The following is a 114,622-nucleotide window of genomic DNA, read 5'->3' as shown; positions in this document are numbered from 1 at the left end:
CACCGGGTCCTGCTCCGCCTCGACGACGAGCCAGCCGCAATAACCGTGCCGCTTCAACCGGTCGATCAGCGCCGGAAAATCGACCGCGCCGTCGCCGGGCACCGTGAACGCACCGGCGATCACCGCATCGAGAAAACTCCAGTTGCGATTGCGGGCGAGCTTCATCACGGCGGGGCGCACGTCCTTGCAGTGCACGTGGCAAACGCGCGCGATGTGTTGGTCGAGCACGGCCAACGGATCGCCGCCCGCCAACGTGATGTGCCCGGCGTCGAACAACAGGCCGACCGCGTCGCCTGTGCGCGCCATCAGCTGATCGACGTCGGCAGGCGTTTCGACGTACGCGCCCATATGATGATGATAGGCGAGCCGCACGCCGCGACTCAGCGTATAACGCGCGAATTCATCGACGCGTGCCGCGTAGCCGGCCCATTGCGCGTCGCTGAAAAAGCGCGGCCGTTGATACAGCGGGCGCGGCGCGCCCTGGATCGAATCGGCGACTTCGCCATACACCATCACGGTCGCGCCGTTCTGCGCGAGCAACTCCAGATGCGGGCCGACCGCGTCGATTTCTTCGGCGACGCTGCGCCTGGCCAGTTGTCCCGAGTACCAGCCGGACACGAGCGCGAGGTCGTATTGCGCGAGCAGCGTTTTCAGCGCTTGCGGCTCGCGAGGAAACTTGTTGCCGAGTTCGAAGCCCTGATAGCCGATCTGGCGACCCTCGGTCAGCGCGACTTCGAGCGGCGTCTCGCCGCCGAGCGACGGCAGGTCGTCGTTCATCCACGACAGCGGGTTGATGCCGATGCGTACGTCGAAAGCAGTCATGCCGGAGTCCTCATGGTTCTCAGTCGTGATCGGCGCCCTGTGACGGCGCAGGCGTCGCGGGCGGCGCCGCGCGCGCGGCGAGCTGCGCGTCGTACTTCGCGCGGGCCTCGCGCACCTCGGTGCGCGTCGATACTTCGGGCACCGCGACTTCCCACCACCAGCCACCGTCTTCGGTGGTGCGAGCCGGGTCGGTGTCGATGCTGATCACGTACGTGCCTCGCGCCGCGCGCGCGCGTTGCAGTGCCGCTTCGAGCTCGGCGAGATTGCGCGCATGCTCGGCTTGCGCGCCGAGCGCGCGCGCATGCGCGGCGAAGTCGATGCGCGGCGCGCCTTCCGGTGCGTGCACGCAATCGTCGAGCAGATTGTTGAACGGTGCGCCACCGCAAGCCTGTTGCAGTCGATTGATGCAGCCGAAGCCGCGATTGTCGAGCACGACGACGATCAGCTTCGCGCCGAGCATCACCGAGCTCGCGATCTCGCTGTTCATCATCAGATAGCTGCCGTCGCCGAGAATCACGATCACCTCGCGCTCGGGCCGCGCGAGCTTGACGCCGAGGCCGCCCGCGATCTCGTAGCCCATGCACGAATAGCCGTATTCGACGTGATACGCGCCGGGCCGGCCCGCGCGCCATAGCTTGTGCAGATCGGCGGGCAGCGTGCCGGCCGCGCAGACGACGATGTCGTCGGTCGGCGAGTGCGCGCTCGAACGCTGCACCGCGCCGATCACGTCGCCCTCGTAGGGCAGTACCGCGTCGCGTTGCGGCGCATGGGTGAGCGTGTGCACGGTGTCGCGCCAGCTCGCCGCGAGCTTGTGTGCGCGCGCAGTCCAACTGCGCTCGGCGTGCCAGCCATGCAGCGGCCCCGTTAGCGCATCGAGCGCGAGTTTCACATCGGCTTCGACGACGAAGCCGCGATGCTTGAGCGCGTCGAATCCGTTCGCGTTGATCGCGATCACGTCGGCTTGCGTGAACAGCGTGTTCGAGCCGGTCGTGAAGTCCTGCAGCCGCGTGCCGAGCGCGAGCACGCAGTCGGCGTCATGCGCAAGCGCGTTGGCAGCCGCTGAGCCGGTTACCCCGAGCGCGCCTGCATTCAGCGGATCGTTCCACGCGAGCGAGCTTTTGCCGGCCTGCGTTTCCGCGACCGGCACGCCATGCGCGCTCGCGAAACGGTGCAGCGCATCGGCCGCGCGGCTGTACAGCACGCCGCCGCCCGCGACGATCAACGGACGCTTCGCGTGCCGCAAGCGCGCGCACGCGGCGTCGATATCGTCGCTACGCGGCGCGGGTGCATGAAAGCGCACGACACGCGGCGTGAAAAAGTCCTCCGGGAAGTCCCACGCCTGCGCCTGCACGTCCTGCGGCAGCGCCAGCGTGACGGGGCCGCACAACGCGGCATCGGTGAGCACGCGGATCGCGCGCGGCAGCGCGCTCAGCAATTGCGCAGGATGCACGATGCGGTCGAAGTAGCGCGACAGCGGCTTGAACGCGTCATTCGCGGACACGCCGCCATCGTTGAAATCCTCGACCTGCTGCAAGACCGGATCGGGCGCGCGCGACACGAAGATGTCGCCGGGCAACAGCAGCACCGGCAAACGGTTCACGTGCGCGAGCGCGGCCGCGGTCAGCAGATTGGTGGCACCTGGGCCGATCGACGTCGTCACGGCCATCATGCGGCGGCGAAAGTGCGCCTTCGCGTAGGCGATCGCACTGTGCGCCATCGCCTGCTCGTTGTGCGCGCGCAAGGTCGGCAGCGCGTCGCGATGCTGATACAGCGCCTCGCCGATGCCCGCGACGTTGCCGTGACCGAAAATCGCGAACACGCCGCCGAACAGCGGTTCGACGTTGGTGCCGTCTTCGCTGGCGACGCGTTGCGCGGCCAGATAGCGCACGAGCGCCTGCGCCATCGTCAGGCGAATCGTGCCGCCGCTGCGCGCAGGCGCGTGCGCTTGCGTCGCGCCGCTGGCGGATGGGGTGTCGTCATGCATGATGCGCTCGTTCATGCGGCCTGCTCCTGATGAGCGTGATGAGGTGTGCCATGCGCCGCCGGTTCGCCGCGCGCACCGCGCCATGCGGCGATCAGCGTTTCGAACGTGAGGCGCACGCGCGCGATCAGTTCGTCGTCGCCAATTTCACCGGCGAGCCACGCATGGCTCGGTTCGTGAAAGATCGTGCGGCCGACCGTGAAGCCGCGGCACGTCGCCGCTTGCGCGGCCGCGCGAAAGCCCTCGCTCAATTGCTCGACCGCCGCCGATAAACCGAGCAGCACGACGCCACGGCAATACGGATCGCGCCCGGCGATCAGCGCGTCGATGGCCTGCCATTGCGCGGCGTCCATCGGTTCGAGCTTCCACCACTCGGGGTAGATGCCGAGGTTGTAGATGCGCTTTAACGCGCGATACACGATATCCGGTCCCTGCGGCAGCGACGCATGCTTCGGAGGAATCACTTCGAGCAGCAGTTCGTGGCCGCTTGCCTGGGTCGCGTCATACAGCGCGCGCAGTTGCGCCTCCTGTTCGAGCCGCTGCTCGATCGGCTCGTCGGGATGAAACTGCACGAGGCATTTCACGACGTGTTCCTGTGGCCACGCGATCAACGTGGTGCCGATCGAACGACCATGATCGAACACGAGCGGCACGGAGCCGGGCAGTTCGACCGGGCGGCCGATCCACCAGCCGCGACCGGTCGCGGCATTCAGCGCGTCCTGACCATAGCGGTCGTCGATCAGTACGCCGATGCGTCCCTGCAAGTTCAATGCACGTTCGGTTTGCGCGACCGCTTCGACGAACAAGCCCTTCAACCGGGCAATGCGCACTTCGTCGGCACCGGTCTGCTGCGCGAGTTCGAAGAACGGGTTGCGATGATCGAAAGCGAAGCCGAGCACCTCGTGCCACGCTTTGCGCGCCGGCGACACGCGATGCAGTCTTGCGAGCTTCGCATCGCGATCGGGGCGGCGCATGCGTTGCGGATCGGCCTGCGCTTCGCGCAGGAAGTAGTCGAGTTCGGCCGGTGTCGGCATCGCCGGGGCGCAGCCGTGCCGGGACACGACCAGCGCGCCGCTCGCATTCGCGGCGTGCGCGCAGGCGTCGAGCGGCTGATCGCGCAGCCAGCCGGACAGGAAGCCGGAAGCGAACGCGTCGCCAGCGCCGAGCACGTTCAGCACTTCGACTTCGACGCCGCCATGAATCGGCGCATCGTCGAGCGACGCAGGCACCTCGCCGTCGATGATCTGACAGCCGAGCGGCCCGCGTTTCAGCACGAGCGTGGCCGGCGTCACCGCGCGCACCATCGCGAGCGCGGCGGCGAGGTCGGCATTGCCGCCGGCGATGCGAAACTCTTCCTCGGTGCCGATCACCAGATCGAACAGCGGCAGAATCCGCTGCAAATGCGCGCTGACGCCTTCGCTCGCGACGAAACGCGTCTCGCCGTCGGCCTTGCCCGTGAGTCCCCACAGCACCGGGCGGTAGTCGATGTCGAGCACGGTGCGCACGTTGTTGCGGCGCGCGTAGTCGAGCGCGCGACGGCTCGTGCGATTGACCTGCTCGGTCGAGAAATGCGTGCCGGTGATCAGCAGCGCTTTCGACGACGCGATGAACGCCTCGTCGAAGTCGGCCTCGTCGACCGCCATGTCGGCGCAGTTCTCGCGGTAGAAGATCAGCGGAAAGGTGTCACGGTCCTTCAGGCCGAGCAGCACGAGCGCGGTCAGCCGATCGTGATCGATGCGCACGCGACTCACGTCGCAGCCTTCCTTCGTGAGCGTCTCCGTCAGGAAGCGCCCCGTGTGATCGTTGCCGACGCGCGCCAGCATGGCCGCGGCAAGCCCGAGCCGCGCGCAGCCGAACGCGATGTTCGCCGACGAGCCGCCGAGATACTTCGCGAAGCTCGACACGTCTTCGAGCCGTGCGCCGACCTGCTGCGCGTACAGATCGACGGCCAGCCGGCCGAGGCACACGATGTCGCGGGCGCGCCCCGGCGCGAACCGGCTGTCCGCTGCGTTACCGCTGGAGGTGCTGGAGTGAGCCATGAATAGTCCTGAGTAACAGTGCGCGGTAGGTGCGCGTCGGCCAGCCGGGCGAAACGCGCCGAGGCTGGACGTGCCGCGCGAATCGGTCAGATCGTCGCGCCTTCGAGTTCGCCGATCATCTTCTGCATCTCGGCGCCGCCGGCCATCATGTCGAGCACTTCGTTCTTGCTGATCGTCTGTTTGGTGAACGTGCCGAGCGAGCGGCCGCGATTGAGCAGCGTGAACGAATCGCCGATCGGATACGCGTGGTGCACGTTGTGCGTGATGAAGATCACCGAGATGCCTTTGGCGCGCGCCTTGTGGATCAGCTTCAGCACGTTGAAGCTCTGCTTGACGCCGAGCGCGGCGGTCGGTTCGTCGAGAATCAGCACGCGCGCGCCGAAGTGGATCGCACGCGCAATCGCCAGACATTGACGCTCGCCGCCCGACATCGTGCCGATCGGCTGATGCGGGTCGCGCACGTTGATGCCCATTTCGGCGAGCTTGTCGCGCGCGGTGGTTGCGCAGGTTTCGAGGTCCATCACGTTCAGAAGGCCGAACAGCTTTTTCTGCGGCTCGCGGCCCATGAAAAAATTGCGCGCGACCGATAGCAGCGGCACCAGCGCGAGATCCTGGTAGACGGTTGCGATACCGAGATCGAGCGCGTCTTTCGGCGACGTGAAATGCACCGGTTTGCCGTCCACCCGGTAGGTGCCTTTGCTCGGCTGATACACGCCCGCGAGCGTCTTGATCAGCGTCGACTTGCCGGCGCCGTTGTCGCCGAGCAGGCAATGCACTTCGCCGCGTATGAGGCGCAGCGTGATGTCGTTTAGCGCGATGATGTTGCCGAAATAACGGCTGACGTTTTCCAGCGACAAAATGATGTCGTCGGTGTTTTGTTCGGGGGTGCTCATCAGGAACCTCCGTCTAGCGCGATGCCGCGACGCGGCCGCGCACGTAGTGGTTGAACAGCACGGCGAACAGCAGCATCACGCCGAGGAACACGCGGAACCAGTCGGAATCGACGTTGGTGTACGTGATGCCGATCTGCACGACGCCGAAGATCAGCGCACCGAAGCATGCGCCGATCACCGAGCCGTAGCCGCCTGTCAGCAGCGTGCCGCCGATCACCGCCGCGATGATCGCCTCGAACTCCGCCTGCAAACCGCGGTCGGCCGCGGCCGAACCGATGTCGCACACCTGAAGTACCGCATACAGGGCCGAGCAGAACGCGGTCAGCACGAACAGCGAAATCTTCACGCGACGCACCGGTACGCCGACGTTCTTGGCCGCGTTGGCATCGCCGCCGACCGCGAAAATCCAGTTGCCGAAGCGCGTCTTGGCGAGCGTGAACGCACAGACCACGGCGAGCACGAGCCACCACAGCAGCACCTTGGGAATGCCCGGCACGAGCGGCGTGCCGTTGTCGAGCAGCTTCACGAGGCCGAGGTGGCCGAGCCACACGAACAGACCTTTGAACGCGACGCCCTGGAAGAACGTGTGCGCGAACCAGTCCTGACGCGCGACGTCGCCGACGCCGGAGATGATGGTGCGATCGGCGAACATCACCGATAGCGCGAGCGTGAGACCGCGCAGTATGAACAGGAACGCGAGCGTGACGATGAACGACGGCAGGCGCGTGCGTATCACCAGATAGCCGTTGAGCGCGCCGAGTAGCATCGAGCCGACGAACGCGAACAGGATCGCCAGCCAGATCGGCCAGTGGAAGTACATGGTCGGCAGCGCGACCATCATGCCGGCAAAGCCGATCATCGAACCGATCGACAGATCGAACTCGCCGGCGATCATCAGCAGGCACGCGCCGACCGAGATCAGACCGAGATAGGCGGCGACCTGCGACCAGTTCATCACGCCGTCGAGGTTGAACATCCCCGAGTTGCCGGCCGCCACGCCGAACACGATGAAGACCATCACGGTGCCGGCGAGCGCCGCGAATTCCGGTCGGCCGAGCAGATGGCGGAACCAGGATTCCTCGCGCACGCGTTCGTCGACGGCAGCGGATTGCGAGGCGGTCGTCGCAGCAGACTTCGCCGGGTCCTGCGGATCAGGCGGCGGTTGCTTGCGGTGATGGGGATGAAACAGGTCGGCGACACCCATTGAAGCTCTCCTTGATACGCCCGCGACCGGCGGGTCGGCGCAATGCCGTGGGCGTTTGCGAATCCGCTGAGCGGGCGGGCGCCGGCAAGACGCCATGCGTCCCGCCGGTCACTGCCTTTTAACCTTGCCGCCGGCGCGGCGGCTTAGGCGCGCGATTGCGATGCGTTGCCGTGCGTTCAGCGGTACTGACCCGCGTACTTCAGCACCTTGTCGACGTTGGCCTTCGTGATGAAGCCCGGGCCCGAGCCGATATTGCGCGGCCCGTAGGACGGCGTGAGCCCATAAGTGGCAAGACGCTCCTTGAACTTCGGATTCGCCTGCAGGATCTCGCGGATTTTGGCCGGATCGGTGGTGTGGTCCTTCTTCACGATCGCGAGTACGGCAACCGGGATATAGCCCTGCAAGTACGGTTGCTGGTCGATCGCGAACTGGATCGTGCCGTCCTGGATGCCCTTCGCGATGTCGCTGTCGAAGTCGAACGTCGCGAACCAGATCTTGCCGGCGAGGCCCATCTGCTGCAGCGCCTTCAGCGTCGGATCGGCCGACAGCGGACCGAGCGTCAGCACCGCCTGGGTATCCGGATGATTGCGCAGGAACGCGCTGACCTTCGACTGCACGCCGGTCGGGTCCTGGCCCGTGTCGAGCGTCGAGGTTTTGAAGTTGGCGCCGATCGCTTCGGCGAAACCGCGGCAGCGTTCGAACGAAGCCGGGTTCGTCGCGTAGTGGTTCACGCACAGGAACGACTTGATGCCGGCGGCCTTGGCCTTTTCTCCGGCGGCTTTGCCGGCCGCGAACTCGGGCTGGCCGACGTGCATGATCGCGCCGAGCTTCGCGCTTTGCTCCTCGGTGCCCGAATTGATCGTGACGAGCGGAATGTGCTTCTCCGTGACCTTCGCGATCGAGCTCTTCAGCACGTCGAAGTCGGCGATCGACACGATCACGCCGTCGTAGTTGCGCGCGGCCGCCTGTTCGATGAGACGCGCCATGTCGGCGATGTCGCCGTTCGGCGGGTTGCGGTAGTCGGTCTGAACGTTGAAGTCCTCGTCGGCCTGCTTGATCGCGTTCTTGATCGTGTTCCACCATGAGTCCGAATCCGGCGCGTGGCTGATCAGCACGAAGTGCGCGTCCGCCGCGCGGGCTGCCGAGGTCGCGCCGAATCCCGTCGCCAACGTCAACGCCGTCACCAGAATCCTGAGCGTTGCCCTGCCTCTGCAAAGTCTCATTGTCTCCACCTTTCTCGGTCTGTCGTTCGTTATTGAGGGAGCGACTGGCGGGCGGCTTTCCATTCCGATGACCCACACAACGAGGCCGAAGCGCCATCGCTCACGACCAAGAGTAGGTCATCTTCCGAAGCCTTGCAAAGAAAATTTCATGACAAATAAAAATGGAAAATACGTTCCATTTGACGGGGCGGCCGCCTATACTCGGCAACGTCGGATGCACGTTGCGGCGGGCCGCGGGCGCGTCTGCCGCATTGCAGGAAACCCCGAGAGGCTGTCATGGCGGAACAGATCACCGAAGAAGCGGTGCCGAGCGTCGACGAATTGATGCAGCGCATCGCGGATACCTACGAGTCGCTGCCGCGGCAGTTGAAAAGCGTCGCGACGTACATCGAGCAGCATCGCGCGAGCGTGATGATGGATCGCACGAGCGATATCGCCGCGAGCTGCGGCGTGCATCCGTCGGCGGTCGTGCGCTTTGCGCAGCGCTTCGGCTTTTCCGGGTTTTCGGATCTGCAGGCGGTGTTTCGTCAGGCGTATACGGGGCAGGGCGTGTCGTCGTCGAGCTATCAGCAGCGCATCCGCAAGCTGATCGACGAGAAGCCCGGCACCTTGTCGGGCGGCGCGGTCGCGCGCGAGTTCATCGCCGCGTCGCGCGGCGGCCTCGAAGAACTCGAAGCGGGCCTCGACGACAAGCAGTTCGATGCCGCCGTGAAGATGCTGCAGCAGGCCGACAACATCTACGTGATCGGGGTGCGGCGCTCGTTTCCGGTCGCGAGCTACATCGTCTATGCGTTGCAGCACACGCACAAGCGCGTGCATCTGGTGTCTGGCTTCGGCGGCATGTATCGCGAGCAGATCCGCAGTGTCAGGAAGGGCGACGTGGTGATTGCGATCAGCTTCGCGCCGTACGGCAAGGAGACGCAGTACTGTCTGCGCGTCGCGCATCATCTTCAGGCGAAGACGCTCGTCATTACGGATAGCCAACTATCGCCGCTCGCACGCTACGCCAGCACGCAGCTGTACGTGAAAGAGGGCAGCGCGTTCGCGTTCCGCTCGCTGACCAGCACGATCTGCCTGTGCCAGGCGCTCTTCATCGCGCTCGCGTACAAGCTCGAACTGAACGTTGAAGAATCCAACGACACTGGAGGCTACGATGACTGACGCGGTAAGCACGATCGACGTCGCCGTATTCGGCGCGGGGCGCATCGGCAAGATCCATGCGGCGAATCTCGCGCGGCAGCCCGGCGTGCGGCTCAAATACGTGGTCGACGTGAATCGCGAGGCGGCCGCCGCGCTCGCCGCGCAGCATGGCGCGCAGGTTGCGGATAGCGACGGCGCGATCGGCGATGCATCGATCGGCGCGACCGTGATCTGTTCGAGCACCGACACGCATGCGGACCTGATCGTCAAATCGGCCGCGCAGAACAAGCACGTGTTCTGCGAGAAGCCGGTCGATCTCTCGTTGGAGCGCGCGCGGATGTGCGCAGAAGCGGTGGAGCGCGCCGGTGTCGTGTGCATGATCGGTTTTCAGCGGCGCTTCGATCCGACGTTTTCCGCGTTGAAAGCGCGTCTCGACGCGGGCGAGATCGGCACGCCGGAAATGCTCGTCGTCACGAGCCGCGATCCGGGCGCGCCGGCGGTCGAGTACATCCGGCACTCGGGCGGCATCTTCAAGGACATGCTGATTCACGACTTCGACATCTGTCGCTGGATTCTCGACGACGAAGCCGACACGCTGCACGCCACCGGCAGTTGCCTCACCGACCCCGCGATCGCCGACGCGGGCGACATCGATTCGACCGCGGTGACGATCCGCACGAAGCGCGGGCGGCTGTGCCAGATCAATACCGCGCGGCGCGCTGCCTACGGCTACGACCAGCGCTTCGAAGTGCTCGGCAGCACCGGCATGCTGCAGGCGGGCAACGTGCGGCCCACCGAAGTCACCGCGTACTCGAAGACGGAAGTATCGACCGACGTGCCCGAGGCGTTTTTTCTCGAACGCTATCGCGCGGCATACGCGCTCGAAATCGCGCATTTCTTCGACGCGGTCACGCATGGCAAGCCGGTGCGCACGACCGTTGCGGATGGCCTGAAAGCGCTCGAACTCGCGGAAGCCGCGACGCGGTCGTGGCGCGAGGGCCGTGCGATCAAACTCGGCGAGGCAGCGTGATGAAGCCCGCCACGGAGCGCTTGCGGATCGGCGTGGTCGGCCTTGGGCGGCTTGGCAAGCGGCATGCGGAGAATCTCGCGTATCGCGTGCCGGGCGCGACGCTCACGGCCGCGTGCAGTCCGCTCGAAGATGAACTGGCATGGGCGCGTGATGCACTACCCGAACCGCGTCTCTACGCCGATTACGCGGACCTGCTCGTTGATCCGCACGTCGACGCGGTATGGCTCGTCACGCCGTCGTCGCTGCACGCGCAGCAGATCGTCGACGCATTGCGCGCCGGCAAGCATGTGTTCTGCGAAAAGCCGCTGTCGCTCGATGTCACCGAATGCGAGCGCGTGCTGGCCGAAGCGGCGCGCTATCCGCACCTGCAGGCGACGATCGGCTTCATGCGCCGCTTCGATCCGAGCTACCGCGACGCGTTCGATAAAATCGCCGCCGGCCAGATCGGCCGGCCGTTCCTCGTGCGCTCGCAAACCACCGATAAAAACGACGACGACGGTTTCTTCGTGCGCTTCGCGGCGACCTCGGGCGGCATCTTTCTCGACTGCACGGTGCACGACATCGACGTCGCCCGCTGGCTGCTCGGCAAGCCGCGCGCGACGCGCGTGTTCGCGGCGGGCACGGTCGCGCTGCACGAGGGTCTGCGCGAATTCGGCGACGTCGACAACGGTGTCGCGATCTGCGAATTCGAGGGCGGCAAGCTCGCGACGTTCTACGCGTCGCGCACGCAGGCGCACGGCAACGATACGCACAGCGAAGTGATCGGCACGGCGGGCGCGCTGACGATCGGCCGCAATCCGCGCGCGAACCGCGTCGAGATCTACGACGCAACCGGCATTCGCAACGAGTGCACGCCGAACTTTTTCGACCGGTTCGAGGACGCGTTTCTGCACGAGGCACGCGCGTTCGTTGCATCGGTGCAAAAAGGGCCGGGGAAGGGCGATGCGGCACAGCGTGGCGCGACGCTCGCCGATGCGCTCGAAGCGACGCGTATCGGCGTGGCGCTGCGCGAGTCGCTGCAAAGCGGCGAGGCGGTGACGCTGTAACGGCGCGCGGCACGGCACGCGTGGAAATGGGCGTCGTGGCGATGCCCGGCGCCGCCGCTCCGCCTGCTGTAGAATTTGACCCTCTGTCCGGCGTCGTCAACGACGCCCCGTCCCGAAGGTCATCGTCGATGCAAATTCAGATTCACAAGGAAGTCGATGCGCGCGGGCTCATGTGCCCGCTGCCCATCCTGCGCGCCAAAAAGGCGCTCGCCGACATGGAAAGCGGCCAGATTCTCAAGGTGCTCGCCACCGATCCCGGCTCGCAGCGCGATTTCGCCGCGTTCGCGAAGCAGACCGGCAACGAGATCGTCGAAAGCTCGGCGCATGACAAGGTGTTTACGTTTCTGATGCGGCGTCGATGAGCTGCATTCGGTAAAACTGTCGGTCCGATGTAAAAAAGAAGGCGCTGTCCCCATTATTCGGGGTACAGCGCCTTCTTCGTTTCAGCCGGACTTTCGACGTCAGCCTTCGAGAACCGGTGAGCGGGTACGCAGATATTCTTCGAAATCGGCGGCTACTTCCGGGTGACGCAGGGCAAACTCGACGGTCGCCTTCAGGTAGCCCAGCTTGCTGCCGCAGTCGAAACGTGTGCCGTGATACTTGTACGCGAGCACCTGTTCGTCGGCGAGCAGCGACTGGATCGCGTCCGTCAGTTGCAATTCACCGCCCGCGCCCGGCTTGATGGAGCGCAGGTGATCGAAGATGCGCGGCTTCAGCACATAACGGCCCACCACGCCGAGGTTCGACGGCGCCACGCCCGGCTCCGGCTTTTCGACGATGCCCGACATCTTGATGATCGAGTCTTCCCATTCCTTGCCGTCGACGATGCCGTACGATTTCGTATCTTGCGGCGGGATCTCTTCGACGCCGATCACCGAGCTGTGGTAGTGATCGAACACCTCGATCATCTGCGTCATCACGGGCGGCGTGCCGTACAACAGGTCGTCCGCGAGAATCACGGCGAAAGGGTTGTCGCCGACCAGCTTCTCGGCGCACAGCACGGCGTGGCCGAGGCCCAGCGCCTCGGCCTGGCGCACGTAGAAGCAGTCGACGTGGCTCGGCTTGATGCTGCGCACGAGTTCGAGCAGCTTGTCCTTGCCGCGCGCCTCGAGTTCGGCCTCGATCTCATAGGACTTGTCGAAATGGTCTTCGATCGCGCGCTTGCTGCGGCCCGTGACGAAGATCATTTCGGTGATGCCGGCCGCCATCGCCTCTTCGACCGCGTACTGAATCAGCGGCTTGTCGACGATCGGCAGCATCTCCTTCGGGCTAGCCTTCGTGGCGGGGAGGAAGCGGGTGCCAAGACCGGCTACCGGAAAGACCGCCTTCGTAACTTTTAGCATGTGAATACCCTGAGTCCTCTGGTTAAATCCTTGCCCGCCGTTGAGGGGGGCGGGCGCGTCGGTCAGGCCGGCAAGCGGGCCAGTTGGGCTTTCAGCTTGCCGACGGTGGCTTCGAAATCGGCCAGCCGCTTCTGCTCCTGTTCCACGACCGCCGCCGGCGCCTTCGCAACGAAGGCCTGATTCTGTAGCTTACCGTTGCACTTGACGATTTCGGCGCTCAACCGCGTGATCTCTTTCGACAGGCGTTCGCGTTCGACCGCTGCGTCGATTTCGACCTTCAACACGAGCTTGTCCGTTCCTACGATAGCAATCGGCGCGCCATCCGCCTGGGCGTCGAGCGCGGCCTCGTCGGCGATGATCTGCACCTCCGACAGACGCGCAAGTGCCTGAGCGTAAGGCGCGAAAGTACGAAGACGCTCCGCATTGCCGGTGGCGAGCAACGGCACCTTCACCGCCGGCGACAGGTTCATTTCACCGCGCAGATTACGGCATGCATCGATCACCGCTTTGAGGTCGGTCGCCCACCGCTCGGCGTCTTCATCGAGCTTCGACGGCTCCGCGACGGGGTACTGCTGCACCATGATGGACGCCTCGCCCTCGGCCTTGCCTTCCGGGTAGCGTCCCGCGAGCGGCGCCACTTTCTGCCACAGCGCTTCGGTGATGAACGGGATCACCGGATGCGCGAGGCGCAGCACCGTTTCGAGCACACGCAAAAGCGTCCGCCGCGTGGCACGCTGCTGGTTCGGCTGCCCCGTCTGGATCTGCACTTTGGCGAGTTCGACGTACCAGTCACAATATTCGTCCCATACGAACTTGTATATGGCGTTGGCCACATTGTCAAAACGATAGTCGGAAAAACCCTTGACGACTTCCGCTTCCACGCGCTGCAGTTGCGACACGATCCAGCGGTCGGCCTGCGAGAAATGCAGATTGCCTTCTGGCCCGCATTCGCCACATTGCGCCGGCTGGCCGAAACCGCAGTCGTGGCCTTCGCAGTTCATCAGCACGAAGCGCGTGGCGTTCCACAGCTTGTTGCAGAAATTGCGATAGCCTTCGCAGCGCGCGAGGTCAAAATTGACGTTGCGGCCGAGCGTGGCCATCGACGCCATCGTGAAGCGGAGCGCGTCAGTGCCGAACGCCGCAATGCCGTCCGGAAACTCCTTGCGGGTCTTCTTCTCGATCGACGCGGCCAGCTTCGGATTCATCAAGCCGGTGGTGCGCTTCGCGACGAGCGCGTCGAGGTCGATGCCATCGACGATGTCGATCGGGTCGAGCGTGTTGCCCTTGCTCTTCGACATCTTCTGGCCTTCGGCGTCGCGCACGAGACCGTGCATATAGACCGTTTCGAACGGCACCTTGCCCGTGAAGTGCGTGGTCATCATGACCATGCGCGCGACCCAGAAGAAGATGATGTCGAAGCCGGTGACGAGCACCGACGACGGCATGAAGTGCTTCAGCTCTTCGGTTTCGTTTGGCCAGCCGAGCGACGAGAACGGCACCAGAGCGGACGAGAACCACGTGTCGAGCACGTCTTCGTCGCGCTTCAACGCCCCCGTGTAGCCGGCCGCGACGGCCTTCGCGCGCGCGTCCTCTTCGGTCTTGGCGACGAACACTTCGCCGTTCTCGCCGTACCACGCCGGAATCTGATGACCCCACCACAGCTGACGCGAGATGCACCAGTCCTGGATGTTTTCGAGCCACTGGTAGTACGTGGTGGTCCAGTTTTCCGGCACGAATTTGATCTGGCCGTTGCGCACGACGTCGAGCGCGGTTTCGGTGATCGACTTGCCCGGATTGAACGTGCCTTCGGGCGCCGGCTTGCTCATCGCGACGAACCACTGGTCGGTCAGCATCGGCTCGATCACGACGCCGGTGCGGTCGCCGCGCGGCACCATCAGCTTGTGCGGCTTGACCGATTCGAGCGCACCGAGCGCCTCGAGATCGGCGACCACCAGCTTGCGGGCTTCGAAACGGTCGAGGCCGCGGTATTTTTCGGGCGCGTTGTCGTTGATCTTCGCGTCGAGCGTGAGGATTTCGATTTGCGGCAGCTTGTGGCGCAGGCCGACCTGATAATCGTTGAAATCATGCGCGGGCGTGACCTTGACGACGCCTGTGCCGAATTCGCGGTCGACGTAATCGTCGGCGATGATCGGCACTTCGCGGTTCGACAGCGGCAGCGTGATGGTCTTGCCGATCAGGTGGGCGTAGCGCTCGTCTTCCGGGTGCACCATCACGGCGGTGTCGCCGAGCATGGTTTCCGGACGGGTGGTCGCGACGGTCAGATGGCCCGAGCCGTCGGTCAACGGATAGTGGATGTGCCACAGGTGGCCGTTTTCTTCTTCGCTGACCACTTCGAGGTCGGATACGGCGGTGAGCAGCACCGGGTCCCAGTTCACGAGGCGCTTGCCGCGATAGATCAGGCCCTGTTCATACAGACGCACGAACACGTCGCGCACGGTGGCCGACGTCTTGTCGTCCATCGTGAAGTATTCGCGCGACCAGTCGATCGATGCACCGAGACGACGCACCTGATTCGTGATCGTGGAGCCGGATTGCTGCTTCCACTCCCACACGCGCTCGACGAACTTCTCGCGGCCGAGGTCGTGGCGCGACACGCCCTGCGCGTCGAGCTGGCGTTCGACGACGATCTGCGTGGCGATGCCTGCGTGGTCGGTGCCCGGCACCCACAGCGTGTTCTCGCCGAGCATGCGGTGATAGCGGGTCAGGCCGTCCATGATGGTCTGGTTGAACGCGTGGCCCATGTGCAGCGTGCCCGTGACGTTCGGCGGCGGCAGCTGGATCGAGAAATCCTTGCGGTTCGCGTCGAAGGAGGGCGCGGCGTAGGTGCGCTTTTCCCATTCAGGGCCCCAGTGGGCTTCGATGGTGTGGGGTTCGAAGCTTTTTGCAAGCGTCGAGGTCGGGTCGCTCGGGGTGTCGCTCATGTTTCTGTTAAAGGCAGGATTTTGGAGGCGGGGAAGGGTTGATTATAGCTGGACGAGGTTTTTTGCCGGCCGGCGGCCGGTGTGGACAGGGGTTATGCTTTTTTCGTTGTTCTGGCTTTGTTGGCCTTTCCTTGTTGTCTTATCGGTTTATTAGCGTTGCCCCTGTGCGGGGCGGGGCTTTTTTCGTTGTTCTGGCTTTGTTGGCCTTTCCTTGCTGACTTATCGGTCTATTAGCGTTGCCCCTGTGCGGGGCGGCACCTACTTTCTTTGCTGCTGCAAAGAAAGTAGGCAAAGAAGACAGCTAAAACCGCCAGCTCTTAAGCGGGTCCCTCGGTCCGCATAAGGTAGTGGTGCATCTGGAATCCGTGCTCCCGCACATTCGGCGCCAGTGACAAGGCGGTCATTCTTCCGGCGGCGCTGCGCGCGCCGAAACCCCTTCAAAAACCACCGGTTGTTTCGGCGCATCGCCGAGGCGCAGCCGACGGCCCCCGCTGCGCGGGCCAAGCCATTGGTTTCCCTGGCAGACCCGTCCGCGACGCACGTAGTGCGGAGTGGGAGGGATGATGGCTTTGTCACGAACGGGGAATGTGCGGGGGCCCGGATTCCAGATGCACCACTACTCCTTCCAAGCCAGGGGACCCGCTTAAAAGTTTGCGGTTTGAGCTGTCTTCTTTGCCTACTTTCTTTGCAGCAGCAAAGAAAGTAGGTGCCGCCCCGCACAGGGGCAACGCTAATAGACCGACAAGACAACAAGGAAAGGCCAACAAAGCCAGAACAACGAAAAAACCCAACCCATATCCAGAAGAACAAAAAAAACCAAAAAAAGCGCCGCCCCCGCCGGGGCATATAATGTCCCCCGAACTGCGCCTAAGCAAAAAAATGCCCGACCTCCTCTCGAATCTAAACCCCGAACAACACGCCGCCGTAACGCTCCCGAATGAGCCCGCCCTGATCCTGGCGGGCGCCGGCAGCGGCAAAACCCGCGTCCTGATCACCCGCATCGCGTGGCTGATTCAGCAAGGCCTCGCGTCCCCCGCGACCGTCCTCGCGGTGACCTTCACGAACAAAGCCGCCCGCGAAATGATGGCGCGCCTCTCGGCGCTATTGCCGATCGACACGCGCGGCATGTGGATCGGCACGTTCCACGGCCTGTGCAACCGTATGCTGCGCGCGCATCACCGCGACGCCGGGCTGCCCGCCACGTTCCAGATTCTCGATACCGCGGACCAGCTGTCGGCGATCAAGCGCCTGATGAAGGGCCTCAACATCGACGACGAAAAGTACCCCGCGAAAAATCTCCAGTACTTCATCAACAACGCGAAAGAGCAGGGCCTGCGCCCCAAAGACGTCGACGCCACCGACAACTTCAACCGCAAGTTCGTCGAACTCTACGAAGCCTACGATCAGCAATGCCAGCGCGAAGGCGTCGTCGACTTCCCCGAGCTGCTGCTGCGCTGCTACGAACTGCTCGCGCACAATCCGCCGCTGCGCGCGCACTACCAGGCGCGCTTCAGGCACATCCTCGTCGACGAGTTTCAGGACACCAACAAGCTGCAATACGCGTGGCTGAAGCTGCTCGCGGGCCAGCACAACGCAATCTTCGCGGTCGGCGACGACGACCAGTCGATCTACGCGTTCCGCGGCGCGAACGTCGGCAACATGCGCGACTTCGAGCACGAGTTCAACGTGCGCAATCTGATCAAGCTCGAGCAGAACTATCGTTCGCACGGCCATATTCTCGATGCCGCCAACCAGCTGATCGCGAACAACTCGCGACGCCTCGGCAAGAATCTGCGTACCGACGCGGGTCACGGCGAACCGGTGCGCGTCTACGAATCGGCGACCGATTCGCAGGAGGCCGGCTGGATCGTCGAAGAGATTCGCGCGCTGATCAACACCGGCCTGTCGCGCAGCGAAATCGCGGTGCTCTACCGCAGCAACGCGCAGTCGCGCACGATCGAGCACACGCTCGTCAACGCGGGCATCGCGTATCGCGTGTATGGCGGCCTGCGCTTTTTCGAACGTCAGGAAGTCAAGCACGCGCTCGCATACCTGCGCCTGATCGACAACCCGAACGACGACACCGCGTTCGGCCGCGTCGTCAATTTCCCGACTCGCGGCATCGGCGCGCGTTCGATCGAACAGCTCGCCGACGCGGCGCGTCTGTACAACTGCTCGATGGCCGCGGCGATTCCGTACGTCGCCGGCAAGGCCGGCTCGAGCCTCGCCGCGTTCGCGAACCTCGTCGGCAAGATGCGCGCCGACACGCAGCAGATGAGCCTGCCGGAGACCGTCGAGTACGTGGTCCGCGCGAGCGGTCTCGCCGACTTCTATCAGAACGAGCGCGAAGGCCAGGAGCGGCTCGAGAACCTGCAGGAACTCGTCAACGCGGCCGCCGCGTTCGTCAGCGAGGAAGGCTACGGGCTCGATACGCCCGCGCGCTCGATTCCGCTGCGCCCAGGAGCCAGCGCCGCGCCCGAACTCGCGGTCGCGACCGACGATCCGACCACGGTGGTCCTCGACGCACCGGGCGTCGCCGATCCGGCGCAAAACCCCGACACGATGACGCCGCTCGCGGGCTTTCTGTCGCACGCATCGCTCGAAGCGGGCGACAACCAGGCGCAGGCCGGCCAGGAAGCGGTGCAACTGATGACGGTGCACGCGGCAAAGGGGCTCGAATTCACCGCGGTGTTCATCACCGGCCTCGAAGAGGGGCTGTTCCCGCACGAGAACAGCGCGATGGAGGCCGACGGCCTCGAAGAGGAGCGGCGTCTGATGTACGTCGCGATCACGCGCGCGAAGGAGCGGCTGTACCTGTCTTTCGCGCAGAGCCGGATGCTGCACGGCCAGACCCGCTACAACATCCGCTCGCGTTTCTTCGACGAATTGCCGCAGGAAACGCTGAAGTGGCTGACGCCGAAGGTCGAGGCGGGCTCGCGCTGGGGCGGCCGCTCGGACAACGCCGGCTACGGGCGCGACTGGTTCGCGCGGCCGGGGTACGGCGGCGGTTCGGCGTCGACGGCGGCGGTGACCTCCGCGCCGGCGCCCGCGTTCGCGAACGAGCAGCGCGCGGCCGACACGGGCTTCCGCGTCGGCCAGCAGGTGTTCCATACCAAGTTCGGCGAAGGCACGATCACCGCACTCGAAGGCAACGGCACCGACGCGAAAGCGCAGGTCCGCTTCAAGCGGCACGGCGAAAAGTGGCTGGCGCTGGCGGTGGCTAAATTGCAGGCGGTCGAATGAGCACGCCCTTGAATCTCAGCCACGATGCGCGGCGGCCGCTCGGCGTTCTGGCCGCGTTACCGCAGGAACTCGGCGACCTGATCGAAGCGATGCGCGCCGGGTCCGGCGTGCGCACGGTCACGCACGGCCAGCGTGACTACCACGTCGGCACCGTGCACGGCACGCCGTGCGTCGTCACGCTCGCGCGCGTCGGCAAGGTCGCGGCGGCCGCGACGGTCAGTGCGCTGATCCACGCGTTCGATGTCGAGGCGATCGTGTTCACCGGTGTCGCGGGCGGTGTCGGCGGCGACGTGCATGTCGGCGATATCGTCGTTGCGAGCGCGCTGATGCAGCACGATGTCGACGCGTCGCCGCTTTTTCCGCGCTTCGAGGTGCCGCTGCTCGGCATGTCGCGCTTCACCACCGATGCGGCGCTCGCCGACCGTCTAACCGCCGCATGCGAGCAGTTCGTCGCCGAGGAAGGCGCGGCCTGCGCGGCGCGCTTCGGCACGCGCGCGCCGCGCGTGCATCGCGGCTTGATCGTCAGCGGCGATCAGTTCGTCGCGAGCGCGGCGGCCGTCGCGGCGTTGCGCGACGCGCTGCCCGACGCGCTCGCGGTCGAGATGGAAGGCGCGGCGATCGCGCAGGTCTGCTACGAGTACGGCGTGCCGTGCGCGGTCGTGCGCACGATCTCCGATACCGCCGACGACCACGCGCCCGGATCGTTCATGTCGTTCCTGACCGGGATCGCGGGCACATATTCGAACGCGATTCTCGCGCGCTTTCTCGGCACGCGAGACACCGCGGGCTGAGCGCCCGCTTGTTCGTCCGCCTGTTCGTCCGCTGATCGGCCCGCTTATTTCTTCCTGCCGTCGCCGAGCGCGTCGCGCACCTGCTGCAGCGCGGCCGGATCTTCGATCGTCGGCAAATCGCCCGGCTCGCGCCCTTCGGCGAGCGCCGCGATAGCGCGGCGCAATAGCTTGCCGGAGCGCGTCTTCGGCAGCATCGATACCATCACCACGCGCGCGGGCCGCGCAATCGAGCCGAGATGGCGGTCGACCGTCATCGCCAGCTCGGCTTCGAGCCGCGCGCGCTCGCTCGGGTCGCCTTCTCCCTGCGCGCTGCGCAGCACGACGAAGGCCATCGCTGCCTGACCCTTGACCGGATCGGTCACACCGACCACCGCGACTTCCGCGACAGCCGCATGGCTCGACAGCGCCTCCTCGATCTCGCGCGTGCCGAGGCGATGGCCCGCGACGTTGATGACGTCGTCGGTGCGGCCGAGGATCGTCACGTAGCCGTCCTCGTCCTGCACGCCCCAGTCGAACGTCGAATACACCTGCTGGTTCGGCACGCTCGACCAGTAGGTGCCGACGAAGCGCTTGTCGTCGCCCCATACCGTCGACATGCAGCCCGGCGGCAGCGGATAGTCGAGCGTCAGCACGCCTTTCTCGCCGGGCGCGCAGGGCTCGCCGGTCAGCTCGTCGCGCACGGTCAGGCTATAGCCGATCGAGGGCACGCCCGGCGACCCGAGCTTGGTCGGCAGCGCCTCGATGCCGCGCGGAATCGCGAGCATCGGCCAGCCGGTTTCCGTCTGCCAGTAGTTGTCGATCACCGGCTTGTTCAACGCGTTGGAGATCCATTCGGCGGTCGGTTCGTCGAGTGGTTCGCCGGCGAGAAACAGCGTGCGCAGGCTCGACAGATCGGCTGCCTTCATCAGCGCCGGGTCCTGCTTCTTCAGCACGCGTATCGCGGTCGGCGCGGTGAACATCAGGTTGATCTTGTGCTGTTCGACGAGCCGCCACCAGATGCCGCCGTCCGGACGAATCGGCGTGCCTTCGTACATCACGGTGGTCAGCCCCGCGATCAGCGGCGCGTACACGATGTAGCTGTGGCCGACCACCCAGCCGACGTCGGACGCGGTGAACATGGTGTCGCCGGGTTTGCCCTCGAAGATGTATTCCATCGATGCCGCGAGCGCGACCGCATAGCCGCCGACATCGCGCTGCACGCCCTTCGGTTTGCCGGTCGTGCCCGACGTGTACAGCACGTACGACGCCTCGTTCGATTCGAGCCATTCGCACGGGACGTGGGCGTCGAAGAACTGTTCGCGCAGCGGCTCATAGGCGACGAGGTAGGGTGCGTTCAGTCGCGCGGGCGCGAGCTGCCGGTCGATCAGCAGCACATGCGGTGTCTTGTGCATGGCGCGCGCGAGCGCTTCGTCGACGAGCGGCGTGTAGTCGACCACCTTGCCGCCGCGCGCGCCGGCGTCGGCAGTGACGATCAGCACGGGCTTCGCGTCGTCGATACGCGCGGCGAGGTTCGGTGCCGCGAAGCCGCCGAACACGACCGAGTGGATCGCGCCGAGCCGTGCGCAGGCGAGCATCGCGAACAGCGCCTCGGGGATCATCGGCAGATAGATCAGCACGACGTCGCCGCGCTTCACGCCGAGCGAGCGCATGACGGCGGCCATCCGGTTGATTTCGGCGTACAGATCGGCATACGTGTAGTGCCGCTCGATGCCGGTTTCGGTCGATACGTAGACGAGCGCGTTCTGCTGCGCGCGTTCGGCCAGATGCCGATCGACCGCGTTATGGCAGAGGTTCGTGCGACCGCCGACGAACCAGCGCGCGAACGGCGGCTTCGAGCGGTCGAGCACGGTGCCGAATGGCGTGTGCCAGTGAATGCGCCGGGCTTCTTCGCGCCAGAAGGCTTCGGGGTGGTCGATCGAGCGGCGGTGGAAATCGCGGTAGCGGGTCATCGGCGGCGATCCTCGTGCGGCGGGAGTGGACGGGGTTGGATGAAACGGAATCGCAAATTGCGCGCCCGGTGCGGCGCTGGTTATGCGCACAAGCATAGCCACGGGCGGGAGGGGGGGCAAGCGGGTTCGCCGTAAGGGCGAAGGGCAACAGAAGAAAGTCGTTGTTCGTCATTTTCATCCGTCGCCCATTTGTTGTTTCTGCACCGCCAGGTAGGGTAGAGGCGATCAACGTGACAGGTCGTTTTCCCCCAGGATGGTGAGGCTTGCATGTTCAATCGATACGCTTATGAGCGTGGTAGAGCGGGCGTTCCAGCCTGCGCGACCTGAAGGAGGGGGCTACGCCGTCGCCAGATTGCTACATTCCATTAACGGTCAGGTACTGACATGCGCAAGTCCAGCATCGCCCGTTTTCTCGCTGGCGTAGTTCTGCTTGCCCTTGTCGTTGCGGTTGCTGCGTTTAACGTGATTAACCTGGACGAAGCGTATGGAAGCGGCGAGCCCTATTATTCGCGCACGACGAACATGGACAAGTGGAGCGATCCTTTGCCGGTGCTGGCTGTTGTCGACGGTGTTGCGGTTATCGTCATTGCGGTGGGTTTTTTGCTGTGGAGGCGGATGCGGGGCTAAGGCGAGGGTGGTGTTCTTTGCGGTGTTGGCCTTTCCTTGCTGACTTATCGGTCTATTGGCGTTGCCCCTGTGCGGGGCGGGGCTTTTTTCGTTGTTCTGGCTTTGTTGGCCTTTCCTTGTTGTCTTGTCGGTCTATTAGCGTTGCCCCTGTGCGGGGCGGCACCTACTTTCTTTGCTGCTGCAAAGAAAGTAGGCAAAGAAGACAGCTCAAACCGCCAACTCCTAAGCGGGTTCCTCGGTCTGCATGAGGTAGTGGTGCATCTGGAATCCGTGCTCCCGCACATTCCGCGCTAGTGACAAGGCGGTCATTCTTCCGGCGGCGCTACGCGCGCCGAAACCCCGTTCAAAAACCACTGGTTGTTTCGGCGCAACGCCGAGGCACAGCCGAGGGCCCCCGCTGCGCGGGCAAAGCCGTTGGTTTCCCTGGCAGACCCGTCCGCGACGCACGTAGTGCGGAGTGGGAGGGATGACGGCTTTGTCACGAACGGCGGAATGTGCGGGGGCACGGATTCCAGATGCACCACTACCCCTTCCAAGCCAGGGGACCCGCTTAAGAGTTTGCGGTTTTAGCTGTCTTCTTTGCCTACTTTCTTTGCAGCAGCAAAGAAAGTAGGTGCCGCCCCGCACAGGGGCAACGCTAATAGACCGACAAGACAACAAGGAAAGGCCAACAAAGCCAGAACAACGAGAAAAGCCCCGCCCCGCACAGGGGGCAACGCTAATAAACCGACAAGCCAGCAAGGAAAGGCCAACACCGCACGATAAGGAAAAAGCCCCAACCCCGCGGCACGCGCTCACCCTTTAACCCGCTTCCCCTCAACATCCGGCAACAAAACAGTCAGCACCCCAATCAACGGCAAAAACGAACAAACCTTATAAACAAACACAATACTGGTAGCGTCAGCGAGTTCCCCAAGCACCGCGGCGCCCACGCCGCCAAGCCCAAAGGCAAATCCAAAGAACAACCCAGCCACCATCCCAACCTTCCCGGGGATCAACTCCTGCGCATAAACAAGAATCGCCGAGAACGCCGAGGCGAGCACCACCCCAATAACAACCGTCAGCACACTAGTCCAGAACAGATTCGCATACGGCAACAGCAGCGTAAAAGGCGCGACGCCAAGAATCGACACCCAGATCACGTACTTGCGCCCGATCTTGTCGCCGATCGGCCCGCCGATCACCGTACCCGCTGCGACCGCCGCGAGGAACACGAACAGATGGATCTGCGCGGCCTGCACCGACAGATGGAACCTGTCGATCAGATAGAACGTGAAATAGCTATTGATGCTGGCGAGATAGAAGTACTTGGAGAACACCAGCAACACCAGCACGCTCATCGCCAGGATGATCTTGTTACGCGGCAGCGTCACATGCGCGCCCTGGCCGCGCGCCTTCCTGACCGACGGATGACGCTTGTACCAGCGGCCGATCTGCGTGAGCACGACGATTGCGACGAGCGCCGCCGCCGAGAACCACGCGATGCTGCGTTGCCCGTGCGGAATCACGATCAGCGCGGCGAGCAGCGGCCCGAGCGATGAACCCGCATTGCCGCCGACCTGGAACAACGACTGCGCGAGACCGTGACGGCCACCCGAGGCCATCCGCGCGACTCGCGACGACTCCGGATGGAATACCGACGACCCGCAGCCGACCAGCGCCGCGGCGACCAGCAGCACGCCGAAGTTCGGCGCGACCGACATCAGCAGCAGCCCGGTCAGCGTGAAGCCCATGCCGACCGGCAGCGAGTACGGCTTCGGATGTTTGTCGGTATAGCTGCCGACGAGCGGCTGCAGCAGCGACGCGGTGATCTGGTAGGTCAGCGTGATCAGACCGATCTGCCCGAACGACAACGAGAAGTTGTCCTTGAACATCGGGTAGATGGCGAGGATCAGCGACTGGATCATGTCGTTGAGCAGGTGCGAAAAGCTGATCGCACCGAGCACGGAATACACCGTGCGCTGGACCTTGGCGGCCGCCGGCGCAGCGGCGGCCGGGGACGCGCTCGCCCCCGTGGCGGATGCGCCGGCAAGGGCGCTTTTATCGAGGCTCGTTTCCATACGCTAGAAAAAAAGATCGGGAAAACGGTGGAATGAAAGATCGGCACCGAAAACCGGTGCGGGCAGCACGCCTCGTAGGCGCGTTCCGCGAAGCACTGCGGCGTTTCGTCGCGGCAACCGGCGTTTTGAATATCTAGCCGAAGTTTAATGTGGCCGGAGCGAATTGTAAGGACAAGTTTTGTCGCGAATCGGACAGGGGGGCGGATGACTTTTCATTCGGCGGTGAAAGGACGAATCGTCAGCTCTTTGCCTGAAGAAACTTTTTTTGGCGAGTTTTTGGCCACGGTATAAAGCGCTCGCGATTGCGCGGCTCACGAAGCAGCGCGTCGAACATGGAACCGGGAACGGCAAGCGGCGCACGACCCGCCCCGGCCTGCACAAGCGAAATTCAAGATCGCGGGGCGCGCTGCCGTAGACCCGGAGAGATAAGTGGTGATGCCGGAACCGACTGTCCGGCGCGTCGACATGTGGGGACGGGGATTATGAAAGCAGTGGCACGCAGCGCAGCGGCAACGAAGTTCAACGGCCTGTCGGTCAAGGCGACGCTGCGGATCGCGTTTGCGATTCTGCTCGCCGGCACGCTGCTGATCGGCGTGTTTTCGCTGCTGCAGATCGGCCGGCTGAACGCGTCCGCGCAATCGATCTACGACCAGGGCCACGTCGCGAGCCGCGCCGCCGAGGAAGCGCGCGGCCACATGCTGCGCGCGAGCCGCGCGCAAAAGATGCTGCTGACCGCGACCACCGCGAAGGAGCGCGACGAACTCGGGGCCGACATCGAGCGCGGCCTCGCGGGTCTCAACGAGCAGCTGGGCACGCTCCAGCAGTACGTCGATAAGTCGGACGCGAAGGCGGTCGGCGCGCAGAAGGCGTTCACCGCGGCGGTCGCGGCATGGAGCGGTCACCTGCGCGACTTCGTCACGCTCGTGAAAGCGCAGCCGCTCGATCTGTCGCAGATGAACTGGCAGGTCGGCACGCAGGACGTGTCGCTGCTCGTCGAAACCGGCAAGCTCGAAAAGCTCGTCGACGAACTCGTCGCGCAGCGCGGCACCGCCGCGAAGGCGACGATCGACGCGTCCGGTTTCATCTATCACTCGTCGTTCGTGATGATCGCGGTGATGACGTTCGCACTGATCGTGCTCGCGGTCGGCATCGCCGCGTGGGTCGTGCGGCGCCTCACCGCGCAGCTCGGCGGCGAGCCCGCGTACGCGAAGGAGATCGCGCGCCGCATCGCCGCGGGCGATCTGTCGAATCGCATCGCGCTCGGCGGCAAGGACCGTGCGAGCATGCTGTTCGCGCTGTCCGACATGCAAAGCGGACTCGCGACGACGGTTGCCGACATCGCGTCGAGCGCCGATGCGATCGCGACCGCGTCCGCGCAGATTTCGATGGGCAACCTCGATCTGTCGCAGCGTACCGAGCAGCAGGCGCTTGCGCTCGAGCGCACCGCGAGCAGCATGGAGCAACTGACCTCGACGGTGCGTCAGAACGCCGACAACGCAAAGCAGGCGAGCACGCTCGCGAACAACGCGTCGGCGATCGCCGAGCAGGGCGGCGCGGTCGTGAGCCGCGTGGTGGCGACGATGAACGACATCAACGACAGCGCGCGCAGCATCGGCGACATCATCGGCGTGATCGAGGGGATCGCGTTTCAGACCAACATCCTCGCGCTGAACGCGGCCGTCGAGGCGGCGCGCGCGGGCGAGGAAGGGCGCGGCTTTTCGGTCGTCGCGGCGGAAGTGCGCAATCTCGCGCAGCGCAGCGCGGCGGCCGCGAAGGAGATCAAGGGCTTGATCCAGACTTCGGTCGAGCGCGTCGGCAACGGCTCGACGCTCGCCGCGGACGCCGGTCAGACGATGGACGAAGTCGTCAAGGCCGTGAAGCGCGTGACCGACATCATGGGCGAGATTTCGGCGGCGTCGTCCGAGCAGAGCGTCGGTATCGAGGCGATCAGTCTCGCGGTCACGCAGATGGACTCGGGCACGCAGCAGAACGCCGCGCTGGTGGAGGAGGCCACCGCCGCGGCCCGCTCGCTCGACGATCAGGCGCGCGGGCTGAAGGCGATGGTGGGGCAGTTCAGGCTATAAAAGGCGGCGCGGGCGTCAGCTCGCGTTGGCCGACGAGGAGCCGGAGCCCGTCCCCGGCCGCACCACCACCGTGCAGGTCGTGCCCGCCGCCAGCATCACGTCGGGCGGCACCGAGTCGATCCGCACGCGCACCGGCACGCGCTGCGCGAGGCGCACCCAGTTGAAGGTCGGATTCACGTCCGCGAGCAGCTCGTGGCTTTGCGGATTGTCGCGGTCGTAGATGCCGCGCGAGATGCTCTCCACGTGGCCTTGCAGCGTGCCGCCGCTCATCAGCCGCACTTCGGCCTGATCGCCGACGCGCACGTGCGGCAGCTTGGTTTCCTCGAAGTAGCCATACACCCAGAACGAGTGACTGTCGACGATCGCGAGCTTCGCGGCGCCGGCCGTCGGATAGTCGCCGCGGAACACGGACAGGTTCATCGAAGCTGTGGAGATTTTGGGCGGTCGCCCATGTACGGACTGCCTGTCGCACGGTAATCATCTGACTGCTGTCAATCCTGGCAGCGACTTCAGATAGACCATCGACACACCTATGTCCCTGTCCGTATTTGAAATGCACTCCGTGGAGCTGTTCTGCCAGCGGCCACCGGGTACCTGGTACGTCATCTGCGACGAATGGCACTATAAAGCGTGCCTCGGCAAGGCCGCAGACCTTCAGAGAGCCAGGGCGGAGACCCGCGAATTTCTTGCTATCGCCACACTGAATCGCGGAAAGTGGGAGGAGGACCGGAAGCTGGTCAAGAATCTCATCGACAGTCACTGGCTGTTTTTTCATGATGTACGGGACCGGAATCCTGACTCCGATGGCTGGCGGGTCATCGTTGCTCTGCTCGAAGAGGTGCGCCGGGGCAAACTGCTTGCCGTTAAAGGTCCGCGTAATGGCCTGTTTCCGTCACCGTACAGCAGCACGCCGTTAATGAATCCCGTAGCGAGGACAGGTAGTCACCCGGACGGCGAACCCATTTTGTCCGTCCAGTATGATCCGCCCACCTGGCAAACCCGGCTGGACGCTGCGCGCGCAGCCCGGGCGACACCGCCGCGCATCGAGATACCACAGGCACTGACCAAGGCGCAGCGGTGGCAGACGCGCAAGGCGCTGATTGCGGCGGGCAATGCAGCCATGTCAGGGCGCGTGCGGACAGCCGCTGAGCGGCTCGCCCGCAACAATGTCGCGGTGGAGAAGGCCAGACTCTCCGATCATGTCTACGAGCCGTCCAGGCCGGTGCCCGAAGGGTGGGCGAACCGCAGCGGGGATATGGAATTTCTGGATCGGTATGGCTTAAAGCCGAAAGACCTGAAAATCAAGGGTTCCAATTTTGGAGCGCAGGTGTATGAACCGGATGCGGCGGTCTTCGGCAACGATATGAAGCCCACCCTTGCCTTCAAGGGAACCGAAATGACGAGCCTGCCCGACTGGTCGAACAATGTTAACCAGAGCGTGAATATCGAATCGGAATATTACGCACGGGCAGTAAGGAGTGGCACCAAGCTAACTGAGATTACCGAACCTATCGACATAACAGGTCACTCCCTGGGCGGCGGCCTGTGTTCGGCTGCATCCGTCGCCAGCGGCAAGGACTGCTGGAGCTTCAATGCCGCCGGTCTGCACCCGAAGACGGTCGAACACTACGGCGGCCAGGTCACGCCATCGAACATCAATGCGTACCATGTGAACGGCGACATTCTGACCGTGGCACAGACGTGGACGCCGCTGCCCGCTGCAGCCGGTACTGCCTATCCGCTGCCCGGCAGCGGCTCGCCCGTGTCGCGGCACTTCATCAGGCAGGCAATAGACGGCATCGAGCAGCAGAAGGCGGAGGACATCTCCGTACTCGAAACATTGTCATAACGGGGCTGAAAGCGATGAAAATACTCAGCCGCATCCTTATCGTGCCGGTGCTATTACTGGCGCTATCCCCTGTGGTTCATGCAATGAAAAAATTTCCCGCCACTGATTTTTTTAGCGGCCCGCAACTCGAACTGGCGCAGGCCATCGAGCGAGGCGACATGGAGCAGGTCCGTCGACTGGCACCGGAGACAGACCTGAACACGCCCGGGCGCAAGAACATGACGATGCTGTTTTTTGCGTTTCAGGAGGCATTGCAGCGCGACCCGCATCGGCTTGCGGTTATGTCGGAGGTGGTGAAGGCCGGAGCCGATCCCTTGCAGGAAGTGCCGAATTTTGGCGATCCGCTCGGGGTCGGGCTCAACAGCTCGCACCCGGAATTCCTGCGTGCGATGCTGGACGGCGGTGTTGATCCAAATTTGATATCAGAAGGCACCCCGATAATTTTTGATGTTGCAAGCGATCGTAAATTGGGCTCGCTCAAGTTGCTGGTGGAGCGTGGCGCGGATGTGAACCGGCGCGATTCATTGCGCAACACATCTCTCTACGAAGCGCTAACTGGCTACGACACCGGGGCAGTCAATTACCTTCTCGATCACGGAGCCAACCCCAACACTTACAACATCAATGGAATCTCATTCCCAAGACAATTGGAATCGCAGATAGAACATATAGGCTCCACCTCTGAATCAGGTGTCAAACTGGTCGAAATCCGAGACCGCATCATCAGGATGGGCGTGAAATGGCCTCCGGAGACTCCGGAACAGATAAAAGCACGTTGGGGAGCCAATCCTCCGCGACGGCTCGATGACAGCAAGCTTCCGCTGCCTTGAAGCCGAGACCGAAAGTGCTACATCCGGGTAGCCCTCAGACTGCTGACCAACCCCACGTTTTTCGGAGCGTGGGGTTTTGTTTTTCAGGCAAGAAGCGATGAAAACACTCAGCCGAATTCTTATCGTGCCGGTGCTGTTACTGGCGCTATCCCCTGTGGTTCATGCAATGAAAAAATTTCCCGCCACTGATTTTTTTTAGCGACCCGCAACTCGAACTGGCGCAGGCCATCGAGCGAGGTGATATGGAGCAGGTCCGGCGACTGGCCCCGAAGACAGACCTGAAGACGCCTGGGCGCAAGAACATGACGATGCTGTTTTTTGCCTTTCAGGAGGCGTTGCAGCGCGACCCGCACCGGCTTGCGGTTGCGTCGGAGGTGGTGAGGGCCGGGGCCGATTCCTTGCAGGAAGTACCGGATTATGGCAGCCCCCTCGGGGTCATGCTCAACAGCTCCCATCCGGAATTCCTGCGCGCGATGCTGGACGGTGGGGTTGACCCCAACACCATGATCGAGGGCCGCAGACCCATCATTTTCTTTGTTGCAAGAGAGTCGACATCTGGTTCGCTCAGGCTGCTGGTGGAACGTGGCGCGGATGTGAACCGGCGCGATTCGTTACGTAATTCAGTGCTGTATCAAGCGCTGGCAAATCGCGCGCTAGATCAAATTGACTACTTGCTGGACCATGGGGCAAACCCCAACACCTACAACATTAATGGCGAGTCATTCCCACTAGGGATATGGGATGACATTAATACCTTCGCGCCCAATTCCCCGACCTACAAAAAGCTAATCGAGATTCGGGACCGCATCATCAAGATGGGCGTGAAATGGCCTCCGGAGACTCCGGAACAGATAAAAGCACGTTGGGGAGCCAATCCTCCGCGACGGCTCGATGACAGCAAGCATCCGCTGCCTTGACACAGAGACCGAAAGGGCAACCTTCGACTGGAAGTCCGCAATGAACCAGTTTGTCATCCTGTTTGGCGAGCGCTTCACGCTGGCGAGGGGGTAGGATTTTTTAAACCGACTCGCACACGAAAAGGCGCATAGGCTCCGGGCACGCAGCAGAACGCCGCGCTGGTGGAGGAGGCCACCGCCGCGGCCCGCTCGCTCGACGATCAGGCGCGCGGGCTGAAGGCGATGGTGGGGCAGTTCAGGCTATAAAAGGCGGCGCGGGCGTCAGCTCGCGTTGGCCGACGAGGAGCCGGAGCCCGTCCCCGGCCGCACCACCACCGTGCAGGTCGTGCCCGCCGCCAGCATCACGTCGGGCGGCACCGAGTCGATCCGCACGCGCACCGGCACGCGCTGCGCGAGGCGCACCCAGTTGAAGGTCGGATTCACGTCCGCGAGCAGCTCGTGGCTTTGCGGATTGTCGCGGTCGTAGATGCCGCGCGAGATGCTCTCCACGTGGCCTTGCAGCGTGCCGCCGCTCATCAGCCGCACTTCGGCCTGATCGCCGACGCGCACGTGCGGCAGCTTGGTTTCCTCGAAGTAGCCATACACCCAGAACGAGTGACTATCGACGATCGCGAGCTTCGCCGCGCCCGCGCTCGCATAGTCGCCGCGGAACACGGACAGGTTCGTCACGTAGCCGTCGACCGGCGACACCACGCGCGTGCGCTCGAGGTTCAGCTTCGCGGCGTCGAGCGCGGCGAGTGCCTGCTGATAGGCGGCATCGGCGGCGGACGCGGTATGCGTCGCGTTTTCGCGGCTTTCCTTCGACACCACCTGCGAATCCATGTCGGCACGCCGTTGCGCGTCGTCGCGCTTCATCTGCAACTCGGCTTTGCGCGCGGCAACGGCGGCCTGCGCCTGCTCGACCGCGATCTGGTAATGCGACGGGTCGATCTGCATCAGCAGGTCGCCCTTCTTCACCAACTGGTTGTCCTTGACCGGCAGATCGACGATCGCGCCCGACACGTCCGGCGCGACGTTGACGATCTCGGCGCGCACGCGGCCGTCGCGGGTCCACGGTTCGTCCATGTAATGGACCCACAGCACGCGGCCAATCACGATCGCGACGATGAAAATGACGGCTGTCGCGATGAAGCCCACAAGATTTCGGATGGTCATGTTTCGACTCTGATCAACGATAAACGGCGAGGCCGAGAAGGCCGCACACGGACACGAGCAAGCTGGCCCGGAACAGGGAGGGGTGCCACACCACGCGATAGAGGCCCGTATAGGCGATCACGCGATCGACGAGCCAGGTCAGCGCGGCGCCCGCGATGAACAGCAGCACAATGGCCGGCACATAGGCATCGAGCACGGCGATATCACGCGGCATGAGGAACTCCTTTTTCTTCTGATGCGTCCGCGCGCGCGCCGATCGCCAAGGCAAGCGGCGACTGCGGATCGAGCAGCGCGGTACGGATGAAATGCAGTTGACTGAGGATGCGCAGCAGCTGATGGCGTTCTTCACGCGATGGCGTGAAGCCGGCCATCAGCTGCTGCACTTGCGCGATCGCATCGGCGGTCGCCGCGAGCGCGCGCGCGAAGTGCTGCTGCCGCGGCCGCTCGAACAGCGCCGCGAGCGCATCGCGCAGCGCGCGCAGCGCGACGCGCCACGGTGCCGCTTTGTGGTAGCGCGGCTCGTTGGGCAGCGTCGCGATTTCGCGGCGCAGGTCGATCACCGCGTTGCCGACCTCCAACACCGAAAACAGCCAGCGCAGCGTGTCGCGCTTCGTTTCGGGCTCGTTCTGCGACAGCGCGTCGATCTGGAACATCAGATCGCGCGCGCCGCTTTCGAAGCGCGAGCGCACGCGTGCCAGACCCGCGCGGCCGGCCAGCACCACCTGGCGGCGCAGGTCGACGAGCAGACGGTTGCGCAGCCACGGCGTCGACGGCGGCAGCAGCACCGCGAACGCGATCGACGACACCAGCATCGACAGCACCAGCGCGAGCGCGTCGTTCATGAACGCACTCGGGTCGTAGTGAATCACGTTGTCGGGGCCGGCGAGGAAGCAGAAGAAGATGCAGTAGCCGACGCCGTAGCCCGCGAGCGTCGCACGCGTGGTCATCAACACGCCGAGCAGCAGGAACGGCGTGAGCGCGACGCACAGCATCACGAAGCCGTCGATGTGCGGATACACGCCGAACACCGCGATCATGCCCATCAGCGTCGCGAGCACCGTGCCGCCGGCCATCTTGAACGCGGTGCGCTTCGGATCCGGCGACGCCGACGCGAGCGCGCACACGGTCGCTGCGACCAGCGTCAACGTCGAGCCGCTCGGCCACGCGGTGGCGATCCAGAACGCCCCGAGCACCATCATCACGATGGCCGCGCGCAGGCCCGCGACGCCGGCCGCGATCGCGTTGGTTTTCGGCTCGTAGCGCTCGATCCAGCGTTCGCGCGCGTGCCTGTCGACGGCGAGCGACGCGTAGGTCGCCGCGTACGCATGCAGGTCGTCGATGAAGCGGTACAGTAGCTCGGCGCCCGTGTCGAAATCGAGCAACGGCGCGTCGGGGTGCGTTTCGAGCTCGTCGCGCGTCGCGCGCACGCGTTTGGGCAACTCGCTCCTGTAGGTGTCGAGCTGGGCCGCGGCGTGCGCGGCGTCGGCCGCGCTCAGCACCGGCTCGCCCGACTTCGCGAGCAACGGCGCGATCTCCTTGAAGTACGGTTCGAGCGCGGCGATCGCGATCGCCGCGCCGTGCGTGCCGCTGTCGCGCAGACGGTTCATCAGCTGATGCAGCGCGTGAAAGCGCGTCGACGCGGTCATGAACTCGCTGTTCAGACGCGCGAGGCGCCCGCCGCGCATCCGCGAATCGGGGCCTTCGAACACGGCGATGCTGCGCGCGGCCTCGAAGCCGACGATGTCGGCGACGAAGCGCGCATTGGTCGCCTCGATCTGCGCGCGGTCGTTGCGCCCGGCAAGCGACGCCGACACGTACTCGACGAACGCGGAGAAGCGCGCACGCACGGTGCTGCGCATCTGCAGGCCGGCGAACTGCGGAAACACGAGGCCGCTGACCGCACCCGCGCAGATGATGCCGATCACCACTTCCGCGACCCGCGTGAGCGCGCTCAGGAACGCGCCGTCCGGATGCTGCGAAGCGGGGATGCCGATCAGCGCGGCCGTGTAGCCCGCCAGCACGAAGCCGTACGAACGGAAGTTGCGATTGCGCGCGGCGCCGGCGGTGCAGATGCCGACCCAGATCGCGGTCGTGCCGAGGAACAGCTCCGGCTGCTGCGCGAACAGTCCGATCAGCGCGAGCATCACGACGAGACCGACCAGCGTGCCGCAGATCCGATAGAAGCTCTTCGCGAACACTGCGCCGCTTTGCGGCTGCATCACGATGAACACGGTGGTCATCGCGGTGCGCGGCTGCGGCAGATCGAGCTTCATCGCGATGCCGAGCGCGAGGAAGCACGCGGCGAGCGACTTGAACAGATAGATCCATACGAGGCCGTCGGTGCGCGCCCAGTGGGCGGCGGCTTCGTAGAGCGCGGCGAACGAGGCGGGGCGCGCGCTCGACGGGGAGGGCGAGGAGGACATGGCCTTCCTTACTCGGACGCGGGCGCGTTCGGGGCGCGCGAGGCGGTGGTGGCGGCGGTGATGGCTGCGTTGGTCCTGGCGTTGGCGTTGGCATCCGCATCCGCATCCGCTGTTGCCGTGTCGCTACTCGCCGCGCCGCTCTTGCTTTCGCCGCTGCCCTTGCCATGCGCCGGCAACGTTTCGTTATCCCGCGGACCGTTGGCCGGATCGTCGAGACCGCCGCCGAGCGCCGTCATCAACGACGCATGCGCGCCGAGCCGCTCGGCCTGCACTTTGGCGACACCTTCCTGCGCGCGCAGCAACTGGTTTTGCGCGACCAGCACGTTCAGATAGTCGGTCAAGCCGCGCCGGTAGCCTTCGCGCGACAGCTCGTAGTTCCTGCGCGCGGCGGCGACCGAGCGGTCGGCGTCGTCGGCCTGGGTGGTCAGCGAACGGATGCGGATCACCTGGTCGGAGATGTCCTTCAGCGCGCCCACGATCGACTGGTTGTAGCGCTCGATGGCCTCGTCGTAGCCCGCCGACGCCGCGCCGAGCTGCGAGCGCAGCCGGCCGCCGTCGAAGATCGGCAGCGTCAGCGCGGGACCCACGCTCCAGCTATGCGACGGACTCTTCAGAAACTGGAACAGCGGCCCCATCGCCGCATAGCCGCCGATCGACGCGAGCAGGTTGATGTCCGGATAGAACCCGGCCTTGGCGACGTCGATGCCGCGCGCCTGCGCGGCGACCGTCCAGCGTGCCGCGACCACGTCCGGCCGGTGGCCGATCAGATCCGCGGGCAGCGCGGCCGGCAGGCCGGCGGGCGCGGCGAGCGACAGCGCCGGGCGCTGGATCGCGTCGCCGGCGCCCGGACCCTTGCCCGCGAGCGCGGCCAACTGATTGCGGCCGAGCGCGATCTTCTCCTCGATCGCGTCGATCTGGCGCTCGTACTCGGGCATCGGCGTCTCGGCCTGGCTCACTTCGAGCTGCGTGCCGATGCCGCCCTTCAGGCGCCGGTTCGCGAGGTCGACGATCTGCTGCTGTTGCTGCAGCGTGGCCTTCGCGATGTCGAGCAACGCGTAGTTCAGCGACATCTCGATATAGGTGCGCACGACGTTCGCCTGCAGTTCGAGCTGCGCGGCGCGCGCGTCGGCGGCGCTGGCGTGCGCGAGGTCGAGCGCGCGCTCGGCGGCGTTCTTGTCCTTGCCCCAGAAGTCGAGGTGATAGGCGAGGCCGAGCGTGCCGGTGTTGTTCCACGACTGCTCGCCGGCGAGCGGGCCCGGGCCGTAGAACACGTTGTCGGCCCACTGCTGGCGCTGGATCGACAGGCTGCCGTTGACTTGCGGCGCGAGCGCCGCGCGCGCGACGCCGGCCATCGACGCCGCCTCACGCACGCGCGCCTGGGCGACCGCGAGACTGGGATTGCCGGCTTGCGCGTCCGCGATCCACCGGTCCAGCTGCGGATCGTCATAGGCACGCCACCAGTCGGCGGCGGGCCACTGCGCGTCGGCGTTGGCGGCGCGGATTGCGTTGCCCGCATCGAGCGACGCAGGATTGATCGTGTGCGTTTGCGGCGCGACGCCTCCGGTACTTGCGCATCCGGCGATTGTTAATAGGATCGTAAGAACCGCGGCCGCGGCGATCCCTTTGAGTACCGGAGACTGCACGATTTCCTCCAAATTTGACTATAGAAGCTTGTGCGCAATTATATTTTTTTGATCGATTGCGGAATAACCGGTAAAGATGCAAGGCATTTTTACCAGACATGAGACAATCGCCATTGCTGATCGTGTAACAATCGATGCCGATTTCTGAGGATAGGTATGGACACGCTTCAAAACATGCGCGTTTTCGTCCGCGTCGTCGAAGCGGGCAGCTTCACGGGCGCCGCACAGCATCTGAATACGACGACGGCCTACGCGTCGCGCGCGGTTTCCGATCTGGAAGCGCATCTGCGCACACGGCTTTTGAACCGGACCACGCGCCGCATCGCGCTGACCGAAGCTGGCGAGCGCTATCTGCAGCGCTGCGAGCAGATTCTCGCGTACGTGGATCAGGCGGAGGCCGAGGCGAGCGACGCGCACGCGCGTCCGTCCGGCAAGCTGAAGGTTCACGCGATGACGAGCTTCGGCCAGCACTACGTGGTGCCGGCCGTAGGCCGTTACCAGCAGCGCTACCCGGACGTGCATATCGAACTGACGCTCGCGCAGCGCATGCCCGATCTGCTCGACGAAGGCTTCGACGTGTCGCTGACGCTCGCGACCGGCCTGCCGGATTCGGGGCTCGTGTCGCAGCGCCTTGGCAGCGCGTTCAGCATTGCGTGCGCGTCGCCGGCGTACCTCGAACGGCGCGGCGTGCCGCAAACGCCTGCGGACCTCGCGCAGCACGTCTGCCTGCAGATGGTGACGCCGGTGAATCCGCCGGACAAATGGACCTTCGACGGCCCGAACGGCGAGGAAGTGGTCTCGCTCGGCGCGGCGACGTTTCAGGTGAACGTGGCCGAGGCGATGGTCGTGGCCGTCGCCCAGGGCATGGGCGTAGCGCTGATTCCGATCTACTCGGCGATCAGCCGTTTGCGCAGCGGCGAACTGGTGTGGCTGATGCCCGGGTACACGTCGCAGCAGATGAATCTGTATGCGCTGTATCCGTCGCGGCAGTATCTCGATGCGAAGATCCGCACGTGGGTCGAATTCCTGCGCGACGAGTTGCCTTCGACGCTGGCGGCGGATCAGGAGGAGTTGCGGCAGTTCGCGCGGACCTGACCGATCTGCTTGTCATGCATTGACGTTCGAGCGGCACGCGGAGTGCGGCACGCGGAGTGACAGCCTGTTACACACGCGCCGCGCCGCAACATTTCTTTACTTCTGCCGCGCAGTCGATTTGTTAACGTGTCGTTCACGCGTCGCCGCTCTGGGCGGACGCGCTGGATTCGCCGCCGTTCGGCGCCTCGTAACCACTGAAGGACGACACATCCATGGATACGCACCTGATGATCGGCTTGGCCGTCATGTTTGGACTGATCGGCGTCGCCGCCTCGCGCGATCTGCTGCGCCGCATGCGCGAACAGCAGCCGCAGCTCGTGCCGGTCGAGGTCGAGTCACAGGATGCGCCGCGGCGCGAGCGGTGAGCGGTGAGCGGTGAGCGGCGGCGGGTTGATCTGATGCAAGAGGCCCGCACCCGCTAGATCTCGACGACCTTGTCCCACGCAAACAGCGGATTTTCCCACTGGCGCGTGCGCCGGTCGAAATAGCCGCGCGGATTGCACACGACGCGGGTGCCGTCCACCACGTAGTCGAACGACGTATGCGTGTGGCCATGAATCCACAACGCGACAGGCGCGCGCACGAGCTCGGGCAGATGGTTGACGAAGCCCGCCGACACGCGGTCTTCGGCAAAACGCCCGGCCAGGCTCAGCCGATGCGGCGCGTGATGAGTGACCACGATCGTTTGGCCGGCGAACGGTTTGGCAAGCTCGCTTTCGAGCCACGCGCGCGCATGCTGGTGCAGCGCGAGCGAATCGGCGGGCGTGAAGTCGCGCGCGGCGTCGCGCGGGTCGTGCGGCCAGTTCATCTGGATCAGCCCGCGATAGTCGAGCATGACCCGGCGCGCGGCGACGATCGATTCCTCGATTGCATCCGGTGTCGCGCCGTACAGCGCGAAGTCGGTCCACAACGTCGTGCCGAGCACGCGCCAGCGGCCCTGGCTGTCGACCAGCGCGGCGTTGTTCAGCACATGCACGTTGTCGACCTGCGCGGCCGCGTCGAGCATCGCGCTCTCCAGCGCGCCGAATTCACCGTCGTAGTACTCGTGATTGCCCGGCACGTAGACGACCGGCACCGCGTCGTCGAACGCCTGCGCGGCCCAGCGCGGGCCGGCCGCATGATTGTGGATGTCGCCCGCCAGCACCACGAGATCCGCCTGCGCATGCGGGATCAGTTCAGGCTCGTCGTTTTCCAGATGCAGATCGGACAGCACGCGAATCTTCACGGACGCGACTCCTGCAAAACGCCTGCGCGCCGGATCGCGCAGGCTTCAGATATTAGCGTAGCACCTTGCCCGGATTCATCAGGTTCAACGGATCGAGCGCCTGCTTGATCGCGCGCATCATCCGCACCTCGACGTCCTGCTTGTAGCGGGCGGCTTCGTCGATCTTCAACTGGCCGAGTCCGTGTTCCGCGCTGATGCTGCCGCGATGCGCATCGACGCTGTCGTAGACGATCCGGTTGATCGGGCTCTGGTACTGCCGCAGAAACGCCTTCGCATCGACGCCCTCGGGCGCCTGCACGTTGTAGTGCAGATTGCCGTCGCCGAGATGGCCGAACGTGACCATGCGCGCGCCCGGCGCGGCTTGCGCGATTGCCGCATCGGTCGTTTCGATGAAGTGGCCGATGCGTGAAATCGGCACCGCGATGTCGTGCTTGATGTTCAGGCCCTCCTCGGCCTGGGCGAGCGGAATGTGCTCGCGCAGATTCCAGAACGCGCGAGACTGCGCGAGGTTTTCCGCCACCACGGCGTCTTCCACGAGACCTTGTTCGAGCGCGGTTTCCATCAGCCCCTCGAACAGCGTGCGCGCGTGCACTTCGCTTTCGCTGTCCGACAGTTCGAGCAGCACGACCTGCGCATGCGGTTCGGCGAACGGATAACGCATCTGGTCGAAATGCCGGCCGACGAGGCGCAGGCAGAAATCCGACATCAGTTCGAAGCCGGTCAGGAGCGGCCCGGCGACGCGTTGCGTGAGCGCGAGAAAATCGAGCGCCGCATGCGGCGATGCGAGCGCGGCGAGCGCGGTGACGCGCGCGGCCGGCTGCGGATGCAGCTTGAGCACCGCCGCGGTGATCAGGCCGAGCGTGCCTTCCGCGCCGATGAACAGGTCCCGCAGATCGTAGCCGGTGTTGTCCTTGCGCAGCCCGCGCAAGCCGTCCCACAGTTCGCCTTGCGGCGTCACCACTTCGAGGCCGAGGCATAGCTCGCGCGAGTTGCCATAGCGCAGCACGCCGGTGCCGCCCGCATTGGTCGACAGATTGCCGCCGATCGTGCAGCTGCCTTCGGCGGCGAGGCTCAGCGCAAACAGACGCCCGGCCGCTTCGGCGTGCTTCTGCACGTCGGCGAGGATCACGCCGGCTTCGACCGTGATCGTGTTGTTGTGCGGATCGATGTCGCGCACGCGATTCAGGCGGCGCAGGCTGATGACCGCCTGCGCGCCGCTCGCGTCGGGTGTCGCGCCGCCCGCGAGGCCGGTGTTGCCGCCCTGCGGCACCAGCGCGACGCAATGTTCGACCGCGTGCCTGACGAGCGCGGCGGCTTCCGCGGACGTGGCCGGGCACAGCACCGCGCAGGCCGCGCCGGTGTAGCGGCGGCGCCAGTCGGTCAGAAAGGGAGCCGTGTCGTGCGGATCGGTCAGTACGTAAGTCGCGCCGATGGCGTCGCGGCAGGCGGCGAGAAAAGCGGTGTGGGTCATGTGGATCGGTTGACGGTGTTGGGGCCTGGGCGTCAGGCGGGCGGGGTCGGTTCGCTGGCGGCTTGCTGTGCAGCCTGCTTTGCAGCCTGTTTCGCAGCTCGTTTCGCCGCGCGCTTGAACGGTCCGACATACGCGAGTGCGCAGGTGAAGAAGATCATGGCGAGCGCCGCTTGAAGCCAGCCGAGCCGCGCGCTCAAGCCATGATCGCTCCAGCCACGCACGACGCCTTCGGCGAAATACAGCAGGATCAGCATCGACGCCCATTGCATCGTGTAAAGCCGACGTCGCCACACGCCCGGCAACGCGCAGAGTAGCGGCAACGCTTTCAGCACGAGCAGCGAGCCGCCAGAGCGCAACGGCGCGAGCCACCATTCCCATGCGACGGCAAGCACGATCATCGAGACCAGTGTGAAAGCGGCGACGAGCGCGGCGGCAGCTTTGGGTTGCACGGGCACGACGGTCGTAGATGCCGACGCGTTGGCCGCGAGGCTTGCGGGCGCCGCGTTCGCGTGGCCCCCGGAGTTCGTGGCCGCGAGTTCAGCGCCACCCGCGTCACGACGGGCGTCGTCGCGTTCGGTGGGTTGCGGATCCGGTTCGTTCACGGCTTTACGCTCACGGCCTTTCGGACATCGACGCCGCCGTGCGCCCAACGCGCGCACCAAGCGCAATCGCCAGCGTCCGTTCGTCGGCGGAGATGCCATGGCCGGTCGTGCCCGCGCGCGCGTAATGCGACGCGCCGTACGGCGTGCCGCCGCGTCTGCGTGGTGGACAGCGCGCTCTCCGTGTATGGAATGCCGACGATCAGCATGCCGTGATGGAGCAGCGGCAGCATCATCGACAGCAGCGTGGATTCCTGGCCGCCGTGCAGGCTGCCGGTCGACGTGAACACGCAGGCCGGCTTGCCCGACAGTGCACCGGATAGCCACTGCGGCGTGGTGCCGTCGAGAAAGTATTTGAGCGCGGCAGCCATGTTGCCGAAGCGGGTCGGCGAACCGAGCGCGAGGCCCGCGCATTCTTCGAGGTCGCGCAGCTCGACGTACGGTGGTCCTTCGGCGGGAATGTCCGGCTCGCTCGCCTCGCAAACCGTGGAAACCGCCGGCACGGTGCGCACGCGCGCCTGCATGCCGGGGACGCTGTCGACGCCGTGCGCGATCGCCAGCGCGAGCTCGCGGGTGGCGCCGTGACGGCTGTAATAAAGCACGAGAATGTCTTTCATAGGCCTCATCATTGAACGGGTATTATAGGGGTTCGGTCAGTTGCACAGGCCGCTCATAGCCGTTCGGCCAGCAGCTTCGGCCAAACGCCGCGCGGAGTTCCCGCAGTCCCGGTTTGACGGTTCAGCAAGCAAGGAGGCAGGTTTGTTGGTTAGGGTGCGTTTCGATCTCGACACGCTCAAACGGCTCGCGCAATTCGCGGCGCAACGCATCGGCGAGGACCGGATTCCGCAGGTCGCGGGCAGCCTGACGTTCACGACGATGCTCGCGCTCGTGCCGCTCGCCACCGTCGCGTTTGCGCTGTTCACCGCGTTTCCGATCTTCAGCTCGTTCCAGGCGTCGCTGCAGTTTTTTCTTGCCGACCACCTGATGCCCGCGCAACTGAACGATCAGATCTTCAAGTATCTGAACCAGTTCGCATCGAAGGCCAAAGGGCTGACCACGATCGGCATGATCATCCTGTTCGTCACCGCGGTGATGACGATGATGACCGTCGAGTCCGCCTTCAATGTGATCTGGCGCGTGCGCAAGGCGCGGCCCGTCGCGCAGCGCATTCTCGTGTACTGGGCGATCATCACGCTCGGTCCGATCCTGATCGGCGTGAGCCTGTCCATCTCGTCGTATGTGTTCACGCAATCGATGTCGTTTAGCGCCGCGCAGCGCATCACACCGCTGATCGAATGGGCGCTCGCGAGCGCCTCGCTGCCGTTCACGATGCTCGCGTTCACGATCCTTTACGTTTATCTGCCGAACTGCCGTGTCGAATGGCGCGACGCGGTGGTCGGCGGCGTGATCGCCGCGGTCGCGTTCGAGCTCGCCAAGCGCGGCTTCGGCTACTACGTGCGCCGTATTCCGACCTATACGGCGGTGTACGGCGCGTTCGCCGCGGTGCCGCTGTTCCTGTTGTGGATGTACCTGTGCTGGTTCATCACGCTGACCGGCGCGATGATCGCATCGGCGTTGCCGGCGATTCGCATCGGTCAGTTTCACCGCCCTGTGTTCGATGGCAGCAATCTGTTCGATTCGCTCGAATTGCTCGCGCGGCTGTGCGAGGCGCGTGAGGGCGGCAGACGCGGCTACACGATGCCCGAGCTTGCCCGGATGCTTCGCCGCGACAAGGATACGACGCTGATGCTGTTGCAGCGTCTCGAGGAAATCGAGTGGATCGCGCGGCTGGAGGAGGACCATACCGGCCCGCACTTCGTGCTCCTCGCGAACCCGGCGCAGGTGACCGTGCAGCGGCTGTACGACCTGTTCGTGATCGACCGCGCGGAGCTTACGTATCAGCTCGAACTCGACTCCACACGCGTGGACGGCGGCATGCTGCTCGCCGCGCTCGACAACGACCAGCTGAAGGTGACGCTCGCCGCGTTGCTCGCCTCGCGCGCGGCGGCACGGGCGGCGCGACCCGACGATGGCGAGCGCGCGGCGGCTTCGATGCCGCACCAGGCAGCGTGATAGGGCGGCCATACTTCGAGCCGCCCCGATAAAACTACAACGAAATCTTCCCCACGCAGATGTCCTTGAACATCACCCAGTCGCCCATCAGGCTGTAAAACGGATGACGGAAGGTGGCAGGCCGGTTCTTTTCGAAGAAGAAATGGCCGACCCACGCGAAGCCGTAGCCGCACACCACGGCCGCCGGCAACCATAGCCAGTCGCCGGTGGCGAGCGCCATCGCGAGGCAACCAATGACGCCGAGCGAGCCGACGAAATGCAGCCGCCGCGACACGAGATTGCGATGCTCGCTCAGGTAGTACGGATAAAACTCCGCGAAGTTCGCGAAGTGATCGGTATGTGCTGTATGAGCCATGACGGCCTCCGGAGGCTGAAAAAGACAGCTTCAATCATTCTCCGGCGATCGCCTGCCTGGCGCAACCTGGCCATTCGGCAGATGGCGCGGCGGGTTCGGCGTGGGTATCGTGGTCGTTCGGCAGTGATTCGGTGGCGATTCGCAACGGCATTCCCGACGGCCGCCCGCGGAGCACCGAGGCGCGCGGCGAGCGGCCATCGCGCGCCCCATCAGCGCGCTTCATGCGGCGGCCGCGAAGCGAAGCCATAGAGCGCATCGAGCGTCGCGTCGGGTTGCTCGGTCATCAACGCGTGGCCCGCATCGAGCGTGACGGTGTCGACCGGCGTGCCCGCCTGCGCGAGCGCATCGGCAAGCGCTTTCGCCGCGCGCGGCGGCGTCATCGCATCGCGCCGGCCAACGATCAGGCGCGTGGCGCAACGCACCTGCGCCGCGCGAGCGTGGCCGTCCGCATAGGTATGGCAGGCGGTGAAGTCGGTGTGGAACAGATGCGGCTCGCCCCCGGCGGACACGTGCTCCATCAGCCGCTGGTTCATGCCGTGCAGCCAGAAACCGGGGCCGGGGCACGAGGGCTTCGCGGCGAGCGTCGAATGCGACCACTGGTTGACCATGGCGATTGCCTCGGGCTCGCGATTGAGCGCGGCGTCGAGCAGCGCGTCGGAGACCGTCATCGGCAGCGCGGTGGCGAGCAGCGCAAGATGCGTTGCGCGCTGCGGATAGCGGCCGGCGAAGTCGAGCGCGATCAGCGAGCCCATGCTGTGACCGGCGACGAACGCACGCGTGACGCCCACGGCGTCGAGCAGCGCAGCGAGCCAGTCGGCCAGCGCGGCGATGCTGGCGAGCGCGGGGCCGGCGCTGCGTCGGTGGCCCGGCAGATCGACCGCGAGCACGCCGAAGCCGTGATGCGCGAAGTAGCGGCTTTGCAGCGCCCACACGCTGTGATCGTGCTCGGCACCGTGGATGAACACGGCGGTTGGCAGGCTCGCGTCGAAGGGTTTGCCGCCGGTGTAGGCGTAGGCCGGTTTGCCTTGAACGGTGACGATCATGCGGACTCCGGGCGGGCGGGGGTGCTCGTGGCGGCGGGCGCGGCAGTGGCGGTCTGTTGCGAGGCGCTGCTCGGCGTTGCGGTACGACCGCCGCTCGCCGCTTGCGCGGTTTTTTGCGCGGCCTTCAGCGCGCGCTTGAGATCGTCGATCAGGTCATCCGGATCTTCGAGCCCGATCGACAGGCGGATCGTGCCTTCGGTGATACCGGCCGCGGCGAGCGCGGCGGCATCCATGCGGAAGTGCGTCGTCGATGCCGGGTGAATCACCAGCGAGCGCGCGTCGCCGACGTTCGCGAGGTGCGAGAAGAGCGTGAGCGCTTCGATGAAGGCGCGCCCGGCCGCGCGGTCGCCGCGCAGGTTGAAGCTGAACACGGCGCCCGCGCCGCGCGGTAGCATCCGCCTGGCGAGCGCGTGGTCGGGATGCGTCGGCAACTCGGGATAGGCGACCGATTCGACCGCCGCATGACCGGCGAGAAACTCGACCACGCGCCGTGTGTTGACGACGTGACGCTCCATGCGCAACGGCAGTGTCTCGATGCCTTGCAGCAGCTGCCACGCGGCCTGCGGATGCAGGCACGCGCCGAAGTCGCGCAAGCCTTCCCGACGCGCGCGCAGCAGGAACGGCGCGACGGTGCTTTCCTCGGCGAATACCATGCCGTGGAAACCGTCGTACGGCTCGGTAAATTCGGGAAAGCGGCCGGAAGCCTCGAAGTCGAACGTGCCGCCGTCGACCAGCACCCCGCCGATCGTCGTGCCGTGGCCGCCGAGAAACTTGGTCGCCGAGTGGTAGACGAAGTCGGCGCCGTGCTCGAAGGGGCGCAGCAGGTAGGGCGTCGTGAAGGTCGAGTCGACCAGCAACGGCAGGCGGTGCGCGTGCGCGATCTGTGCGAGTGCGGCGATGTCGAGCACGTCGAGGCCCGGATTGCCGAGCGTTTCGCCGAATAGCAGGCGCGTGTTGGGGCGCAGCGCGGCGCGCCACGCGTCGAGGTCGCCGGGCTTGACGAAGGTCGTCTCGATACCGAAGCGTCGCAGCGTGTAATGCAGCAGATTGTGCGAGCCGCCGTACAGCGCGCTCGACGCGACAATGTGCGAACCCGCGCCCATCAGCGTCGCGATCGCCAGATGCAGCGCGGCCTGGCCGCTCGCGGTGCCGATCGCGCCGGCGCCGTTTTCGAGCGCGGCGACGCGCTCCTCGAACACGGCGACGGTCGGATTCGAGATGCGCGAGTAGACGTGGCCGGCGCGCTCCATGTTGAACAGCGCGGCGGCATGATCCGAGTCGCGGAACGAAAACGACGTGGTCTGGTAGATCGGCGTCGCACGCGCGCCGGTGGCAGGGTCCGGGGCTGCGCCGGCGTGCAGCGCAAGCGTATCGAAACGGTTGGCGGACATCGTGGGCGGCGGGCCGTGAGCGGCCTCGCGAAAGATCGGGGTGGGCGGCCATCCTACCATTGGCGCGCGCCGCTTCAAGCGCGGTTTTCCCGCGGGTTCCTGCGGCTCGTGCCGGGAGCGGGGCATGCTCGCAATCTGGAAGTCAGACGAATTCGAGTCTCCGAAGCCCGCCGCGCCTTGGCTGGCGGGCCGCTTTCCTTTTTTGGGCCTTTCCGATAGGATCGAAAAAACATTTCATGCACTGCAAGATTGGCGGTATCAGGAGATAGATCATGCGAGTCAGCGACATTCTTAAAGTCAAGGGCAATACCCTTTTTACGGTCACGCCGGATACCACGCTGCATGACGCCGTCAATACCATGGCCGAGCACGACATCGGCTCGCTCGTCGTGATGGAGTACGGCGACCTCGTCGGCATGCTGACGTTTCGCGAAATCATTCTGACCTTGAGCGAGAACGGCGGCAGCGTCGGCACCTCGACGATCCGCAAGGTGATGGACGACCATCCGCTCACCTGCACGCCCGAAACCGACGTCAACGAAGTGCGCCGCATGATGCTCGAGCATCACGTGCGCTATCTGCCCGTCATGGAAAGCCGCACGCTGATGGGCGTCATCTCGTTTTACGACGTCGCGAAGGCGGTGGTCGAGGAGCAGGGGTTCGAGAACCGCATGCTGAAGGCCTATATCCGCGACTGGCCGGAAGAGCAGGAAGGACAGGACCAGCAGCCGGCGCGTTGATGCGCGTGGCTCGAAGGTCGCGCTCCGGCCGTCGCCGCGAGCGCGAATCCGCCGACAGGGCGCGCGCGCAAGCGGGCGCTTTTTTTGTGTCTGGAGCTGGTGCGGACGGATTGCGGCAGCCGCGTGCGCGAGTCGCGGCGATCCGCTTGCCGGCCGTGCCGCCCGCGTCATCGCCATTTTTCCGCGCCGTTCTCCTGACTTCATGAACGATCGTCCGTTGCCCGCTGCCCGCCGCGCCGCTCGCGCGCACGAAGCGCACGAATCCCAGTTCCGCCTGCTCGGCCAGCGCCGCTTCGCGCCGTTCTTCTGGACACAGTTTCTCGGCGCGATGAACGACAACGTGTTCAAGATCGGCTTCACGTCGCTCGTCACGTATCAGGCGGCGCGGTTTTCGGGCGTCGACCCGAAAACCGCGGCGTTCCTGATCTCCGCGATTTTCATTCTGCCTTTCGTGCTGTTTTCGGCCACTTCCGGCCAGATCGCGGACAAGTACGACAAAGCGTTGCTCACGCGCCTCGTCAAGACCTTCGAGATCGCGGTGATGCTGGTCGGCGGCGCGGGGTTCTGGCTGCATGGCGCGCCGTTGCTGTACCTGTGCACGTTCCTGATGGGCGTGCATTCGACGGTATTCGGGCCGGTCAAGTACTCGTATCTGCCGCAGCATCTGTCGCAGGCGGAGCTGGTCGGCGGCAATGGCATGGTCGAGATGGGCACCTTCGTCGCGATCCTGATCGGCACGATCGTCGGCGGCGCGGGCGCGGGGTTCGCCGAGCATGGCGCGGTGGTGCTCGCTTGCGCGTGTATCGCGATCGCGCTGATCGGGCGCGCCGTGTCGGGCTTCGTGCCGGCTACGCCCGCGCCGCAGCCCGGGTTGCGCATCAACTGGAACCCGGTCAGCGAAACGTGGCGCAATCTGAAGCTCGCGCGCGAAAACCGCACGGTGTTTCTTGGTCTGCTCGGCATTTCGTGGCTGTGGTTCGTCGGCGCGACGTTCCTCGCGTCGTTCTTCAACTTCGCGAAGGACGTGCTGTCCGCCGATCCCGACGTCGTGACCGTGCTGCTCGCCACGTTTTCGATCGGCATCGGCATCGGCTCGCTGTTGTGCGAACGGCTCTCGAAGCGGCGGATCGAAGTCGGCCTCGTGCCGCTCGGCTCGATCGGCATGAGCGTGTTCGCGATCGATCTTTTTTTCGCGAGCCACGCGCTGCCGCCGGCGGGGCATCTGCTCAGCGTTGGCGAATTTCTCGCGCGGCTAGCGCATTGGCGCGTGCTCGCCGATCTGTTCCTGCTCGCGATGTTCGGCGGCTTTTACAGCGTGCCGCTGTATGCGCTGATCCAGAGTCGTAGTCAGCCGAGCCATCGCGCGCGCATCATCGCCGCGAACAACATCCTCAATTCGCTGTTCATGATCGTGTCGGCGCTGATGGCGGTGGGCCTGACCGCCGCGGGCTTCAGTATTCCGGCGATCTTCCTCGTCACCGCGCTTCTGAATGTGGTCGTCGCGGGCTACATCTATTCGCTCGTGCCGGAGTTCCTGCTGCGCTTCATCGCGTGGCTGCTCGTGCATACGTTCTACCGGATCCGGCTCGTGCACGCGGAGCGGATTCCGGAGCAGGGCGCGGCGGTGCTCGTGTGCAACCACGTCAGTTTCGTCGATGCGATCGTCATCATGGCCGAAAGCCCGCGGCCGATCCGCTTCGTGATGGACCACCAGATCTTCCGCTCGCCGTTCGTCGGCTGGCTGTTCCGGCACGCGAAGGCGATTCCGATCGCGTCCGCGCATCAGGACGCGGCGCTGCTCGCGCGTGCGTACGACCTGTGCGCGCAGGCGCTCGCGGACGGCGAACTCGTCTGCATCTTTCCCGAAGGGAAGCTGACGCGTACCGGCGAGCTGAATCCGTTTCGCCACGGCGTCGCCGAGATCGTCAGGCGGACGCCGGCGCCCGTCATTCCGATGGCGCTGCGCGGGCTGTGGGGCAGCGTGTTTTCGCGCGCGGTGGACGCAACCTGGCCGCGGCCGATCAGCAAAGGTGTGATGAGCCGGCTGAGCCTCGCCGTCGGCGAGCCGATCGACCCGGCGCTCGCGACGCCGGAGACGCTGCAGCGGATCGTGACCGAGCTGCGCGGCGCCCGCAAGTAGCCGTGGGCCGGTGCGCGGACGCCGAGATGGCGGGCTCGCCCACCATCACCCGCTTTCGGCCGAGTGCGCCCTGGCCGATCGGCCATCGCCGTCGCCAGGCCCGGCTTCGAGACGAGCGGACTGGCATAATAGCGTTCTCCCCGTATTTCTTTGGACGACGCTCATGTCCGGCAACACGCTCGGTACGCTTTTCACTGTCACGACCTTCGGCGAATCGCACGGCCCCGCTATCGGCTGCGTGATCGACGGCTGCCCGCCGGGCATGGCGCTCAACGAAGCCGACATCCAGTTCGAACTCGATCGCCGCAAGCCGGGCACGTCGCGCCACGTGACGCAGCGCCAGGAAGAAGACAAGGTCGAGATCCTCTCGGGCGTGTTCGAAGGTCAAACCACCGGCGCGCCAATTGCGCTGCTGATCCGCAATACCGACCAGCGCAGCAAGGACTACGGCAACATCGCGGAAACGTTCCGCCCCGGCCACGCCGACTACACGTACTGGCAAAAGTACGGCATTCGCGATTACCGCGGTGGCGGCCGCTCGTCGGCACGGCTGACGGCGCCGGCGGTCGCGGCGGGCGCGGTCGCGAAGAAGTGGCTGCGCGAGAAGTTCGGCACCGAAATTCGCGGCTATATGGCCGCGCTCGGCGAGATCGACGTGCCGTTCGTCGATTGGGCGCAGGTGCGCGAAAACCCGTTTTTCGTGCCGAATGCGGAGATCGTTCCGCAACTCGAGGCGTATATGGACGCGCTGCGCAAGGACGGTGATTCGATCGGCGCGCGCATCAACGTGGTTGCCTCCGGTGCGCCGGTCGGCCTCGGCGAGCCGCTGTTCGACCGCCTCGACGCCGACATCGCGCACGCGATGATGGGCATCAACGCGGTGAAGGGCGTCGAGATCGGCGCCGGCTTCGCGAGCGTCGCGCAACGCGGCTCGGTGCATGGCGACGAGCTGACGCCGGAAGGTTTCGTCGGCAATCACGCGGGCGGTGTGCTCGGCGGTATTTCGACGGGGCAGGACATCACGGTGTCGATCGCGATCAAGCCGACGTCGAGCATTCGCACGCCGCGCCGTTCGATCGACAAGGCGGGGAACCCCGCGATCGTCGAGACCTTCGGGCGGCACGACCCCTGCGTCGGCATTCGTGCGACGCCGATCGCCGAGTCGATGCTTGCGCTCGTGCTGATCGATCACGCGCTGCGCCATCGCGCGCAATGCGGCGATGTGGCCGTGAGCACGCCGAAGATCGCGGCGAGCGCGCCGTAATCCTGACGCGGTCCCGCGATTGGCGGCGAACGAGCCGCCATAAAAAAGAATAGGGAAGGGGACCAACGAAACGCGCAAGAATGCGCGCAGACGAAAGCGCGAGCGCGCTATCGGAATTTGCCTGCGCGACGCTGCCGGTTATCGGGCAGCGCCGCACAGGCAGACGGCACATCAATCACATATTCGGATAGTTCGGACCGCCACCGCCTTCCGGCGTGACCCACACGATATTCTGCGTCGGGTCCTTGATATCGCAGGTCTTGCAGTGCACGCAGTTCTGCGCATTGATGACGAGCCGCTCGCTGCCATCGTCGTTCTTCACGAACTCGTACACTGCAGCGGGGCAATAACGCGCCTCCGGTCCCGCGTAGGTCTGCCAGTTCACGTTGACCGGCACGGTCGGATCCTTCAGCGTCAGGTGCGCCGGCTGATTTTCCTCGTGATTCGTGTTCGAGATGAACACCGAGGACAGCCGGTCGAACGTCAGCTTGCCGTCCGGCTTCGGATACGTGATCGGCTTGCACTGCGAAGCCGGCTTCAGCATTTCATGATCGGAATGCTGATGATGCAGCGTCCACGGCACGTTGCCGCCGAGCAGCTTCTGCTCGAGACCGACCATCAGCGTGCCAAGGTAGAGACCCTTGCTCATCCACTGCTTGAAGTTACGCGCGCGATACAGCTCGGTGTAGAGCCACGACGTCTTGAACGCTTCCGGGTAGGCGCTCAGTTCGTCCGACTGACGGCCGGCCTGGACGGCGTCGAACGCGGCATCGGCGGCGAGCATGCCGGTCTTGATCGCGGCGTGCGAACCCTTGATGCGCGACGCGTTCAGGAAGCCCGCGTCGTCGCCGACCAGCGCACCGCCCGGGAACACCAGCTTCGGCAACGACATCAGGCCGCCCGCGGTGATCGCGCGCGCGCCGTAGGACACGCGCTTGCCGCCTTCGAGAATCGCGCGGATCGCCGGATGCGTCTTGTAGCGCTGGAATTCCTCGAACGGCGACAGATACGGATTCGAATAGCCGAGGCCGACCACGAAGCCGACCACGACCTGGTTGTTGTCCATGTGGTAGAGGAACGAGCCGCCGTACGTGTCGTTTTCGAGCGGCCAGCCGGCCGTGTGCATCACCAGACCCGGCTTGTGCCTGGCGGGATCGATCTCCCACAGCTCCTTGATACCGATGCCGTACACCTGCGGATCGACGCCGTCGCGCAGCTTGAACTTCTCGTTCAGCTGGCGGCCGAGGTGGCCGCGCGCGCCTTCGCAGAACAGCGTGTACTTCGCGTGCAGCTCCATGCCGAGCTGGAAGTTGTCGGTCGGTTCGCCGTCCTTGCCGATGCCGAGGTTGCCGGTCGCGACGCCCTTGACCGAGCCGTCGTCGTTGTAGAGCACTTCGGCCGCCGGAAAGCCCGGGAATATCTCGACGCCGAGCGCCTCGGCCTGCTGACCCAGCCAGCGCGTCACGTTCGCGAGGCTGATCACGTAGTTGCCGTGATTCTTGAAATTGTCCGGCAGCGCCCAGGTCGGCACGCTCTTCGAACCGGTTTCCGTCAGGAACAGGAAGCGGTCTTCGGTCACGTCGACCGTCAGCGGCGCGCCTTTTTCCTTCCAGTCCGGGATCAGCTCGGTCAGCGCGCGCGGGTCCATCACCGCGCCCGACAGAATATGGGCCCCGATCTCAGAGCCTTTTTCGAGTACGCACACGCCAATGTCAGCGCCTCGTTCGGCGGCGCGCTGCTTCAGGCGAATGGCCGCCGACAGGCCCGCAGGGCCGCCGCCGACGATGACGACGTCATACTCCATCGACTCGCGCGGGCCGTACTGCTCAATGAGACTTGCGGGGGTCATTGATGCTCCTCTTACCGTTAGAATGCTTTTTTCGGGTTCGTATTGTGGGCGATCGATTCCCGCGCCGCAACCCGAAATCCGCAGATTAGCACGACCGTACTATTTCATGATACGGTATAGACCCTTAGTCGGGTCCTACCGAACCCGTCAACCGCAGTTGTCACCACAACCGAACAAGGAAAGACAATGGGCCGTTCGATCAATCTGGAAGGCAAGGTCGCGCTGATTACGGGCGCCTCGAGCGGGCTGGGCAAGCGCTTCGCGCAGGTGCTGTCGCAGGCGGGCGCGAAGGTCGTGCTGGCGAGCCGACGTACCGAGCGGCTCAAGGAGCTGCGCGCGGAAATCGAGGCGTCCGGCGGCGCCGCGCACGTCGTGTCGCTCGACGTGACCGACTATCAGAGCATCAAGTCGGCGGTCGCGCATGCGGAGACCGAGGCCGGCACCATCGATATCCTCGTCAACAACTCGGGCGTGTCGACCACGCAGAAGCTGTCCGAGGTCACGCCGGCGGACTTCGAATACGTGTTCGACACGAATACGCGCGGCGCGTTTTTCGTGGCGCAGGAAGTCGCCAAGCGCATGATCATGCGCGGCAACAACGCGCAGAAGCCGTCGTACCGGATCATCAACATCGCGTCGATGGCGGGCTTGCGCGTGCTGCCGCAAATCGGCCTGTATTCGATGAGCAAGGCCGCGGTCGTCCACATGACGAAGGCGATGGCGCTCGAGTGGGGCAAGCACGGTATCAATGTGAACGCGATCTGCCCCGGGTATATCGACACCGAGATCAACCATCACCACTGGTCGACCGATCAGGGGCAGAAACTCGTGGCGATGCTGCCGCGTCATCGGGTCGGCAAGCCGGAGGACCTCGATGGGCTGCTCCTGCTGCTCGCGGCGGATGAATCGCAGTTCATCAACGGCTCGGTGATCGTCGCCGACGACGGCTTCGGACTCGCGTGAGCGGGTCGTCCAAAATTTCAAAAGTCAGGCAGAAAAAGGAAGAACGGAAGTACGGAATGAGCGATTTTCACGCAGTTTTCGAAATGACGATGCCGATCCGCTGGGGCGACATGGACGCCTTCGGTCACGTCAACAACACGGTTTATTTCCGCTACATGGAGCAGGTGCGGATTTCCTGGTTCGAGCACATGGACTTTGTCGGCCAGCGCGCGCACGGGCAGGGGCCGGTGATCGTCAATGCGTCGATGGAGTTTCTGAAGCAGCTGCACTATCCGGGCGACGTGATCGGCCGGATGTCGGTGGCGACACCGGGGCGCAGCAGCTTCGATACGGCTTTCGAGCTCCTGCGCGCCGATGAGCCGGATACGCTCTATGCGCGAGGCGCCGCGCGATGCGTGTGGATCGACTACGCGGCGGGCAAGTCGGTGCCGGTGCCTGACGTACTGCGCGCGGCCATCGAGAGCGCGGCGCTCGTCAAGGCGGCCTGAGCGCGCGGCTTGACAGCGCTGTCGCGCGCTTCAAACGCCCTCTCTCAATCCCCGAGCAGCCGCTGCAACAGCTCCGTCGCATTGCCCGTATCGTATTTGCGCATGAGCCGCGCGCGGTAGACGTCGACCGTGCGCGGGCTGATGTCGAGCACGCGGCCGATCTGCTTGCTGGTCTTGCCCGTCACCAGTTGCGCGGCGATTTCGCGCTCGCGTGGCGTCAGTTCCACCGCGACCCGCCGGGTTGCGCTCAAATCCTCGAAAGTCCAGACACCCGCCGCGTGCGGGTCGGTGCGCTGCTGCGCTCGGCCCGTCACGTGACACCAGAACAGCTCGCCGTTCGCGCGCTTCATGATCCGGTCGTCCGCGTAGCTGCCTTGCGCGGTCATGATCGGCGGAATGCGCGCGCCGATCCGCTCGAACTCATCCGCCGATGGATACAACACCTGGAACGACTGACCGATCAGCGCGTTGCGCGCGTAGCCGAATATCGACGCTAGCTCGTCGTTGCAGTCTTCGATGGTCCGCTCGCGGGACAGCACGAGTCCGATCGGCGCGAGGTGAAACGCAGTGCGGTAATCCAGGGCGGGCATGGGCGGGCGGCAAGTACTTATGTATTTTTGCGTATTGTGCCGCATGGCGGGCTCAGCGTACTCTTTCGGGCGGATGACAACGCGGCTCAAGCCGCGGATGACTAGAATGACGTAGCGGTATCGTGAGGCGACGTGAAGTTCACCCGTTGCGATATCAGCCGCAATGATCCGGCGGCCTGCGTACACGTTTCGGGTTTCCATAAAGGAAGGGACATACAGATGAACAAGGTCTATCCAGGCGCCGCCGAGGCGCTGAAGGACATCGTCAAGGACGGGCAGACGTTCGCCGTCGGCGGCTTCGGGCTGTGCGGCATTCCTGAGGCGCTGATCGCTGCGCTGCGCGATTCGAAGGTGCAGGGCATCACCTGCATCAGCAACAACGCGGGCGTCGACGGTTTCGGCCTCGGCCTGCTGCTCGAGACGCGTCAGATCAAGAAAATGATCTCGTCGTACGTTGGCGAAAACAAGGAGTTCGAGCGCCAGTACCTGGCCGGCGAACTCGAGCTCGAATTCACGCCGCAAGGCACGCTCGCCGAGAAGCTGCGCGCGGGCGGCTCGGGCATCCCGGCGTTTTTCACGAACACCGGCTACGGCACGCAGATCGCCGAGGGCAAGGAAACCCGCCAGTTCGGCGAGAACCACTACGTGCTCGAACATTCGCTGACCGCCGATGTCGCGCTCGTCAAGGCATGGAAGGCCGACAAGGCCGGCAACCTGATCTATCGCCGCACCGCGCGCAACTTCAATCCGATGTGCGCGATGGCGGGCCGCATCACCGTCGCGGAAGTCGAAGAGATCGTCGAAGTGGGCGAGCTCGATCCGGACGCGATCCATACGCCTGGCATCTTCGTGCAGCGCATCGTGCTGAATGCGCATCCGGAAAAACGCATCGAACAACGCGTCGTCCGCGCGAAAGGAGACTGATCATGGCATGGACTCGTGACGAAATGGCCGCGCGCGCGGCGAAGGAACTGCAGGACGGCTTTTACGTGAACCTCGGCATCGGCTTGCCGACGCTGGTCGCGAACCACGTGCCGGCGGGCGTCGAAGTGTGGCTGCAGTCGGAGAACGGTCTGCTCGGTATCGGCCCGTCGCCGACCGAAGACGAAGTCGACGCCGACCTGATCAACGCCGGCAAGCAAACGGTGACGACGCTGCCCGGTTCGTCGATTTTCTCTTCGGCGGATTCGTTCGCGATGATTCGCGGCGGCCACATCAATCTCGCGATTCTCGGTGCGATGCAGATCAGCAGGAAGGGCGATCTCGCGAACTGGATGATCCCGGGCAAGATGATCAAGGGCATGGGCGGCGCGATGGACCTGGTCGCGGGCGTCAAGCGCGTGGTCGTGCTGATGGAGCACGTCGCGAAGGGCGATCAGCACAAGATCCTCGAAGAATGCACGCTGCCGCTGACGGGCGTGGGTGTGGTCGACGAGATCATCACCGATCTCGGCGTGATCGAAGTGACCGAAAACGGCTTGAAAGTGACCGAACTCGCGCCGGGTGTGAGCGTCGACGAAATCAAGGCGAAAACCGGCGCGCCGCTCGATGTGAGCGCGGTGAGCTGACGCCGCTTGAAACGCCGCTGCGCGCGTCGGCGCGACCGCGCGGCGGCAACGGTGTGTTCCGGACGGGCGAGACGTGAGTCTCGCCCGTTCTGTTTTTGGCGCGCGGCGGCGGATGCGCCGGACGGTTGGATCGACCTTCCTAAGCCTTCTGGCCGATGCTTGCCGGGCGACGAAGCGGTTTACAATCGTTCGCAGCCCAATCCGCAGCGTTTTTGCAAGGACACCAGATGACCGCAACGACTTCCGCTTTCACCACCGGGCGGCCCGCGCCGCGTCAACGTTACGTGCGGTGCGCGAGCGCTGCCGGCCTGCATCGCGTCGCCTATACCGAGTGGGGCGACCCGGACAATCCGCGCGTGTTGCTGTGCGTGCACGGACTCACGCGATCGGGGCGCGATTTCGACCGCCTCGCCGCCAACTTCGCGGACACCTATCGCGTGGTGTGCCCGGACGTGGTTGGCCGGGGCTTGTCGTCGTGGCTCGCGAACCCCAACTTATACGCGGTGCCGCAGTACGTCGCCGACATGGTCACACTGATCGCGCGGCTCGACGTCGACACCGTCGACTGGTTCGGCACCTCAATGGGCGGCCTGATCGGCATGGGGCTCGCCGGCCTGCCGGACACGCCGATCCGCAAGCTGCTGCTGAACGACGTCGGGCCGCATCTGGAGCCGGTCGCGGTCAAGCGCATCGGCGATTACCTTGGCAAGCCCGCACGCTTCGAAACGCTGCAGCAGGGCGTTGACTATGCCGCGCAGCTCGCGCAGAGCTTCGGACCGCTGACTCCGGACGAATGGCGCGAAATCAATACGCCGTTGCTGCGCGAAGAGGACGGCGCATGGGTGCTGCGCTATGACCCGCGCATCGCGCAGCCGTTCGCGGCGGTCACCGAGGAAGCGGCGAAGCTCGGCGAGGCGGCGCTGTGGCATTCGCTCGCGTCGTTCCAGGGGCCGGTGCTGGTGGTGCGCGGCGAGCAGTCGGATTTGCTGTCGCGTGAAACGGTCGCGAAGATGGTGTCGACCGCGCGTGCCGCATCGAGCGTGGAGATCGCCGGCGTCGGGCATGCGCCGGCGTTCCTGGCGGCGGACCAGATCGCGCTCGCGAGGGAGTTCTTCATCGGTTAGGCCGCGAACGCGTCATAATATTGAGTTCCGCATGACGATTTCATCGGCAGTGTCGTGTGGGACGTAGTTCGATTAACCCCTCAGCTCAGGACTTTTCATGGCAGTCATTCGTTATCACGTCGGCAAGCGTCTCTCGGAAATGGCCGTGCACAACGGCACGGTGTACCTCGCGGGTCAGATCGCCGAAGACGACGATCAGGACATCGCCGGCCAGACGCGCGAAGTGCTCGGCCACATCGACCGTCTGCTCGCCGAAGCGAACAGCGACAAGTCGCTGTTGCTGTCGGTGCAGATCTATATCTCGGACATGGCGCATTTCGCCGGCATGAACGCCGTGTGGGACGAGTGGGTCGCGCAGGGCGACACGCCGCCGCGCGCGACCGTCGAGGCAAAGCTTGCGAATCCGAAGTGCCTCGTCGAAATCGTCGTGATCGCGGCGCAGCGCAACTGAGTCGCGGCCGTCCGGCAGCACCGTGGTTGATTTTCCGTTGAATCGTCTGGCCCGGCGGGCCGTCGCACCATGAACACCGATACCGTTCCGAGCGCGCCTCATCCCCATCGTTCCTTCGACGAAGCGATGGCGTTCGTGCGCGAACATGCGGGCGAGGTGCGGCTGTCGTCGGGCGAATTGCTCGCGGATCACGCGGCGGGCACCGCGTCGATCATGCGCAAGCTCAACGTCGATCCGCCGGCGGTGCTGGCCGCTGCGCTGTTTGCGCTGACACCGCATCTGCGCGATCCGGAGCGCGTGATCGCCGACGACTTCGGCGAAGAAGTCGCCCAACTGGTCGGCGACGTACGCAAGCTGCTGCGGCTCGGCACGGTCAGTTTGCGCGCGGCGCAAAACGCGATGCCCGAGGCCGGGCGTGACGCGCAGGCTGCGCGCCGCGTGCAGGTCGAGGCGCTGCGCAAAATGCTGCTCGCGTTCGCGCAGGACATTCGCGTCGTGCTGATCCGCCTCGCGTCGCGGCTGCAAACGCTGCGTTATTACGCGGCCGCGAAGCTCACGCCGTCGCCCGACGTCGCACGCGAAACGCTCGATATCTACGCGCCGCTCGCGAACCGCCTCGGCATCTGGCAATTGAAGTGGGAGCTCGAGGACCTCGCGTTCCGTTTCGAGGAGCCGGACACCTACAAGCGCATCGCGAAACTGCTCGACGAGAAGCGCGTCGAGCGCGAGAGCTATGTCGCGCAGGCGATCGAACGCCTGCAGCAGGAGCTGGCCGCCGCGCATATCCGCGCGGAAGTGAGCGGTCGGCCGAAGCATATCTACAGCATCTGGCGCAAGATGCGCGGCAAGGAGCTGGACTTCGCCGAGTTGTACGACGTGCGCGCGTTTCGCGTGATCGTGCCGGACATCAAGGACTGCTACACCGTGCTCGGCATCGTGCACAACCTGTGGCAGCCGGTGCCGAAGGAGTTCGACGATTACATCTCCCGGCCGAAGCCGAACGGCTACAAGTCGCTGCACACCGTCGTGATCGGCGACGACGGCCGCGCGTTCGAAGTGCAGATCCGCACGCAGGAAATGCATCGCTTCGCCGAATACGGCGTGGCCGCGCACTGGCGCTACAAGGAAGCGGGCGCGCGCGGCTATGGCGGCACGTTCACCGCGAGCGAGAAATACGACGAGAAGATCGCCTGGCTGCGACAGTTGCTCGCGTGGAAGGACGAGGTCTCCGAGGGCGAGCATGGCGAAGCGGGCTCGGCACAGCCGTGGGAGCAGTTGCGCCAGGCCACGCTCGACGACGATCACATCTACGTGCTGACGCCGCAGGCGCGCGTGATTCCGTTGCCGCACGGCGCGACGCCGATCGACTTCGCGTTTCACCTGCACAGCGAGCTTGGGCATCGTTGCCGCGGCGCGCGCGTCGACGGCGCGATGGTGCCGCTCAACACGCCGCTGCAGAACGGCCAGACGGTCGAGATCGTGGCGGTGAAGGAGGGCGGTCCGTCGCGCGACTGGCTTAATCCGCAACTTGGCTATCTGCAAAGCCCGCGCGCGCGGCAGAAGGTGCGCGCATGGTTCAACGCGGTGGAGTTACAGGAGCACATCGCGAACGGTCGCGCGATGGTTGAAAAAACCCTGCAGCGCGAAGGCAAGACCTCGGTCAATCTCGATCAACTGGCCGCGCGGCTCGGTTTCAAGACCACCGACGACCTGTTCTCCGTGGTCGGCAAGGAGGAGTTCAGTCTGAGGCTCGTCGAGCAGGCGTTGCACGATGCGCCGCCGCCCGAGCCCGAGGTCGATGCGCCGGAGAAGTTCGAGAAACGCAGCAGCGGCGCGAGCGTCGCGCGCGGCGCATCCACGGGGGTGCTGGTGGTCGGCGTCGATGCGTTGCTCACCCAGCTCGCGCGCTGCTGCCGGCCGGCGCCGCCCGACGACATCTGCGGATTCGTTACGCGAGGCAAGGGCATGTCGGTTCATCGCAGCGACTGCGCGACGTTCCGCCGGATGGCGGAGCGCGCGCCGGAGCGCGTGCTTCAGACGGCGTGGTCGGCGGACGTGATGAGCGGCCGCGGCCATTCCGTCTACCCGGTCGACCTCAGCATCGAGGCGACGGACCGGCAAGGTCTGCTGCGCGATATCTCCGAAGTATTCGCGCGGGAAAAGATGAACGTGATCGGCGTAAAGACGCAATCGCGCCGCAATGCCGCGTTCATGCAATTTACCGTCGAGGTGTCGAGCTCCGCGCAGATTCAGCGCGCGTGCACGCTGCTGGGCGAGATCACGGGTGTCGTGCGCGCGACGCGCAAGAACTGAGGCGCGGGCGGTTGGAAAAAGCCCTGCTAGTGGCGCGACGGACTAAAGTCGCTGCATAAAAGTACTTGCCAAGCCGCGCTATACTCCATATACTCTCGTCTCTTCAGGCTCGTAGCTCAGCTGGTTAGAGCACCACCTTGACATGGTGGGGGTCGTTGGTTCGAGTCCAATCGAGCCTACCAACGAAAATGAAATTCCGGCCTCGCTGGGGTTTCGCAAACTGCAGTAAGCGCTTTGAGCGCAAAAAGGCGAATACGGTTATGACACCGCGAACGTTGACCGAAACCACTTCGGAACGACGCTAGTCGAGGACCACTTTCGCCAGTGAAGTTTGCATAAAATGTGAATGCGGCCCCTCGAAAGCGGGGCCGCATTTTTTTTATCTTTTTGACCCTGGTTGTATGTGCCGCCGCCGGTCGGCACCACGGAGAACGCAATGGTTTCGATACGTTTGCCTGACGGTTCTGTTCGACAGTACGAGCATCCGGTGACCGTCGCCGAAGTGGCCGCCTCGATCGGCCCCGGTCTCGCGAAAGCCGCGCTCGGCGGCAAGATCGACGGGGAGCTGGTCGATACGTCCATGCTGATCGATCACGACGTGGCGCTCGCCATCGTCACGGAGAAGGACGCAGACGGTCTCGATATCATCCGCCACTCGACGGCACACCTGCTCGCGTACGCGGTGAAGGATCTGTACCCGGAAGCGCAGGTCACGATCGGCCCGGTCATCGACAACGGTTTCTATTACGACTTCTCCTATAACCGTCCTTTCACGCCGGAAGATCTCGAAAAGATCGAAAAGCGCATGCAGGAACTCTCGAAGAGGGATGAGCCGGTGTCGCGTCGCGTGGTGTCCCGCGACGAAGCGGTCGAGTACTTCAAGAGCATCGGTGAAAAGTACAAGGCCGAGATCATCGAATCGATCCCCGCTAGCGACGAAATCAAACTGTACTCGCATGGCGGCTTCACGGACCTGTGCCGCGGCCCCCACGTGCCGTCCACCGGCAAGCTGAAGGTCTTCAAGCTGATGAAAGTCGCGGGCGCGTACTGGCGTGGCGACTCGAAGAACGAGCAGCTGCAGCGCATTTACGGCACGGCCTGGACGAAGAAGGAAGACCAGGAAGCGTATCTCCACATGCTCGAAGAAGCCGAGAAGCGCGACCATCGCAAGCTTGGTAAGCAGCTCGACCTGTTCCACATGCAGGACGAGTCGCCGGGCATGGTGTTCTGGCATCCGCGCGGCTGGACGCTGTGGCAGCAAGTCGAGCAGTACATGCGCCGTCGCGTGAACGACGCCGGCTACCTGGAAATCAAGACGCCATTGATCATGGACCGCTCGCTGTGGGAAGCTTCGGGCCACTGGCAGAACTATCGTGAAAACATGTTCACGACGGAATCGGAAAAGCGTGACTACGCGATCAAGCCGATGAACTGCCCCGGTCACGTGCAGGTGTTCAATCACGGTCTGCGCTCGTATCGCGATCTGCCGCTGCGTTACGCGGAGTTCGGTTCGTGCCATCGCAACGAATCGTCGGGCGCGCTGCATGGACTGATGCGTGTGCGCGGCTTCGTGCAGGACGACGCGCATATTTTCTGTACCGAAGATCAGTTCATCAGCGAATCGATCGCGTTCAACACGCTGGCAATGAGCGTCTACCGCGACTTCGGCTTTGATAGCGTCGAGATCAAGCTGTCACTGCGCCCGGATGCGCGCGCCGGCACCGACGAAACTTGGGATCGCGCGGAGCAGGGACTGCGCGATGCGCTGACGGCCTGCGGCGTCACGTGGGAAGAGTTGCCCGGCGAGGGTGCATTCTACGGCCCGAAGGTCGAGTATCACATCAAGGACGCGCTCGGCCGCTCGTGGCAGTGCGGTACGCTGCAGCTCGACATGGTGTTGCCGGAGCGGCTGGGTGCCGAATACGTTGCCGAAGACAACAGTCGCCGTCGCCCGATCATGCTGCACCGGGCGATCGTCGGATCGATGGAGCGTTTCCTCGGGATTCTGATCGAGCACCATGCTGGTGCAATGCCCGCTTGGCTCGCGCCGATGCAGGTCGTAGTGATGAATATTGCGGAAAGTCAGGCCGAATACGCGCAGGCGCTAGCCCAATCGTTGCAAAAACAAGGGGTTAGAGTCGAGGCCGATTTGCGCAACGAGAAGATTAGCTATAAAATACGCGAGCACACGCTGGAAAAGGTCCCCTACCTGTTGGTGGTCGGCGACAAGGAGCGTGAAGCGCAAACGGTAGCCGTGCGTGCCCGTGGTGGTGTCGATATGGGTGTAATGCCTGTTGACGCCTTCATTGAGCGTCTGCGCCAGGACGTGCAGTCGTTCAACTGAGCCACTTGGTACCCGGCTCGTTTTTTTTAATTTTTAGAGGAAACGTAACATCGCTACTGATAAGTCTGCGCACCGCATCAACGGTGAAATTACAGCACCCGAGGTGCGACTGGTCGGCGTCGAGAACGAACCGCTCGGCATCGTGAAACTCGCTGATGCGTTCCGCATGTCGGAACAGCAGGACGTAGATCTGGTCGAAATCGCTCCGCAAGCGGTTCCGCCGGTTTGCCGCTTGATGGACTACGGCAAGTTCAAGTACCAGGAAGCGAAGAAGCAACACGAGGCCAAGCTCAAGCAGAAGGTCATCCAGGTCAAGGAAGTCAAATTCCGCCCAGGTACCGACGACGGTGATTACAACGTCAAGCTGCGCAACCTCGTCCGCTTCCTCGAAGACGGCGACAAGACGAAAATCACGTTGCGTTTCCGGGGCCGCGAAATGGCTCACCAGGAAATCGGCATGCGCATGCTCGAACGCCTGCGCACCGACCTCGACGAAGTCGGTCAGGTCGAGCAGATGCCGAAAATGGAAGGGCGCCAGATGATCATGGTGCTCGCTCCGAAGAAAAAGAAGTAAGCGCGAAGCAGTTGGCCGGAGCGACGGCGTGCCATGTGGCGCGCGCTCCGGCGGCGCAAGGTTGTTTGATGCTGTGCTGGGTGTCCGGCTTGGTGTCGGAAGGTTTCGGAACGTCGCGCATGCAAGTGCGCAGTGGTTCCCGAAAAGCGGCCGCTGGCGGTATCGGCGGTCTGCATACCAAGTGGAATGGGTTTCGAAGGGCGGGAAATGGCCATCTGGCCGACCGCACACCCATGTCCATCTAATAATGGAGTTGTCATGCCGAAGATGAAGACCAAGAAGAGCGCTGCAAAGCGCTTCGTGGTGCGTCCGGGCGGTACCGTCAAGCGCGGTCAGGCCTTCAAGCGTCACATTCTTACCAAGAAGACCACCAAGAACAAACGCCATCTGCGCGGCTCCACGGCAGTTCATGATTCCGATCTGAACTCCGTTCGCGCAATGCTGCCGTTCGCTTAACCCTTAACCGACACTCATAGGAGCGAAACATGCCTCGAGTAAAACGTGGGGTTACCGCACGGGCCCGTCACAAGAAGATCATCAAGCTGGCCAAGGGTTACCGCGGCCGTCGCAATAACGTCTATCGCATCGCCAAGCAGGCGGTCATGCGCGCAGGCCAATACGCCTACCGCGACCGCCGCAACAAGAAGCGTGTGTTCCGCGCACTGTGGATCACGCGTATCAACGCGGCGGTGCGTCAGCACGACATGACGTACAGCGTGTTCATCAACGGCCTGAAGAAGGCGTCGATCGAACTGGACCGTAAGGTGCTGGCCGACATGGCTGTGTTCGACAAGGCTGCTTTTGCTGCGATCGTTCAGCAGGTGAAAGCCGCCGTTGCAGCCTGATTGCGCTTCTGGCAATTAAAACTGCGTGGTTCGTTGCAGCGAACATCCGGTAGTCTCGGTGACGCTGCAACAAAAACGGGGCTTCCTCACCGAGCCCCGTTTTTGTTGGTAGAACCAGTTTTGTTTCGATAGAACACTGACGTTGAAATGATGGGATCAATGGATCTGGACCAGATTGTCGCCGACGCGCAAAAAGCCTTCGCAGAAGCCCCCGACGTCACCACCCTCGAGAACGAGAAAGCGCGCTTTCTCGGTAAGGCGGGTGCGCTGACTGAGCTGTTGAAGGGCCTTGGCAAGCTCGATCCCGAAACGCGCAAGACCGAAGGCGCACGGATCAACCTCGTCAAGCAACAGGTCGAGGCCGCGCTGACGGCACGTCGTCAGGCGCTCGCCGACGCACTTCTGAACCAGCGTCTCGCTGCTGAAGCGATCGACGTCACGCTGCCGGGCCGCGGCGCCAATGCAGGTAGCCTGCACCCGGTGATGCGCACCTGGGAGCGCGTCGAACAGATTTTCCGTACGATCGGATTCGACGTGGCCGACGGCCCCGAGATCGAGACCGACTGGTACAACTTCACCTCGCTGAACAGCCCGGAAAACCATCCGGCGCGTTCGATGCAGGACACCTTCTACGTCGACGGCAAGGATGCCGACGGCCGCCCGCTGTTGCTGCGCACGCATACGAGCCCGATGCAGGTGCGCTACGCGCGCACCAACACGCCGCCGATCAAGGTGATCGTGCCGGGCCGCACGTATCGCGTGGATAGCGACGCGACGCATTCGCCGATGTTCAACCAGGTCGAAGGCCTGTGGATTGACGAGAACATCAGCTTCGCGGACCTGAAGGGCGTCTATACCGACTTCCTGAAGAAATTCTTCGAGCGCGACGACATTCTCGTGCGCTTTCGTCCGTCGTATTTCCCGTTCACCGAACCGTCGGCCGAGATCGACATGCAGTTCGAAACGGGCAAGAACGCGGGCAAGTGGCTCGAAATTTCAGGCTCCGGCCAGGTGCATCCGACTGTGATCCGCAACATGGGTCTCGACCCGGAGCGCTACATCGGCTTCGCTTTCGGCAGTGGCCTCGAGCGTCTCACGATGCTGCGTTACGGCGTGCAGGACCTGCGCCTGTTTTTCGAAAACGACCTGCGTTTCCTGCGTCAATTCGCGTGACCCGGCGCGCGCGAGCGCGACGAAGCATAAATCGCGGCAGCGCACCTGGTGCGCGCCGCGAGCGTCCCCGGCAGAGCTCGCTGAACCGGCGCAAGACCACCGGGCTTTACGAAGCATCTGCCGGACGTGGACCTAACCTGATCACAACGTACACAGAACCATGCAATTTCCGGAATCCTGGCTCAGAACTTTTGTCGATCCGCAACTGACCACCGACGAGCTGTCGCACGCGTTGACGATGGCGGGTCTCGAAGTCGAAGACCTGCGGACGGCCGCGCCGCCGACCTCGAAGATCGTCGTCGGCCAGGTGCTGGAAGTCGTCAAGCACCCGGATGCGGACAAGCTCAACGTGTGTCAGGTCGACGCTGGCACCGGCGCGACGCTCAACATCGTGTGCGGCGCGCCGAATGTTGCGCCCGGCATCAAGGTGCCGGTCGCGCTGGTCGGCGCGCAACTGCCGCCGGCCGAAGAGGGCGGCGCACCGTTCGCGATCAAGCTGTCGAAGCTGCGCGGCGTGGAAAGCCAGGGCATGCTGTGCTCGGCGCGCGAGCTGAAGCTCTCCGAAGATCACAGCGGTCTGATGATCCTGCCGGAAGACACGCCGATCGGCCAGGACATCCGCGACACGCTCAATCTCGACGACACCGTTTTTGAAATCAAGCTGACGCCGAACAAGGCCGACTGTCTGTCGGTATTCGGCGTCGCGCGAGAAACGTCGGCGATTACCGGAGCGCCGCTGCGTCCGCTCGAAATCAAGCCGGCTCCGGTCGCGCTCAACGAAACGCTGCCCGTGAAAATCTCCGCGCCCGATCTGTGCGGCCGTTTCTCGGGCCGCGTGATCCGCGGCGTCAATGCGCGCGCGAAGTCGCCGCAATGGATGGTCGAGCGTCTCGAGCGCTCCGGCCAGCGCAGCATTTCCGCGCTCGTCGACATCTCGAACTATGTGATGCTCGAGCTGGGGCGTCCGTCGCACGTGTTCGATCTCGACAAGATCCACGGCGGCATGGACGTACGCTGGGGCCGCAAGGGCGAAACGCTGAAGCTGCTGAACGGGAACACGGTCGAGCTCGACGAAACGGTCGGCGTGATCGCCGACGAGCAGCATATCGAAAGCCTCGCGGGCATCATGGGCGGCGACAGCACCGCGGTCACGCTCGACACCACCCACATCTATCTCGAGGCCGCGTTCTGGTGGCCCGACAGCATTCGTGGTCGCTCGCGCAAGTACAACTTTTCGACCGATGCAGGCCATCGCTTCGAGCGCGGCGTCGACTACGCGACGACCGTCGATCATATCGAGCGCATCACGCAGCTGATCCTCGACATCTGCGGCGGCGAAGCGGGTCCGGTCGACGATCAGATCGTCAACGTCCCGAAGCGCGCGCCCGTGAAGATGCGCGTTTCGCGCGCGAACCGCATCATCGGCGTCGCGATCGGTGTCGATGAAATCGCGCAGATCTTCACGCGCCTCGGCCTCTCGTTCGAGCGTGACGGCGATACGTTCTCGGTGATGCCGCCGTCGTACCGCTTCGATATCGAAATCGAAGAGGACCTGATCGAAGAGGTCGCGCGTATCCACGGCTTCGAAAAGATTCCGGCGCGCCCGCCGGTCGCGACCAGCGAAATGCGCGCGACCAACGAGACGCAACGCTCCATCCACGCGATCCGTCATGCGCTCGCAGCGCGCGACTACGCGGAAACGGTGAACTTCAGCTTCGTCGACGCGGAGTGGGAGCAGGACTTCGCAGGCAACAGCAACCCCGTGCGTCTGATCAACCCGATCGCGAGCCAGCTGTCGGTGATGCGCACGACGTTGTTCGGCAGCCTGATTCATGTGTTGCGCACGAATCTGAACCGTCGCGCGGCGGACCGCGTGCGCGTGTTTGAAGCAGGTCGCGTATTCCTGCACGATCCGTCGATCAAGGCCGGCGAGCTGACCGTCGAAGGTTTCGCGCAGCCGAAGATGATCGGCGCGCTCGCCTATGGGCCCGCGCTCGACGAGCAGTGGGGCGCACCGACGCGTGCCGTCGACTTCTTCGACGTGAAGGGCGACCTCGAAGCGCTGGTCGCACCGGCGCTCGCGCGGTTCGTACAGGCCGAGCATCCTGCGCTGCATCCGGGACGCAGCGCGCGGATCGAATTGAATGGTCGCGCGGTGGGCTGGATTGGCGAATTGCATCCGCGCTGGATGCAAAAATATGATTTGTCGCATGCGCCGATTCTGTTTGAAATCGAAGCGGAAGCATTAATGCAACGGGTATTGCCGATTCCGTCGGAAGTTTCAAAATTCCCGCCGGTACGACGTGATATCGCGGTGGTCGTCGATCAGAAAATCGAGGTTCAGGCGCTGCTCGACGAGCTTCAGAAGGCCCAGTCCGAACCGGCCTGCAAGGCTGTCCAGAAGGTTGCACTTTTCGACGAATTTCGTCCAAAATCAAACACTTCCGGTGGTCTGGCCGCGCACGAGAAAAGCCTTGCGTTCCGGGTGACCTTGCAAGATACTGGCGGAACCCTTCAGGATGAAACGGTCGATCTGGCTATTCAAACTCTGGTGGAACGTCTAGCTCGAGTATATGGCGCACGGTTGCGCGGATAACCCGCATTTAACAATTGCACGGCTGTTTCCGCATCCATTGTTTTACGCTTGGCGCGCCATTTGATAGATATGAATGAAATGAACTCGAGTGATTTCGAAGCCCTTCTTACGGCGCAACGCAGCGCCATGATTCGAGATATTCCGACATCATCCGCCGTCGTTTCCAATGAAACGCCGACACTCACCAAGGCGGAACTTGCCGAGTTGCTGTTCGACAATGTCGGGCTCAACAAGCGGGAAGCGAAGGACATGGTCGAGGCGTTCTTCGAGGTGATCCGCGATGCGCTCGAGAGCGGCGACAGCGTGAAGCTGTCGGGCTTCGGCAACTTCCAGTTGCGCGACAAGCCGCAGCGTCCCGGCAGAAATCCGAAGACGGGCGAGGCGATTCCGATTGCGGCACGTCGCGTGGTGACGTTTCATGCAAGTCAAAAACTGAAGGCGCTCGTCGAAAACGGCGCCGAAGCGAGCTTCTCGCGCGCTGATTGACTGGCGCGCTTTCGGGCAACCCATCACGGCTAACTGACGATGACAGCGACGATCGAAAAAGTCGTCTTGCCTCCGATTCCGGCGAAGCGGTACTTCACGATTGGTGAGGTCAGCGAACTTTGTGGGGTAAAGCCTCACGTGCTGCGTTACTGGGAGCAGGAGTTCACCCAGTTGAGGCCGGTCAAGCGGCGCGGCAATCGTCGGTATTATCAGCATCACGAGGTGCTGCTGATCCGGCGGATTCGAGAGTTGCTGTACGAGCAGGGTTTTACGATCAACGGGGCGCGCAACCGGCTCGATTCGCATGGCGGCGGTGGGCCGGATGCGGTGGTCGAAGAGGGTGAGGCTACCGCCGGAGTCGCGGGTCAGGTGCAGGCATCGGCGGCAACGGTTGCGGTCGATGTCGAGAAGTTACGCAAGGAACTGCAGAACGTAATCGATCTGCTGGGCCACTAGTTCATGGACTTGTTCGCTTTGTTCGTGTCGAGCGGTTCTAATCGAATGAAGTGTCTGTTATAATTTTCTTCTGTTCGGGGCGTAGCGCAGCCTGGTAGCGTACCTGCATGGGGTGCAGGTGGTCGGAGGTTCAAATCCTCTCGCCCCGACCAAAAAGATCAAAAGGACTTACGGTGAAAGCCGTAAGTCCTTTTTTCTTGCCCGTCGCGCGGGGCAGCGTTTCCCGCTGTCAACGCTTCGCCCACGCTCATCTGCATCCCGAAGCCTCGATTGCTTTGCTTATGCGCTCGGTTTCGGCTGTCTTGCACATCGCGACCGCCGTGGGCAGCATCGACCCGCCGCCCCATTCTCGAGAAGCCGATTTTTTGCAGTTGGCGTCACGGCGCGTTTTCCACGCGGTGAGCCTCTTCTCGATCGCCGCTTGGCAACTCGCCGACACCGCGGCCTTGCCCTTGACGACCTGCTCCAGCTTCTGCTCCGCGACGATCTGATCGCGCCACGCGCACAGATTCATGCTCATCTGATTCGCGTCGCAATGCGACAGGGCCGCGTCGACCTCACTGGCGGGCAGTCCACTGCGGGTTGCGATAACGTCGGCTGGATTGGATGCGGTTGCCCTTGTTGCGAGTTGAGCGTCGACATCTGCCAAGGTCACCGGTCGCCGCATTTCGTCATTGGTGCATCGGCCAAAGTACGCAGGCGTGCCTATCCCGAAGGTGCAATTGTTCGCTACGTCGTTGTCGTAGCGAAGGACAGCGCCCTCGTGCATCCGCAATGCAGTCCATCCGGCATCGGTCAACTTTTTTGATTCGTTTGGCAGGCTCAGTTCCTCAAGAATTGGCGAGTGCAATCTGGCAGACTTGTCACCGGCACGCGTTCGCATTCGCAAGCGCACACGAATCACCGCCCTTGAGCCCCCAACGCCACAAACCGCTCCAGATGATGATCCTCATCCCCAAGCTGATGATCGATCATCACGAGCCGCTTCGCGTAATGCGCGAGCGGCAGTTCCCACGTCATACCGATCCCGCCGTGCAACTGGATGCATTCCTCCGCGACTCGCGTGCCGATCCGGCCGATGCTGTACTTCGCCGCCGACACCGCGCGCTCGCGCGCGTTTCGTTCACCGTCGAGCGCCGCCGCCGCGTTGATCACCGCCGAGCGCGCCTGCTCGATTTCGAGCAGCAAATCGGCCATGCGATGCTGCAACGCCTGGAAGCTGCCGATCGGCACGCCGAACTGCTTGCGCGTGCGCAGATAGTCGAGCGTGTAGTCTTTCGCGACGTCCATTGCGCCGACCGCTTCCGCGCACAGCGCGAGCACGCCGCAACTCAGCGCATATTCGAGCGTCGCAAAGCCGTGATCCACTGAGCCGAGCACGGTGTCGTCGCGGAGCGTGACGTCGTCGAACGTCACTTCGGCCGCGCGTCCTCCGTCGATCTTGCGGTAGCCGCGCACGCTCACACCCGTCGCGTCCCTCGGCACCAGAAACAGCGTGATGCCGGCTTCGGCATCGTCCTCGCCGCTCGTGCGTGCCGAGACGAGGAACACCTGAGCATGCTCGCCATGCTGAACGACGGCCTTTGCGCCGTGCAACGTCCACACGCCGCTGTTGCCATTTACGCTGCGGCGCGCGCGCGTCGTCGCGACCCGGGCAAGCTCGTAATGACTGTCCGGTTCGCCATGCGCGAGCGCAACGATCCGCGAGCCGTCGATCAACGAACCCAGCGCCGCATTCTGCAGGTCGCTGCCGCTGCGTGCGATCGCCCGGCCGACGACCAGCGTATCGAAAAACGGTTCGACGACGAGCCCGCGGCCGATGCTCTCGAACACCACGGAAATATCGAACCCGCCGCCGCCAAAACCGCCGCTCGCTTCGTCGAACAGTGCGCCGATCACGCCAAGCTCCGCGAAGCGTGCCCACAATTCGGTGCTGAAGCCTTGCGTCGAGCGTGCGATTTCATCGCGCGTCGCGAAGCCGTACTGCTCGCTGATAAACCGATTCAGCGTATCCGCCAGCATGCGGCGCTCTTCGGTGTGCTGGAAATTCATGACGTGCGCCTCTTACAGTCCGAGGATCATTTTGGAAATGATGTTCTTCTGGATTTCGTTCGAGCCGCCGAAGATCGACAGCTTGCGATTATTGAAGTACTGCGACGCGGCACTCGCGGCTTCGTCGGGGCCGACCGGCACGCCGTCGAAGCCTTCGTGCAGCGCTTCCTCGACGAATGGCTGCGCATAAGCGCCCATCGCACGCCGCGTCAGCGACGAGATCTCCTGACGGATCTCGGTGCCGCGAATCTTCAGCATCGAACTCTCGGCACCGGGCACGCCGCCCGCCACGGCCGCGATCACCCGAAGATTGGTCGTCGTCATGTTCTCGAGATCGATCTCGACGCGCGCCATGCGTGCCGCGAACGCCGGATCCTCGGCGAGCGGCCGGCCGTTGCGCAGCTGTGTCGCGGCGATCTTGCGCAGACGGTTGAAGGCGGCGACGGAAAAGCCGACGCCGGCGATATTGGTGCGCTCGTACGTAAGCAGATATTTCGCGTAGGTCCAGCCCTTGTTTTCTTCGCCGACGAGATTTCCGACCGGCACGCGCACGTCGGTGAAGAACACTTCATTGACCTCGTGCTCGCCGTCGAGCGTGATGATCGGCCGGACTTCGACGCCCGGCGTGTTCATGTCGATCAGCAGAAAGCTGATGCCTTCCTGTTTGCGCACGTCGGTCGCGGTGCGCACGAGGCAGAAGATCATGTTCGCGTAATGACCGAGTGTGGTCCACGTCTTCTGGCCATTGACGAGGTAGTGCTCGCTCTGCGCGTCCTTGCCGCGCACTGCCGTCGTCTTGACCGAAGCGAGATCGGAGCCCGCGCCCGGCTCCGAATAGCCCTGGCACCACCAGTCGGAACCGTCGAGAATGCGCGGCAGCCAGTGACGCTTCTGCGCCTCGCTGCCGTACTTGATCAGCACCGGCCCGAGCATGTTGACGCCGAACGGCACGACGCGTGGCGCGCCGGCGAGTGCGCATTCGTTTTCGAAGATGAATTTCTGCACTGCGCTCCAACCCGGGCCGCCGTACTCTTTCGGCCAGTGATTCGCGAGCCAGCCTTGCGCGTTCAGAATCGCGTGCCACTCGGCCATGTCGCCGCGCGTCAGACGCCGCCCGCCGTGCACCTTGCCGGCGAGACGTCGCGGGAGCTTGTCGCGCAGAAACGCCAGCACGCTGGCGCGAAACGCTTCTTCCTCGGAGGTGAAGTTCAGATCCATCGCAGTCGTTCCGTCAGTGTTCGTGGTGGTTCAGGCCGTCGTGTTCAGGCTCGCGAAATCCGCGCCGCGCTCGACCAGATCGACGAGCAGCGGCGACGGCCGCCAGAACAGCGGGTCTTCCTTCGCGAACTCGCGGATGTCGGCGAGAATCGTCGGCAGGCCGACGCTATCCGCGTATTTCATCGGACCGCCGCGGTAGCGCGGAAAGCCGTAGCCGTGCAGCAGGGTCACGTCGACGTCGAGCGGGCGCAGCGCGATACCTTCGTGGACGACGTTCGCGCCTTCGTTGATCATCGCGGCCAGATAGCGGCGCATGATCTGCTCGTCGGTGAAGCTGCGCGGCGTGATGCCCGCGCGCGCACGCTCGGCGTCGATGATCGCCTCGACTTCGGGATCGGGCATGCCGCCGCGCGATCCTTCGGGGTACAGATAGAATCCGCGGCCGGTCTTCTGGCCGAACCAGCCGCGCTCGCACAGGCGGTCGGCGATCTGCACGTAGCGCGCGTTCGGGTCGCGCGTGGCCGCGCGGCGTTTGCGCGCCGCCCAGCCGATGTCGCCGCCCGCGAGATCGACCACCTGAAACGGGCCCATCGGCAAGCCGAACGCCCGCACCGCCGCGTCGATCTGATACGGCGATGCACCGTCTTCCATCAGCGCGTCCGCTGCGGCGCGGTACACGGCAAGCAGGCGATTGCCGATGAAGCCGTCGCACACGCCGGCGCGCACCGGCGTCTTGCGCAGCTTCTTCGCGAACTCGAACGCGGTCGCGACGACGTCGGCGCTGACCTGCTTCGGCACCACGACTTCGAGCAGCTTCATGATGTTGGCGGGCGAGAAGAAGTGCAGTCCGATTACGTCGGCGGGGCGCGAGATGCTGGCTGCGATCGCGTCGATGTCCAGATACGACGTGTTGGTCGCGAGCACCGCACCGGACTTGCAGACGCGATCGAGCTCGGCGAATACGGCCTTTTTGACGTCGAGATCTTCGAACACGGCTTCGATCACGAGGTCGGCGTGAGCAAGCGCATCGTACGACGTGCTGCCGCTCCAGCGCGCCATGGTCGCGGCTTTCTTCTCAGCGGTGAGGCGGCCCCTGGCGATCAGCCCGTCGTAGACCTTGTCGATGTGCGCGCGGCCACGCGCGAGCGCCGCTTCGTCGCGTTCGATCAGCGTGACGGGCAGCCCCGCGTCGAGCACTGCGACCGCGATGCCGGCGCCCATCGTGCCGCCGCCGATCACGCCGATCGCCTCCAGCGCGCGCGGTTTCGCGTCGCGCGTTTCGGGCGCCTTCAGCACTTCGCGCTCGGCGAAGAATGCGTGAACCAGGCCGGCGCGCTGCGGGCTGTCGAGGCATTGCAGGAACAGCTTGCGTTCGAGCTTCAAGCCCTCCTCGAAGGGCTGTTCGATCGCGGCTTCGACGGCATCGACGATTTTCAGCGGCGAGAACAGGCCGCGCGCTTTCTTCGCGGTTTCGTCACGCGCTTTCGCGACGGCGGCGCGGCTCGCGGCGCGATCGATCAATGCGGCGGCGTCGCGCGTGCGGCGTACCGGCGCGTGCGCGGCGAGCAGCTCGTGCGCGTAGGCGAGCCCTTCGGCGAGGATGTCGCCGCTGTCGCCGAGACGGTCGACGAGGCCGAGCGCGAGCGCCTCCTTCGCGCTCGCGTGACGGCCGCTCAGCATCAGGTCGAGCGCCGCCGGCGCGCCGATCAGACGCGGCGTGCGTTGCGTGCCGCCCGCGCCAGGCAGCAGACCCAGCTGCACTTCGGGCAGGCCGAGCTTCGCGCCGTCGACGGCGATCCGGTAATGCGCGGCGAGCGCCACTTCGAGCCCGCCGCCGAGCGCCGGGCCATGCAGCGCGGCAATCACGGGTTTCGTGCATGCCTCGATGCGGTTGCACACGTCCGGCAGCGAAGGCGGCACCGGCGGCTTGCCGAACTCGCGAATATCGGCACCGGCGATGAAATTGCGCCCCGCGCCGACGATCAGCACGGCTTCGACCGCGCGGTCGGCGTCGGCGGCTTCGATCGCGGCCAGCAGGCCGCGCCGCACGTCGGCGGATAGCGCGTTGACCGGCGCGTGGTCGATCGTGACGAGCAGGACCTTGCCGTGCAATTCGCGCGTGACGACGTCGGCTGAGGAGGAAAGGGTCATCGTAGGTGTCTCCGTTTGAGGATGGCGAGGCGCGCCGGATCGTCCCATTCTGGAGTGGTCAACGTTCATTGACAATGACACCGTTGATTGACAGACTGTCAAAATTATTTTGACAAAGACTGGGCGATGGACGTCAACTCGCTGACCCTGCTCGTCGACATCCTCGACGCCGGCAATCTGAGCGAAGCGGCACGCCGGCTCAAGATGAGCCGCGCGAACGTCAGCTATCACCTGAATCAGCTCGAGCGTTCGATCGGCCTGCAATTGGTGCGACGCACCACGCGTCGCGTCGAGCCGACCGAGATCGGTCTGCGGCTCTACGAGCACGGCCGCACGATCCGCAACGCGCTGCTGGCCGCGCGCGAGTCGGTGACGACACTGGGCCAGAGCCTGCAGGGGCGCGTGCGGCTCAGCGTGCCGAGCGGCTATGGCCAGCTCGTGATGTCCGACTGGCTGATCGCGTTCAAGCGGCTGTATCCGGGAATCGTGCTCGATGTGATGTTCGAGAACCGCGTCGAGGATCTGATGCGCGACGAGATCGACATCGCGGTGCGCGTGATGTCGGAGCCGCCGCAAAACCTCGTCGCGCGGGACATGGGGCCAGTCCGGTACGTGGCCTGCGCATCCCCCGAATTCGCGCGGACACACGGCCTGCCCGCGACGCTCGACGACCTGCGCACCGCGCCGCTGATTACCGCGGCCGTGATCGGCAAGCAGTTGCGGCTCGCCGCGTATCTGCGCGACGAGCGTCATGAAGTCCTGCTCGAACCGACGATTATTTCGGAAAACTTTCTATTTTTGCGCCAGGCGGTGCTGGCCGGTCTCGGTGTCGGACTCGTGCCCGACTACGTGGTGCAGGACGATCTGAAGCTCGGCGCCGTGCTGACCGCGCTCGATGCCTGGCGGCTCAGCATCTTCGGCACGCACATGTACATGCTGTACATGCCGAATCGGCATCACACGCGCGCGGCGGCGACGTTCATCGACTTCGTGCTGGAGCAGGCGCAGGGCTCGGGCAGGGGCGGCGCGAACTGAAGCTGCGAACTCAGGCGCCGAGTCTGCGCGCGATGGCCGTCGTGACCATCGGCACGCCGACGCGCAGCAGCTTGCGCACGCCTTCGTCGCTACCGACTTTGCCCACCGCGTTGTCGATCATCGCCTGCATCACGCTCGCCGGATAAAACTCGCGAAACAGCGTGTTGGCGCCGGTTTGCTCGAACACGTGGTGCAGGAGCGACCCAACGGGGGGGCCGATGCGCTTGAACAGGCCCATCTTGACCACCCGGTTGTTCCACAGATGCAGCGTGTACGCATTGGAACAGAGCGCCGCGCACTCGTCGAAATAGCGCGGCAGGAACACCTTGTAGTAATCGTTGAAATGCACCGGATAGAACAGACTTTCGGGAAGACCCGCCTTCACGCCGTAGACGGCGGTCAACAGACGCCGGCCCGTGTCGCCCCACTTCAGTGCCGTGCCCTTCATTGCTTCGACACGTTCGATTAATTCGTGCAAGCGCGGCTGATCCGGGTCGAGCCGCAGCATCGCCGTGCAGATGCTCGATGAGGTCTCTCGCCCGATCAGGTCGCCCTTGGCGTTGAGATCGAAATCGCGTAGCAGCAGCATGTCGGTATCGACCCAGATCTCATCGGTCTTCGTGAACATCACGAAGCGGAAATAGTCGGTGAAATGCTGCATCGACGGCACGCCGTGAATCGGGAAGTCGTTCAGCGAGTCGCGCGGCAGTATCGTGGTCGCGTCCTTCGCGATCACGCCGGGCGGCAGAGTGTCGATCGGCTCGTAGCTATAGAGTGCGACCTCGCTGCCGTACAGCGTGAACGAATTCAGACAGGCGATCTCGTAGGGAGAAAGTTCCGGGCCATGCCAGAACGATGCAAACCTTGCCTTGCGCATATGTCATCCAGGGTAGCGATCATGCGGCGCAACATGCGCGCCGAACCTGTGTAACGATCCTAGACGGGCACGGCACAGGTCAGATGTAAAGGGCCTGAATCGCACAGGAGTTGTCGCAAAACGCTGAGTTCAGCGCAACGAGTGGGCGATTATGAGCGGGACTATGTCGTATCTGGCGAATTCAGTTGCGCACGGCAATGCATCAACCGGGTGCGCAAGGTCGTGGGCTAAACTGCGGAACACCGGCCATGCGCGCAGAGGCAGCAAGCGACGGACCATGCATCACGCCATGCAGCGACAACGACGATATCCAGGAGACCCGATGAACCTCGACGGCGAGACTTACGATTCGCTCACGGCCAGATTCGCGTGGCGTATTCCACCGCGCTACAACATCGGCGTCGACACATGCGACAAGTGGGCCGATGGCTCGGGGCGTCTCGCGCTGATCTACGAAGACGCCGACGGCCGCGCGACCCGCTATACGTTCGACGAACTGAAAGCCCTGTCCGACCGCTTCGCCAATGCGCTGCTCGCGGCGGGCGCGCGGCGCGGCGAGCGCATCGGCATCTTTCTGTCGCAATCGATCGAAACGGCCATCGCGCATCTCGCGGCCTACAAGGCCGGCATGGTCGCGGTGCCGCTGTTCGCGCTGTTCGGCGTGGACGCGATCGAGCATCGGCTCGGCGACAGCGGCGCGCTCGCGCTGATCACCGATCACGCCGGCGTGCAAAAGATCGCCGAAATTCGCGGCGCGCTGCCCGGGTTGCGACACGTGTTCAGTGTCGATATCGAGCAGGATGACGAAGCATCGGACGCGCCCGTGCGGTCGTTCTGGCAGGCGTTGAATGGCGCTTGCGCCGAGTTCACGCCGGCCGACACCGCCGCGGACGATCCGGCGATCATCATCTATACGTCGGGCACGACCGGAAAACCGAAGGGCGCGTTGCACGGGCATCGCGTATTGCTCGGGCATCTGCCCGGCGTGGAGATGTCGCAGCAGGGCTTTCCCGCGCGCGCGACGCTGATGTGGACGCCCGCGGACTGGGCGTGGATCGGCGGGCTGTTCGACGTGCTGCTGCCATCGTGGCATCACGGCGTCGCGGTGCTGGCGCGCCGTTTTGCGAAATTCGACGGTCACGCCGCGTTCGATCTGCTCGCGCGTCACGCGGTCTCCCATGCGTTTCTACCGCCGACCGCGCTGAAGATGATGCGCGGCGTCGAGCGGCCCGCTCATCTGCGTCTCGCGTTGCAATCGGTCGCGAGCGGCGGCGAATCGCTGGGCGAGGAACTGATCGGCTGGGGGCGCGACGCACTCGGCGTGACGATCAACGAGTTCTACGGGCAGACCGAGTGCAACGTCGTGGTGTCGTCGTGCGCGGCGCTGTTCGAGCCGCGCTTCGGCGCGATCGGGCGCGCGGTGCCGGGGCACCATGTCGCGATCGTCGATGCCGCCGGCAACGAGTTGCCGCCCGGCGCGATCGGCGATATCGCGGTGGCCGCGCCAGATCCGGTGATGTTTCTCGGCTACTGGCGGAATGTTGCGGCCACCAACGACAAATTCCGCGGCAGGTTTCTGCTGACCGGCGATCTCGGCACGTGCGACGCGGACGGCTTCATTCGCTTCGTCGGTCGTGGCGACGACGTGATCACGAGCGCCGGTTACCGGATTGGGCCGGCGTCGATCGAGGATTCGCTGCTGCGTCACCCGGCCGTCGCGATGGCGGCCGTGGTCGGCGCCCCCGATCGCGAGCGCACCGAAATCGTGATGGCGTTCGTCGTGCTGAAAGCGGGTTTCGTCGGCGACGATGCACTCGTGCGCGAGATCCAGCAGCACGTGAAGACGCGTCTGGCCGCGCACGAATATCCGCGCGAGATTCGCTTCGTCGAAAGCCTGCCGATGACGGCCACCGGCAAGGTGATCCGCAAGACGCTGCGCGAGGCGGTGACACACGGTCCGGACGCGATCTCACCGGCGAAAAACTGAGTCTGCTACGATGACCAACCCACGATGGGAATCACAGCGGAGAGATTGGATGCGCCCCGAGAGTGCAATGCGTTTCGACCAGGAGTTCGCGCCGCGCATTGCCGAGGCGATCGCCGCGTGTATCGCCAAGACCGTGCACACCGACGTGTTGCCGCATGGCGAACAGGGTCAGCCCACCCGCGTGCGGATTCACGCCACGCCGCTCGATGAGCTCGGCCATTACCCGCATCCGTTGAATCTGTATCTGACCTGGGACAGCGACGAAATAGAAAGGCTGATGGGCGAGCAGGGCGCGACGCGTTTCGCCAGATATCTGGCCGCGCTGCCGCGCAAGCTCAATGCGTGGACCCAGGCGCGCGAACTCGATTTCTCCACGCACACACAGGGTGAGCCGGTTACGTTGATCGGCGGGCTCGATTTCGAATCGTAGACGCGCGCGCGCGATTGCGGGCTTGCGTTCGAGAGCTGGATGAAAAACGGCCGCTGTGCTCGAAGAGCCAGCGGCCGTTGCTTTTGCAGCGTTGGGTTACAGCGACGCTCAGCCGCCCAGCGCCGGATCGCTCATGCTGTTGTTTGCCGTCTCGACATGACCGGCGATGCGGCGCGCGAACGTCGGATCCGTATCGACGGTGATCGCGAGATCGTACCAGCCGTATGCGTTGCGCAGATCGAGGTACAGATTGTCGGTGTCGCCGCCGCGTACCGAACGCTTGATCACATGGCTCGCGTCGTACGCGTTGACGATCGTGAACTGGCAACGCGCGCTGCCGACGTTCTCGAGCCGCAGTTGCAGATTGCCGTTCGCGACATCGTAGCCTTCGGCGACGGCCGGCCGTGCGGTGTCCGAACCTTTCCACCAGTTCCGTGCGACCACCTTGCCCGCGAAGCGGCGCAGGAAGCCGTTCGGCCCGTGCACGCTGAAGTCGTAGCTGCCGTCGGCGTTGAGCAGCAGCGCGTCCTGCAGATGCTTGCCCGCTTCGACGGTATAGCTGCGCGGCGCGTCGGCGCTATTGGCCGCGTACACGAGGAACACCGCGCCCGCGCGGCCCGTGTTGACGAAGCGCATCGTCAGCTTGCCGTTCGAGCCTTCGTCGACGCGCACGAACAGTTCGTACGGCAACGCGCGCGCCGGGCGCACGCCCGCTTCCTGCTTCGGCACCGTCTGCACCGTCGGCGGTTGCGGCACGTAGTCCGGGTGACGGTTCTGGTCGGCCGGCACGTAGCCGCTCGTGCCCGGCAGCGATGGCACCGACGCGTTCGGATTCGCGAAGTTGAACGCGGAGGTCAGATCGCCGCACACCGCGCGACGCCACGGCGTGATGTTCGATTCGCCGAGATCGTGCTGCTGGCCGAAGCGCTTTTCGATGAAGCGGATCACCGACGTATGGTCGAATACTTCCGAGCACACGTAGCCGCCTTTGGACCACGGCGAGACCACCAGCATCGGCACGCGCGGTCCGAGCCCGTACGGCCCGGCGACGTTCTTCGCGTCGCCCGCATAGATTTCGTGCGTGATGTCGACGCTCGACAAACCGTTCGCGCTCGACGCGGCCGCGAACGGTGCGGCGATGTGATCGAAGAAGCCGTCGTTTTCGTCGTAGTTGATCAGCAGCACGGTCTTGCTCCACACGTCCGGGTTCGACGTGAGGATCTGCAGCACCTGATCGATGTACCACGCGCCGTAGTTGGTCGGCCAGTTCGGATGCTCGCTGTACGCTTCGGGCGCGACGATCCACGACACCTGCGGCAGCGTGCCGTTCTGCACGTCGCGCTTCAGAATGTCGAAGTAGCCGTCGCCGTTGACCGCGTTGGTGCCGGTCCGCGCGTTGTCGTACAGCGGGTTGCCCGGCTGCGCGTTGCGGTACTGATTGAAATACAGCAGCGAGTTGTCACCGTAGTTGCCGATGTACGCGTTCTGCGTCCAGCCCCACGAGCCGTTCGCGTCGAGCCCGGTGCCGATGTCCTGATAGATCTTCCACGAGATGCCCGCGTTCTGCAGCACTTCGGGGTAGGTCGACCAGCCGTAGCCGAGTTCCGAATTGTCGATTACCGGACCGCCGCCGCTGCTGTCGTTGCCGACCCAGCCACTCCACATGTAGTAGCGGTTCGGATCGGTCGGGCCCATCAGCGAGCAGTGGTAGGCGTCGCAGATCGTGAATGCGTCGGCGAGCTGATAGTGGAACGGGATGTCGTCGCGCGTCAGGTAGGCCATCGTGGTCGCGCCTTTCGACGGTACCCACTGATCGTTGCGGCCGCCGTTCCATGCGGCGTGCGTGGAGCTCCAGTCGTGCGCGAGATCCTGCAGGAATTGCAGGCCGAGGTTCGGCGCGCTCGGACGGAACGGCAGCACGTAGCTGGCACCGCTGGCATCGGCGGTTTGCGGCTGATACCACACCGGCTGGCCGTTCGCGAGGTTGATCGCGCGCGTGTCGCCGAAGCCGCGCACGCCTTTGAGCGTGCCGAAGTAGTGGTCGAACGAACGGTTCTCCTGCATCAGCACGACGATGTGCTCGACGTCGCGGAGCGTGCCGGTCCGGTTGTTGGCCGGAATCGCGAGCGCATTGCGGATGCCCGGCGGCAGCATGCTCAACGCGGTGAAGGAACCGGCGGCTTGCGCGGCCGAGCGCAGAAAATCACGACGATTGTTTGAGGTCATGGTTGGGGCGGTGGTGGCTTTGATCTTCGGTGGAGGAAAAAGGCACGGGGACGACAAATTGCGGTACTGAAACGGCGATGCTGCGTCGGACGCGCGAAGGCGGGCTAGCCGCCGCGCGCGGTGCGATTCTCAATCGACGGTATGGATGACGGGGCTGACCAGCGGCGGCGAGGTGGCGGACAGCGCCGTGCCGGCTTCGGATGCGGGTGCCGCCGGTGTCTGGATCGTCAGCGTCGGCGGCGCGGAGTCGGCCGGCGGCGGGGCGATCGATGGGTCGCCGGGGTTAGCGGCGGAATGGTCGGTTGAACTGATCGTATTCGTGCCGGCGGGCGGGGCGTCGTCGCTGCACGCTCCCGCTAGCGCGCACAGCGCGATCACCGCGATGGCGCTCGTCAAACGTTTGCGATGGGGCGCATGAACCGGCTTCGACACGAAGGGCATGGCACTGTCTCCGGGCGGGGAAGGGATGCCTCGCAATCGATGTGCCGAGGTCAGCGATGCAGCAGCATAATCGCCGATCCGTGTAATTTTTATGAAGTATCGGTAACAGACGGGCGCCGCTTATCGTTGTGCGCGCACGAACGCCGCGATGGCGTCGTTGAGCGCGGCGGGCGCGTCGCGATGCGGCGAGTGTCCGCATGCGTCGAGCTTCACGAGTTGGGCGTGCGGCACGCGCGCGGCGATCGTGTCGATCTGCGCCATCGTGCCGTAGTTGTCGTCGTGGCCCTGGATCGCGAGTAGCGGTCGACGGATCGGCGCGAGCGCCTCGACGATCGACCACCGCCTGAACGCAGGGTCGAGCCAGACATCGTTCCAGCCGTAGAACGCGGAATCGACGTCCGCGTGATAGCGGGCGAGCTTCGCGCGAAGATCGGTGATTTCGTAAAGCTGCTTCGTTTGGGCGATGCTTTGCACCGAGATGTCTTCGACGAATACGTGCGGCGCGATCACGACCGCGCCCGCGAGCGCATCGGGGTACAGCGCCGCATACAGCAGCGCGATCGAGCCGCCGTCGCTATGACCGATCACCCACATGCGTTGGCGTTGCCGCAGGTCGACATCGAGCGCGTCGAGCAGGGTGGGGAAGATGTCGCGCGCCTGGGCGGTCATGAAATCGACCGGCCATTTGTCGTCAGGCGCACGCGCTGTCGAGAGTCCGTAGCCTGGCCGCGAATAGACGAGCCCGCGCATGCCGAGTCGCGCGCACAACGTCTGCGGCCAGTCGCGCCACATTGCGATCGAGCCGAGACCTTCGTGCAGGAATACCGCCATCGGCGAATCGTCCTGCTGAGCATTCGCCTGCTCGTTGACCCAGCGGTACTCGATGCGCAGCGGTCCATGCGACGCGCTCGCCGGCAGTTCGGCAAGGCGGCTGGCGGCACTCGCGGAGGAAGTGGCAGGGGCGGTACCTCGGTTCTGCATCAATGAATCACCTATGACTGTTCGCGTAGCTTGAAGCGTTGAATCTTGCCGGTGGCGGTCTTCGGCAGATCGTCGGTGAACACGATATCGCGCGGGTACTTGTGCGGCGCGAGCCGTTCCTTGACGAAGGTCTTCAGTTCCTCAGCGAGCAGGTCGGACGGCATGAAGTCGCGCTTGAGCACGACGAACGCGCGCGTTTTCACGAGCCCGCCATGATCGACGCCGACCACCGCCGCTTCGAGCACCGCCGGATGCGCGACGAGCACCATCTCGACCTCGACCGGCGACACATATTGGCCGCTCACTTTCAGCATGTCGTCGCTGCGGCCCGCGTAGACATAGCAGCCGTTCGTGAGACGTCGATATTTGTCGCCGCTTCTGATCCATTCGCCGAGAAACGTCGCGCGCGTTTTCTCGCGATTGCTCCAGTACATCAGCGCCGCGCTCGGCCCCTTGATGAACAGATCGCCGACTTCGCCATCGGGCACCGGCCGCCCGGCTTCGTCGCGCAACTCGACTTCGTAGCCCGGCACGGGGCGCCCGGTCGTGCCGTATTCGACTTCGCCCGCGCGATTCGACAGGAAGATGTGCAGCATTTCCGTCGAGCCGATGCCATCGAGAATCTCGGCGCCGAAGTGCGCGGTGAAGCGTTCGCCGACGTCGCGTGGCAACGCCTCGCCGGCCGACGCACACACGCGGATCGCGACGTCGGCGCGCGCGGGCAGGTTGGGCGACACCAGCATGTTCGCGTACAAGGTCGGCACGCCGTAGAACACGCTCGGGCGATGCCGGACGAGGCGCGCGAAAATCGCCTCGGCGGTCGGGCGCTCGGCCATCAGGATCGCGGTCGCGCCGACCGACAGCGGAAACGTCAGCGCGTTGCCGAGCCCATATGCAAAGAACAGTTTCGCCGCCGAAAACACCACGTCGCTCTCGACGATGCCGAGCACCGGCTTCGCATACAGCTCGGCGGTCCAGTACAGATTCGCGTGCGTATGGACGGTGCCTTTCGGCTTGCCGGTCGAGCCCGACGAATAGAGCCAGAACGCGATGTCGTCCGCGTTGCTTGCACAGCCTTTGACGGCGGGTAGCGCGGTGTCGACCAGCGTTTCGAAGCGGGGCGCCGCAAGCGGCACTTCGGTGGAGGCGTGAGGCTGCGAGACGATCGGTTGGCAGCCGTCGTCGTCGATGCTGCTCAGCGCCTCCGTCACGTTAGGTAGCAACGGTTCCGATACGATCACCGCTCGCGCGTGGCTGTGCGTCAGCATGTACGTATAGTCGGCGGCGCTCAGCAAGGTGTTCGCGACGACCGGCACGATGCCGGCGTAAAGCGCGCCGAGAAATGCGACCGGCAGCGATACGGTGTCGAGCATCACGAGCAGCACGCGTTCCTCGGGATGTACGCCGAGCGCACGCAGTGCGCTGGCGCAGCGCCGCGCGCGCTGTTCGAGTTCGCCGTAGGTCATCGCGCCGTAGTCGTCGATATAGGCGACTTTGCTCGCGCGCGCTTCGTTCAACTGGAACAGATGCCTCGCGAAGTTGAACAGCGGGGGCGGCGGCGCAACCGGCTCGCGTGCGCTCGTTTCCAGCAGGGCTTCCATATGTCTCCTCCATCCGTGGACACGGTCCGGCTCTTGTGTGATCGTGACCTGCTCGCGGCTCACGCGCGCGTGAATTCGATCGCCCCTTGCGGCAGCAGATACAGCACCAGCGCCCGGCCGTTCGCGACGCTCGGACGATGCGCCGAGCCGGGGCTGTACACGCACCAGCCGGCCGGATGGCCGTCGAACGTCGCGCCGTCGGTGAGGGGCATGATCAGATCGATCTCGCCGTGCGGATGGACGTGGTGCGGACCGGCAATGTCCTGCATGTCGACGACGTCGACGGAAAAGCCGTGCGTGTCGGGCAGCGCCTTGAAGATGCGGCCGTAGCGGATGCCGCCGGCCTCGCGGTTGCACAGCCAGCCTTCGACGACGCCGCTGCGGCATGCGTTCGCGAGTTCGTGAAAGGTGGGGCTGCCGGGGGGCCAGGTGTCGGTCAGCCAGTCGGCGAGCGCGGCGTCCAGCGGCCGCCCGGCGAGTTGCCCAGTGACGCCTGCGATCAGGCGCTGGAATTCCTGTGGGGACATGCGAGCCTCCAGAAGCGCGCTCACGCAGGCCGGCCGCCGGGTCGCCGGCCGCCGGATCGCCGGCCGCCGGAACTTGGGTGCATGCGTATTGCGGCGCCGTCTCCGTGACGCGGCCGGAATGCCAAGGCGGCGCGCGACTGTGTTTGTGATTGGATCAGCTTTTGGCGAAAATTAAACCGTTCACCTGGTGCGTGTCAAGCACTATAGTACATGTATCGTAGTCACGAGGTCGCAAAACATGAATCAAAAGTACCCTCCCGCACCATTGGACGAAACCGGCGACGACGCGGCCCGCGCCGAACGCACCGAGCGCGCGGGTGAACGCACGGCCGAACGCGGCGGCGAGCGCGAAGAACGCGATCCGTTCCTGACCGCGATGGGCGAGCGTGTGCGTCTGCTGCGCGCGCGCCGCGGCATGACGCGCAAGACGCTGGCGGCCGAAACCGGTTTGTCGGAGCGGCATCTGGCGAACCTCGAATCGGGCGTCGGCAACGCGTCGGTGCTGGTGCTGCGGCAGCTCGCGGCCACGCTGAACTGCCCGCTCGCCGAGGTGATCGGCGACGAAACCACCGCGTCCGCCGAATGGCTGCTGATCCGCGAGCTGCTACAGGGGCGCGACCAGGCGGCACTGCAGCGCGCGCGCATCGCGCTCGCCGAGATGTTCGCGCAGGCGCCGCGCGACCCGCACCGCAAGGACCGCATCGCGCTGATCGGCCTGCGCGGCGCGGGTAAGTCGACGCTCGGGCGCATGCTCGCGCAGGAGCGCAAGGTGCCGTTCATCGAGCTCACGCGCGTGATCGAACAGCTCGCGGGCTGTCCGCCGTCGGAGATTCATTCGCTGTACGGCGCGAGCGCGTATCGACGCTACGAGCAACGCGCGCTCGAGGCGGTGATCCACGAGCATCCGCACGCGGTGATCGCGTCGCCGGGCGGGCTCGTGTCGGAATCGGGCACGTTCAACGTGCTGCTGTCGCACTGCTTCACCGTGTGGTTGCAGGCGACGCCCGAGGAGCATATGCGCCGCGTCGTCGCGCAAGGCGATCTGCGGCCGATGTCCGGCAACCGCGAGGCGATGGACGACCTGAAGCGCATCCTCGCCGGGCGCGCCGAGCTGTACGGACGCGCGGACATGTCGTTCGACACCAGCGAAAAGACGCTCGCCGATGCGTACCTGCAGTTGCGCGACCGTCTCGCCGCGCGGCTCGCGGCGGAAGCCCCCGACGAGGCGCGCGTGAACTGACCGATCGCGGGCACCAGGGTTTCCCCGTAAAAATGCACTAAAGTGCTTTACGCTGGTATGACGATGCACTATTGTTCAAAAAACAGATTGCATCGTCCAGTCAGGAGACGCCCCATGTCCACAGCACCCACCGCCGTTGCCCAGGCCGCGCCGGTCGACTATCGCACCGAGCCGTCGCAGTACAAGCATTGGAAGCTCAGCTTCAACGGTCCGGTCGCGACGCTCGGCCTCGACGTCGCCGAGGACGGCGGCATTCGCGACGGCTACAAGCTGAAGCTCAATTCGTATGATCTCGGCGTCGACATCGAGCTGCACGACGCGATTCAGCGCATTCGCTTCGAGCATCCGGAAGTCCGCACGGTGGTGGTGACGAGCCTGAAGGACCGGGTGTTCTGCTCGGGCGCGAATATCTTCATGCTGGGGCTGTCATCGCACGCGTGGAAGGTCAACTTCTGCAAATTCACGAACGAAACGCGCAACGGGCTCGAAGATTCGTCGCGCCATTCGGGACTGAAGTTTCTCGCCGCGGTGAACGGCGCGTGCGCGGGCGGCGGTTATGAACTCGCGCTGGCCTGCGATGAAATCTATCTGATCGACGATCGTTCCTCTTCGGTGTCGCTGCCGGAAGTGCCGCTGCTCGGCGTGCTGCCCGGCACCGGCGGACTCACGCGCGTGACCGACAAGCGCAAGGTGCGCCACGATCGCGCGGATATCTTCTGCACGGTGGTCGAGGGCGTGCGCGGCGAACGCGCGAAGGCCTGGCGTCTCGTCGACGAAGTCGTGAAGCCGAACCAGTTCGAGCAGGCCATTCAGGCGCGCGCGCTCGAACTCGGCGCGCACAGCGATCGTCCGGCCGGAGCGCCGGGCGTCGCGCTCACGCGCATCGAACGCACGGATCGCGAAGCTGGCCTCAGCTATCAGACGGTCGAGGTCACGATCGATCGCGCGAAACGTGTGGCGACCTTCACCGCGCGCGCGCCACAGACCGCGCAACCGACCGGCATCGCCGCGATCGTCGCGGCGGGCGCCAACTGGTGGCCGCTGCAATTCGCGCGCGAACTCGACGACGCGATCCTCTCGATGCGCACCAACGCGCTCGACATCGGCACCTGGGTGTTCAAGACCGAAGGCGACGCGCGCCACCTGCTCGCGGTCGATGCGACGCTGCTGCAGCACCGGGATCACTGGTTCGTGCGCGAAACGATCGGCATGCTGCGCCGCACGCTCGCGCGCCTCGACGTGTCGTCGCGCTCCATCTTCACGCTGATCGAGCCGGGTTCATGCTTCGCCGGCACGTTCGCGGAACTCGCGTTCGCCGCCGATCGCACCTACATGGCCGCGCTGCCCGACAACGAGGACGAGGAGCCGGCGATCACGCTGTCGGAAGTCAACTTCGGCCTGTATCCGATGGTGACGCATCAGTCGCGGCTCGCGCGGCGCTTCTACGAGGAAGCCGAGCCGCTCGACGCGGCGCGCGCGCTGATCGGCCAGCCGGTCAAGGCGCTCGACGCGGAGCGCCTCGGTCTCGTCACCGCGTCGCCGGACGACATCGATTGGGCCGACGAAATCCGCATTGCGCTCGAAGAACGCGCGGCGATGTCGCCCGATGCCTTGACCGGCCTCGAAGCGAATCTGCGCTTCAATGGGCCGGAGACGATGGAGACGCGCATTTTCGGCCGTCTCACCGCCTGGCAGAACTGGATCTTCAACCGGCCGAACGCAGTGGGCGAGAAGGGTGCGCTCAAGGTGTACGGCAAGGGCAGCAAGGCGCAATTCGATGTGTCGCGCGTGTGAAATGCGCCGCGCTCACTCCGACTAAACGACGCCGCCTGCCGATACGCGCCTCTCGCGACTGCAGCTTCCGAACAGGGAATTGACCCAGGGAACCGACCATGTCCTCGATCAACTACAGCGAAAAGATTCCGAACAACGTCAACCTCGCCGACGACCGCGCGCTGCAACGCGCGCTCGAACAATGGCAGCCGAACTTTCTGTCATGGTGGGGCGACATGGGCCCGGAAGGCTCGCACGGTTACGACGTGTATCTGCGCACCGCGGTCAGCGTCGATGCGGGCGGCTGGGCGCACTTCGACTACGTGAAGATGCCCGAGTACCGCTGGGGCATTTTCCTCACGCCGGGCGAGCAGGATCGCAAGATCCAATTCGGCGAGCACAAGGGCGAAGCCGCGTGGCAGGACGTGCCCGGCGAGCATCGCGCGAACCTGCGCCGCATCATCGTCACGCAGGGCGATACGGAACCGGCCTCGGTCGAGCAGCAGCGTCACCTCGGTTTGACCGCGCCGTCGCTGTACGATCTTCGCAACCTGTTCCAGGTCAACGTCGAGGAAGGCCGCCACTTGTGGGCGATGGTGTACCTGCTGCATCGCTACTTCGGCCGCGACGGTCGTGAGGAAGCCGAAGCCTTGCTCGGCCGTCGCTCGGGCGACGAGGACAACCCGCGCATTCTCGGCGCGTTCAACGAGAAAACGCCGGACTGGCTCGCGTTCTACATGTTCACGTACTTCACCGACCGCGACGGCAAGTTCCAGTTGTCGGCGCTCGCGGAGTCGGGTTTCGATCCGCTCGCGCGCACGACGAAGTTCATGCTGACCGAGGAAGCGCATCATATGTTCGTCGGCGAATCGGGCGTGTCGCGCGTGATCCAGCGCACCGCTCAGGTGATGAACGAACTCGGCACCGGCGACGTCGCGAAGATCCGCGCGGCCGGCGTGATCGATCTGCCGACCATCCAGCGCTATCTGAACTTCCATTACTCGGTCACGATCGACCTGTTCGGCGCCGATCATTCGTCGAACGCGGCGACGTTCTATAGCTCGGGCCTGAAGGGCCGCTACGAGGAAGGCAAGCGCGACGACGATCATCGCCTGAACGAGCATGCTTACAAGCTGCTCGACGTGCAGGACGGCAAGCTCGTCGAGCGCGAAGTGCCGATGCTCAACGCGATGAACGAAGTGCTGCGCGACGATTACATCAAGGACTCGGTTGCGGGCGTTGGGCGCTGGAACAAGGTGCTCGAGAAGGCCGGCATCGACTTTCGCATGACGGTGCCGCACAAGGCGTTCAACAGGCAGATCGGCACGTTCGCGGGCACGCGGGTGTCGCCGGACGGCCGCGTGCTCAGCGAAGCCGAATGGGCCGCCAACGAAGCGAACTGGCTCGCCACGCCGGAAGACCGCGCGTTCGTCGCTTCGCTGATGGGCCGCGTCGCCGAGCCGGGCAAGTTCGCGAACTGGATCGCGCCGCCCGCGATGGGCGTGAACCGTCAGCCGGTCGATTTCGAATACGTGCGCTTCAACTGAAGCAGGCGAGGAAGTCATGAACGGGCCAGTATCGGTCGAAGTTCTGCGGCAGCATCTGATCGATCCGGAGATCTGCATTCGCTGCAATACCTGCGAAGAGACCTGTCCGGTCGATGCGATCACGCACGACGCCAACAACTACGTCGTGAAGGCCGACGTCTGCAACGGCTGCATGGCCTGCGTGCCGCCGTGCCCGACCGGCGCGATCGACAACTGGCGCACCGTGCTGAAGGCCGACGCCTATTCGATCGACGAGCAGTTTACGTGGGACGTGTTGCCGGAGCAGAACACGATGGCGGTGCCGGCTGAAGAACCGGTGGCCGCGTCCACCGCGGACGACAGCGCCGCCGAAGCGGACGGCATCGAAGTGGATACCGTGCGCGGCGCGCTCGTGCCGCCGTGGTCGGCCGCGAAGCCGTACGTGAATCTCTACACGCATAAGGCGCCGACCACCGCGACGGTGGTCGGCAACTACCGGCTCACCGACAGCGCGACGTCGAGCGACATCCATCACATCGTGCTCGATTTCGGCTCGATGCCGTTTCCGGTGCTCGAAGGCCAGTCGATCGGCATTCTGCCGCCGGGAGCTGCTGCCGACGGCCGCGTGCATCACGCGCGCCAGTACTCGATCGCGAGTCCGCGCGATGGCGAGCGGCCGGGCTATAACAACGTGTCGCTGACGGTGAAACGGGTGTCGCAGCAGCACGGCGACGCGATCGACGGCGTGTGCTCGAACTATCTGTGCGATCTGAAGAAGGGCGACGTGGTCAACGTGATCGGTCCGTTCGGCAGCACCTTCCTGATGCCGAATCATCCGAACTCGCATCTGCTGATGATCTGCACGGGCACCGGTTCCGCGCCGATGCGCGCGATGACCGAGTATCGCCGCCGCAAGCGCCTCAAAGGCGCGACCGGCAAGCTGATGCTGTTCTTCGGCGCGCGTACCAAGGAGGAGCTGCCGTACTTTGGACCGCTGACGAATCTGCCGAAGGATTTCATCGACACCACGCTCGCGTTTTCGCGCACCCCGGGACAGGCGAAGCGCTACGTGCAGGACGCAATGCGCGAACGTTCGGCCGACGTCGCGAACCTGCTGAAGGACGACAACACCTATATCTACGTGTGCGGCCTCAAGGGCATGGAGGACGGTGTGCTGCAGGCGCTCAAGGATATCGGCGAGCAGCATCAGATCGATTGGGAAGCGTTGTGGGCGAAGCTGAAGCGGGAAGGGCGGCTGCATCTGGAGACGTACTGAGCGGCGCGCCGACACGCCGACCCGCACCGAAAGCTGCGCGAAAAGGCTCCGCAAAGGCTCGTGAAAGCATGAGCGCTTGCGGGGTTTTTTTGCCTGCGCCATATGCTCGACGGCAGAGCGCAGCGGCTGACTTGTGCGGATCGACGCACCGCGCGCGAAGCGCTTTGAAAATCGCGGACGGTTTGCTACAGTCGGCCCACACAGCCGGCCGCACGCCGGCACTCCCCGCCAAACGCGGCAGTCCGCCACCTGCGCAGGCACTCAGACGGAGCCGTCCGATGAAGCCGATTCGTTCACTTGCGATGATTGCGCTGTTGCAGGCAGCACTCGCGCATCCGGCTAGCGCCGATGATCTCGCGCGGATCAAGGCATCGGGCGTGTTCCGGATCGGCACCGAAGGTACGTACGCCCCGTTCACCTACCACGACGACGCGGGCAAGCTGACCGGCTTCGACGTCGAGATTGGGAGCGCGATCGCGCAGCGTCTCGGCGTCAAGCCGCAATTCATCGAAGGCAAATGGGAAGGACTGATCGCCGGTCTCGACGTCAATCGCTACGACGCGGTGATCAACGAGGTCGCGATCACCGACGAGCGCAAGCTCAAATACGATTACTCGGAGCCGTACATCACGTCGCACGCGGTGCTGATCGTCGCATCGGAGAACACGACGATCAAATCTTTCGACGACCTGAAGGGCCGCAAATCGGCCAATACGCTGGCCAGCAACGTCGGCAGGATCGCGGCCGCGCACGGCGCGCAGGTGATTCCGGCGCAGGGCTTCGACGAATCGATCGAGCTGCTCGTCGCGGGCCGCGTCGACGCGACCGTCAACGATTCATTGTCGTTTCTCGACTACAGGAAGCGCGAGCCCGAGGCGAGGATCAAGGTCGTCGCGGTCGATACGTCGCCCGATAGCAGCGACAAGTCGGCCGTACTGATCCGCAAGGGCAATCCGAAGCTGCGCCTGGCGATCGACGACGCGCTCGCCGGCATGAGAAAAGACGGTACGTATCAGCGGATTTCGCTGAAGTACTTCGGCCGGGACGTGTTTCATTGACCGTCGGCCGAGGTTGACGCGGATAAATCCCCATTAAAAAGGAAGGGGCGTCGAAACGCCCCTTCTTGGTTGTCGTCAGCCCGTCGAACATGCGGCGTGCCGCACGTTCAACGCGGCAGACGCTGCCTCACACCGTCGCGTCGCTCAGCGCGGCGTCGAAGAAGCGCTCCTGGGCATCCGTGTTCACGCGTGCATACGCGCGGTTCACGCCGCTGATCACCGCGCGGATCGACGCGGTGATCAGGTTCGCATCGACACCGACGCCGAACGCGCTGCCGGCCACATCGGTGCCGGCCATTTCGGCGATCGCGATCGCGCGCGCATCGGCGCCCTGCGTGAGCGCGCGTTCCTCGTAGTGCTGGATGCGCACGGGCACGTCGAAGGCGTGCATCAGCGCGTCGAGCGGGCCGTTGCCGGAGCCGCCCAGCACGCGCGGCGTGCCGTTGATTTCGACGTTGAGCTTGATGTGCTCGCGGCCGTCATGCTCGGACAGGCTGTGGCTGATATAGCGGACCGGCTCGGCCGTGCGCACGTATTCCTGCTGGAACAGTTCCCAGATCTGCGCGGGCGTGACTTCCTGGCCGCTCTGGTCGGTGAAACGCTGCACGGCCGAGCTGAAATCGACCTGCAGACGGCGCGGCAACACGACGCCGTAGCTCTGCTCGAGCAGGTACGCGATACCGCCCTTGCCCGACTGGCTGTTCACGCGAATCACGGAGTCGTAGGTTCGGCCGAGGTCGCTCGGATCGATCGGCATGTACGGCACTTCCCAGATCGCGTCCGGCTTCTGCGCGGCGAAGCCCTTCTTGATCGCGTCCTGGTGCGAGCCCGAGAACGCGGTGAAGACGAGATCGCCGACATACGGATGACGCGGATGCACCGGCAACTGCGTGCATTCCTCGGCCGTGCGCGCGACTTCGTTGATGTTCGAGAAATCGAGCTCGGGGTCGACGCCCTGCGTGTACAGGTTCAACGCGAGCGTGACGAGGTCGACGTTGCCGGTGCGCTCGCCGTTGCCGAACAGGCAACCTTCGACGCGATCCGCACCCGCCATCACCGCGAGCTCCGCGGCCGCGACGGCCGTGCCGCGGTCGTTATGCGGGTGGACGGAGACGATCAGCGAGTCGCGACGCGCGAGATTGCGGTGCATCCATTCGATCTGGTCGGCGTAGACGTTCGGCGTGGCCATTTCGACGGTGGCCGGCAGATTGACGATCGCCTTGTGCTCGGGCGTTGGTTGCCAGATGTCGAACACCGCGTCGCAGACTTCCTTCGCGAATTCGAGTTCGGTGCCGCTGAACACTTCCGGGCTGTATTGCAGCGTGAAGTGCGTGTCCGGTTGCGCGTCGGCGAGGCGTTTCATCGTGCGCGCGGCCTTCTGCGCGAGTTCGATCACGCCGCTCTTTTCGAGGCCGAACACGATCTTGCGGAATTCCGGCGCGGTCGCGTTGTACAGATGGACGATCGCGCGCGGGGCGCCGCGCAACGATTCGAAAGTACGCTCGATCAGATCGTCGCGCGCCTGCGTGAGCACTTCGATCGTCACGTCGTCGGGAATATGGCCGCCCTCGATCAGCTCGCGCACGAAGTTGAAATCGGTCTGCGACGCCGACGGAAACGCGACTTCGATTTCCTTGAAGCCGATCTGCACCAGCGTCTTGAACATGCGCATCTTGCGCTCGGCGTTCATCGGCTCGAACAGCGCCTGGTTGCCGTCGCGCAGGTCGGTGCTCATCCAGATCGGCGCGCGCGTGATGGTGCGCGACGGCCACTGGCGATCCGTCAAATTGATCGGCTTGAACGAACGGTACTTGGTAGCAGGGTTTTTCAACATTTTCATCATCCGGGGGAGAGACCGTGGAATGGGTGTCGACCGGACGACGAAAACGCGATACAGGGCCGCCGGTCGGAAACCGGGGCTGGGTCAGTTACTGGGGATTCAAGCGATGCTTCGGTGTATCAGAGAGAAGCGGACGCGCGCAGCAGCAGACCTAGCCCGGTAGAGCGGGCTAGTAGTAGCGATAGGGTGGTCTGGGCGCGGTACATAGTGCGCAATGGGAACATATTATTGAGAAAGCGTCAAGGGCCGAGGTGGAGTGGGGCCGAGGTGGAGTGGGCCGCGGCCTGCTCGGCTGCAGAAGGGGGCGAGCGGCCGCTCGCATGGAAGGTGCTGTGGGACGCTCGCGCGGCACTCGATTCAGGGGTGAGCTCACGAGGCGTCGTCAATTCACAGAGCAGGAGGTGAACATGAAAAGTGTAGCGAAGATATCCGGCCTCGCGAGGATCTGCGCGTGCGCGGCGTTGGCATGTGGGTTCGTCGGGCAGGCCGGCGCGCAGGGGCTCAGCGCGCAGAACGACATGAACGCGCCGCAGAACAGTACAGGTCTGATGCCGCAGGCGGCGCGCGGCAGCGAGTATCCGACGCATGGCAACCAGCAGGCGGGCGAGCTGAATCTGAATCCGACCGATCCGCGTGCGCAACTGGTCAACGGCTTGCCGAACAACGCGAGCGCGGGCGGCTATGGCGCGCCGCTGGCGGGCCTGCGTACTTACGTGCAACCGCCCCAGCCGGCGAATTGAGACTGGCGAAGCAGGATCGGCAGACGAAGACTACGACGCTGAAGGCGGCAAGCCGAAGCCGTTGCGTGCCGCGCAGTCTTCGTCGACGCCCCGCGTTGATCACGCGCCGGACCAAAGTCGCAACGTATCGCTGTTCACCATCACCGATACGCCTATAGTGAGCAGGATCAGCGGCAGCAGCGCCGAGCCGTAGCGCCGGATCGGCGCGCCGAGCAACGGGTGGTCGACCAGCCATGCCGCGCCCGCGCACCAGAGCCCGATCATCACGACGAACACGAGCGAAACCAGCGCGTTCTCGGCGGGCGTACGACTCGCGTACAGCGGCACGTAGACGGCGAGGTTGTCCGAGCCGTTGGCGATGGCGACGCTCGCGACGGTCCAGCTCGATGAGCCGCGAACGGATGGCGGGGCGCTTGCGTGGCTGTCCTCGCCATCTTCGCTGGCGTTGCGCCGCGCGTGGCCGGGACCGAAGCGCTGCCAGGCCTTGTGCAGGCCCACGACGATCGGCAGCAAGCCGAGCAGGCCCACATAACCGGCCGGCAGGCGCGTGAGCAAGGACGCGAGCACGAGCGCCGCGGCGACGAGGATCAAAGAGCCCGCGTACTGTCCCGCGACCACGCGGCGCCGCTCCACGCCCGTTTCGGTCAGAAAGCCGAGCAGCACGAACAGGTTGTCGATATTGGTCGCGGCGTAGGCGACGATCGCGAGCAGGACGAGGCTGAGCATGAAGAAGCCGAGATCGTTACCGGGGGTAGAGTCGTTTTGAATTCGCCGCGCAATGTGGGCAACCGGGCTGCCGGCTGCGCCATCGAGGGCGCGACCGGTCAACACAATGCCGATGCGCTGGGTCAAGGTCAAGCGGCAGGCGGCCGCGAAGCCGGGCGACGGGGTCGTAAGCTACAATGACCGAGGCTTGGAACAACGGAACATCAATGAAGATTCGCCTTCTCTCTATCGCCTGTGTCGCGAGCGCCGCGGCGCTGCTGGCGGCCTGCACGATCGGTACCCGCAACTCGGGCGCATGCGAACAATTGATGCGCAGCAAGCTGGCCGAGGCGCCGTCGGGGATGTCGTCGGATACGCTGCGGGTCACGCATCGCGGGGCCGCGATTCGCGGCTCGCGCGTCGTGGTGGAGGGGACGATCGAGCATCGGGTAAGCGCGTCCGAGGTGGCGGTCTCCACGCCGCTCGCGGCATCGGCATCGCAAGCGGCGACGGACGTCAACGTGGCCGCGAAGCAGGCCGAGCCGAAGAGGGTCAGCACGCCGGCCGCCGCCGAGTGCACGTTCCACGGCGAAGAGCTGGACGTATTCCGCTGGCTCGCGCCGGCAAAGCTGGCCGCGCCGGCCGCCCAACCCGCCAGCGCGGCGGGCTGAGTTCCCGTCCGCGTCTCGCGCCATCGCTGCGCATCCAACCCAATCAACCTCAGAACGCGTAATACGGCCCCTGGCCGGCCGACGTATTGCGCGCCGCAATCGCCGTGTAAATGCGTTTGCCGTAAAAGAACGGCAAGCCCCAGCCGAAGCCCTGACTCGAATTGCCGGCGAGATTGTCGAACGCGTTGTTCGACGATGAGAACAGCGTGCTCGAATTGGCTATGTCGAATGACACCGTGCTCGACACGCCATCGATGCCGGTGATCGACGCGCTCGCCGACTGCGTCGAAGTCGGGCAGTACCACAAGCCGCACAACGGGAACTGCGTCGAGTGGAAGAACAGGCCGTTCGAGCCGCTGTCGAGATAGCTCACCGCATAGGTCTGACCGCCCGAGTTCGTCGTCACGTAGCCGGTCGCGGCGTTCGCCTTCAGGACGTTCGGGCTCGTCAGCGTGTTGTTCGACTGGGTGCCGATGCCGAAGATCAACGAGCCCGACACGCTGGCCGCGCCCGCATCGGCGACGGCCGGCAGCTCGATCACGACGCCGTTGTTGTCGAGCGGGAAGCTGCTGACCGGGTTGGTCACCTGCTGTGCGAGCGGCTGCGCGGTTGCGGTGCAGCCGCTCGTCGTGCAGCTGTAGTACCAGCGCGGCAATGCGGAGTTCGAGCAGCCGTTGCCGCAGTCGACCGGGAACAGGCCCACGCCGAGGATCCCGTTCGAGTGCAGGCTCGACACCGTCAGCAGCGACGCGCCGGAATTCGCGCAGTCGGTGGGTGCGGCGGGCAGCGCACTGTCGGCGATTACCTGGATCGGAATCGATGACGCCTGTTGGCCAGCCATGCGTACGTCCGCGTTGCGGATCGAGCCCCACGCATAACCGCTGCCGAACACCGCGCATTCGGCGCTCACGCCGCCGCCCGCGGCGATGCTCGGCAGCGACAGGGTTGTCGGTAGCGCCGATGCGAGGATGCGCAGGCCGTTCGAGCCGGTGTCGACCTGGATGTCGTCGATTGTCGCGCAGTTGCTGGTGCCGGCCTGGCAGACGGTGACGCTCGTCGTCAGCATGTTGCGCGTACTGCCGGGCGATACGCCGACCGTGACCAGCTGCACGTTGGGCGTGGTCGATTGCGGCACGTTCGCGCTCTGCGTCGTGTTCGACGCGCTCGTGGAACTGGTCGACGAGCTCGGCGCGGTCGCGGACGGCGTCGAGCCCGAGCCGGACGAGCTGGACGAGGAACTGCCGCCTCCGCCGCCGCAGCCGACGAGGGCCGCGCAGACGATCAGAAGCAGGGCATGGAAACGCAAGGCGGATTTCATGGCGTGGCGATCCGTCGGGTGGAACTTAGGCGTGAAGGGGGCGCGAGCGACGCGTGCGGGGCGCACGCGTTACTGGATGTCGTCGGAGGTGACGCCGGCGGGCAAAGCCGTCGGCAGCCACGCGCGGCCGACGTAGCCGCGCATCGGTCCGCCGGACTCGACGATCACGTCGGCGCGCGTGACCCGCGACGAATGCAGATTGCCGCTGCCGGCCGCCGCCGCGGCGCCTGTCTTGTACGAGTCGCCGTATTTGCCGAGTAGCGCGTGCAGATCCGGCATCGTCGGGCCTTGCCACGCGTAGGCGACGATCAGGCCGGTGCTGGTCGCGTATTCGTTGATGGTCGTATTGCCAGCGTCGGTCCACGTGCGCTCGCGCAGTGCGCCATTGAGCAGCGTGCGCGGCGCGCTCGCGCCCGACACCGCCTGGCTCGGCATCGTGCCGCCCAATTCGGCATGCGCGCCGAAGCTCGCGCAGCACGCGACGATGGCGATCGCCGAGGCGATCGCGGATGGATTGAGACAGGACTGGGACATGAGGCCTTCCTCGTTTGGCGCCGGATTTTTTATTGAGATAACTCGATTAATCTGGCGCTGGTTTTTTTCTGGCCTTTGCACATCGCGGCGGACAGGACCGCGCGCCATGTTTAAAAACAAGCCGCATGCAGACCGGAAGCCCTTATTCGGCGGGCCTCCGGCAAAGACTTGGGAATACTCCCAAGGTCAACTCGAAAGTGTTATTTAGTGTTAAATTTACTTCATAAGAAGGCAAATAGCATGATTGGGCGCGGACTTTTTTCCCGTGGTCGCTTCGTAGCCGTGGCATGCGGCGATTCGCGGGCAAACCCCAGTTTTTGCACAGGCCTCGCCGGGACCGGTAAAATGTTGGGTTGATCCACGGAAACTTGCCGTGGCGTAGCGGAAGGATTCCCCGAATATGACTGATTTTCGTCTCACCAAGCGGTTTGCAGTAATGCTCATGGCAGGCGGGCTGGTCGCCGGCTGCGGCACCTCGTCGCCGACCAAAATCGACTATAGGAGCGACTCCCGTTCGAAGCAGGTATCGCTTGCCGTACCGCCGAACATGATCGACGAGACGGCCGATCAGCGTTCGCTGCCGCCGCAGGGCGGCGAAACCTCGCTGTCCACGCTGAAACAGGTGCAGGCACAGGCGCCGGCCGGCGACGCGGTCGCGGTCGTGCCGCCCGTCCAGGGCATCCACATCCAGCGCGACGGCACCGAGAGCTGGCTCGTGATCGACAACAAAACGCCCGATCAGGCCTGGCCGCAAATCCGCCGCTTCTGGCAGGAGCAGGGCTTCCTGCTCGTCGTCGACCAGCGCGACAAGGGCGTGATGGAAACCGACTGGAACGAAACCCACGCGCAGATCAACGACGGCTTTATCCGCAACACGCTGTCGAAGGCGATGGGCAACAGCTACGTGAGTTCGGAGCGCAACAAGTTCCGCACGCGTCTCGAAGCGGCGCCGAACGGCGGCACCTATGTGTTCGTCAGCCAGAAAGGCATGCGTGAGGCGATCACCGGTACGAACAACGAGTCGACCCAGTGGCAACCCAAGCCGAACGACCCGGCGCTCGAGCAGGAATACCTGAAGCGCCTGATGGTCTCGCTGGCGCGGGCCGATTCGGGTAGCAACGCGGGTGGCACACAGAACGCCGAGCTGTCGCCCGCGGGCACGCAGATCGCGCCGAACGCGGCGACGGCGGGTGCGAAGTCGGCGACGGCCGCCGTTGTCGCGCAGAACGTCGCGCTCGCGGCGCAACCGCCTATGCCGGACGCGGATTCGGCCAACAACACGTCGGCGCAGCTCTCATCGACCGAACTCACGCTCGGCGAGCCGTATGACCGCGCGTGGCTGCGCGTGGGCCTCGCACTCGATCGCAGCAATTTCACGGTCGACGATCGCGACATGAGCCGCGGCCTCTATTTCGTGCGCTACGTCGATCCGAAGGATATGTCGTCGGCCGAGCAGGGCTTCTGGAGCCAGGTCTTCCACGGCAAGAAGGAGAAGGTCGCCAGGCAGTATCGCGTGAACGTGCGCGCGGTGACGCCGAACCAGACCCGCGTGGCCGTGGTCGACGACAAGGGGCAACTCGACGAAAGCTCGCAGGCCAAGCAGATCATGAGCCTGATGGCCGACCAGCTGCACTGATACGGGAGCCTCGCGGCCGACGCCGCCGGTTCGACGAAACCGCCCGGAGAAATCCGGGCGGTTTTTTTTGACTATGCATTTGACGCGCGAAGGGCCCGCGCGTGAGCCGATGTAACGTGACCGGATCGGCAAGCCGCGACCCGGCGCGGTTGCCGATTGACTCCGTGCGCTCAGGTATCCGCGCGCCGCGTCCCCATCCACGGCAAGCGCTTGACTACGCCGGTCGCCAACGCGGTGCCGACCAGAATCACAGCGCACCCTTCGAGCATGCCGGGCGACACCGTCTCGCCGAGAAACAACGCGCCCCACAGAATGCCGAAGATCGGAATCACGAAGGTCACGGTGATCGCGCGCGTCGGCCCGGCGACCGCGATCAGATGGAAGAACAGCATGTACGCGATGCCGGTACAGGCGACGCCGAGCGCGATCACCGCGCCCCACGCGCGCAGCGAGATCGGCGCGGCGGGCCAGTAGATGACCGCGAGCGGCAGCAGCACGATCGTCGCGCCGATCATCGTGCCGGTCGCGACGGTCAGCGCGTCGACGCCAGTCAGGTGACGCTTCGTGTAGTTGGCGGCGATGCCGTAGAGCAGCGTGGCGCCGAGCGCGGCGCCGGCCGCGAGCGCGACGCTCAGCGGCGAGGCGGCCGAGCCGGCCGGCGCCGCGATCTGATCCCACACGAGCATCAGCACGCCGAGAAAGCCGACCACGAGACCGAGCGTGCGCAGTGCGCTGAGCCGGTCGCGCAGCCACAGGAAGCCGACCAGCGCGCCCCACAGCGGCGCGCACGCATTGATCACCGACGTGACGCCCGCCGACAGTGTCAGCTCGGCATACGCGAACAGGCAGAACGGTGCCGCCGAATTGACGATACCGACCACGAGCAGCGGCACTGCGTGCGTGCGCAACACGGTGGCGGACTGTTGCAGCGGCCGTCGCGCGATCAGCACGATCGCGAGAAAGAGCGCGCCGATGCCGACGCGCAGCGCCATCAGCGGCGCGACGCCGAAGTCGGTCACGCCGACGCGGATGAACAGGAACGATGCGCCCCATAGGGCAGCGAGGATCAGCAGTTGCAGCAGGTTTCTGGTTTTCATTGGAATGGCGCCGCGCGCAGTTGAGTCGGGACGCCAGCTCATCGTAACAGTGCGATCGCGCGAATCGTTTCAGTACAGGATGAAACGGCAAGATCCGGGAGACAGCCGCGTCCGATGAGGTCGATGGTAAGCGCTGCGAGGGCGCGCGCCAAACGAGCAATTCTCGCCGATATGTGAGAAAAATTGCGATCAGGCGGAACGGCGGTGGGATGGGATCGGACACGGCGCCCGCGATGCGTGGGCGGCCGTCCGAAAAGATGTGAATTGCATTGCGCCGTTACTGGCGCGACCTCAATGCGGAATCATCCATTGCAGGACGTTCTGCTGCGCCCAGACGAGCACGCCAAGCAGCACCGTCAGCAGAATCGAATGTTTGAAGGTCTTGGCGAACACGACGCCTTCCTTGCCCTTCAACTCGGTGGTCGCGACGCCGGTCGCGATGTTCTGCGGCGAGATCATCTTGCCCATCACGCCGCCCGACGAGTTGGTCGCCGCCATCAGCACCGGATTCAGATTGAGCTGGTTGGCCGCGACCACCTGCAGATTGCCGAACAGCGCATTGCCCGACGTATCGCTGCCCGACAGGAACACCGCCACCCAGCCGAGGAACGCCGACACGAGCGGAAACAGCGGCCCGACCGACGCAACGCCGAGACCGAGCGTGTAGGTGAGTCCCGAGTAGTTCATCAGGTAAGCGAGGCCGACGATCGTTGCCACGGTCAGGATCGCGATGCGCGTTTGCACCCACGTATCGGAGATCGCCTTGCCGAACTCGGCGGGCGAGAGCCGTACGACGAACGCCGTGATGAGCGCGGCGACGAGGATCGCGGTACCGGTCGCGAGCGGCTGGAAGTCCCAGACCGCGCCGTACGGCGTGTTGTAGAGCGTGATGAACACGGCCTTGTCGAGACCGGGCCACGACAACTTGATGTCGCCGATCGTGAAGATCCTCGCGATCGTCCAGATGATCACGACGACCGACACGATGATCCACGGATACCAGCCCTGTGCGCCGCCGATCTTGCCGCGCACCTCGCTGATGCGATCGACGTTGATCGCGAATTTCGGATCGACGGCGGGCTTCCAGACGCGCAGGAACGCAACGGTGAGGATCAGCGAAACCAGCGACGACAGCACGTCGGTCAGGCTGTAGTTGATGAAGTTCGAGACGACGAACTGGGTCAGCGCGAAGCTCAGGCCCGAGACCAGCAGCACCGGCCAGATCCGCAGCATGTGGCGAAAGCCCGCGTACACGGCGATCACATAGAAGGGCAGCAGGACCGCGAAGAAAGGCAATTGCCGCCCGACCATCTTGCCGAGCACATCGGACGGCAGATGCGTGACCGCGCCGAGCACCGTGATCGGCACGCCGAGCGCGCCGAACGCGACCGGCGCGGTGTTGAAGATCAGCGTGAAGGTCAGCGCTTCGAGCGTCGGAAAGCCGAGCATGATCAGCAGCGAGCTCGTGATCGCGACCGGCGTGCCGAAACCCGAAATGCCCTCGAGCAGCGCGCCGAACGAAAAGCCGACCACGACGAGCACGATGCGCCGGTCGTTCGGCAGGTTGTCGATCATCCACAGGCGAAAGGCCTCGAAGCGTCCCGAGCGCTGCGCGATGTTGTACAGCAGGATCGCGGTGAACACGATCCACATCACTGGCCAGATCGCGAACACGACGCCAGCCGCGACCGAGTTGAACGCGAGCCCGACCGGAAACTGCCAGACGAAAATCGCCACGATCAAACCGATGATCAGTCCCGCGAGCGACGCTTGCCACGCGGGCCTGCGCGCCCAGCCGAGCAGCGCGAGCACGGCGATGATCGGCAGCGCGGCGACGATGAACGACGGAAAAAGCGAATTGCCAACCGGAGTGAGTAGTTGATGAAACATCACGTCTCCTTCGTTGTTGTGTAATTCGACGCGGGGATTGCGCATGACGGCACGTCGCTCTGATTCGGCGGACGCTCGCAACTGGCCTCGACAAAGCGGCGTCGCCCGATTTAAGCGGGTGCTGCATGAAACCTTCCAAGGATAGAGCGCCTTACCGGCGCGTCAAGCCGGGAAAGTACGGGCGGGGTATGCGCGGTGGAGGGCGATACGCGCGGAAAAACGACTCATGAAGAAGCGCGCGCGCCGGCAGTTGAAGTGCCGGCGCGTGCACGCTCCGCGACGAAAGAGGACAGGTCAATGCGAGTGGCCGCCCCAATGGCCACCCCAATGGCCGCCCCAATAACCGCCAATGCCGATCGCAATCGACGGTCCGTAGTAGGCGGGGTAGCCGTAATAAGCGGGATAAGGCGGCGGCGGATAGTAGGCGGGATAAACCGGCGGCGCCGCGTACACAGGCGCGGGAACCGTATAACCGGGCGGCATGTCTTGCGGTGCGACCTGCATTTGCGCCTGGGCTTGAGGCGGCTGCTGTTGATCGGTCGCCGGCGCGGTTTGGTCGGCTGTGGTCGCGGGCGCGGTCGAATAGTACGACGGATAATAGCCGGCGGGATAGTAGCCGGCGGGGTAATAGCAGCCTGCAAAAAAGAGACTCGAGGCGAGCACGCAAATCGCGGTGGCGGGCCGCGCGAACCTCGCGGAAAAACTGGACGAATCGCGTGGCGTCGAGAGGCGCACCACGCAAAGATGGGTGACGACGCGGGACTTCATGGCGCGCTCCTCGATGAACCGATGCCGCCTTGCGCGACGTCGTTATGAGGAGCTTACGCTCTTGCCGCGGCAGCGCTGTGGCAAAACCGCAACCGCATATTTCAGCCTATTTCCACGCGCGCTGTCGGGACGAGGGCGCACTGCATCCGCCGCCCTCGGCAGTCCGGACCGTGGTCCGAAAAAAATCGTTTGCTGTCCTGTATGAATCGTTAGACGCGTCATCGGACGCAACGCTCACTTGCCGACCTGGTTACCGATGACACCGCCTACCGCCGCGCCGCCCAACGTCGACAAGCCGTTGCCGCCGATTGCCGCGCCAGCGGCGCCGCCGACACCCGCGCCGATCGCGGTATCGCGTGTGCGTGGGGACATGTCGCCGCATGCCGCGAGACCCGCGACAAGTGAAAGGGCGGCTGCGACCGTACCAAGACGAGTACCGAGATGACGGATCGATTTCATGATGCTGACTCCGCTCGTTGTTGGAAACAGATGTTTCCTTCTCCCAGCACGCAACGTGCCTGCTCGATGCGGTGGAATAAAAAAGCCCGCCATGCCGGCGGGCTTCGATACTGCAGTGCTGGTTCGCGCGAATCGCGCAACCCGCTTATTGCCGCTGATAAATCTCCGCGCCTTGCTTCATGAACTCGATCGACTTTACTTCCATGCCTTTCTTCAGCGCTTCGTCGTCGGTGACGCCTTGTTGCGCCGCGAACTCGCGTACGTCCTGGGTGATCTTCATCGAGCAGAAGTGCGGGCCGCACATCGAGCAGAAATGCGCGACCTTGGCCGAATCCTTCGGCAGCGTTTCGTCGTGGAATTCGCGCGCCTTGTCCGGGTCGAGACCGAGATTGAACTGGTCTTCCCAGCGGAATTCGAAGCGCGCCTTCGACAGCGCGTTGTCGCGCACCTGCGCGCCCGGATGACCCTTCGCGAGATCGGCGGCATGCGCGGCGAGCTTGTACGTGATGATGCCGGTCTTCACGTCGTCCTTGTTCGGCAGACCGAGGTGTTCCTTCGGCGTCACGTAGCACAGCATCGCGGTGCCGAACCAGCCGATCATCGCGGCGCCAATGCCCGACGTGATGTGGTCGTAGCCCGGCGCGATGTCGGTGGTCAGCGGCCCGAGCGTGTAGAACGGCGCCTCGTCGCACCAGTCGAGCTGCAGGTCCATGTTTTCCTTGATCAGCTGCATCGGCACATGGCCCGGACCTTCGATCATCACCTGCACGTCGTGCTTCCACGCGATCTGCGTGAGTTCGCCGAGCGTCTTCAGCTCGCCCAGTTGCGCTTCGTCGTTCGCGTCGTAGATCGAGCCGGGACGCAGGCCGTCGCCGAGCGAGAAGGCCACGTCGTAGGCCTTCATGATTTCGCAGATCTCTTCGAAATGCTCGTACAGGAAGCTTTCCTTGTGATGCGCGAGACACCACTTCGCCATGATCGAGCCGCCGCGCGACACGATGCCGGTCATCCGGTTCGCCGTGAGCGGCACATATTGCAGACGCACGCCCGCGTGGATCGTGAAGTAGTCGACGCCTTGCTCGGCCTGCTCGATCAGCGTGTCGCGGAAGATTTCCCAGGTGAGGTCTTCAGCCTTGCCGTTGACCTTTTCGAGCGCCTGATAGATCGGCACCGTGCCGATCGGCACCGGGCTGTTGCGGATGATCCATTCGCGCGTTTCATGAATGTGCTTGCCGGTCGACAGATCCATCACCGTGTCGCCGCCCCAGCGGATCGCCCACGTCATCTTGTCGACTTCCTCGCCGATCGACGATGTCACCGCCGAGTTGCCGATGTTCGCATTGACCTTCACGAGGAAGTTGCGGCCGATGATCATCGGCTCGCTTTCCGGGTGATTGATGTTGTTCGGGATGATCGCGCGGCCGCGCGCGATTTCCTCGCGCACGAATTCCGCGGTGATTTCGGTGAGGCCGTTCGGACCGAACGCGCTCGCGCCGAATGCCTGGCCGGGGTGCTGACGGCCCATCATCGCGGCGAGCTTCGCGCCGTTCGGGCCGCTCGTCTTCAGGGTCTCGAGGTACTCGGCACGGCGCTGGTTTTCGCGAATCGCGATGTATTCCATTTCCGGCGTGATGAGGCCTTGCTTCGCGTAGTGCATCTGCGTCACGTTCCTGCCGGCGATCGCGCGGCGCGGCGTACGATGCAGTCCCGGAAAACGCAGCTGCGCGGTGGCCGGATCGGCGGCGCGCTCGCGGCTGAAGCTGCTCGACAGACCGGTCAGCGGCTCGGTGTCTCCGCGCTCCTCGATCCACGCCTCGCGCAGTGCGGGCAGACCCGCGCGGATGTCGATCTCCGCGTCCGGGTCGGAGTAGGGGCCCGACGTGTCGTACACGTAGATCGGCGGATTCTTTTCGCCGCCGAAGCTGTCGGGCGTGTCGGCCTGCGAGATTTCGCGCATCGGCACGCGGATGTCCGGGCGCGAGCCGGTCACGTAGACCTTGCGCGAATTCGGCAACGGCGCGACGGCGGCCTCGTCCACATGGGCTTCGGCGGAAATAAACTTCGGATTGGCGTTCATGTAAGTCTCCGTACAAAGTGGGGCGGCTAAGCAGGAGACCGAGATGGAAGTAGTCGGAAATCGCGGAGAGGTGAGGCCCTTGAGGCTGGAGCGAAATCCGTACGCTTCCCTGCGCTGGCATTATCCAGATCAGGTTCAAAGGGTATTTCTCACCCACGCAACACGGACCTCCAGCTCCGCGCTACGCAGGACCCCCGCGTTAGCAGCGCACACGATACACCGCCCGCCCGCGGTTTGGCAACCTGTCTGAATGACTCAAAAAAACTGGTCCGGATGAAACCAGACATCTCCTATGCTTGATTCGAGACCGCATCAGACAAGGCAACTTACAGCGAGGGAACGGCCGCCTTACAGTGAAAAATCGTCGGCGGCTTCAGGCTGATACAGGATTTTGTCGAGCTTGAGCACTTTCTGATCGCCGCTGGGTGGCGTGAAGCGGACGCTCTCGCCGCGGCGCGCGCCGAGCAGCGCGAGGCCAGCCGGCGAGAACACGTTCAGGCGCCCTTGCGCGAAATCGGCGTTGGGCGGATAGACGACGGTCCACGTCATCTGTTCGCCGCTCGCTGCGTCGATCAGCGTCGCTTGCGAGTTCATCGTGACGACGTCGGCGGGGATGTCGTGCGAGTCGACGATTACCGCGCGTTCGAGCACATCGTCGAGCATGTGCTGCAACTTGGCGTCGGTGGCCGCGTATTTCTCGAGGCGGGTTACGTCGAGTTCGGTCAGGTAGCAGGTTTTGATCTTCTTCATCATCAGGACTCCGGATAAGGCGGTCATGGATGGCCGCATGCAACGACCCATGGGGTGGTCGGCGGATGAGTGGACGAATGGGAGAGCCCGGTGCCCGGCGACGCGGCCCTGGGTATTGGCGGGCTGCGTCAGCGAGGGCGCCGGGCGGCGTGAAGCGGGACCGTTCGGGACGTCTCGCCGGGGCCGTGCGACGCGACGTCCGCGCGCGCGCGCTCGCCTGCGCGGCATGGGCGCAAGCGGGCGAGAGCACGGAAAGTCGGACGACGCAGAGAAGTCACGGGCAAAACGACCAGGTGTTGGGGAAGCGCGATCGAGGGGTGCCGGGCGACTAAGCGTGAGGCCGCGCGGCAGCAGCGAGACGAAAGTTTGATGTTAGCACGCTGTCTCACGCAGCTCCGTTTGCGACGTCGCGCCCGTCGACTGACCGTTTTTGTGCGGTGCGAGAAGAAAGCGGTGTGGTCCGCATTGCGTTCAAGCCAGTCAGAGGATTGCCGTTAAACAAAGTGCAGCGAAGGCCGCACTCCGGCGAAGCGATTCGCGGGATGGCGCGTGAATGGCGCGAGGCGACTCGCGCCGATTGACAAAGAGGTGCACATGAAAGCGGAAAGCAGGCGGTGGCGAACGTTCGGTCGCACAGTCGCGGTGGTGGCATTGCTCGCCGCGCCGCTGGCGGCGCCGGCGGCATCGACGGTGACGGGCGGCGTGATCCGGTTCGTGGGGATGATCGTTGCACCGCCGATGCAGATCAGCGTGGATACGGCGCCCCCTGGCGTCGCCGTCGGTAGCGCGAGCGTGGCGGGTCAGCGCTTCTCGCGCACGGTGACGTTCAGCGCGCCGCCGGGCGTCGTCAGCGGGGCCGATGTCGCGCTCGAAGTGAACGGCGGCACGCAGTCGCGCGATCTGGTGGCGGCGCGGTTCGTCGATGGCACCGGGCGCGTCGCGACGGCCCGCGACGGCCACTACGCGGTCGATCGCGCGGGCGGCGTGCTGTCGCTGAACGCGAAGCGCACCGATACGGACACGCGCGTGACGGTGGTGGTCAGTTACGACTGAGTCGCGGGCGAGCTTTGGCTGGCTCATCTCATGCCGGAAAAAAATTAAAAGAGGCTTGTCATAACCGGCCGCGCGGTTCGACAAACGTGCAGATTACGATCGGAGCACGTCATGTCGACCGCGCACAATCGCTCGATACTTCAGCGCTTTACGACTTTTTCGACGCCCGCCGTCGGCCTCGCGCTTTTTCTGCTGAGCGGTTCTGGCATCAGTGCGGCCGACGCGGCCGGGCCCCTATGCGCCACGCACAGCCCCGCGCACCGCGTCGCGCTCGTCGAGCTGTACAGCAGCGAGGGCTGCGATAGCTGCCCGCCCGCCGACCGCTGGCTCAGTCAATGGAAAAGCGACGGCGCCGCGCACGGCATCGTGCCGCTCGCGCTGCACGTCGACTACTGGAACAGCCTCGGCTGGACCGACCGCTTTTCCCAGCATCGCTTCACGGAACGTCAGCAAACGCTGACGCGTCTCGCGGGCGCGCACACGCTCTATACGCCGGAAGTGTTCGTTGCGGGCCGCGAGTTGCGCGACTGGTCGCAACGCGGCAGTTTCGAGCGCCGCATCGCCGAGCTCGTCGCCGAACCCGCCCAGGCGAGCGTCGCACTTGCGCTGAGCCCGCGTGCGCCCGGCGCGTTCGATGTCGATGCGCAGTTCAGCACGACGGCAGCCGCCGCCACGGGTGCGTTGAGCGCCTATCTCGCGATCTACGAGAACGCGCTGACGACGCAGGTCGGCGCGGGCGAAAACCGCGGCGCGACGCTGCATCACGAGCGCGTCGTGCGTGCCTGGTTCGGGCCCGTGCCGCTCGTCTCCGGTCACGCGCGGATTCATCAGGACATCGATGTACACGCTGCGAGCGTCGATGCGCAAGCCGATCCGAGCGCCAACGCCGCCGGCCGCTTCGGCGTGGTCGCGTTCGTCGAAAGCGACGCGAGCGGCGACGTGCTACAAGCGACCGACCTTCCCGCGTGCCGTTGATCGACCTCGCGCGCGCCGCATTCACTACCGCTGCTCGAGGAGAGCCCCATGTCCACACCCCACGCCTTGCGCCCCAGCGCACCCGCCGCGCCCGCCGCGCCGAAGCGCGGCGTCATTCATCCGCTGTGGCTGCGCATCACGCATTGGCTGAACGCGCTCGCCGCGATCGTGATGATGCTGTCGGGCTGGCGCATCTACGACGCGTCGCCGATCTTCCCGGCGTTCAGCTTCCCGACCGCGATCACGCTGGGCGGCTGGCTCGGCGGCGCGCTGCAATGGCACTTCGCGGCGATGTGGCTGCTGGTGTTCAACGGCCTCGTGTATGTCGCGCTGAATCTCGCGAGCGGGCGCTTCGTGCGCAAGTACCTGCCGCTGACGCCGCGCGCGGTACTGCGCGATTTCGTCGCCGCGTTGCGCGGGAAGCTGTCGCATGGCGATCTGCGCGTCTACAACGCGGTGCAGAAATTCGCCTACCTGTTCGCGATCGCCGATCTGATCGTGCTCGTGCTATCGGGGCTCGCGATCTGGAAGTCGGTGCAGTTTCCGCTGCTGCGCGAACTGATGGGCGGCTACGACAACGCGCGCATCGTGCACTTCAGCGCGATGTCGCTGCTGGCCGCGTTTCTCGCCGTGCATCTGGCGATGGTCGCGCTCGTGCCGCGCTCGTTGCTCGCGATGTTGCGCGGACGTTGAGCCCGCGGCTACCCATGCGCATGCTCACGCTCATGAAATCGCAACGCGAATTCCAAACGGATACCGAATCATGAACAAGCCGATAGAGAAACCAGCGGACCCATCCACACATCGTGTGAGCCACAAGCTCGACCGCGCATCGATCCTGCTCGATGCGAAGCGCGAACTGGCGATGCCGTCGCGACGCCTGTTCGGCAAGCAGCTCTTGACGCTCGGCGGCCTGTCGATGCTGACCGGCTGCTCGTTGACCGACGACGCTTCCGTGAACCGTTTCCTGACAGCCGTGTCGCGGCTGAACGATCGCGCGCAGGCCGCGCTGTTCGATCCGAAGCAGTTCGCGCCGACCTACACCGAAGCGCAGATCACGCGGCCGTTTCCCTTCAACGCGTACTACGGCATCGACGACGTGCCGCACGTCGACGGCTCAGATTATCAATTGAAGCTGAGCGGCCTCGTGACCGGCCAGCGCGTGTGGACGCTGCCCGAGCTGTACGCGCTGCCTCACGCGGAGCAGATCACGCGACATATCTGCGTCGAAGGCTGGAGCGCGATCGGCCGCTGGGGCGGCACGCCATTCGGCGATTTTCTGCGGCGCGTCGGCGCGGACACGACGGCGAAGTACGTCGGCTTCAAATGCGCGGACGACTACTACGAAAGCATCGACATGCCGACCGCTTTGCATCCGCAAACGCTGCTGACGTTTTCCTACGACGGCGAACGGCTGCCCGCGAAATACGGCTACCCGATGAAGCTGCGCATGCCGACCAAGCTCGGCTACAAGAATCCGAAGCACATCGTCGAACTATTCGTCACCAACACGTATCCCGGCGGCTATTGGGTCGACCAGGGCTACAACTGGTTCGGAGGCTCCTGACGCATGCGGGCGCACGCGCGCTTGCGGCAGCGGCTTCGGAAGCACGCCGGCTCTCGCCGGCTTCGATTCATCCACCACCAAGGAGTCATCCCATGAAGAAGATTGCAGTTACCACGATCGCGTTGTTGATGCTGGCAAGCGGCGGCGCGGCCTTCGCGCAGGCGAGCGGCGCGATGTCGAACGATGAGATGTCGAAGAATGCGATGTCGAAAGATTCGATGTCCAAAGACAGCATGTCGAAGGACGGCATGAAAAAGGACACGATGAAGCACGGCTCGATGAAAAAGGGCGGCGACGCGATGAAACACGAGGCGTCGGGCGCGATGGGCAACTGAGTCGGCGCCGAGGGCGCTTAGCGATCCTGCCGATGCACGGCCGCGCATCGAACGGATCCGACACCGCAAGCCGGGGATGCGTCCCCGGCTTTTCTGTTGCGGGAAACCCAAAAGTTACGATTCTCTCGCGTGGCGTTCTCGGCGCTTACTGCATAATGCGGTGCGCGCCGGGGCTTTGCCAAGCTTGCGGCCGCGCAGCGCGGCCGCGTTGCATCGTGTCGTTTTGACCGACGCGGCCGCCACCGCCGTTTCTGGCGCTTCCGGCGCCGCCCATCGTCTTCCCGTTCCACCGACATGTCCGCCAGCCTCGCCCGTCCGACCGCATCGCCGATGCGGTGCCCGCCATCCCGCCCGAAAGGTATCGACGCAGGCTCGGCGCCTCGCGGGCATCGAGCGCATCGCGCGGGTCGAGTGGCGACGGCGGACTGAAGCATGTCGCTGCAACGTTCAGCTTTTTCTCCGCGCGGCTGGCCGCTGCGTCTGCCGCAGTCGCGCAACGGGCGGATCGCGCTCGCGCTTGCCGTCGTTTATCTGGTGTGGGGCTCGACGTACCTCGGCGTGCACGTCGCACTCGGCTCGTTCCCGCCGCTGCTGATGTCGGGCTTGCGCAACCTGTTCGCCGGCATCGGTCTGTTCGTGTTCGCCGCGCGCCGCAAGCCGATCTGGCCGAGCTTCGCCGAAATCCGCAACGCGGGCCTCGTCGGCACCATGCTGGTGGGTCTGTCGAGCGGCATGCTAGCCTACGGCATGCGCACGGTCGGCACCGGCACCGCGGCCGTGATGGTCGCGACCGTGCCGCTGTTCGCGACCGTGATCGCGGCCGTCGCCGGACGCAAGATCGGCCGCGGCGAATGGTTCGCGGTCGGGCTGGGGCTCGCCGGCATCGTGATTCTGAGTCACGGCGACAGCACGCCGGGCTCGACGGGCGGCAGTCTCGCGATTCTGTGCGGCGCGCTGTTCTGGGCCGGCGGCGCGCATCTGGCCGGACAGCTGAAGCTGCCGTCGGACCTGTTTCTGTCGACCTCGCTGCAGATCGGCCTCGGCGGCGCGATGTCGACGCTGGTCGCATGGGCGTCGGGCGAGCGGATGCTCGAGCTGCATTTTCTGCCTCTCGTCGCGTTCCTGTATCTGATGTTGATTGGGACGATGGCGGCGTACGTCGCCTACGGTTATCTGATTCGCCACACGAGCCCGATCATCGCGAGCAGCTGCATGTACGTGAATCCGGTCGTCGCGGTCGCGCTGGGCGCGCTGCTGCTCGGCGAGCCGGTCACCCGCTCGACCGTAATCGCGACGATCGTGATTCTGATCAGCGTCGGCCTGTCTTTCTGGTTCGATTACCGGAAGAAGCGCAGCGCCTGATAGCGGCGCGGTTCTCGTCGAACCGCGCGCCCGCTGTCAAAGCCTTGCCGCCAGCTCCGCGCCCTCGCGGATCGCCGTGCCGTTTCATCGCGTTCTGAAAACGCGTCGCGTCGAGTGCCAGCCAGCACGCAATCATTCACGAAAAAAAAGCCCGCAGCGGCATCCCGCGACGGGCTTTGCAAATCCTGCTGCCATGTGCCGGCTTATTTCGCCTTATCCGCCTCGTTCGTGATGGCGTGGCCGCCCTTCGAAATATCTTCGCCAGCGCCCGCCATCGTGTTGCAGCCGGTGACAAGCATGGCAGTTCCTGCGAGCACTAGCAAAGCGATCAGTCGAGTCATGAAACTTCTCCTTGTCGAGAATGCATCGGTTGATGTCGTCCGACCGGGGCCATGCCAGTCGATCAGGTCTCGATCCGGTTTCGAACCGGCCTGTTTGCATGGTAAAAAAAGGGCGGGGGCGGCGCTGTCGGCCGTGCGGCGATTTTGTCGTAGGCGTGCTCCGGTGTTTGCGTCGGCGCACTCCTACAACGGCTTGGAGGCGCTGCGGCGAGCCTCTGTCAGACGGCGCTTTGCGACGAAGTGGGCGGCGTGGCCCGCGACGTCAGCGGCTGGTCGACCGAAGGCGTCGCGGCGCTCGCGCTCGGCATCACGACGTCGATGTCGGTGCCGTTTTGCGCGCCACGGCGGATGTCGAAGCGCCCGCCATGCGCGGCCACGCGCTGACGCATGCCGAGCAGGCCGTGCGTATGTGTGCGCTTCAGGTCGGCCGGCATGATGCCGACGCCGTTGTCCGCGATATGCAGCGCGACCTCGCCGTCGCCGACCCGCAATGCGATTCCGACCTTCGAGGCCCGCGCGTACTTGGCGGCGTTCGTCAGCGATTCCTGCGCGACCCGAAACAGCGCGATTTCGGTCTGCTCGTCGAGCTGGATATCGTCGGCGGGCAGGTGCAGCTCGAGCGTCCAGTTGTTGCGCTGCGCGGCTTCGTCGGCGAGCGTGCGCAGCGCGGTAACGAGCCCGAAATTGGCCAGCACGGTCGGCCGCATGTCCTCGATGATGCGCCGCTTCAACGCGATGCCCTGGTCGAGATTGGCGAGCGCGCGCTGCAGCTTGTCGGCGATGTCCGGCTCGCTGTCCTTCAGCTTGCGGCGCGCCCATGCGACGTCCATCCGGCATGCGGTCAGAATCGCGCCGAGCTCGTCGTGCAACTCGCGCGCGAGCTGGGTCTTTTCGTTTTCGCTGACCGCCTGCAGATGCCAGCCGAGCGCTTCGAGCTGCCGCGTGCGCTCGTTGACGAGCTGGTCGAGTTCCTCCTGCTGCGTGATCAACTGACGCTGCGCGCGCGCCTGTCGGTCGATCTGGATGCCGAGATTGCGAAACAGCAGGATGAACAGCACGATGTTCAGCGCCGACAGACCCGCCGCGCACAGCGTCGACAGCCGCTGGTCGGCGCGGCTCGCGGCCAGCGCGTGCTGAGCGCGGCGCTCCTCGTTGTCGCGCAGCAGCGCGAGCGTACTGTCGATCAACGACGCGTCCGCCGGGTTGACGTCGCTCGCGCTCCCGCATGCGCCGAGATCGAGCGGATGCGGCGCGGCGTGCTGCATCGCGGCGGCGCCCGCGCCGATGCGCGCGTCGATCAGCGCGAGAATCTGCGTGAAGCTCGCGAGTTCCGCGCTGTCCGCGCCGCCGCCGCGATAGAAGCGGTCCAACTGCTGCGTGGTGTCGCGGATGCGCGCGGCGCTCGCGCAGAACGCGTGGGCGGATGCGTCGTCCTTCGTCAGAAGAAACTGGTTTTGTTGCGCGGTGAGGCGCGACAGCTCGCTCGCGAGTGTGCTCAGTCGCACGGTGACGTCGCGCGCTTCAAGCGCGGTCTCATACTCGGCGGTGATGCGCTGACGCGCGGTCTCCAGAATCACGAGGCCTCCCACCGTGATCACGATCGCCACCGTCATCGCGATCGCCCAGCTGCGATTGCGCATCCAGTCGGCGAGCCGCGCCGTGGCGCGCGCGCCAGCTTGTTCCGGCGGGTTCTGCAGATTCGACACTTTCGGCTCCGGAAAGAGGGCATCGACACCGGCATCGACTCCGGCATCGCGCGAAGCCGCGCGCGTAATGTCGTCGTAACCCAATGTAAGCGGATTCTCACACGAAAAACGGCGAGCGTCGGAATGCGCGCGGCGCCGCGCATCGATAGCATGGACCCGATCGTTCATGCAATGTTTCGGGAGGAAGCCATCATGTTGAAGTGGGCACTGTTCTTCGCGATCGTCGCGGTGATCGCCGGTCTTCTCGGCTTCACCGGCATCGCGGCCGGCGCAGCGGCGATCGCGAAGTTCCTGTTCTTCGTCTTTGTCGTGCTGTGCGTGGTGTTCCTCGTGCTGGGCTTCGTCGTGACGAAGAAAATGATCGATTAGCGCGGCCATCGCGGTGGCGGCAAGCCGCGCCCTCACAGCAGGCGAGCGATTTGCTGGTAGTCGATTGGAAGGCCAACAAAAGGGAGAAATGCCATGCTTCACTATGCCATCGTCTTCTTCGTGATAGCGATCATCGCAGCCGTATTCGGCTTTACCGGCATCGCGGCCGGCGCGGCCGAAATCGCGAAGATCCTGTTCTACATCTTCCTCGTCGTGTTCGTGGTCACGTTGCTGCTCGGCGTGTTTCGAACCTAGCCGCGCGAGCCAGATGAACGCAACATGAGGTAGGCAGCGAAGTACGCAATGTAGGAACAGGTAGTCAACAAGGCGCGTGAACGCGCGGCGTTTGAATCCCCGATTGAGGCGCCCGGTTCGAAGCGCGCTGTCATTCCACCCTGGGCGCATCAGGCGCGATTCGTGCTGATGCGCGATTCACCCAATACCGGATAAAGGAGAAGTTCGATGACGAAGCAATCTGGCGACACGTTCGTGATGGACATCACGAAGATCCGCGAGGACGCGCGCAAGCATATGTCGGATGGTCCCGTCACGCAGAGCTATGGCGCGAATCGCGAGACGGTGCTCAAGCTGCTCAACGACGCGCTCGCCACCGAGATCGTCTGCACGCTGCGCTACAAGCGCCATTACTTCATGGCGAAGGGCATCAATTCCGAAGCGGTCGCGAGGGAATTTGCCGAGCACGCAACCGAGGAGCAGGAGCACGCCGATCGCATCGCCGAGCGCATCGTGCAGCTTGGCGGCGAACCCGATTTCGCGCCGGACGGCATCAAGGCACGCGCGCATTCGGAATACAAGGAAGGCACCGATCTGACCGACATGATTCGCGAGAACCTGATCGCGGAGCGCATCGCGATCGACACGTACCGCGAGATCGTACGGTATCTCGGCGAGAAGGACGTGACCACGCGCCGGCTGTTCGAGGAGATTCTCGCGGTCGAAGAAGAACATGCCGACGATATGGCGGATCTGCTCGCGGGGCGCGAGTAGCGCAGCAGGCGACACGGAAGCGTCGAAGGACCGGGTCGCGGGCGAACTCGGGAATGCCGGCAGCTGCGGTGCGAAGCCGCCCTCGCATTGCGCGTTCGGCCGTGGCCCCGGATCATTACCATGTCCGCATCGGAGCGACTCCCTTTGCACGGAACCCAACCGATGATTCGAGTGCTGATAGCTGACGATCATGCGATCGTTCGAGGTGGATTCAGACAGTTCGTCGCCGACGAGCCGGACATGTGCGTCGCCGCGGAGGCCGCCACCGGCGAGGAAGCGATCGGCCTCGTGCGCGAGCAGGCATTCGACGTCGTGCTGCTCGACATCGCGATGCCGGACAAGAACGGCATCGATACGTTGCGTGTGATCAAGCAGGTGCGTCCCGAGCAGGGCGTGCTGATTCTATCGGGCTATCCCGAGAGCCAGTACGCGATCAATCTGCTGCGCGCGGGCGCAAGCGGCTATCTGAACAAGGACTGCGAGCCGGAAGAAATCGTGCGCGCGATCCGCTCGGTCGCGCGCGGGCATCGCTATCTGTCGGAGGCGGTCGCCGATACGCTTGCCGACAATCTCGACAAGCCTGCCGCGGGGCGTCCGCATGAAGCGCTGTCGGAGCGCGAATTCCAGATCTTCTGCAAGCTCGCGGCCGGCCAATTGCCGACCGAGATTGCCGAAGAGCTGCATCTGTCGGTCAAAACGGTGAGCACGTATCGCGCGCGGGTGCTCGAGAAGATGCGTCTCGCGAACAACGCGGACCTCACGTATTACGCGATCAAGAATGGCCTGATCGACTGACGGACGATCGAGATATCCCGATGAACAGCGAACCGAACCCCGCTACCGAGTCAGCCAGCCGCGCGCCGTTGCGCGTGCTGCTGATCGAGGATTCGCCGCTGATCCGCCGCAGCCTCGTGGAGGCGATCGATGCGTCGGGCCTGCTGCGCGTGGCCGCTTATGCCGATTCCGCCGATCAGGCGATCTCGCTGCTCGGCGACGAAGCGTTCGACGCGGTGATCGTCGATTTGCAGCTGAAGCTGGGCTCGGGCGTGCCGGTGCTCGCATATCTGCAACGCGAGGGGCTGATCGATTCGATGTTCGCGGCGGTGCTGACCAATCACGCGTTGCCCGCGTACCGCGAGCGCTGCGAGCAGTATGGCGTGCGGCACTTTTACGACAAATCGTTCGAGTTCGATCGCGTGCTCGATGCGCTGCATGAGTATGCGTTGGGGCGGGGTGGCGGGGTGTAACGACTCGACCGTAGTTGGCGTTTCTAGTCCTGTTTCCACACTCCGCGCGTCATCGCTTCTTCGAGCATCCCAAGGGTAAGCGAACGTCCGCCGAGCAATTCTCGCGCGCTGGCACTGAACGGGGACTTCAACGCGGCCACGACGATGTCGCGCTTGCGCATGTTGGCGGATGGAACGTGGTAAGCGACGTCGAAATCGCGCAGGTCCACATGGAAGCGGTCAGCCCATGCCCGCATCACCTCGACGATTTTCGCCGGCTCCCAATCCAGATCGTGATACAGATCCATGTCACGGGTCAGCTTGTCGTCGAGAGGCAGCCCGGCGGGAGTGCGCATTTCGCGGATGAACCGAGCGAGATCGAGCCACGTGTCGTTCATTACAGACGATCCTCCGGCTGATATCAATGCCCAGCCCGCGCCGGCAACCGCAAATGATTCCACGCGCCGAGCCCGGCAAACGCGATCCCCGCGATAGTCACGCCGACCCACCCGAACACCGGCCACACGATCGCGCCGACACCCGAGCCCAGCGCCCCGCCGATGAAATACGCGACCATGTACACGGTATTCACGCGGCTGCGCGCATCGGGCTTCAAGGCGTAGATGCGCGACTGATTCGAAATCTGCGCGGCCTGCACGCCGATGTCGAGAATGATCACGCCAACCACGAGTCCCGCGATGCTCTTCGCCGACGCACCGAAGATCACGAACGCGATCACGACCAGCACGAGCGACACGGTGATGATCGCGCGCGGTCCACGCCGGTCGGCGAACTTGCCGGCGAGCGGCGCGGCCAGCGCGCCGGCCGCGCCGACGATACCGAACAGCCCTGCCGCCTGCGGCCCGAGATGAAACGGCGCGCCCGCGAGCAGCAGCGCGAGCACCGACCAGAAAATGCTGAACGCGCCGAACAACGCCGCACCGGTCAGCGATGCCTCGCGCAGCGCGCGATGCTCGGTGACCAGGTGCCACATCGACACGAGCAGCTTGCCGTACGGCAACGTCGAGGTGGGCTGACTCTTCGGCAAACGCAAAATGATGACGACCGCGAGTGCGAGCAGCGCGACGACGGATGCGCCAAACACCGCGCGCCAGCCGAAGTATTCGGCGACGATGCCCGCCGCGGTCCGGGCGAGCAGGATGCCGAGCAGCAGGCCGCTCATCACGGTGCCGACCGCGTGGCCGCGCTCGGACGGCGGCGCGAGTTCGGCCGCGAACGGCACCGCCTGTTGCGCGATCGTCGCGAGCACGCCGATCGCGAGACTCGTGACGATCAGCACCGCGAGCGTCGGTGCCGACGCCGCAATGACGAGCGCGACGCACAGG

At 64.6% G+C, this 114,622-nt stretch carries 100 protein-coding genes, 2 tRNA genes, 2 pseudogenes and 1 riboswitch (2 of these 105 running past the window's edge); of the genes and pseudogenes, 57 read left to right on the top strand and 47 right to left on the bottom strand.

Annotated features, from left to right (window positions below; genetic code table 11):
- The 6 genes from iolE to OKW37_RS17550 form a co-directional block, all read right to left on the bottom strand.
- Positions 1-822, bottom strand: the 5' portion of a protein-coding gene (gene iolE / locus OKW37_RS17575) for a myo-inosose-2 dehydratase (RefSeq protein ID WP_184061474.1). 87 nt of this gene lie to the left of the window's left edge; the window shows 822 of its 909 coding nt (coding positions 1-822); it begins with the start codon at positions 820-822; its stop codon lies beyond the left edge, outside the window.
- Between the two features lie 19 nt (positions 823-841).
- Entirely contained in the window at positions 842-2,821 is a 1,980-nt protein-coding gene (gene iolD, locus OKW37_RS17570) for a 3D-(3,5/4)-trihydroxycyclohexane-1,2-dione acylhydrolase (decyclizing) (RefSeq protein WP_429405001.1), read from the bottom strand.
- Entirely contained in the window at positions 2,818-4,842 is a 2,025-nt protein-coding gene (locus OKW37_RS17565; protein ID WP_429405003.1) for a bifunctional 5-dehydro-2-deoxygluconokinase/5-dehydro-2-deoxyphosphogluconate aldolase, read from the bottom strand. The genes iolD and OKW37_RS17565 overlap by 4 nt, the downstream gene beginning before the upstream one ends.
- An 86-nt stretch (positions 4,843-4,928) precedes the next feature.
- Complete coding sequence (locus tag OKW37_RS17560; RefSeq protein WP_090801043.1) at positions 4,929-5,735, bottom strand: ATP-binding cassette domain-containing protein; 807 nt, start codon at positions 5,733-5,735, stop codon at positions 4,929-4,931.
- A gap of 13 nt (positions 5,736-5,748) precedes the next feature.
- Positions 5,749-6,939, bottom strand: coding sequence for an ABC transporter permease (locus OKW37_RS17555; protein WP_429405006.1), 1,191 nt, complete (start codon positions 6,937-6,939; stop codon positions 5,749-5,751).
- 176 nt (positions 6,940-7,115) lie between these two features.
- Entirely contained in the window at positions 7,116-8,162 is a 1,047-nt protein-coding gene (locus tag OKW37_RS17550; RefSeq protein ID WP_429405008.1) for a sugar ABC transporter substrate-binding protein, read from the bottom strand.
- A 276-nt stretch (positions 8,163-8,438) separates the two neighbouring features.
- On the opposite strand from OKW37_RS17550, the gene OKW37_RS17545 reads away from it, so the two are divergent.
- The 4 genes from OKW37_RS17545 to OKW37_RS17530 all read left to right on the top strand — a co-directional run bounded on the left by OKW37_RS17545 (position 8,439) and on the right by OKW37_RS17530 (position 11,740).
- The gene (locus tag OKW37_RS17545) at positions 8,439-9,323 is read left to right on the top strand and encodes a MurR/RpiR family transcriptional regulator (RefSeq protein ID WP_184061480.1); all 885 of its coding nucleotides are present in this window, start codon (positions 8,439-8,441) and stop codon (positions 9,321-9,323) included.
- Complete coding sequence (iolG, locus tag OKW37_RS17540; protein WP_429405011.1) at positions 9,316-10,332, top strand: inositol 2-dehydrogenase; 1,017 nt, start codon at positions 9,316-9,318, stop codon at positions 10,330-10,332. The genes OKW37_RS17545 and iolG overlap by 8 nt, the downstream gene beginning before the upstream one ends.
- On the top strand, positions 10,332-11,378 hold the full coding sequence (locus OKW37_RS17535) for a Gfo/Idh/MocA family oxidoreductase (protein ID WP_429405013.1): 1,047 nt from the start codon (positions 10,332-10,334) through the stop codon (positions 11,376-11,378). The genes iolG and OKW37_RS17535 overlap by 1 nt, the downstream gene beginning before the upstream one ends.
- A gap of 134 nt (positions 11,379-11,512) precedes the next feature.
- Positions 11,513-11,740 carry a sulfurtransferase TusA family protein gene (locus OKW37_RS17530; protein ID WP_026225937.1) on the top strand — a complete coding sequence of 76 codons (228 nt, stop codon included), beginning with the start codon at positions 11,513-11,515 and terminating at the stop codon, positions 11,738-11,740.
- A gap of 99 nt (positions 11,741-11,839) precedes the next feature.
- Here OKW37_RS17530 and galU read toward each other — a convergent pair whose 3' ends face one another.
- Positions 11,840-12,721, bottom strand: a complete 882-nt coding sequence (gene galU, locus OKW37_RS17525) for a UTP--glucose-1-phosphate uridylyltransferase GalU (protein ID WP_090801031.1) — start codon at positions 12,719-12,721, stop codon at positions 11,840-11,842.
- Positions 12,722-12,783: 62 nt separating this feature from the next.
- Positions 12,784-15,663: a valine--tRNA ligase gene (locus OKW37_RS17520; protein ID WP_187610877.1), complete on the bottom strand. Its 2,880-nt coding sequence runs from the start codon at positions 15,661-15,663 to the stop codon at positions 12,784-12,786.
- Between the two features lie 879 nt (positions 15,664-16,542).
- On the opposite strand from OKW37_RS17520, the gene OKW37_RS17515 reads away from it, so the two are divergent.
- Together OKW37_RS17515 and OKW37_RS17510 are read left to right on the top strand one after the other, a co-directional pair.
- A complete protein-coding gene (locus tag OKW37_RS17515; RefSeq protein ID WP_429405016.1) occupies positions 16,543-18,906 on the top strand; it encodes a UvrD-helicase domain-containing protein in 2,364 nt (787 codons plus the stop codon).
- Positions 18,903-19,697: a 5'-methylthioadenosine/adenosylhomocysteine nucleosidase gene (locus tag OKW37_RS17510; protein WP_429405018.1), complete on the top strand. Its 795-nt coding sequence runs from the start codon at positions 18,903-18,905 to the stop codon at positions 19,695-19,697. Before OKW37_RS17515 ends, OKW37_RS17510 begins: the two co-directional genes overlap by 4 nt.
- Positions 19,698-19,741: 44 nt before the next feature.
- Here OKW37_RS17510 and OKW37_RS17505 read toward each other — a convergent pair whose 3' ends face one another.
- The gene (locus OKW37_RS17505) at positions 19,742-21,646 is read right to left on the bottom strand and encodes a propionate--CoA ligase (protein ID WP_429405020.1); all 1,905 of its coding nucleotides are present in this window, start codon (positions 21,644-21,646) and stop codon (positions 19,742-19,744) included.
- Positions 21,647-22,030: 384 nt separating this feature from the next.
- On the opposite strand from OKW37_RS17505, the gene OKW37_RS17500 reads away from it, so the two are divergent.
- On the top strand, positions 22,031-22,273 hold the full coding sequence (locus OKW37_RS17500; RefSeq protein WP_184063607.1) for a hypothetical protein: 243 nt from the start codon (positions 22,031-22,033) through the stop codon (positions 22,271-22,273).
- Positions 22,274-23,067: 794 nt separating this feature from the next.
- Here OKW37_RS17500 and OKW37_RS17495 read toward each other — a convergent pair.
- Positions 23,068-24,333, bottom strand: a complete 1,266-nt coding sequence (locus OKW37_RS17495; RefSeq protein ID WP_429355856.1) for an MFS transporter — start codon at positions 24,331-24,333, stop codon at positions 23,068-23,070.
- Between the two features lie 482 nt (positions 24,334-24,815).
- On the opposite strand from OKW37_RS17495, the gene OKW37_RS17490 reads away from it, so the two are divergent.
- Positions 24,816-26,417 (top strand): methyl-accepting chemotaxis protein, encoded by a 1,602-nt coding sequence (locus OKW37_RS17490; protein ID WP_429405023.1) that lies wholly within the window; start codon positions 24,816-24,818, stop codon positions 26,415-26,417.
- 15 nt (positions 26,418-26,432) lie between these two features.
- Here the strand turns inward: OKW37_RS17490 and OKW37_RS17485 are convergent.
- Positions 26,433-26,834: pseudogene (locus OKW37_RS17485) on the bottom strand (HlyD family efflux transporter periplasmic adaptor subunit); the annotation flags it as partial.
- Positions 26,835-26,949: 115 nt separating this feature from the next.
- On the opposite strand from OKW37_RS17485, the gene OKW37_RS17480 reads away from it, so the two are divergent.
- The 3 genes from OKW37_RS17480 (at position 26,950) to OKW37_RS17470 (ending at position 30,013) form a co-directional block, all read left to right on the top strand.
- Positions 26,950-28,266: a hypothetical protein gene (locus tag OKW37_RS17480; RefSeq protein ID WP_429405025.1), complete on the top strand. Its 1,317-nt coding sequence runs from the start codon at positions 26,950-26,952 to the stop codon at positions 28,264-28,266.
- A 14-nt stretch (positions 28,267-28,280) separates the two neighbouring features.
- Positions 28,281-29,096: an ankyrin repeat domain-containing protein gene (locus OKW37_RS17475; RefSeq protein ID WP_429405027.1), complete on the top strand. Its 816-nt coding sequence runs from the start codon at positions 28,281-28,283 to the stop codon at positions 29,094-29,096.
- 302 nt (positions 29,097-29,398) lie between these two features.
- The gene (locus OKW37_RS17470) at positions 29,399-30,013 is read left to right on the top strand and encodes an ankyrin repeat domain-containing protein (RefSeq protein WP_429405029.1); all 615 of its coding nucleotides are present in this window, start codon (positions 29,399-29,401) and stop codon (positions 30,011-30,013) included.
- 261 nt (positions 30,014-30,274) lie between these two features.
- On the opposite strand, the gene OKW37_RS17465 is transcribed toward OKW37_RS17470, so the two are convergent.
- From OKW37_RS17465 to OKW37_RS17450, 4 genes are read right to left on the bottom strand one after another with little or no spacing between them, the layout of a single operon-like run.
- Positions 30,275-31,168 carry an efflux RND transporter periplasmic adaptor subunit gene (locus tag OKW37_RS17465; protein WP_184021775.1) on the bottom strand — a complete coding sequence of 298 codons (894 nt, stop codon included), beginning with the start codon at positions 31,166-31,168 and terminating at the stop codon, positions 30,275-30,277.
- A 13-nt stretch (positions 31,169-31,181) separates the two neighbouring features.
- On the bottom strand, positions 31,182-31,382 hold the full coding sequence (locus tag OKW37_RS17460; RefSeq protein WP_018421177.1) for a DUF1656 domain-containing protein: 201 nt from the start codon (positions 31,380-31,382) through the stop codon (positions 31,182-31,184).
- Positions 31,372-33,591, bottom strand: a complete 2,220-nt coding sequence (locus OKW37_RS17455; protein ID WP_429405031.1) for an FUSC family protein — start codon at positions 33,589-33,591, stop codon at positions 31,372-31,374. The genes OKW37_RS17460 and OKW37_RS17455 overlap by 11 nt, the downstream gene beginning before the upstream one ends.
- An 8-nt stretch (positions 33,592-33,599) precedes the next feature.
- On the bottom strand, positions 33,600-35,234 hold the full coding sequence (locus tag OKW37_RS17450) for an efflux transporter outer membrane subunit (RefSeq protein WP_429405033.1): 1,635 nt from the start codon (positions 35,232-35,234) through the stop codon (positions 33,600-33,602).
- A 156-nt stretch (positions 35,235-35,390) separates the two neighbouring features.
- Here OKW37_RS17450 and OKW37_RS17445 point away from each other — a divergent pair, with 156 nt between their 5' ends.
- Together OKW37_RS17445 and OKW37_RS17440 are read left to right on the top strand one after the other, a co-directional pair.
- Complete coding sequence (locus OKW37_RS17445; protein ID WP_429405035.1) at positions 35,391-36,329, top strand: LysR family transcriptional regulator; 939 nt, start codon at positions 35,391-35,393, stop codon at positions 36,327-36,329.
- A gap of 212 nt (positions 36,330-36,541) precedes the next feature.
- Positions 36,542-36,694 (top strand): hypothetical protein, encoded by a 153-nt coding sequence (locus OKW37_RS17440; RefSeq protein ID WP_167544144.1) that lies wholly within the window; start codon positions 36,542-36,544, stop codon positions 36,692-36,694.
- A 53-nt stretch (positions 36,695-36,747) separates the two neighbouring features.
- On the opposite strand, the gene OKW37_RS17435 is transcribed toward OKW37_RS17440, so the two are convergent.
- The 4 genes and pseudogenes from OKW37_RS17435 to wrbA all read right to left on the bottom strand — a co-directional run bounded on the left by OKW37_RS17435 (position 36,748) and on the right by wrbA (position 40,241).
- A complete protein-coding gene (locus OKW37_RS17435; RefSeq protein ID WP_184021786.1) occupies positions 36,748-37,554 on the bottom strand; it encodes a metallophosphoesterase in 807 nt (268 codons plus the stop codon).
- Positions 37,555-37,606: 52 nt separating this feature from the next.
- Positions 37,607-39,025 (bottom strand): FAD-binding oxidoreductase, encoded by a 1,419-nt coding sequence (locus tag OKW37_RS17430; protein WP_429405037.1) that lies wholly within the window; start codon positions 39,023-39,025, stop codon positions 37,607-37,609.
- A gap of 32 nt (positions 39,026-39,057) precedes the next feature.
- The gene (locus OKW37_RS17425; RefSeq protein ID WP_429355848.1) at positions 39,058-39,627 is read right to left on the bottom strand and encodes a DUF2069 domain-containing protein; all 570 of its coding nucleotides are present in this window, start codon (positions 39,625-39,627) and stop codon (positions 39,058-39,060) included.
- Between the two features lie 10 nt (positions 39,628-39,637).
- Positions 39,638-40,241: pseudogene (gene wrbA / locus OKW37_RS17420) on the bottom strand (NAD(P)H:quinone oxidoreductase).
- 142 nt (positions 40,242-40,383) lie between these two features.
- On the opposite strand from wrbA, the gene OKW37_RS17415 reads away from it, so the two are divergent.
- On the top strand, positions 40,384-41,697 hold the full coding sequence (locus tag OKW37_RS17415; RefSeq protein ID WP_429405039.1) for a YihY family inner membrane protein: 1,314 nt from the start codon (positions 40,384-40,386) through the stop codon (positions 41,695-41,697).
- 34 nt (positions 41,698-41,731) lie between these two features.
- Here the strand turns inward: OKW37_RS17415 and OKW37_RS17410 are convergent, their stop codons facing one another.
- The 3 genes from OKW37_RS17410 to OKW37_RS17400 all read right to left on the bottom strand — a co-directional run bounded on the left by OKW37_RS17410 (position 41,732) and on the right by OKW37_RS17400 (position 44,486).
- Positions 41,732-42,052 (bottom strand): Mpo1-like protein, encoded by a 321-nt coding sequence (locus OKW37_RS17410; RefSeq protein ID WP_184006183.1) that lies wholly within the window; start codon positions 42,050-42,052, stop codon positions 41,732-41,734.
- A 209-nt stretch (positions 42,053-42,261) separates the two neighbouring features.
- Entirely contained in the window at positions 42,262-43,095 is an 834-nt protein-coding gene (locus tag OKW37_RS17405; protein WP_184063652.1) for an alpha/beta fold hydrolase, read from the bottom strand.
- Positions 43,092-44,486 carry an O-acetylhomoserine aminocarboxypropyltransferase gene (locus tag OKW37_RS17400; RefSeq protein WP_429405043.1) on the bottom strand — a complete coding sequence of 465 codons (1,395 nt, stop codon included), beginning with the start codon at positions 44,484-44,486 and terminating at the stop codon, positions 43,092-43,094. The genes OKW37_RS17405 and OKW37_RS17400 overlap by 4 nt, the downstream gene beginning before the upstream one ends.
- 272 nt (positions 44,487-44,758) lie before the next feature.
- On the opposite strand from OKW37_RS17400, the gene OKW37_RS17395 reads away from it, so the two are divergent.
- From OKW37_RS17395 to aroC, 3 genes are all read left to right on the top strand, one after another.
- Positions 44,759-45,226 carry a CBS domain-containing protein gene (locus tag OKW37_RS17395; protein ID WP_018421164.1) on the top strand — a complete coding sequence of 156 codons (468 nt, stop codon included), beginning with the start codon at positions 44,759-44,761 and terminating at the stop codon, positions 45,224-45,226.
- Positions 45,227-45,428: 202 nt separating this feature from the next.
- On the top strand, positions 45,429-47,366 hold the full coding sequence (locus OKW37_RS17390; protein ID WP_429405045.1) for an MFS transporter: 1,938 nt from the start codon (positions 45,429-45,431) through the stop codon (positions 47,364-47,366).
- A 163-nt stretch (positions 47,367-47,529) separates the two neighbouring features.
- Positions 47,530-48,630, top strand: coding sequence for a chorismate synthase (gene aroC, locus OKW37_RS17385; protein WP_429405047.1), 1,101 nt, complete (start codon positions 47,530-47,532; stop codon positions 48,628-48,630).
- Positions 48,631-48,805: 175 nt separating this feature from the next.
- Here aroC and OKW37_RS17380 read toward each other — a convergent pair whose 3' ends face one another.
- Positions 48,806-50,479 (bottom strand): electron transfer flavoprotein-ubiquinone oxidoreductase, encoded by a 1,674-nt coding sequence (locus OKW37_RS17380; RefSeq protein ID WP_429405049.1) that lies wholly within the window; start codon positions 50,477-50,479, stop codon positions 48,806-48,808.
- Positions 50,480-50,665: 186 nt separating this feature from the next.
- Between OKW37_RS17380 and OKW37_RS17375 the strand changes: the two genes are divergently transcribed.
- Positions 50,666-51,442: an SDR family oxidoreductase gene (locus OKW37_RS17375; RefSeq protein ID WP_018421159.1), complete on the top strand. Its 777-nt coding sequence runs from the start codon at positions 50,666-50,668 to the stop codon at positions 51,440-51,442.
- Positions 51,443-51,498: 56 nt separating this feature from the next.
- A complete protein-coding gene (locus OKW37_RS17370; protein WP_090800991.1) occupies positions 51,499-51,930 on the top strand; it encodes an acyl-CoA thioesterase in 432 nt (143 codons plus the stop codon).
- Positions 51,931-51,974: 44 nt separating this feature from the next.
- Here OKW37_RS17370 and OKW37_RS17365 read toward each other — a convergent pair whose 3' ends face one another.
- Positions 51,975-52,520: a LuxR C-terminal-related transcriptional regulator gene (locus OKW37_RS17365; RefSeq protein ID WP_429489587.1), complete on the bottom strand. Its 546-nt coding sequence runs from the start codon at positions 52,518-52,520 to the stop codon at positions 51,975-51,977.
- 219 nt (positions 52,521-52,739) lie between these two features.
- Between OKW37_RS17365 and OKW37_RS17360 the strand changes: the two genes are divergently transcribed.
- The 15 genes from OKW37_RS17360 (at position 52,740) to OKW37_RS17290 (ending at position 66,602) form a co-directional block, all read left to right on the top strand.
- The gene (locus OKW37_RS17360) at positions 52,740-53,444 is read left to right on the top strand and encodes a CoA transferase subunit A (RefSeq protein WP_090800989.1); all 705 of its coding nucleotides are present in this window, start codon (positions 52,740-52,742) and stop codon (positions 53,442-53,444) included.
- 2 nt (positions 53,445-53,446) lie between these two features.
- The gene (locus OKW37_RS17355) at positions 53,447-54,088 is read left to right on the top strand and encodes a CoA transferase subunit B (RefSeq protein WP_184021841.1); all 642 of its coding nucleotides are present in this window, start codon (positions 53,447-53,449) and stop codon (positions 54,086-54,088) included.
- Positions 54,089-54,315: 227 nt separating this feature from the next.
- Complete coding sequence (locus OKW37_RS17350; RefSeq protein WP_429405052.1) at positions 54,316-55,212, top strand: alpha/beta fold hydrolase; 897 nt, start codon at positions 54,316-54,318, stop codon at positions 55,210-55,212.
- A 97-nt stretch (positions 55,213-55,309) separates the two neighbouring features.
- Positions 55,310-55,663, top strand: coding sequence for a RidA family protein (locus tag OKW37_RS17345; protein ID WP_184021856.1), 354 nt, complete (start codon positions 55,310-55,312; stop codon positions 55,661-55,663).
- A gap of 69 nt (positions 55,664-55,732) precedes the next feature.
- Positions 55,733-57,976, top strand: a complete 2,244-nt coding sequence (locus tag OKW37_RS17340) for a RelA/SpoT family protein (RefSeq protein WP_184063682.1) — start codon at positions 55,733-55,735, stop codon at positions 57,974-57,976.
- A 105-nt stretch (positions 57,977-58,081) separates the two neighbouring features.
- Positions 58,082-58,158 (top strand) — tRNA-Val (locus tag OKW37_RS17335).
- Positions 58,159-58,412: 254 nt separating this feature from the next.
- Positions 58,413-60,320, top strand: a complete 1,908-nt coding sequence (gene thrS, locus OKW37_RS17330) for a threonine--tRNA ligase (protein WP_184063685.1) — start codon at positions 58,413-58,415, stop codon at positions 60,318-60,320.
- Positions 60,321-60,369: 49 nt separating this feature from the next.
- The gene (infC, locus tag OKW37_RS17325; protein ID WP_075643713.1) at positions 60,370-60,894 is read left to right on the top strand and encodes a translation initiation factor IF-3; all 525 of its coding nucleotides are present in this window, start codon (positions 60,370-60,372) and stop codon (positions 60,892-60,894) included.
- A 258-nt stretch (positions 60,895-61,152) separates the two neighbouring features.
- Complete coding sequence (gene rpmI, locus OKW37_RS17320; RefSeq protein ID WP_006052501.1) at positions 61,153-61,350, top strand: 50S ribosomal protein L35; 198 nt, start codon at positions 61,153-61,155, stop codon at positions 61,348-61,350.
- A 29-nt stretch (positions 61,351-61,379) separates the two neighbouring features.
- Entirely contained in the window at positions 61,380-61,739 is a 360-nt protein-coding gene (gene rplT / locus OKW37_RS17315) for a 50S ribosomal protein L20 (RefSeq protein WP_006052502.1), read from the top strand.
- Between the two features lie 159 nt (positions 61,740-61,898).
- Complete coding sequence (pheS, locus tag OKW37_RS17310) at positions 61,899-62,912, top strand: phenylalanine--tRNA ligase subunit alpha (protein WP_008918800.1); 1,014 nt, start codon at positions 61,899-61,901, stop codon at positions 62,910-62,912.
- 160 nt (positions 62,913-63,072) lie between these two features.
- Complete coding sequence (gene pheT / locus OKW37_RS17305; RefSeq protein ID WP_429405055.1) at positions 63,073-65,508, top strand: phenylalanine--tRNA ligase subunit beta; 2,436 nt, start codon at positions 63,073-63,075, stop codon at positions 65,506-65,508.
- Positions 65,509-65,577: 69 nt separating this feature from the next.
- On the top strand, positions 65,578-65,994 hold the full coding sequence (locus OKW37_RS17300; RefSeq protein WP_090800976.1) for an integration host factor subunit alpha: 417 nt from the start codon (positions 65,578-65,580) through the stop codon (positions 65,992-65,994).
- 39 nt (positions 65,995-66,033) lie between these two features.
- Positions 66,034-66,450 (top strand): MerR family transcriptional regulator, encoded by a 417-nt coding sequence (locus OKW37_RS17295; protein WP_184021872.1) that lies wholly within the window; start codon positions 66,034-66,036, stop codon positions 66,448-66,450.
- A gap of 75 nt (positions 66,451-66,525) precedes the next feature.
- Positions 66,526-66,602, top strand: a tRNA-Pro gene (locus tag OKW37_RS17290).
- A gap of 95 nt (positions 66,603-66,697) precedes the next feature.
- On the opposite strand, the gene OKW37_RS17285 is transcribed toward OKW37_RS17290, so the two are convergent.
- From OKW37_RS17285 to OKW37_RS17270, 4 genes are read right to left on the bottom strand one after another with little or no spacing between them, the layout of a single operon-like run.
- Positions 66,698-67,333 (bottom strand): lysozyme inhibitor LprI family protein, encoded by a 636-nt coding sequence (locus tag OKW37_RS17285; protein WP_429405058.1) that lies wholly within the window; start codon positions 67,331-67,333, stop codon positions 66,698-66,700.
- A 17-nt stretch (positions 67,334-67,350) separates the two neighbouring features.
- A complete protein-coding gene (locus OKW37_RS17280; protein ID WP_429405060.1) occupies positions 67,351-68,502 on the bottom strand; it encodes an acyl-CoA dehydrogenase family protein in 1,152 nt (383 codons plus the stop codon).
- Positions 68,503-68,514: 12 nt separating this feature from the next.
- On the bottom strand, positions 68,515-69,720 hold the full coding sequence (locus OKW37_RS17275) for an acyl-CoA dehydrogenase family protein (RefSeq protein WP_429405062.1): 1,206 nt from the start codon (positions 69,718-69,720) through the stop codon (positions 68,515-68,517).
- Between the two features lie 30 nt (positions 69,721-69,750).
- A complete protein-coding gene (locus OKW37_RS17270; RefSeq protein WP_429405064.1) occupies positions 69,751-71,871 on the bottom strand; it encodes a 3-hydroxyacyl-CoA dehydrogenase NAD-binding domain-containing protein in 2,121 nt (706 codons plus the stop codon).
- Positions 71,872-71,997: 126 nt separating this feature from the next.
- Here OKW37_RS17270 and OKW37_RS17265 point away from each other — a divergent pair, with 126 nt between their 5' ends.
- Positions 71,998-72,906, top strand: a complete 909-nt coding sequence (locus OKW37_RS17265; RefSeq protein WP_429405065.1) for a LysR family transcriptional regulator — start codon at positions 71,998-72,000, stop codon at positions 72,904-72,906.
- A gap of 10 nt (positions 72,907-72,916) precedes the next feature.
- On the opposite strand, the gene OKW37_RS17260 is transcribed toward OKW37_RS17265, so the two are convergent.
- Positions 72,917-73,783 (bottom strand): hypothetical protein, encoded by an 867-nt coding sequence (locus OKW37_RS17260; RefSeq protein ID WP_429334949.1) that lies wholly within the window; start codon positions 73,781-73,783, stop codon positions 72,917-72,919.
- Between the two features lie 322 nt (positions 73,784-74,105).
- On the opposite strand from OKW37_RS17260, the gene OKW37_RS17255 reads away from it, so the two are divergent.
- A complete protein-coding gene (locus OKW37_RS17255) occupies positions 74,106-75,770 on the top strand; it encodes an acyl-CoA synthetase (RefSeq protein ID WP_429405068.1) in 1,665 nt (554 codons plus the stop codon).
- Between the two features lie 49 nt (positions 75,771-75,819).
- A complete protein-coding gene (locus OKW37_RS17250) occupies positions 75,820-76,200 on the top strand; it encodes a DUF5594 family protein (protein WP_090800962.1) in 381 nt (126 codons plus the stop codon).
- Positions 76,201-76,308: 108 nt separating this feature from the next.
- Here OKW37_RS17250 and OKW37_RS17245 read toward each other — a convergent pair whose 3' ends face one another.
- Positions 76,309-78,426 (bottom strand): phosphocholine-specific phospholipase C, encoded by a 2,118-nt coding sequence (locus OKW37_RS17245; RefSeq protein WP_429405070.1) that lies wholly within the window; start codon positions 78,424-78,426, stop codon positions 76,309-76,311.
- A 145-nt stretch (positions 78,427-78,571) separates the two neighbouring features.
- Here OKW37_RS17245 and OKW37_RS17240 point away from each other — a divergent pair, with 145 nt between their 5' ends.
- Positions 78,572-78,844, top strand: coding sequence for a hypothetical protein (locus tag OKW37_RS17240; protein ID WP_429405072.1), 273 nt, complete (start codon positions 78,572-78,574; stop codon positions 78,842-78,844).
- Between the two features lie 143 nt (positions 78,845-78,987).
- Here OKW37_RS17240 and OKW37_RS17235 read toward each other — a convergent pair whose 3' ends face one another.
- From OKW37_RS17235 to OKW37_RS17225, 3 genes are read right to left on the bottom strand one after another with little or no spacing between them, the layout of a single operon-like run.
- Positions 78,988-79,848 (bottom strand): alpha/beta fold hydrolase, encoded by an 861-nt coding sequence (locus OKW37_RS17235; RefSeq protein ID WP_429405074.1) that lies wholly within the window; start codon positions 79,846-79,848, stop codon positions 78,988-78,990.
- Between the two features lie 11 nt (positions 79,849-79,859).
- Positions 79,860-81,449, bottom strand: coding sequence for a benzoate-CoA ligase family protein (locus OKW37_RS17230; protein WP_429405076.1), 1,590 nt, complete (start codon positions 81,447-81,449; stop codon positions 79,860-79,862).
- A 59-nt stretch (positions 81,450-81,508) separates the two neighbouring features.
- Positions 81,509-81,976 (bottom strand): DUF4863 family protein, encoded by a 468-nt coding sequence (locus OKW37_RS17225; RefSeq protein ID WP_429405078.1) that lies wholly within the window; start codon positions 81,974-81,976, stop codon positions 81,509-81,511.
- 238 nt (positions 81,977-82,214) lie between these two features.
- Here OKW37_RS17225 and OKW37_RS17220 point away from each other — a divergent pair, with 238 nt between their 5' ends.
- From OKW37_RS17220 to OKW37_RS17200, 5 genes are all read left to right on the top strand, one after another.
- A complete protein-coding gene (locus OKW37_RS17220) occupies positions 82,215-83,216 on the top strand; it encodes a helix-turn-helix transcriptional regulator (RefSeq protein WP_429405080.1) in 1,002 nt (333 codons plus the stop codon).
- Positions 83,217-83,330: 114 nt separating this feature from the next.
- Positions 83,331-85,010 carry a 2,3-epoxybenzoyl-CoA dihydrolase gene (boxC, locus tag OKW37_RS17215; RefSeq protein WP_429405082.1) on the top strand — a complete coding sequence of 560 codons (1,680 nt, stop codon included), beginning with the start codon at positions 83,331-83,333 and terminating at the stop codon, positions 85,008-85,010.
- A 98-nt stretch (positions 85,011-85,108) separates the two neighbouring features.
- Positions 85,109-86,536: a benzoyl-CoA 2,3-epoxidase subunit BoxB gene (boxB, locus tag OKW37_RS17210; protein WP_429405084.1), complete on the top strand. Its 1,428-nt coding sequence runs from the start codon at positions 85,109-85,111 to the stop codon at positions 86,534-86,536.
- A gap of 16 nt (positions 86,537-86,552) precedes the next feature.
- Positions 86,553-87,791 carry a benzoyl-CoA 2,3-epoxidase subunit BoxA gene (gene boxA, locus OKW37_RS17205; protein WP_429405086.1) on the top strand — a complete coding sequence of 413 codons (1,239 nt, stop codon included), beginning with the start codon at positions 86,553-86,555 and terminating at the stop codon, positions 87,789-87,791.
- A gap of 278 nt (positions 87,792-88,069) precedes the next feature.
- Entirely contained in the window at positions 88,070-88,849 is a 780-nt protein-coding gene (locus OKW37_RS17200) for an amino acid ABC transporter substrate-binding protein (protein WP_429405088.1), read from the top strand.
- 127 nt (positions 88,850-88,976) lie between these two features.
- Here OKW37_RS17200 and leuA read toward each other — a convergent pair whose 3' ends face one another.
- On the bottom strand, positions 88,977-90,683 hold the full coding sequence (gene leuA / locus OKW37_RS17195) for a 2-isopropylmalate synthase (protein WP_429405090.1): 1,707 nt from the start codon (positions 90,681-90,683) through the stop codon (positions 88,977-88,979).
- 413 nt (positions 90,684-91,096) lie between these two features.
- On the opposite strand from leuA, the gene OKW37_RS17190 reads away from it, so the two are divergent.
- Positions 91,097-91,429 (top strand): hypothetical protein, encoded by a 333-nt coding sequence (locus OKW37_RS17190; protein WP_429405092.1) that lies wholly within the window; start codon positions 91,097-91,099, stop codon positions 91,427-91,429.
- A gap of 99 nt (positions 91,430-91,528) precedes the next feature.
- Here OKW37_RS17190 and OKW37_RS17185 read toward each other — a convergent pair whose 3' ends face one another.
- Positions 91,529-92,155 carry a cadmium resistance transporter gene (locus tag OKW37_RS17185; RefSeq protein WP_429405094.1) on the bottom strand — a complete coding sequence of 209 codons (627 nt, stop codon included), beginning with the start codon at positions 92,153-92,155 and terminating at the stop codon, positions 91,529-91,531.
- 206 nt (positions 92,156-92,361) lie between these two features.
- Here OKW37_RS17185 and OKW37_RS17180 point away from each other — a divergent pair, with 206 nt between their 5' ends.
- Positions 92,362-92,805 carry a hypothetical protein gene (locus OKW37_RS17180; protein WP_429509885.1) on the top strand — a complete coding sequence of 148 codons (444 nt, stop codon included), beginning with the start codon at positions 92,362-92,364 and terminating at the stop codon, positions 92,803-92,805.
- Positions 92,806-92,854: 49 nt separating this feature from the next.
- Here the strand turns inward: OKW37_RS17180 and OKW37_RS17175 are convergent, their stop codons facing one another.
- Together OKW37_RS17175 and OKW37_RS17170 are read right to left on the bottom strand one after the other, a co-directional pair.
- Positions 92,855-94,123, bottom strand: coding sequence for a DUF3443 domain-containing protein (locus OKW37_RS17175; protein WP_429405098.1), 1,269 nt, complete (start codon positions 94,121-94,123; stop codon positions 92,855-92,857).
- A gap of 69 nt (positions 94,124-94,192) precedes the next feature.
- Entirely contained in the window at positions 94,193-94,657 is a 465-nt protein-coding gene (locus tag OKW37_RS17170; RefSeq protein ID WP_429405100.1) for a DUF2844 domain-containing protein, read from the bottom strand.
- Between the two features lie 400 nt (positions 94,658-95,057).
- On the opposite strand from OKW37_RS17170, the gene bamC reads away from it, so the two are divergent.
- Complete coding sequence (gene bamC / locus OKW37_RS17165; RefSeq protein ID WP_429355819.1) at positions 95,058-96,293, top strand: outer membrane protein assembly factor BamC; 1,236 nt, start codon at positions 95,058-95,060, stop codon at positions 96,291-96,293.
- Between the two features lie 170 nt (positions 96,294-96,463).
- Here the strand turns inward: bamC and OKW37_RS17160 are convergent, their stop codons facing one another.
- The 6 genes from OKW37_RS17160 to OKW37_RS17135 all read right to left on the bottom strand — a co-directional run bounded on the left by OKW37_RS17160 (position 96,464) and on the right by OKW37_RS17135 (position 103,334).
- Entirely contained in the window at positions 96,464-97,390 is a 927-nt protein-coding gene (locus OKW37_RS17160; RefSeq protein WP_260321352.1) for a DMT family transporter, read from the bottom strand.
- A gap of 291 nt (positions 97,391-97,681) precedes the next feature.
- The gene (locus tag OKW37_RS17155; protein WP_429405103.1) at positions 97,682-99,280 is read right to left on the bottom strand and encodes an L-lactate permease; all 1,599 of its coding nucleotides are present in this window, start codon (positions 99,278-99,280) and stop codon (positions 97,682-97,684) included.
- A gap of 294 nt (positions 99,281-99,574) precedes the next feature.
- On the bottom strand, positions 99,575-100,048 hold the full coding sequence (locus tag OKW37_RS17150) for a hypothetical protein (RefSeq protein WP_429405105.1): 474 nt from the start codon (positions 100,046-100,048) through the stop codon (positions 99,575-99,577).
- 234 nt (positions 100,049-100,282) lie between these two features.
- On the bottom strand, positions 100,283-100,507 hold the full coding sequence (locus OKW37_RS17145) for a glycine zipper 2TM domain-containing protein (protein WP_090800937.1): 225 nt from the start codon (positions 100,505-100,507) through the stop codon (positions 100,283-100,285).
- Positions 100,508-100,652: 145 nt separating this feature from the next.
- Complete coding sequence (gene thiC, locus OKW37_RS17140) at positions 100,653-102,584, bottom strand: phosphomethylpyrimidine synthase ThiC (RefSeq protein ID WP_429405107.1); 1,932 nt, start codon at positions 102,582-102,584, stop codon at positions 100,653-100,655.
- 88 nt (positions 102,585-102,672) lie between these two features.
- Positions 102,673-102,790, bottom strand: a riboswitch (TPP riboswitch).
- Positions 102,791-102,932: 142 nt separating this feature from the next.
- Positions 102,933-103,334: a GreA/GreB family elongation factor gene (locus tag OKW37_RS17135; protein ID WP_176078894.1), complete on the bottom strand. Its 402-nt coding sequence runs from the start codon at positions 103,332-103,334 to the stop codon at positions 102,933-102,935.
- Between the two features lie 594 nt (positions 103,335-103,928).
- Here OKW37_RS17135 and OKW37_RS17130 point away from each other — a divergent pair.
- From OKW37_RS17130 to OKW37_RS17105, 6 genes are all read left to right on the top strand, one after another.
- Positions 103,929-104,387, top strand: a complete 459-nt coding sequence (locus OKW37_RS17130) for a hypothetical protein (RefSeq protein ID WP_187626591.1) — start codon at positions 103,929-103,931, stop codon at positions 104,385-104,387.
- Positions 104,388-104,498: 111 nt separating this feature from the next.
- Positions 104,499-105,362 (top strand): DUF1223 domain-containing protein, encoded by an 864-nt coding sequence (locus OKW37_RS17125; protein WP_429405110.1) that lies wholly within the window; start codon positions 104,499-104,501, stop codon positions 105,360-105,362.
- 48 nt (positions 105,363-105,410) lie between these two features.
- Positions 105,411-106,055 carry a cytochrome b/b6 domain-containing protein gene (locus OKW37_RS17120; protein ID WP_187615498.1) on the top strand — a complete coding sequence of 215 codons (645 nt, stop codon included), beginning with the start codon at positions 105,411-105,413 and terminating at the stop codon, positions 106,053-106,055.
- Positions 106,056-106,125: 70 nt separating this feature from the next.
- A complete protein-coding gene (locus tag OKW37_RS17115) occupies positions 106,126-106,929 on the top strand; it encodes a molybdopterin-dependent oxidoreductase (protein WP_429405112.1) in 804 nt (267 codons plus the stop codon).
- Between the two features lie 92 nt (positions 106,930-107,021).
- The gene (locus OKW37_RS17110) at positions 107,022-107,264 is read left to right on the top strand and encodes a pentapeptide MXKDX repeat protein (protein WP_184063782.1); all 243 of its coding nucleotides are present in this window, start codon (positions 107,022-107,024) and stop codon (positions 107,262-107,264) included.
- 432 nt (positions 107,265-107,696) lie between these two features.
- Complete coding sequence (locus tag OKW37_RS17105; RefSeq protein ID WP_429405114.1) at positions 107,697-108,626, top strand: EamA family transporter; 930 nt, start codon at positions 107,697-107,699, stop codon at positions 108,624-108,626.
- Between the two features lie 203 nt (positions 108,627-108,829).
- Here the strand turns inward: OKW37_RS17105 and OKW37_RS17100 are convergent, their stop codons facing one another.
- A complete protein-coding gene (locus tag OKW37_RS17100; protein ID WP_018421109.1) occupies positions 108,830-108,967 on the bottom strand; it encodes an entericidin A/B family lipoprotein in 138 nt (45 codons plus the stop codon).
- A 218-nt stretch (positions 108,968-109,185) separates the two neighbouring features.
- Positions 109,186-110,841 (bottom strand): sensor histidine kinase, encoded by a 1,656-nt coding sequence (locus tag OKW37_RS17095; protein WP_429509883.1) that lies wholly within the window; start codon positions 110,839-110,841, stop codon positions 109,186-109,188.
- Positions 110,842-110,865: 24 nt separating this feature from the next.
- Here OKW37_RS17095 and OKW37_RS17090 point away from each other — a divergent pair, with 24 nt between their 5' ends.
- From OKW37_RS17090 to OKW37_RS17070, 5 genes are all read left to right on the top strand, one after another.
- Positions 110,866-111,042, top strand: a complete 177-nt coding sequence (locus tag OKW37_RS17090; RefSeq protein WP_090805380.1) for a DUF1328 family protein — start codon at positions 110,866-110,868, stop codon at positions 111,040-111,042.
- Positions 111,043-111,135: 93 nt separating this feature from the next.
- A complete protein-coding gene (locus tag OKW37_RS17085; RefSeq protein WP_006052455.1) occupies positions 111,136-111,297 on the top strand; it encodes a DUF1328 domain-containing protein in 162 nt (53 codons plus the stop codon).
- A 207-nt stretch (positions 111,298-111,504) separates the two neighbouring features.
- The gene (locus OKW37_RS17080) at positions 111,505-112,050 is read left to right on the top strand and encodes a ferritin-like domain-containing protein (protein ID WP_429363554.1); all 546 of its coding nucleotides are present in this window, start codon (positions 111,505-111,507) and stop codon (positions 112,048-112,050) included.
- A 162-nt stretch (positions 112,051-112,212) separates the two neighbouring features.
- Entirely contained in the window at positions 112,213-112,845 is a 633-nt protein-coding gene (locus OKW37_RS17075) for a response regulator (protein WP_090800919.1), read from the top strand.
- Between the two features lie 20 nt (positions 112,846-112,865).
- Entirely contained in the window at positions 112,866-113,297 is a 432-nt protein-coding gene (locus OKW37_RS17070; protein ID WP_184063793.1) for a response regulator, read from the top strand.
- A gap of 23 nt (positions 113,298-113,320) precedes the next feature.
- On the opposite strand, the gene OKW37_RS17065 is transcribed toward OKW37_RS17070, so the two are convergent.
- Both OKW37_RS17065 and OKW37_RS17060 read right to left on the bottom strand, forming a co-directional pair.
- On the bottom strand, positions 113,321-113,674 hold the full coding sequence (locus OKW37_RS17065) for a DUF1493 family protein (protein ID WP_429405119.1): 354 nt from the start codon (positions 113,672-113,674) through the stop codon (positions 113,321-113,323).
- Positions 113,675-113,697: 23 nt separating this feature from the next.
- Positions 113,698-114,622: the 3' portion of an MFS transporter gene (locus tag OKW37_RS17060; RefSeq protein ID WP_429405121.1), read on the bottom strand. The gene runs 275 nt beyond the window's last position; the window shows 925 of its 1,200 coding nt (coding positions 276-1,200); its start codon lies off the right edge, out of view — the gene reads right to left on this strand; its stop codon occupies positions 113,698-113,700.

The organism is Paraburkholderia sp. MM5482-R2, assembly GCF_050436125.1.
In the GTDB taxonomy this organism is placed as follows: Bacteria; Pseudomonadota; Gammaproteobacteria; order Burkholderiales; family Burkholderiaceae; genus Paraburkholderia; species Paraburkholderia tuberum.
Note: the sequence above shows the minus strand (reverse complement) of the source record. Positions and strands in the feature narration are given on the sequence as shown.

Coding starts and splice junctions, on each gene's coding strand:
- iolD (WP_429405001.1), bottom strand. CDS start 2,821: ATGAACGAGCGCATCATGCATGACGACACCCCATCCGCCAGCGGCGCG.
- OKW37_RS17565 (WP_429405003.1), bottom strand. CDS start 4,842: ATGGCTCACTCCAGCACCTCCAGCGGTAACGCAGCGGACAGCCGGTTC.
- OKW37_RS17560 (WP_090801043.1), bottom strand. CDS start 5,735: ATGAGCACCCCCGAACAAAACACCGACGACATCATTTTGTCGCTGGAA.
- OKW37_RS17555 (WP_429405006.1), bottom strand. CDS start 6,939: ATGGGTGTCGCCGACCTGTTTCATCCCCATCACCGCAAGCAACCGCCG.
- OKW37_RS17550 (WP_429405008.1), bottom strand. CDS start 8,162: ATGAGACTTTGCAGAGGCAGGGCAACGCTCAGGATTCTGGTGACGGCG.
- OKW37_RS17545 (WP_184061480.1), top strand. CDS start 8,439: ATGGCGGAACAGATCACCGAAGAAGCGGTGCCGAGCGTCGACGAATTG.
- iolG (WP_429405011.1), top strand. CDS start 9,316: ATGACTGACGCGGTAAGCACGATCGACGTCGCCGTATTCGGCGCGGGG.
- OKW37_RS17535 (WP_429405013.1), top strand. CDS start 10,332: ATGAAGCCCGCCACGGAGCGCTTGCGGATCGGCGTGGTCGGCCTTGGG.
- galU (WP_090801031.1), bottom strand. CDS start 12,721: ATGCTAAAAGTTACGAAGGCGGTCTTTCCGGTAGCCGGTCTTGGCACC.
- OKW37_RS17520 (WP_187610877.1), bottom strand. CDS start 15,663: ATGAGCGACACCCCGAGCGACCCGACCTCGACGCTTGCAAAAAGCTTC.
- OKW37_RS17515 (WP_429405016.1), top strand. CDS start 16,543: ATGCCCGACCTCCTCTCGAATCTAAACCCCGAACAACACGCCGCCGTA.
- OKW37_RS17510 (WP_429405018.1), top strand. CDS start 18,903: ATGAGCACGCCCTTGAATCTCAGCCACGATGCGCGGCGGCCGCTCGGC.
- OKW37_RS17505 (WP_429405020.1), bottom strand. CDS start 21,646: ATGACCCGCTACCGCGATTTCCACCGCCGCTCGATCGACCACCCCGAA.
- OKW37_RS17500 (WP_184063607.1), top strand. CDS start 22,031: ATGCGCAAGTCCAGCATCGCCCGTTTTCTCGCTGGCGTAGTTCTGCTT.
- OKW37_RS17495 (WP_429355856.1), bottom strand. CDS start 24,333: ATGGAAACGAGCCTCGATAAAAGCGCCCTTGCCGGCGCATCCGCCACG.
- OKW37_RS17490 (WP_429405023.1), top strand. CDS start 24,816: ATGAAAGCAGTGGCACGCAGCGCAGCGGCAACGAAGTTCAACGGCCTG.
- OKW37_RS17480 (WP_429405025.1), top strand. CDS start 26,950: ATGTCCCTGTCCGTATTTGAAATGCACTCCGTGGAGCTGTTCTGCCAG.
- OKW37_RS17475 (WP_429405027.1), top strand. CDS start 28,281: ATGAAAATACTCAGCCGCATCCTTATCGTGCCGGTGCTATTACTGGCG.
- OKW37_RS17470 (WP_429405029.1), top strand. CDS start 29,399: ATGACGATGCTGTTTTTTGCCTTTCAGGAGGCGTTGCAGCGCGACCCG.
- OKW37_RS17465 (WP_184021775.1), bottom strand. CDS start 31,168: ATGACCATCCGAAATCTTGTGGGCTTCATCGCGACAGCCGTCATTTTC.
- OKW37_RS17460 (WP_018421177.1), bottom strand. CDS start 31,382: ATGCCGCGTGATATCGCCGTGCTCGATGCCTATGTGCCGGCCATTGTG.
- OKW37_RS17455 (WP_429405031.1), bottom strand. CDS start 33,591: ATGTCCTCCTCGCCCTCCCCGTCGAGCGCGCGCCCCGCCTCGTTCGCC.
- OKW37_RS17445 (WP_429405035.1), top strand. CDS start 35,391: ATGGACACGCTTCAAAACATGCGCGTTTTCGTCCGCGTCGTCGAAGCG.
- OKW37_RS17440 (WP_167544144.1), top strand. CDS start 36,542: ATGGATACGCACCTGATGATCGGCTTGGCCGTCATGTTTGGACTGATC.
- OKW37_RS17430 (WP_429405037.1), bottom strand. CDS start 39,025: ATGACCCACACCGCTTTTCTCGCCGCCTGCCGCGACGCCATCGGCGCG.
- OKW37_RS17410 (WP_184006183.1), bottom strand. CDS start 42,052: ATGGCTCATACAGCACATACCGATCACTTCGCGAACTTCGCGGAGTTT.
- OKW37_RS17405 (WP_184063652.1), bottom strand. CDS start 43,095: ATGATCGTCACCGTTCAAGGCAAACCGGCCTACGCCTACACCGGCGGC.
- OKW37_RS17400 (WP_429405043.1), bottom strand. CDS start 44,486: ATGTCCGCCAACCGTTTCGATACGCTTGCGCTGCACGCCGGCGCAGCC.
- OKW37_RS17395 (WP_018421164.1), top strand. CDS start 44,759: ATGCGAGTCAGCGACATTCTTAAAGTCAAGGGCAATACCCTTTTTACG.
- OKW37_RS17390 (WP_429405045.1), top strand. CDS start 45,429: ATGAACGATCGTCCGTTGCCCGCTGCCCGCCGCGCCGCTCGCGCGCAC.
- aroC (WP_429405047.1), top strand. CDS start 47,530: ATGTCCGGCAACACGCTCGGTACGCTTTTCACTGTCACGACCTTCGGC.
- OKW37_RS17380 (WP_429405049.1), bottom strand. CDS start 50,479: ATGACCCCCGCAAGTCTCATTGAGCAGTACGGCCCGCGCGAGTCGATG.
- OKW37_RS17375 (WP_018421159.1), top strand. CDS start 50,666: ATGGGCCGTTCGATCAATCTGGAAGGCAAGGTCGCGCTGATTACGGGC.
- OKW37_RS17370 (WP_090800991.1), top strand. CDS start 51,499: ATGAGCGATTTTCACGCAGTTTTCGAAATGACGATGCCGATCCGCTGG.
- OKW37_RS17365 (WP_429489587.1), bottom strand. CDS start 52,520: ATGCCCGCCCTGGATTACCGCACTGCGTTTCACCTCGCGCCGATCGGA.
- OKW37_RS17360 (WP_090800989.1), top strand. CDS start 52,740: ATGAACAAGGTCTATCCAGGCGCCGCCGAGGCGCTGAAGGACATCGTC.
- OKW37_RS17355 (WP_184021841.1), top strand. CDS start 53,447: ATGGCATGGACTCGTGACGAAATGGCCGCGCGCGCGGCGAAGGAACTG.
- OKW37_RS17350 (WP_429405052.1), top strand. CDS start 54,316: ATGACCGCAACGACTTCCGCTTTCACCACCGGGCGGCCCGCGCCGCGT.
- OKW37_RS17345 (WP_184021856.1), top strand. CDS start 55,310: ATGGCAGTCATTCGTTATCACGTCGGCAAGCGTCTCTCGGAAATGGCC.
- OKW37_RS17340 (WP_184063682.1), top strand. CDS start 55,733: ATGAACACCGATACCGTTCCGAGCGCGCCTCATCCCCATCGTTCCTTC.
- thrS (WP_184063685.1), top strand. CDS start 58,413: ATGGTTTCGATACGTTTGCCTGACGGTTCTGTTCGACAGTACGAGCAT.
- rpmI (WP_006052501.1), top strand. CDS start 61,153: ATGCCGAAGATGAAGACCAAGAAGAGCGCTGCAAAGCGCTTCGTGGTG.
- rplT (WP_006052502.1), top strand. CDS start 61,380: ATGCCTCGAGTAAAACGTGGGGTTACCGCACGGGCCCGTCACAAGAAG.
- pheS (WP_008918800.1), top strand. CDS start 61,899: ATGGATCTGGACCAGATTGTCGCCGACGCGCAAAAAGCCTTCGCAGAA.
- pheT (WP_429405055.1), top strand. CDS start 63,073: ATGCAATTTCCGGAATCCTGGCTCAGAACTTTTGTCGATCCGCAACTG.
- OKW37_RS17300 (WP_090800976.1), top strand. CDS start 65,578: ATGAATGAAATGAACTCGAGTGATTTCGAAGCCCTTCTTACGGCGCAA.
- OKW37_RS17295 (WP_184021872.1), top strand. CDS start 66,034: ATGACAGCGACGATCGAAAAAGTCGTCTTGCCTCCGATTCCGGCGAAG.
- OKW37_RS17285 (WP_429405058.1), bottom strand. CDS start 67,333: ATGCGAACGCGTGCCGGTGACAAGTCTGCCAGATTGCACTCGCCAATT.
- OKW37_RS17280 (WP_429405060.1), bottom strand. CDS start 68,502: ATGAATTTCCAGCACACCGAAGAGCGCCGCATGCTGGCGGATACGCTG.
- OKW37_RS17275 (WP_429405062.1), bottom strand. CDS start 69,720: ATGGATCTGAACTTCACCTCCGAGGAAGAAGCGTTTCGCGCCAGCGTG.
- OKW37_RS17270 (WP_429405064.1), bottom strand. CDS start 71,871: ATGACCCTTTCCTCCTCAGCCGACGTCGTCACGCGCGAATTGCACGGC.
- OKW37_RS17265 (WP_429405065.1), top strand. CDS start 71,998: ATGGACGTCAACTCGCTGACCCTGCTCGTCGACATCCTCGACGCCGGC.
- OKW37_RS17260 (WP_429334949.1), bottom strand. CDS start 73,783: ATGCGCAAGGCAAGGTTTGCATCGTTCTGGCATGGCCCGGAACTTTCT.
- OKW37_RS17255 (WP_429405068.1), top strand. CDS start 74,106: ATGAACCTCGACGGCGAGACTTACGATTCGCTCACGGCCAGATTCGCG.
- OKW37_RS17250 (WP_090800962.1), top strand. CDS start 75,820: ATGCGCCCCGAGAGTGCAATGCGTTTCGACCAGGAGTTCGCGCCGCGC.
- OKW37_RS17245 (WP_429405070.1), bottom strand. CDS start 78,426: ATGACCTCAAACAATCGTCGTGATTTTCTGCGCTCGGCCGCGCAAGCC.
- OKW37_RS17240 (WP_429405072.1), top strand. CDS start 78,572: ATGACGGGGCTGACCAGCGGCGGCGAGGTGGCGGACAGCGCCGTGCCG.
- OKW37_RS17235 (WP_429405074.1), bottom strand. CDS start 79,848: ATGCAGAACCGAGGTACCGCCCCTGCCACTTCCTCCGCGAGTGCCGCC.
- OKW37_RS17230 (WP_429405076.1), bottom strand. CDS start 81,449: ATGGAAGCCCTGCTGGAAACGAGCGCACGCGAGCCGGTTGCGCCGCCG.
- OKW37_RS17225 (WP_429405078.1), bottom strand. CDS start 81,976: ATGTCCCCACAGGAATTCCAGCGCCTGATCGCAGGCGTCACTGGGCAA.
- OKW37_RS17220 (WP_429405080.1), top strand. CDS start 82,215: ATGAATCAAAAGTACCCTCCCGCACCATTGGACGAAACCGGCGACGAC.
- boxC (WP_429405082.1), top strand. CDS start 83,331: ATGTCCACAGCACCCACCGCCGTTGCCCAGGCCGCGCCGGTCGACTAT.
- boxB (WP_429405084.1), top strand. CDS start 85,109: ATGTCCTCGATCAACTACAGCGAAAAGATTCCGAACAACGTCAACCTC.
- boxA (WP_429405086.1), top strand. CDS start 86,553: ATGAACGGGCCAGTATCGGTCGAAGTTCTGCGGCAGCATCTGATCGAT.
- OKW37_RS17200 (WP_429405088.1), top strand. CDS start 88,070: ATGAAGCCGATTCGTTCACTTGCGATGATTGCGCTGTTGCAGGCAGCA.
- leuA (WP_429405090.1), bottom strand. CDS start 90,683: ATGTTGAAAAACCCTGCTACCAAGTACCGTTCGTTCAAGCCGATCAAT.
- OKW37_RS17190 (WP_429405092.1), top strand. CDS start 91,097: ATGAAAAGTGTAGCGAAGATATCCGGCCTCGCGAGGATCTGCGCGTGC.
- OKW37_RS17185 (WP_429405094.1), bottom strand. CDS start 92,155: ATGCTCAGCCTCGTCCTGCTCGCGATCGTCGCCTACGCCGCGACCAAT.
- OKW37_RS17180 (WP_429509885.1), top strand. CDS start 92,362: ATGAAGATTCGCCTTCTCTCTATCGCCTGTGTCGCGAGCGCCGCGGCG.
- OKW37_RS17175 (WP_429405098.1), bottom strand. CDS start 94,123: ATGAAATCCGCCTTGCGTTTCCATGCCCTGCTTCTGATCGTCTGCGCG.
- OKW37_RS17170 (WP_429405100.1), bottom strand. CDS start 94,657: ATGTCCCAGTCCTGTCTCAATCCATCCGCGATCGCCTCGGCGATCGCC.
- bamC (WP_429355819.1), top strand. CDS start 95,058: ATGACTGATTTTCGTCTCACCAAGCGGTTTGCAGTAATGCTCATGGCA.
- OKW37_RS17160 (WP_260321352.1), bottom strand. CDS start 97,390: ATGAAAACCAGAAACCTGCTGCAACTGCTGATCCTCGCTGCCCTATGG.
- OKW37_RS17155 (WP_429405103.1), bottom strand. CDS start 99,280: ATGTTTCATCAACTACTCACTCCGGTTGGCAATTCGCTTTTTCCGTCG.
- OKW37_RS17150 (WP_429405105.1), bottom strand. CDS start 100,048: ATGAAGTCCCGCGTCGTCACCCATCTTTGCGTGGTGCGCCTCTCGACG.
- OKW37_RS17145 (WP_090800937.1), bottom strand. CDS start 100,507: ATGAAATCGATCCGTCATCTCGGTACTCGTCTTGGTACGGTCGCAGCC.
- thiC (WP_429405107.1), bottom strand. CDS start 102,584: ATGAACGCCAATCCGAAGTTTATTTCCGCCGAAGCCCATGTGGACGAG.
- OKW37_RS17135 (WP_176078894.1), bottom strand. CDS start 103,334: ATGAAGAAGATCAAAACCTGCTACCTGACCGAACTCGACGTAACCCGC.
- OKW37_RS17130 (WP_187626591.1), top strand. CDS start 103,929: ATGAAAGCGGAAAGCAGGCGGTGGCGAACGTTCGGTCGCACAGTCGCG.
- OKW37_RS17125 (WP_429405110.1), top strand. CDS start 104,499: ATGTCGACCGCGCACAATCGCTCGATACTTCAGCGCTTTACGACTTTT.
- OKW37_RS17120 (WP_187615498.1), top strand. CDS start 105,411: ATGTCCACACCCCACGCCTTGCGCCCCAGCGCACCCGCCGCGCCCGCC.
- OKW37_RS17115 (WP_429405112.1), top strand. CDS start 106,126: ATGAACAAGCCGATAGAGAAACCAGCGGACCCATCCACACATCGTGTG.
- OKW37_RS17110 (WP_184063782.1), top strand. CDS start 107,022: ATGAAGAAGATTGCAGTTACCACGATCGCGTTGTTGATGCTGGCAAGC.
- OKW37_RS17105 (WP_429405114.1), top strand. CDS start 107,697: ATGTCGCTGCAACGTTCAGCTTTTTCTCCGCGCGGCTGGCCGCTGCGT.
- OKW37_RS17100 (WP_018421109.1), bottom strand. CDS start 108,967: ATGACTCGACTGATCGCTTTGCTAGTGCTCGCAGGAACTGCCATGCTT.
- OKW37_RS17095 (WP_429509883.1), bottom strand. CDS start 110,841: ATGAACGATCGGGTCCATGCTATCGATGCGCGGCGCCGCGCGCATTCC.
- OKW37_RS17090 (WP_090805380.1), top strand. CDS start 110,866: ATGTTGAAGTGGGCACTGTTCTTCGCGATCGTCGCGGTGATCGCCGGT.
- OKW37_RS17085 (WP_006052455.1), top strand. CDS start 111,136: ATGCTTCACTATGCCATCGTCTTCTTCGTGATAGCGATCATCGCAGCC.
- OKW37_RS17080 (WP_429363554.1), top strand. CDS start 111,505: ATGACGAAGCAATCTGGCGACACGTTCGTGATGGACATCACGAAGATC.
- OKW37_RS17075 (WP_090800919.1), top strand. CDS start 112,213: ATGATTCGAGTGCTGATAGCTGACGATCATGCGATCGTTCGAGGTGGA.
- OKW37_RS17070 (WP_184063793.1), top strand. CDS start 112,866: ATGAACAGCGAACCGAACCCCGCTACCGAGTCAGCCAGCCGCGCGCCG.
- OKW37_RS17065 (WP_429405119.1), bottom strand. CDS start 113,674: ATGAACGACACGTGGCTCGATCTCGCTCGGTTCATCCGCGAAATGCGC.